Origin of the sequence: Mesorhizobium sp. B2-4-6 (assembly GCF_006442775.1) — a bacterium.
Taxonomy (GTDB): domain Bacteria; phylum Pseudomonadota; class Alphaproteobacteria; order Rhizobiales; family Rhizobiaceae; genus Mesorhizobium.
On sequence record NZ_VFVI01000001.1, the window covers coordinates 392882 to 503090 of the forward strand.

Below are 110209 nucleotides of genomic sequence, written 5' to 3' on the forward strand. Positions count from 1 at the left end.
CTCGATGCGCGCCTCTTCCTCCTTGGTCGGGTTGAAAAGGTCGGCCCAGACGACCCTGTCGCCATCGACCGCAAGATCCTCGGTCAGGCGCAGGCGATCATTGTCGACGACGAAGGTTTTTATCATCGCCGGGTCTCCCTTGCTGGAAAGGGTTTCGTTCGATTGTACCGGGATTGCCGGCGAAACACCGCCTGCAATAGCCGACTAGCCCGTGATATCACAAGGTCAAGACAGCGGCCGGCGGTGGTGCCGGAAGCAAATCAGGTGTTGAACTTGAACAGCATGATGTCGCCGTCCTGGACGACATATTCCTTGCCTTCGTCGCGCGCCTTGCCGGCTTCCTTGGCCGCCGCTTCGCCGCCCAGCGTGACGAAGTCGTTGTAGGCGATCGTCTGGGCGCGGATGAAGCCGCGCTCGAAGTCGGTGTGGATGACGCCGGCCGCCTGCGGCGCCTTATCGCCCTTGTGGATCGTCCAGGCGCGCGTCTCCTTCGGCCCCACGGTGAAATAGGTGATCAGATGCAGAAGCTCGTAGCCGGCGCGGATCACCTTGTTGAGGCCCGGCTCATCAAGGCCGATCGAGGCAAGGAACTCCATTTCCTCTTCATCGGAAAGCTGGGCGACTTCCGCCTCGATCGCCGCCGAGATCACCACCGTGCCGGCGCCTTGCGCGGCGGCCATCTTCTCCACCGCCCTGGTGTGCTCGTTGCCGGTGGCGGCGTCCGCCTCGGAGACGTTGCAGACATAGAGAACGGGATGCGAGGTGAGCAGGTTCAGCCCTTGCAGGATGCGCAGGTCCTCCTGCGCGATGCCGTTGAGCAGGAAGCGTGTCGGCTTGCCGGCCTGCAGCAATTCGAGCGCCGCCTCCATCATCGGCAGGACGGCCATGGCTTCCTTGTCCTTGCCGGCGGCGCGCTTGCGGATCTGGGCGATGCGCCGCTCGAGGCTTTCGAGGTCCGCGAGCATCAGCTCGGTCTCGACCGTCTCGGCGTCGGCAACAGGATCGATGCGGCCTTCGACATGGGTGATGTCGTCATCCTCGAAGCAGCGCAGCACATGCACGATCGCGTCTACCTCGCGGATGTTGGCGAGGAACTGGTTGCCCAGCCCTTCGCCCTTGGAGGCGCCGCGCACTAGGCCGGCGATGTCGACGAAGGAGATGCGGGTCGGGATGATCTCCTTCGACTTGCCGATCGCCGCGATCTTCTGCAGGCGCGGGTCAGGCACCGCCACCTCGCCGGTGTTCGGCTCAATGGTGCAAAAAGGATAGTTGGCGGCCTGCGCGGCGGCCGTCCTGGTCAGCGCATTGAACAGCGTCGACTTGCCGACGTTGGGCAAGCCAACGATGCCACATTTGAAACCCATGTTCGTCCAGTCCTGTCGGAATTCGATTTTGGTGAGGGCTATGGGCGATAGGGGTGACGAACGTCAAGCCCTATGCGAGCCTTGTTCGAGGCTCACTCCTTGCCGAACAGCTTCTTCAGCATGGCGGCCATCGGGCCGCTTTCTGGAAGTTTTGCCGCCGGCTGCTGCGGGCGCGCCTGGCGGACATGGCTTTGCTGCTTCGGCGGCTTGGGCGGCGGGCGGTCGTCATCGCCGGTCGGTACAAGCTTGTCGCGGAGCGCCAGCGTGACGCGGTTCATGAACGAGCTGTCGTCGCCCTTGGCCAGCAGACCGGCGTCGTCGGCGATGGCGTCGAGCAGGACGTCGAGCCATTCGCGATCGGCCTTGGCGAAATCGCCGAGCACATGGCCGTGCACCATCTCCTTGACGCCGGGATGGCCGACGCCGATGCGCACCCGGCGATAGGCGTTGCCGACATGCTGGTCGAGCGAACGAATGCCGTTGTGGCCGCCGGAGCCGCCGCCGATCTTGACCCGGAGCTTGCCGGCGGCAAGGTCGATCTCGTCGTAGAAGACGGTGAGGGCGGCCGGTTCGAGCTTGTAGAAGCGCATCGCTTCGCCGACCGACTGTCCGGAGAGGTTCATGAAGGTCTGCGGCTTGATCAGCAGCACCTTCTCGCCGCCGAGCGTGCCTTCGCAGATCAGGCCCTGGAATTTTCGCGACCAGGGAGAAAAGGAATGGCGGCGGGCAATCGCGTCCGCCGCCATGAAGCCGACATTGTGCCGGTTGTTTTCGTATTTCGCGCCCGGATTGCCGAGGCCTGCAAAGACAAGCATCGCCGCCTCCGGACTTAGAGCATGATGCCGAAAAGTGTGAAGCGGTTTTCGGAAAACATCATGCTCTATTTCTTTGATCTAGAGCCGGATGAAATCATCCGGCCTGGAGAATTACTTCTCTTCGGCCGCCGGAGCCGCCGTCTCTTCTGCAGCCACCTCGGTGGTCGCTTCCGTCTCCGGCTTCATCGCCGACGAGCCGGCAACGGTCGCGATGGTGAAGTCGCGATCGGAGATGACCGGCTTGACGCCGGCCGGCAGCTTGACCGCCGAGATGTGGATCGAATCGCCGATGTCGGTGCCGGTGAGATCGATGGTGATGAATTCCGGGATCGCATTGGCCGGGCAGTGGAACTCGACTTCGTGACGAACGATGTTGAGCACGCCGCCGCGCTTGATGCCGGGCGACTTGTCCTCATTGATGAAGTGGACAGGCACGTCGACATTGACCTCGGTGTCCTTGCCGATGCGCAGGAAGTCGACATGGACAGGAAAATCCTTGACCGGGTCGAGCTGGAAATCCTTCGGCAGGACCTGGATCTTCTTGCCGTCGACATCGATCGTGGCGATCGTGGTCAGGAACCCGCCACCGTGGATCTTGTAGAAGAGGTCCTTGTAGTTGAGCGCAATCGCCAGGGGAGGCTGCTTGTCGCCGTAAATCACTGCAGGCACTTTACCGTTGCGACGAACTGCACGGGCGGACCCCTTACCGACCTGTTCGCGCGCTTCGGCTTTCAGCTCATAAGCATCGTGGCTCATGGCACTTCCTTTCGCGTGTTATGGAGCGCTTGCGGCAAGCACGATGCCAACCGTAAACGTCGAAAGCCGTCGCGGCCTTGCACGATCTGTCCGATGCGTTTGGCGATCCAAATGCGTCTGGGGATCATGCGAGGCCTGGCCGGCCTTCCTCCGCGTTGCCTCCAAGGGTGTCTACGCGGGTGGCGGCTCTATAGCGGAAGGCGGCGAGAGGCGCAAGCGGTTGGGCTGGAAGGCTTGCGGGGCGGTTTCCAGCATCGAAAGCATAAACCGGCAATCCGATTTGCGCGAATGTAGGATCGGATGGATATCAGTCGTCCTGCGGCATGTAACCATCCCAAGGGGACCGACTATGAAACTGCTGTTCAGCCGCAATCCCAATCCTCGCCTCGCGGTCGCGACGGCGCGCCATCTCAAGGCTAAGATCGCGTTCGAGTTCGCATCGCCCATGGCGCCGGGGCAGGCCGAACGCCATCGCGCGCTCAACCCCAATCTGACCCTGCCGATCCTGGTCGGGCCGGGATGGAGCCTGTGGGAGGCCGACGCCATCGCCTGCCGGCTTTCGCGGGAGGTTCGTTCGGATTTTTGGCGCAGTGGCGACGACGAGCCGGACATGATCCGCTGGATCAGCTGGGGCAAGGAACGGTTCGCTTTCGCCTGCGACATGGTGCATTTCGAGCGTGGGACCAAGCAGCGCTATGGGCTCGGTCCTATCGACCAGGCGCTGGTCGAGGAGGGGCTGAGGCAGTTCCATAAAGCCGCGGCGATCCTCGAGCCCGAGCTTTCGGGACGCGAGTGGCTCGTCGGCAATTCAATCTCCTATGCCGACTTCCGCATGGCGACGTTCCTGCCTTTCAACGACGTCGCCGGATTGCCGCTCGCCGACTACCCGGCGATCCGGCGCTGGTATGGCCGGCTGGAGTCGATCGACGCCTGGCGCGACCCGTTCCAGAGGCTGGAGGCGCCGCAACTGCCGCCGGTCAAGACAGAGGCGTGACCCGCATCCGCCGAGCCCGTCCAAGGCGCCCGGGACGCAAGCTTGTCCGGTCGCGCCCGCTCTCTTTTTCAGCACATCTCAGACGGCGTCGACCGCAAGGTCGCCGTTCAGCGCGTCGCGCAACGCCTGGATTTGCCGGTTCAAGGCATCGAGTTCAGCCAGTTTCATGCCTGACCGCTCGATCAGCGTCTCGTTCAGGCAATTGCATTGGACGAGCAAGGCTCGTCCGCCGGGGGTCAGGTCGACCTGCACCTGGCGCTCGTCCGTCTGGCTGCGCTGGCGGCTGACAAGCCCAGCCTGCTCCATTCGCTTCACCAGCGGCGTGATGGTGCTCGATTCGAGGGCCAGCCGATGCGCGATGCTGCCCACCGACATGCCGTCCGTCTCTCCCAGCGCATTGAGCACGAGATATTGCGGATAGGTGATCCCCATCTTGTCCAGCATCGGCTTGTAGGTGCGGTTGATCGCCAAGCTGGTGGCGTAGAGCGTGAAGCAGAGCTGATTGTCCAATGGGAGAGGCACGGCGCATTCCTTTTGCCGACTGAGCATCTATTGCATACCACGAAAAATGATATCGCGATAAATAATTTCATGGACAAGGCTCTCGACCTCCGTTACGATATAGTTATCGCGATATTGTTTATCGCGACATCTATAAAAGGAGATTGAGATGACCTCGCAGACCAAGTCGGGTTCGGGCAGCGGCACGATCACCACCAAGGACGGAACACAGATCTTCTACAAGGATTGGGGGACTGGCCAGCCTGTCGTCTTCCATCACGGCTGGCCGCTGAGCAGCGACGATTGGGATGCCCAGATGCTGTTCTTCCTGGCGCAAGGCTACCGCGTCATCGCCCATGACCGGCGCGGCCACGGCCGTTCGACGCAGACCGACATCGGCAACGAGATGGACACCTATGCCGCCGACGTCGCCGCGCTCACAGCCCATTTGAACCTGAACAACGCCATCCATGTCGGCCATTCGACCGGCGGTGGCGAGGTGGCGCGCTACGTCGCACAGTATGGTTCGGGCGGCCGCGTCGCCAAGGCCGTGCTGATCGGTGCGGTGCCGCCGATCATGCTGAAGACGCCGGCCAATCCCGGCGGCCTGCCGATCGAGGTGTTCGACGGTTTCCGCGCTGCGCTGGCGGCCAACCGCGCCCAGTTCTTTCACGACGTGCCGGCCGGCCCGTTCTACGGCTTCAACCGTCCCGGCGCCCAGGTTTCCGAAGGCGTCGTCGACAATTGGTGGCGCCAGGGCATGATGGGTGGCGCCAGGGCGCATTACGACTGCATCGAGGCGTTCTCGGAGACCGACTTCACCGAGGACCTGAAGAAGATCGACGTGCCGGTGCTGGTCATGCATGGAGACGACGACCAGATCGTCCCGATCGCGGACTCCGCGCTGCTTTCGGTCAAGCTGCTCAAGAAGGGCGAGCTCAAGGTCTACAAGGGTTTCCCGCACGGCATGGCAACGACCCATGCGGATGTCATCAACGCCGACCTGCTGGCGTTCTTCAAGGCCTGAGCCTGCTTGCCGGAAACGCGAAGGCACCCGCCCTCCGGCGGGTGCTGCAAGGCCTGTTGTTCTCTGCTAGGGCTGTCGTCCCCGACCGGGTTTACCGAGGAAGCGCGCGAATTTGCGCCCCACTCTCGGTCGGAGTTGGACTCGCCAATCGGGGATGTCACCCAAGGATATGCTGTCTGCGGCCTTGGCCTTTCGTGCGAGCCAGGTGACATCGACGATTGCGCTGCCGATCGCGAGCAATCGGTTCGTCAGCATCTGCTCGTTGAGGATCGCCCTTGCCTTGCTCTCGAAAAGGGGCAGCGTTTCGTTCGTGAGATCGAACCGGGAATGCCATCCAGGCCCTTGCCCGGTCCCGGCTCCGGTAAGCCATCCAATCAACAGCTGTCTATATGGGCGCGAGACCGGTGCATCTTCCCGGAAGGGCGAAAGCGGATTCCCGCTGAAAATCGGCGCCCCATCGGTCACGCCGACCATCGATCCAAGCGCCTGCAAATGCCTGGGCCGCATCAGGATGAACGAGCTGCGGAGCCAAGCCTGCGAGGGGATTCCAAACATCGACACCGGCTCATTGAAGAAATCGATATGGCCGAGCACCGCATTCAAGCCCGACAGATGCCGCACGATGTCCTGGTCGATCAGCTTGAGATGGTCCGGCGTGTATTCGGCGAATGCAGACGTAGCGAGATGGATCAGGTCATAGTCATTCAGCCGTTCGCCGATGTGGACAATGCCGCTGTCCCAGGCGGAGAATTCCCAGCTGGAATTGGAGCCCCCGATCAATTCGACTTCGCGATCAAGGTGGACGCTCCGACCTTCCGGCATGCAATTGTCGATCACAAGCGTATGGTGCGCCACGTCTGGCATTTGCGCGGCAAACATCGCCTTCAAATCCTGCAGCGCGGTGGGATATCTGGCGGCGCCATGGCGCGCTAGAAGGGTCAGGATTCGCAACTTGGAAGAATCTCGACCGCTTTCCGGCGTCAAATGCTTCTTTCCCCCTCAGAAGCGAGCTGATGCTCTCACCCTTGCAATCGCCAAGGTCTATCTTGGGTGCACCTGGCATCCATCCACCGCATAATGTCCAGACTGGGCGTCCAATGGTAGTGTCCTGCTTAAATTGGGGCCAGAGAATGATTGCGACATTGAGACGGCCACTTCATGCTGGCGGCTTGGCCATCACGTCGATCCGATGAGGTACGTTTCGCTTGGAACGTTTCCGATCCGGCGGCCGGTCCATGGCGGCCAGCTGCGGGCGAATGCCATCCACAAGGTCCTGCGGGATGGCGGATGGGAAACACGCCATGTCGTGGTCACTCCCAACCGCGGCGCCAGGCGCGAAATGGAGGCCGGCGATCTTTTCATCGAGATGCCGCGCAGCTTTCGCAAGAAGATGGCCCGGCGCAAATGGCGTTCCGATGTCGCCGCCGCTGAATTCATCGCAGGCAGCAAGTTCCATCGCCGCGAAATCGCAAGATTTCTCGATGGCTTCAGGCCGGACGTCATCGCCCTGGAGCAGTGCTGGCTTTGGCCGGCCTTGCGCGAGTATGTTGAAATGTGCTCGCCCGAGGCACGCTTTTCAATCGTGTACAGTTCGCACAACGTTGAACAGGAAATGCTGGCGCAGGAGGCCATGATCGCCGGCGCGGAAATGGACCTCTGGAGTGCTCAACGCGCGGCGGACATCGAGCCCGATCTTGCCGCAAAGGCAGACCTGATCGTCGCCGTCAGCGAGCAGGATGCAACCTATTTCCGCAAGCTCAATCCAAGCGTGGTGGTCGCCGCCAACGGCATTTGGCCGCGGGAAATGCCTATCGGCCTCGATCGTTGGGCGTCGCGGTTCGCCGGCCTGCGCACGGCGTTGTTCGTCGGCTCGGGTCATCCGCCCAATGCCCGCGGTTTTCTCCAGATGACGGGTCCGGACCTCGATTTCCTGTCAGCCTCGGAGCGGATCGTGGTGGTCGGCGGCGTTGCCGACCAGATACGCAACGATCCCGGATTCCCGCGGTACCGTGGTGCCGACAATGCACGGATCGAGCTGCTCGGCGTGCAGGACGGCGCGGCCCTCAGCGCGCTGATCGAGCTTGCCGATGTCGTGATGCTTCCGATCCTTGAGGGCGGCGGCACGAACATCAAGACCGCGGAAGCGCTGTACAATCGCAAGCCCGTCGTGGCGACGACTTTCGCGTTGCGCGGCTACGAGCAATTCAAGCATTGGCGGAATGTCCGGCTGGCCGACAGGCCGGATGACTTCCGGGATCTGCTGGCGCAGGCGCTCAGAAGCGAACCGGAGCAGCTGAAATCGGCGGATATCGCGCAACTCGATACGCTGCTTTGGACTTCGACGCTTCGGCGGCTTCCCGAGCAGTTCGCAGCGCTGCCGAGGCGGCAGCGCCAGGCGACGGCGAACCCGGCCGATGGCCGAGGCCGCTTTCTTCGCGACCTTCTGCAACGCCTGGGTTTGATCGGAAAGAGCTGATCTTGTGCGCAAGGGCGCCGAGAAAAGAACCTGCGTTTTGGGCAATGCAAGCGCTGCGCCATGAGATGCCCACCGGATCCGGGACCATCAAGGTCTCAAACCCGACGGCGATTATCGGCTGAACGGCGGCTTGGCCGCCGATCTCGCCGGCTCAGGCCTTCCGCGCTTCCTTCATGTCGGGCAGGAACACGGTCAGCAGGCCGAGGAAGGGCAGGTACGAGCAGATCTGGTAGACGAAGTCGATGCCCTTCATGTCGGCGACGACGCCGAGCACCGCGGCGGCAATGCCGCCCATGCCGAAGGCGAAGCCGAAGAAGATGCCGGCGATCATGCCGACGCGACCCGGGACCAGTTCCTGCGCGAAAACGACGATGTTGGAGAAGGCCGACGACAGGATCAGGCCGATCAGCACGGTGAGCACCATCGTCCATTCCAGATTGGCGTAGGGCAGCGCCAGCGTGAAGGGCAGCACGCCGACGATCGAGAACCAGATCATCGCCTTCTGTCCATAGCGGTCGCCGAACGGACCGCCGAGCAGGATGCCCAGCGCCGAGGCGCCGAGGAACAGGAACAGCATCACCTGGCTCATCTGCACCGAAACGCCGAACTTATGCATGGCGTAGAAGGTGTAGTAGCTGGAGAGCGAGGCGATATAGGCGTTCTTGGTCAGCACCAGCAGCGTCAGAACGGCCAGCGCCCACATGACCTTCTTGCGCGCGAAGGGCGAGACATGGGCGGTCTGCTTGCGGGTGGCCATCGAGGCGCGCAGGCGGCTGTACCAGCCGCCGACCTGCCACAGGACGACGATGCCGATCAGCGAGCCGACGGCGAACCAGGAAATGCTGGTCTGCCCGAACGGCACGACGATGAAGGCGGCGAGCAACGGGCCCATGGCCTGGCCAAAATTGCCGCCCACCTGGAACAGCGATTGCGCAAGGCCGAAGCGGCCGCCAGATGCAAAGCGGGCGATGCGCGAGGATTCCGGATGGAAGATCGCCGAGCCGATGCCGATCAGCGAGGCGCCGATCAGGAGCAGCCAGTAATGGCCGGCATGGGCGAGCACGACAAGGCCGACCAGCGACGAGGCCATGCCCCAGGGCAAGGAGTAGGGCATCGGCTTCTTGTCGGTGATCATGCCGATCACCGGCTGCAGCAGCGAGGCCGTCACCTGGAAGGTGAAGGTCAGCAGGCCGATCTGCCAGAAATCGAGACCGTAATTGTCCTTGAGCAGCGGATAGATCGCCGAAAGCAGCGACTGCATGATGTCGTTGACGCAGTGGCAGAAGCTCACCGCAAGAATGACGGTGAAGGCAGTCGCTTGCGCCGAGATGTTGCTAGCCGGCGCCGGTGCGGCGACGGAGGTGGCGGCTGTATCAGTCAAGGCAATGCTCCGTAGTCTTTTTGGCGGCGTGCCGCCGGCGGCCTTATAGGCCTGTTGCCAAGCGACTTCTTTCGTGGTTTGGTCCAATAGTTTCGCAAGTGGGCCACATCCGATGCCGAATAGCCGCGAGATATTCAGAGGCGACGCCGCCGAACTCGGCCGGCTGCATGAAAGCCGCTGGCAATGGCTGGAACAGGCCGTCGGGCCGGCGGTCGCCCTGCCGACGGAATATCCGGACGGCTATCGCGTGCCGCAGCATCGCCACAGCCGCAGCCAGCTGTTGCACGCGCTGGTCGGCGTGGTCCTGGTGACGACCAGGCATGGACGCTGGATGGTGCCGCCCGACCATGCGATGTGGATACCGGCCGGCACCGAGCATTCCGTCGAGATGCTGGGCGACGTCTCGATGCGCTCGGTCTATGTGATGCCGGGCGCTATTGCCGGCCTGCCGGAAGGCTTGCGCGTCGTCGGTATCACCGAGCTGATGCACAGCCTGATCGTCGAATCGGAGAAGCTGCCGCAAGGCGGCGAGCTCGAAGGGCGCGCCGCGCTCGTCATGGGACTTCTGCTGCACGAGATCCCGAGCCTGCCGGAGCGGCCGCTCGGCCTGCCTTTCCCGTCCGATCCGAAGCTCGAGGCGCTTTGCCGGCGCTTCGTGGCAGCCCCTTCGCCGCATGCGACGATCGACGAATGGGCGGATGCGGCGGGCATGAGCCGCCGGTCGTTCACCCGCGCCTTCCATCGCCAGACCGGGCTGTCGCTGTCGACCTGGCGCCAGCAGGCCTGCCTTTTCGCGGCGCTGCCGAGGCTTGCCGACGGCGAGCCGATCACAAGGGTGGCGCTCGATCTCGGCTATGACAGCGTGCCGGCCTTCATCACCATGTTCAAGCGCATGCTCGGCACGTCGCCGCGCGGCTATATGCGTGGCGCGCGCGACGCCGGTGAAAACCCGCGCCGAACAGGCGGTCCGATCGCCGCGTGAAGCAGCGCCCGCGCTATTGAGCCGGTTCGCCCGTTCTCAGCACAGGTTCTATTTTCCAAATACTGATTGCGAATTGCAATCAGTTGTGCTCTTTTGCTGGAGGCAAAATCGGAGGGAGCCTAGTGGCGACGATCGTCTATGCCATGCTGACATCGCTGGATGGCTACATCGCTGGGCCGAGCGGAGACATCGACCTGCCGGTTCCCGAGGAAGAATTGCATCGGCATTTCAACGACGAGATGCGACGGACATCGATCGCGCTTTGCGGGCGCAGGATGTATGAAACCATGCGCTTCTGGGACAGCCCGGAGCGCGAGATCGCCGCTGAAGACGTCGAGCGGGATTTTGCCCGCGCCTGGCGGGAGACGCCGAAGGTCGTGTTTTCGACCACGCTTCAGGAGGTTGGGCCGAATGCCCGTCTGGCGAAAGGTGACGCGGAGGTGGTGGTGAGGGCGCTCAAGGCGGACACGGATGGCGAGATTTCCGTCGCCGGCGCCGAGCTTGCCGGGTATTTTGCGCGTGCCGGCCTGATCGATGAGTACCGGCTTTACGTGCATCCGGTCGTGCTGGGCGGCGGCAAGCCGTATTTCCGGTCCGGCCTGTCGCTGGCGTTGAAGCCGCTCGGCACGGAGCGCCTTGCGCAAGGGGTGACGCTGCTGCGCTATGCGCCCGCGGCGACCAGTTCTGATTAATCGAACAGGCTCGACACCGATTCTTCCGTGGCCGTGCGCGAGATCGCTTCGCCCATCAGGTCGGCGATCGAAATGACACGGATGTTCGGCGCGTCGAGCACGCCCTGCGTCGGCTGGATGGAATCGGTGATCACCAGTTCCTGCAGCTTCGATCCGGCGATGCGGGCAACGGCGCCGCCGGAGAGCACGCCATGGGTGATGTAGGCGGTGACGGAGGTCGCGCCATTGGCGAGCAGCGCGTCGGCCGCGTTGCAAAGCGTGCCGCCGGAATCGACGATGTCGTCGATCAGCAGGCAGTCCTTGCCGGCGACGGCGCCGATGATGTTCATGACTTCCGATTCGCCAGGGCGCTCGCGGCGTTTGTCGACGATGGCGAGCTGCGCGTCGAAACGCTTGGCCAGCGCGCGCGCCCGCACCACGCCGCCGATGTCGGGCGACACGACGACGACGTTGCCGAGCTGCTTGTACTTGGCTTTCACGTCGCGGGCCATCACCGGCACCGAGAACAGATTGTCGGTCGGGATGTCGAAGAAACCCTGGATCTGGCCGGCATGGAGATCGAGCGTCAGCACGCGGTCGGCGCCGGCGCGCGTGATCATGTTGGCGACCAGCTTGGCCGAGATCGGCGTACGGCCGGAGGCGCGGCGGTCCTGCCGCGCATAGCCGAAATAGGGGATGACCGCCGTGATGCGTCGTGCCGAGGAGCGCATGAAGGCGTCCATCATGATGAGCAGTTCCATCAGATGGTCGTTGGTCGGATAAGAGGTCGACTGCAGGATGAAGACATCCTCGCCGCGCACGTTTTCCTGGATCTCGACGAAGATTTCCTGATCGGCGAAGCGCCTGACGCTGGCCTTCCCCAGCGGGATGTTGAGATAGCGAGCGACCGCTTCGGCCAGCACCCGGTTGGAATTGCCCGCGAAAAGCTTCATGCACCGTTCCTGGTGAAGGATGGAGAGGCCCGAGAGACTCTCATGAGCCTTTTATGCGGGCTTTTAGCGGGCCGGGCCGGTATTGCAAGCCTCGTTGTCGGGAATCCAGTCCGGCGACTGCAACAAACACGGAAAACATCGCAAGCCGGCAACAGTTTGGCCGGCAACAGTTCGGTCAACCGGCGCCGCCGCCGCCGAGCCAGGCGGCGAACTGGTCGATTGTCTGGTCGGCGATGGCCTGCATGGTCGCGGGCGCCACCGTGGGCCAGCCTTCGCCGCTGCCGGCCGCAGGGGCCTTCTGCTGGCCATTGATGCGGTGCAGGCGATTGCCCGAGGGGTCGTAAATGTCCCAGACATAGATGACGGTCGTGTCCTTGCCCTCGGACATCGTCGAAAAATAGCCTTTCAGCACATGCGTGGCCGTCTGGTCCGTGCTGCCGACAAGCGTCAGGCCGCGCTGCCGGGCACGGGCCTGAAGTTCCGCCGTCAAGGGCGCCGCGGCCTCTACCGATGCGCCGACGATCGGCGCCACCTGCAGCCGCGTCCTGGCGAGGGCGGCGGTTTGTGCTGGCGTTGCGCGTGTCGCGGGTGACACTGCGGTGGAAGGCGCGGGCGAAGGGGCGGGTGCGGTCGTGGTCGGAGACGTGGCCGTTGTCGATGAGCCCTGCGGGGTAGGCAAAGGCTGGGCCGAACTCGCCGGCGGGGTGATGGCCGAAGGCTCCAATACGTCCTTGGCGTTGGTGCAGGCGCCAAGCGCCAGCGCCGCAAGCAATGACACGGTCGTCACCCGCGATCGTCTCATTTGCCTGAAAGCTCCCTACTGGCGAACGCCCCCGCGTGAACCAACCATTATGGATTCACTGCACGATCAAGTCGAGATCATGGCGCGACAGCGGCTTCGGCGCCGATTCCGTGGTGAGGTAAGTGCGGCCAAGCGTCATTGCGCTCTCGGTCTCGGAGTCCATGATGATCATATGCGCGAACAGCGTCATATTGGGCGCGATCGGTTCCGTGTTGCCCTGGTAGAACATCGGCATGTCCATCCAGGACGGCGTGAAGCGGGCGCCGACCGAATAGCCGCAGGCATTCAGCCGATGCTTGGTCAGATTGTGCGCTTCGAGCGTGCGGGCATGCGCGTCGAAGACATCTCCGAACGTGTTGCCCGGCGTCATCGCTTTTTCGACCGCGAGCAGGGCGGCACGGGAAGCGTCGAACAATTCCTGGTGACGTTTCGACACCTTGCCGGTCAGCACGGTGCGCATCATGGGGGCATGATAGTGGTGGAAGACGCCGGCCCATTCGAGCGTCAGCTGGTCGTTCTTGGTAAGCTTGCGGCGACCGGCCTTGTAGCGGCAGAGCAAAGCATCGGCGCCGGAGCCGATGATGTACTCGTTGGCGGGATAGTCGCCGCCGCCGGCAAAGACCGCGCCCTGCATGGCGGCAAGGATGAGCCCTTCGTCGCCGCCTTGCTTGATCAGGGGCAGGGCGGCGTCCAGCGCGTCGTCGGAAAGATTGGCGGCCTTTTCCGCCTTGGCGATCTCGGCCGGGCTCTTGAACAGGCGCAGGCGGCCGACGATGCCGGAAGCATCGGCGATCTGGCCGAAGGTCTGCAATTGCTCGTCGAGGCGGCGGCCATTGTAGGCGGTCAGGCCATGGGTGTCGTATTCGACGCCGATGCGGGCGCCGAGCAGGTCGAGGTCGTTGAGCAGGTTGCGCAGGTCGATCGCCGGGTTGGCGCCCTGACGATCGGTCCACAGCACGATGTTCTCGATGGTCGAGGTATGGCGCGCCTGCCTGAGATCGGCCGAACGGGTGAGCAGCACCATCGAACCGTCGGCCTTCACCACCAGGCACTGGAAGAAGCAGAAGCCGAACGTGTCGTAGCCGGTCAGCCAGTACATGCTCTCCTGTGCGAACAACAGCACGGCGTCGAGCTTCTTTTCGGCCATCTCGATCAGCAGCCGGTCGCGTCGCGCGTCGAATTCCGATCGTTCGAAATGCAGCGCCATTACTCTTTCTCCAAAACGATTGCCGAGACCTGCCGCCCGTAATCCGCTTCCTTGCGGTGGGTGGTGCGTCGGTAGGAATAGAAAAGGTCTTCTTCCGCGTAAGTGCAGCGGCCAAGGCCCTCGGCGGTCACGCCGGCCTTGCGCAGCCGGTCGACCGTATATTGGTTGAGGTCGAACATCGAGTGGCCGGCGGTCTTCGATGGCCCGAAATAGCGGTGGTTGTCGCCATCGGCCTGGACGAAGCGGGCGACGAATTCCGGACCGACTTCGTAATTGTCGGGGCCGATGGAAGGACCGAGCACGGCGACGATGCACTCGCGGCGGGCGCCGAGATATTCCATGGCAAGGATGGTGTTCTCGAGCACGCCGGTGAAGGCGCCCTTCCAACCCGCATGGGCGGCACCGATGATGCGCGCGTCGGTATCGGCGAAGAGAACCGGCCCGCAATCGGCGGTCGAGGCGCCGATGGCGATGCCCGGACGGTCGGTGACGATGGCATCGGCCTTCGGGCGAGGGCCCGCGAAGGGTTCCCTGGCCACAATGACATCCGGCGAGTGGACCTGGTGCGCTGTCAACAGGTGATCGGCCGGCACGCCCATCCAGTCGGCAACGCGTCGCCGGTTCTCGGCGACCAGTGTCTGATCGTCGCTGGAGCCCGTGCCGATGTTGAGCCCCCGATAGATGCCGTCGGAGACGCCGCCGATGCGGGTGAAATAGCCGTGGCGCATGCCTTGCGCCTTTTCAAGCAGCGGCGAGCGTACTGGATCTGGTCTGGTCTGATTCAGCATGGTTGGGTTTGTCGTCCGTGCAAGGCGGTTTCGTCAAGGCGAAGTTCGGACGACAAGCAGGACCAGGCGGTAGGACGCGCTCGCCGGCTCAAGCCGCTCTCGTCGCCGGCAGGATCTTCATAACCTTGAAAAGCTCGCCCATCGCCTCGGGGCCGGCCAAGCGTTCGACCGCGTCGGAGATGGCTTGACGGGCTTGCTCATCAGCGTTCGCACCGAGCGCGCCGGCGCGCTCGATCAAACCCATGCCAAGCAGGAATTCTCCCTGTGTCGTCATCTCGACACGAAGCCCATGAGGATGGACCGCTGTCGCAAGGGCGGCGAAATCGACATGCGATGTGAGATCGGCCTCGCCGGGGCCGGCCAGCACGTCTTCACGCCGATGCCGGCGCAAGGCCTGCAAGGTGTCGCCGATGCCAGGCTGCAAATGGCCGTAGTCGATAAAGAGGCCCGCGCCGCCCTGGGCAGCGATGCGCGCCGCGATCGCCGACATCAGTGCTACACGGGCCGGCGCCACTTCGGCGATCGCGCCTTCGGGCGCGTTGGAGGCATCTTCGGGCAACAGCGTGGAGTCGAGCGAGCCCGCGCCGGCAAAGAAGCGCAGCTCGTCATTGTCGTCGAAGCCGACCACGCGCTCGCGCCAGCTTTCGCCGACATGCACGAACTGCCGGATCGGCACTGCGTCGAAGAGTTCGTTGCCGACGATGAACAGCGGCTGCCGCGGCAGCGTGTCGATGGTCTGATGCCAGTCCAGCTTTGCGTCTTGGCCGGCAAGCGTCTCTCTTTGGATTTCGACAAGGCGCGGGCTGGTCTCGATGAGGGCAAACGAGGCCTTGCCTATAAGTGCCGGGTCGAGCCGCGACCAGGTGCGCAGCATGTCCTTCATCAAGGTGCCGCGGCCGGGACCGATCTCGGCGAAGGTCGCGGGCAACGGCCGGCCGGCACCTTGCCAGGCCTGGTAGAGCCAGACCGCGACGAGCTCGCCGAACATCTGGCTGATCTCGGGCGCGGTGATGAAGTCGCCGGCGGCGCCGAAGGGTTCGCGCGTCGTGTAGTAACCGGCGTCGGGATCGAACAGGCAGAGCGCCATATATTCGCTGACCGGGATCGGCCCCGTCGCGCCGATCAGGTCTTTGATGCGCTCCTTCAGCCGGGTCATGCCGTCCGCGGTTGTGTCGTCGGCTTTGCGGTGACCATGGCCCAGATGCCGGCGAGCACCATCGGCGTGGACAAGATCATGCCCATGGTCAGCCAGCCGGTGCCGAGCAGGTAGCCGAGCTGTTGGTCGGGCTCGCGGAAGAACTCGACGAAGATGCGCGACAGGCCGTAGCCGCAGATAAAGGCGCCGCCGACGAAGCGCGGCGTTTTCAGCTTGAGGCGCGAATGGGTGAGGAAGCGCAGCACCAGGAAAAGCACGAGCCCTTCGAGCAGCGCCTCGTAGAGCTGGCTGGGGTGGCGGGTGAACGGGCCGCCATTGGGGAATTCAATCGCCCAAGGCACGTCTGACGGCCGGCCCCAAAGCTCCGAATTGATGAAGTTCGCGACACGGACCAGGCCCAGCCCAACCGGCACACCGGCCGACACCACATCGAACAATGTCCAGGTGGGAATGCGGCGCCTGAGCGAGAACAGCGTCATGGCGAGGATAACGCCAAGCAGGCCGCCATGAAACGACATGCCGCCCTGCCAGACCGCAAAGATGTCGAGCGGATGCGCGATGTAGCGCGGCAGATCGTAGAAGAGCACGTACCCGGTGCGTCCGCCGAGCACGACGCCGATCGCCGCCCAGACGATGAAGTCGTCGAGGTCCTCGGGCTTCATAGGCAGGCGGCCGTCCGGCCAGAGGCGAGAATTGGTGACGAGGCGCTTGGCGTACCACCAGGCGAACAGGATGCCGACGATATAGCCGACGCCGTACCAGTGCACCGCGAGCGGCCCGATTTTGACGATGACCGGATCGATGTTGGGGAAGGGCAGGGAGGCCAGCGGCAGCAGGAAATATTCGCTCAAACTGGGGTCTCCCGGTTGCGGTCGTCTGTCGGGCGCGGACCATGCGGCAGGGTTTTGGCAGGGTCAAGGCAAGGTGGTATTGCCTTGATTGTCACAGAGGCGGTCTTAAACCGGTGGCTTGCCGGCGACAATTTGCCTTAGAGCGTCGTTGATCCTGTCCTGCCAGCCGGGACCATCTTCCTGGAAGTGATCCAGCACAGCTCGATCGATCCTGATCGAAACAAGCTCTCTGACGTTTGGCGCGGTGGCGGGCTCGCGAATAAGGGTCGCCGGTTTTTTGACTGGCTTGAAGGCGGCTTCCGCGGCGGCCATCGGATTTGTCGGTCGGCGTGGGGACGTTGCCATTGGTTGACCCTGGACTGAAGAGCGCTGAAGCAATACGCAACACACTAGGCGATTGGGCGCCCTCAAGTACAGTCTGGGGCGCTTGCGGAGCTATGCATAAGGCAATCCACCGCCATGCGCCATAGCAACGCACAGGACGCATCAACCCTTAACGTTCTTGCATTCCGCGGCGCTCGCCACTACGTCAAAGCGACAAAGCGAGGATCTGCCATGTCGACCGGACCGAACCGCATTCTCGATGAATTCGCAAAGATCATGACCGATGCCGCGGGTGCCGCGCAGGGCGTGCGTCGCGAAGTGGAGACGGCGTTCCGGGCACAGGCCGAGCGCATGCTGAACTCCATGGATATCGTGCAGCGCGAAGAGTTCGAGGCCGTTCGCGAGATGGCGGTCAAGGCGAGGGAAGACAACATCCAGTTGGCGACGCGCGTCGAGGCGCTCGAGGCCAAGCTTGCCGAACTGACCGGACAAGCCGCACCTACGGGTGCCGCAAAGCCCCGCGCAAAAAAATAATCGTTAAACTTTTCCACATAGCGCGATCCGAAAAATCGCTTTGCCGTGAATCGCTTACCGGCATTGCATGAATCTCCGTGACAGCCACCTTTCCACATGCGGATGACGCAGTGCGAAAAATTGGGCTGTTCACGCGACTCCCGATCAATAGACTGAATTTGTTGCATGATTCGAAGCAGGGTCATGCGCCGGGCGGTGGGGTCCGGTTGGGTCTTTGCGTTGGAAAGTCCTGGCCGTCCGAGTTCTAGACAAGATTGTTCGTCGTGTGTGCCCCGCGGAGCGTGCGGCGCTCCCCTGAACACAGGAAGCATTCATGGAACTCCTCGAACTCGAATTCTCCCGCGAAATCCACCCGGTGGATGTCATCGAGCAGGTGGCCCACAACAACGACTGGTCCTTCGAGCGTGCCGGCGACGACGAGATTTCGATTTCGGTGGCCGGCAGCTGGACCGACTACCACGTCTCCTTTTCCTGGATGGAGGATTTCGAGGCGCTGCATCTGGCCTGCGCCTTCGACATCAAGGTGCCGGAAACGCGCGCGCTGGAAGTGATGCGGCTGTTGTCGCTGATCAACGAACAGATGCTGTTCGGTCATTTCGATCTGTGGGAACAGGAAGGCGCGATCATGTTCCGACAGTCGCTGCTGCTTGCCGGCGGGGTCGAGCCTTCGAGCCAGCAGGTCGAGGTGCTTCTGTCGTCGGCGCTAGAGGCATGCGAATGCTATTTCCAGGCCTTCCAGTTCGTCGTCTGGTCGGGTACATCGGCCAAGGACGCGCTATCCAGCGTGCTCTTCGAGACCCATGGAAACGCCTGAGTCAGGCCGATATCGCTGATGAGTTCCAGTAGCGAGCGCAAGCCCGAGATCAGCTTTGCCGATTTCGACCGTATCGACATCCGTGCCGGCACGATCGTCGAGGCCGAGCCGTTTCCGGAGGCGCGCAAGCCGGCGATCAAGCTGAAGATCGATTTCGGTCCGGCGATCGGGGTGAAGAAGTCGTCAGCGCAAATCACCAAATACTACGCGCCGGAAACGCTGATCGGCCGCCAGGTCTTCGCGGTGGTCAATTTCCCGCCGCGCCAGATCGGCCCGTTCATGTCGGAGGTGCTGACGCTCGGCTTTCCCGATGAAGAAGGCGCGGTCGTGCTCGGCGCCATCGAACGCAAGGTGCCGGACGGCGGGCGTCTATTCTAGGACGAGCCTGGGGCGACCTGGAGCCAGCCGATCCTGACCGGCGCGCTTGCTTGGCATTCCCAGCGCTTCGTCGACCACGTCGAGAAACATTTCGGCGCAGGCCTGCCAGCTGTAGCGCATCGCGCGCTGGCGTGCCTCGGCGCGGTCGACGTGAAGCGCTTTCATCGCCGCCTCGCCCAGATCGTTCGATACGGCCCCCCCGACGCCGTCGCCGACAATGTCGATCGGTCCGGTCACCGGATAGGCGGCGACGGGCGTTCCGCTGGCCAGCGCCTCGATGATGACGTTGCCGAAGGTGTCGGTGCGGCTCGGGAAGACGAAGACGTCGGCCGACGCATAGATCTCGGCCAGTTCGTCGTTCGGGCGGTGGCCGAGGAAATTCGCCTTGGGATAGCGCGCCTTGAGTTTTGCCAGCTCCGGTCCTTCGCCGACGATAACCTTGCTGCCTGGCAAATCGAGATCGAGGAAGGCGGTCAGGTTCTTTTCGATCGCGACACGGCCGACGCACAGGAAAACCGGGCGGGGGAAGCCGGTTTCCTTGCGCTTGTCGGGCCGGAAATGGTCGGTGTCGACGCCGCGCGTCCAGGGCCTCAGCTTGTTGAAGCCACGCGCCGCGAGATCGTCCGCCAGCGATTGCGTGGCGACAAGCGTGCCCTGTCCGGAATTGTGGAAGTCGCGCAGCCAGTTGTAGGCCCAGCTCTCCGGCACCGGCAGGCGGGCGCTGAGATATTCGGGAAAGCGTGTGTGGTAGCTGGTGGTGAAGGGGCGGCCGATCCTTCGGCAATGGCGGCGCGCCATGATGCCGAGCGGACCTTCGGTGACGATGTGGATGTGGTCGGCCTTGGCGGCGTCGATCATACGCGCGACATGGCCCGGCGTCGTCAACGCGAGCCGGATGTCGGGATAGGTCGGCATCGGCAAGGTGCGAAAGAGGTTCGGCGTCAGGAAATCGAGTTCGACGTCGAAGGGCTTCAGCGCCTCGGTGAGGCGTTCCAGCGTGTGCACCACGCCATTGACCTGGGGCCGCCATGCGTCGGTGACCATCAGGATCCGCATGGCGATCCCGATGCGTATGAGGGCCCTTTGCCGCGATAATTCCTGGTCGCGCCGGCATGGTGCCGGAACGGCAGCCAGGCAGCAGCTCGCGCCTCGCTCCAGCGCACCCGGGCGGGCACGGGATCGAAGCGGGGCGGCAGGGCCGAATCAACGAAGGTCGCGCGCTTCATGCGCGCTCTTGACCATGATTTCATGACGGGCGGATGAAGCCTGTCTGACCGGGTTTACGCGGGCACCTTGATGACAGCGCGCAGGCCGCCGAGCGGGCTGTCCTCGAGACCGATGTCGCCGCCGTGGCTGCGGGCGATGTCGCGGGCGATCGACAGGCCAAGTCCGGTGCCGCTGGCGTCGAGGTTGCGCGCCTCGTCGAGCCGCAGGAAAGGCTTGAAAACCTCTTCGCGCTTGTCGGGCGCGATGCCGGGGCCGTCGTCGTCGATGGTGACGATGAGCGAGCCGCGGCCGTGATTGGCGTGGACCTCGACGGTCTTGGCATAGCGGAAGGCATTGCCGATGACGTTCGACAGCAAACGGGCAAAGGCGTTCGGCCGCACATGCACGGCCGGATCGCCGGTCAGCGTCGTCGTGAGCTTGCACTTGCGCAATTGCGCTTCCTCGCCAAGCTTCTGGAAATAGGCCTTGAGGTCGAAACGGCCGGTGTCTTCCGCAGCCTCGCCACGGGCAAAGGAAAGATAGCCTTCGAGCATCGACTGCATGTCGTCGATGTCCTGGTTCAGCGCGGCCTTGGTCTCGGACTTGCCGCCGGCCAGCGCCAGCTGCAGCTTGAACCGAGTGAGGATGGTTCGAAGATCGTGGCTGACGCCCGTCAACATGGCTGTGCGCTGCTCTATCTGGCGTTCGATACGCTCACGCATCTGGATGAAGGCGAAACCCGCTCGGCGAACCTCCTCGGCGCCGCGCGGACGGAAATCGCGCGGCATTGGCCGGCCCTTGCCGAAACTCTCGGCGGCCTCGGCGAGCGTCAGGATCGGCCTGATCTGATTGCGCAGGAAGGGAATGGCGATCATCAGCAGAACCAGCGAGGTGCCGACCATCCAGATCAGGAAGATGTGGGTGTTCGAGGCATAAGCCTGGCTGCGCCGCACGAAGACGCGCAGCACCTTGCCTTCAAGCTGGACGCGAACCTCGACGACATTCGAGTTGCCGACAGTGTCGATCCAGAAGGGACGGTTGATCTGCCTGGTGATCTCCGACGACAGCGCCTCGTCGAGGATCGAGAAGAACGGTTTGGGGCCTGGCGGGGGCAGCGGATCGGGCGGTAGCAGATCCACCTTCAACTGCATGCGGTCCTGGGCGATGCGGATGATGTTGGCGTAGTCAGCGTCGTGCGGATAGGTCTCCATCATGTCGATGACGGCCGCTATGTCCGAAATAGTCGCCTGCGACAGGCGCTGGGTGACCGTCTGCCAATGGCGTTCCATGAAAACGAAGGCGACCACCGACTGCAGCAGGATCATCGGCGCGATCACGATGATCAGCGAGCGGGCATAGAGCCGCTTCGGCATGTAGAGCGCGACAAGGCGCCAGAACCGGTTCCAGGCGCGGGGCATCGCCTTCAGCGTTCGCAGCGCGAGATCGCCGAGGCCGTCTCCTTTCGGCTTGTCCAGTTGCGTGGTCGCCATTCGCCCTTCCGCTCGTCGATGGCCTGTTCAGCAAAGGGCCTTCAACGTAACTTATTCGACGCTGAGCCGATACCCAATACCGCGCACCGTCTGCAGCCACACCGGATTGGACGGATCGCGCTCGATCTTGCGGCGCAGCCGGTTGATCTGCACGTCGATGGTGCGCTCGCCGACATCCGATTCATCGCCCACCAGCTCATGGCGCGGTATGGTCTCGCCCGCCCGCGCGGCGAAGATCGCGAGGATCTCCTGCTCGCGATCGGTCAGCTTAAGCGCCTCGCCGCCGCGCTTCAATTCGCGCTTGGCGATCTGGAACGTGTAGGGCCCGAACACCAGCTGCTCCACCTTCGGCGTCGCCGCCGGGCCGCCACGGCGCAGGATGTTGTTGATGCGCAGGATCAGCTCGCGCGGATCGAACGGTTTCGGCAGGTAGTCATCGGCGCCGGCTTCCAGCCCGGTGATGCGGCTGTCGGTCTCGGACAGCGCCGTCAGCATCAGGATCGGCACGTTCTTGTCGGCGCGCAGCGCCTTGGTGAGGTCGACGCCGGTCTCACCCGGCATCATGACATCGAGCACCAAAAGGTCGAAGTCGAGGCCGGCGAGCTTGCGCCTGGCCTCGCCGGAATTGCCGGCCACGGTGACGCGAAAGCCGTTCTCGGACAGATACTGCTTGAGCAGGTTGCGGATACGCGTGTCGTCATCGACAACCAGAAGATGCGGCGCGTCATCGTCGGGCGCTGCCGGATGATCAACCTTCTCAATGGTCTCCATGGTTCTTCCCCGATGTTTGCGCAGGCACAATGTCGATCTGCGCTCTTAGTTCCGGATTGACCATCGCTTCCAGGAAGCGCTCGATCGTGGCGCGTTCGGTGGCTCCGGAATCCTCCAATGCCGCACGGATGCGGCGCGACTGTGGCCGCGCCAACGCCAAGGCCAGCGCGCGACCCTTGGCGGTCGGGTAGAGTTCGCGCTGCCGGCGGTCGCGCGGACCCTGCACCTGGACGATATGGTCGGTGTCGATCAACTGCTTCAAAACCCGCGCGAGGCTCTGCTTGGTGATCTTCAGCACATCGAGCAGTTCGGCAACGGTGAGGCCCGGCCTGCGGTTGACGAAGTGCAGCACGCGATGATGGGCGCGGCCGAAGCCGTAATCGGCCAGGATCTGGTCCGGATCGGAGGTGAAATCGCGATAGGCGAAGAAAAACAGTTCGATGATGGCGAAGTCGATGCCGTCCTCATCGGCGATCGCCGTCCTGATCGGTTTACCGGCTGCGGGGCTCGTCATCATTTCTCCGTGCGAGGCGGGAATTATGTCAGTACTATTGACGTAATTTCCGGACAATGATAATTTTTGACAAGCTTTTCGGCGGATTGCGAACGAAAAGGCAAGGGGAAGCCGTTTTTCCGGAACTTCCTGAGTTTGCCACGGATTGAATATCCGCCTACGCTTTCAAGCATTGGCCAGTGTTTCGGATCCTGTGGCGGGGCCGGTACAAAAGGCTTTAAAACACAACGAGTTGCGGGCTCTCGCCCGCGGGAGGTTTCCATGGCATCTATTCCCTTCGATCAATTGGACGGCTTCATCTGGATGAACGGCGAGTTCGTCAAATGGGCCGACGCCAAGATCCATGTGCTGACCCATGGCCTGCACTATGCCAGCGCCGTCTTCGAGGGCGAGCGCGCCTATGGCGGCCAGATCTTCAAGCTGACCGAACATAATGAGCGCCTGCATGAATCGGCGCGCCTGCTCGGTTTCAAGATTCCCTATCCGGTCGCCGAGATCGACGAGGCCTGCCGCACGCTGTTGAAGAAACAGGGTTTCCAGGACGCCTATGTGCGCCCGATCGCCTGGCGCGGCAGCGAGCAGATGGGCGTTTCGGCGCAGAACAACCGTATCAACTGCGCCATCGCCATCTGGCAGTGGCCGAGCTATTTCGACCCCGCGCAGAAGCTCAAGGGCATCCGCCTCGATGTCGCCGAATGGCGCCGGCCCGATCCGCGCACCGCGCCCTCCAAGTCGAAGGCCGCAGGCCTCTACATGATCTGCACGCTGTCCAAGCACGCCGCCGAGGCCAAGGGCTACGCCGACGCCATGATGCTCGATTGGCGCGGCCAAGTGGCGGAAGCCACCGGCGCCAACATCTTCTTCGTCAAGGACGGCAAGATCCATACGCCGACGCCCGACTGTTTCCTCGACGGCATAACCCGCCGCACGGTGATCGGCCTGGCGAAGGATCGCGGTTTCGAATTGATCGAGCGCGCCATCATGCCGGAGGAACTCGAAGGTTTCGAGCAGTGCTTCCTCACCGGCACCGCCGCCGAGGTCACGCCGGTTTCCGAGATCGGTCCATACCGATTCGAGGTCGGCGAGATCGCCAAGACGTTGATGAACGACTATTCCGCCGCGGTGCAGCCGAAGCACGCAATCGCCGCAGAATAGCGATAGTCACAGCTTTTTTGTGCAATAGGGGCGGTTTTCGAGCCGCCCCTTTTATTTAAGCGCCCGTGCATTTGACTTTCAAACAATTCGGCGTCTCATGATGGCGTCGGCCCGAGGAGGCTGGCGGCTATGGAGGGACTAGTTACATGGACAGCAACACGATTATTCAGATCGTTGTACAGGTAATTGCCGGCGTTATCGGTGGCCAGGCGGTTGGCGCGGCGTTGAAGCAGGCGGCGATGGGCCAAGTCACCAAAATCCTCGGCGGTGCGATCGGCGGCGTCGGCGGCGCGGCCATTCTCGGCAGTTTGCTCGGCGGCGGCGGTGTTGACGCGGCAGCGGCGGCGGGCGGCATCGGCAGCGCGCTCGACTTGAAGAACCTCCTCGGCGGTGTTGGTGGTGGCGCGATCCTGACCGGCATCATCGGCGCGGTCATGAATGCGATGAAGAAATAGGTCCTGTTCTTTCGGACCTTTGCCATGGGCGGCCTCGGCCGCCCATTCCTTTTGGAACAGGGCTGGCGGCCTCGGTCGCCCATTCCTTTTGGAACAGGGCTGGCGGCCTCGGCCGCCCATTCCTTTTGGAACAGGGCTGGCGGCCTCGGCCGCCCATTCCTTTTGGAACACGGCCGGCGGCCTCGGCCGCCCATTCCTTTTGGAGCAGGGCCGGCGGCCTCGGCCGCGCATTTCCTCCCGAAGTTCGGACAATGGTGGACGAGGCTCGCCGGGCTGTCTACATCAGGGCGGCATTTCGAAGGAAAGCGGTGGGGAAAGGAAAGCCATGGGTCAGCTCAATGCCGGCATCGTGCCGGTCACGCCCTTCCAGCAGAACTGCACCATCCTGTTCGACATGGACGACAAGGACGGCGTCGTCGTCGATCCCGGCGGCGATGTCGACAAAATATTGTCGGTGCTGAAGGACAATGCCATCACCGCCCGCGCGATCTGGATCACGCACGGCCATATCGACCACGCCGGCGGCGCGATGGAACTGAAGGATGCGCTCGGCATCGACATCATCGGCCCGCACGAGGCCGACAAACCACTGCTTGCCAATCTCGAGAACCAGGCCAAGCGCTTCGGCCTCACCGACCCGGTGTGCAATTGCGTGCCGGACCGTTTTCTGACCGAAGGCGAGGTCGTGTCCTTCGGCGGCCATCAGTTCGAGGTGCTGCATTGCCCGGGACATGCGCCGGGCCATGTCGTCTACTACAACCGGGCGGCCAAGTTCGCGCATGTCGGCGACGTGCTGTTCCGGGGTTCGATCGGGCGCACCGATCTGCCCGGCGGCGACCATGCCGCGCTGATCGCCTCGATCAAGGACAAGCTTCTGCCGCTTGGCGACGACATCGGTTTCATCTGCGGCCATGGCCCGGGCAGCCGCTTTGGCGACGAGCGGCGGACCAATCTGTTTCTGACCTGACCTCGCAGGCAAAGAAAAAGCGCCGCTGGAGGCGGCGCTTTTGCCCGGGGCAGGGAACCCTGGGTTTTCTTAATTGGCAACGCAGAAATGCTGGGCGCCATCATTGCCGGTGAAGGTGCCGGTGCGCGAATTGAAGCTGCGGTAGCGATCCGAGCAATACTCGTACCAGCCGCGGGTCCACGGTTCGGCGTAGCGGTCGGCATAGACGACACGCGGCTGCTGCACGTAATAGCGCCGCACCGGCCGGTCGACGTAATAGTCGTCACCATACGCCGGTTCGTAATAGCGCGGCCCGGGGTTGCTCAGCGCGCTACCGATCAGAGCGCCGGCCGCGAGGCCGACAACGCCGGCGGCGAGGGCGTCGCCACCGTGGCTACGATGATGATGGTGCCAGCGCCAGTCGTCGGCATTGGCCGCCGAGAAGGTGGCCAAGGTGGTCGCGGCAATGCCAACACCCAGGATGGCGGTCTTGAGAAAGCGGTTCATTTTCGGTCTCCTTCGCGCCGGCCCGCGCATTTTTTCGGGGGATACGGACCGGCTTTAGCAAAGGTTAATAGAAGACCGTGGCTGAACGGAGGCTGAACGGAAGTCGGCGCAAACGATTTTTCGTGGCTTGCCGATTTTCAAGCCCGGGCGACTTTTGGAGCCTGGGCGACTTTTTTGAAGCCGGAACGACTTTTCCGGACTGGGCACAATCCACTCCGGGCGGGAGCGGTCCCGCCTGAAAGGCCTCCGTCGGATCCGTCGTGAACCGGCTTAGCCGATCGACAGATTGACGGCCTTCGGACCCTTGCCGCGCTTGTCCGGCTCGGTGTCGAATGTCACTTTCTGCCCATCCTCAAGACCGGGAAGGCCCGACGCCTGCACAGCCGAAATATGGACGAAGACATCCTTCGCGCCATCATCGGGCGTGATGAAGCCGAAACCCTTGGCATGGTTGAAGAATTTGACGGTGCCGGTCTGCGGCATGGGAAACTCCTTTGATCCCATCAAGTCAAGTTTCGGGCCGGCAAACTGCCCGAGAGGAAATTTGTCCTTTATTTTAGCGCTATCGGCAAGAGAAAGTTTTCGCCTGCCGATCCAAGCATTTGCGCGCAAAAAAGGCGCGACCGTCTCGGTCGCGCCTTCGCAATTTCAGGCCTGTCCAGAACCCGCTTCATGATCCTGCCGCACCATTGCATCCGCAAGGATAAGGCTGTTCCGGCGATCAGGCGGCGCGCAGGTTGACCGCCTTCGGGCCTTTGCCCATGCGGTCCGGCTCGACGTCGAAGGTGACCTTCTGGCCGTCGACCAGCGTGCGCAGGCCTGAGGCCTCGATCGCGGAAATGTGGACGAACACGTCCTTGGCGCCACCATCCGGCGTGATGAAGCCGAAGCCTTTGGTGGCATTGAAGAACTTTACGGTACCGGTCTGGGCCATTGGGGAAACTCCTTCACCCGTGTCGTGTCAGTCTTGTGGTTCGCCCGCTGCCTCGCGCCTCGGGCAAATCCCGGTGGTTGCTTCGGCGGTCATGCATTCGCGCATGGTCAAACCCCCCGCCGAAAAACGGGGTTGTCAGAGATTCACACTTGTCGGGGAAAGGTCGTCCAAAACGTTCCGCTCTCCGGGTCGCAAATGCCCGAACATGATTTTTATTACACGGAAACGTGATGCTTGCAAGACGACGCTCGCGGGCGGCCCGCGGCGCGTCCAACGCTGGGGCCTCGATAGACCCGGCCTCGTCACCGGTCATCGGCCAGAGACGAGCCAAGCATGGGCCAGCATGAGGGCGGCGACCATGGGTCGTGCGCTCCACAAACGATGGTTGCGTTTAGCGCGCAGGATGCGAGGATATCACGAGCCCGCATCACGCGTCGGGATGGAGGAAGGACATATGCGGTTTCTTGAGGTCTCGCGACAGGGCGTCGTCATTTTCATGCTGTCCGCGCTGCTGGCCGCCTGCACCGTCGTCGTCGACGATGGGCCGCGCCCGCGGCCGCCCCGGCCGCATCCGCAGCTCTGCACCATGCAATACGAACCGGTCTGCGCGCGGCGCGGCGGCGACCGCCAGACCTTCGCCAATGCCTGCATGGCCGAAAGGGAAGGCTACCGCATCGTGCGCGACGGTCCTTGCCGCGATGGCGGTGGCGGCGGGGAGCAGACGTTCTGCACGCGCGAATACGCCCCGGTCTGCGCCAGGGGACATGGGCAGGTGCGCACCTTCCCGAACGCATGCGAGGCCCGCGCGGCGGACTATCGCATCGTCGGCGACGGGCCGTGCTGAGAAAGCCGCGGTGTCCATCCGCGCAAATGGACACCGCGACGCGCGCTGACGCTTTGTCTTGAATCTCTTGCCCGCATGGCTTAGGTCCGGCGGACCAACAAATACGGCAGGTTTCCCATTAGCAAAGATCACAGAAGAGCGGCAAACGCCGGCGGCAGGCCAGGTGGCTCGGCCAGCCCGCTCGACCCGTATGTGCAAAAGGCGCTGCAACTGCATCAGGCGGGGCGCCGCCAGGAGGCCGAGGCGCTCTACCGGCAGGTCCTGGGGCAGCAGCCGAACCATGCCGCCGCGCTGCATTTCCTCGGATTGCTGCTGCACCAGACCGGCAGGAGCGAGGAAGGGCTCGATCTCATCGAGCGGTCGGTGACGCTGCAACCCGAGAATGCCGATTTCCTCAACAATATGGGCACGGTCATGCGCGACCTCGGGCGCATCGCCGCCGCGATCGATTTCTTCCGCGGCGCGGTCGATATCCGGCCCGACCAACTGGCCGCGCGCGACAATCTCGGTTCGTCGCTGACGCAGCTCGGGCAGTTCGACGCCGCCGAGGAGATCTATCGTGGCACGATCGGCCGCAATCCGTTCCATGTCCGCGCGCGTGTCGGTCTCGCCGAAACGCTGCAGGAAGCCGGGCGGCTGGACGAGGCGATCAAGCTGTTCCGCGAGGCGCTGTCGATCCGGCCGAAGGACGCCGAGCTGCTCTACGGGCTGGGCGTCGCGATGATGGAGAAGGGCAAGCTCGACGAGGCAACCGATCTCGCCCGCCGGGCGCTGGCGATCGCCCCGAATATGGCGAAGGCCTGGCTGCTGCTCACGCAGGTCAAACGCCAAACCGAGCGCGACAAGGAGCTTTCCGGCATGGAGGCCGAGCACGCCAAGGCGCCGCAGGGCAGCCTCGCGCGCATGCAGCTCTCCTTCGGCCTGGGCAAGGTCAATGACGACCTCAAGGACTATGGCCGCGCTTTCGACTATTTCGCCGAGGGCAATGCCATCCGCCGCAAGGCGATCGACTACGATCCCGCGCGCACACGCGGCGAATTCGAGGCGATGAAGGCGGCCTTCGACACAGCCTTCTTCGAAAAGCACAAGCCAAGCGGCATTTCCGACGACACACCGATCTTCGTCGTCGGCATGCCGCGTTCCGGCACCACGCTGGTCGAGCAGATCATCGCCAGCCACAGCCAGGTCTTTGGCGCCGGCGAGTTGAACATCCTGAAGACGGCCGTCGGCAAGCAGTTTCCGATGAGCATGCCGGGCGGCTTCCCCGCCGGTATCGCCGATATGCCCGACAAGGTCTTCGCCGAGGCTGGTCAGGCCTATCTCGACATGCTGCATACCCGCTATCCGGGCTACCGCCATGTCACCGACAAGATGCCGGGCAACTTCCTTCTGGTCGGCTTCCTGCACATGATGTTGCCGAAGGCCAAGATCGTCCATTGCGCGCGCGACGCGGCGGCCACTTGCCTGTCGATCTTCAAGGTGCATTTCCGCGGCGACGGCCATCGCTACGGCTATGATCTCGGCGAGCTCGCCGATTTCCATAACCTCTACACCGACATCATGGCGCATTGGCGCAAGGTGCTGCCGGGCGTCGTGCACGATGTGCGCTATGAGGATTTCGTCGCCGACCAGGAAGGGCAGACACGGGCGCTGATGGCGCATCTCGGCCTGCCCTGGGACGACAAGGTGCTGTCGTTCCACGAGACGGACCGACCGGTGCGTACCGCATCGGCGGCGCAGGTGCGCCAGCCGATGTATCAGGGCTCCGTCGATCTGTGGAAGCGGTACGGGGATCGGCTGAAGCCGCTGCTGGATAAGCTAGCATAGCAGGGCGAAGCCTCTCAGCTTCGTCATAGGATGACGAAACGAAGGGCCGAGTTCCTCAAAGCTCCACGAACGGCTGGAAGCCGCCGAAGATCATGCGCTTGCCGTCGAACGGCATGGCAGACCAGTCCATCTTGAGGCGCTCGTCGGCCATCACCTTGGCCATGACCGCGTCGCGGCTCTGTCTAGACTCGTAGACGACCCAGGCGAAGATGACGATCTCGTCGTCCTTCGCCTGCACGGCGCGCGGAAACGACGTCAGCTCGCCATAGGGCACGTCATCGCCGACGCATTCGACATAGGCGAGCGCGCCGTGCTCCTTCCAGACGGCGCCGGCGTTCGCAGCCATTTTCTTGTACGCATCGAGATTTGCCTTCGGCACGGCGAGCACGAAGCCATCGACATAGGACATGGTGGACTCCTTGGTTGGGCGTGGCTTTCCCTTCTCCCCCTGTGGGAGAAGGTGGATCGGCGCGCAGCGCCGAGACGGATGAGGGGTGCTCCAGCTTGGCGCCAAGCTTACCCCTCACCTGGATTGCCAACTGAATTGCGAAGGGCAATTCGGGGCAATCCGACCTCTCCCATAGGGGACGAGGCAGACGGTCTCACTTCACCGGCGCGTTCATCGCCCAGGCGACGCCGAAGGGGTCTTTCACCTGGCCCCAGCGGTCGCCCCAGAACATCACCTGCAGCGGGGTGACGACCTCGCAGCCGGCATCGACCGCGCGCTTCCACCAGGCATCGATATCATCGCCGCCGAGATGGAGTTGCAGCGTGTAGCCCTGCGCCGCCTGATGCGGATGGCCGTGCTCGGGATAGGCATCGCCCAGCATCAGCGTCGAGCCGTTGACGTAGAGATGGATGTGCATGGTGCGGCCCTTATCGTCTGGCGGATAGGCGAACACTTCCTCCGCGCCGAAAGCCTTCTTGTAGAATTCGGCGGCCTTGATGGCGCCGTCGACCTGCAGGTAGGGGGTCAATCCGCCAAGGACCTTGGCGCGGGGCGGGGTCTGGTCGTTCATTCTCGTGTTCCTCTTCACGGGGTTGATCTGGCCACCCAAGGACGGACGAACCGGCGGCGATCCTACATACCTCCCGAAAATTTCTTAAACGGCCGGTTCCCGGCAGCCCGGGCGACCGGGGAACAATCGCATTGGATACGCCACTTTATATGACCTTCGCCGAGAAAGTGGCGGCACGGCGGCTTTGCCGCGTTTCGAAAATCTCCGGAAAGCCGATGTCCTTGCGCAACTCGGCGGGCAGCGAAAGCAGGATGCGCTCGCTGCGATGACGGGCACGCGCCGCGGCATACCGGTTGGCGAGACGGCCGATGGATGACAGTACCGACATGTTGGTTCTCCCTGGTTGATGCCGGCATCACCGTGTCGGCATCCCAAGGACGAGGTGGCAACAGGCGATCCGACAGATCGCCTCAATCTTTTTCAGAACACCGACGCCGCCAGCGCGGTGTCGTAATATTCCACCATCTCGATGATCTCGCCGTCGCGCACCGTCCAGAAATTGGCGGTGCGCATGATGAACTCCTCGCCGGTGGCGCGGCGTGTCATGTAGATCTCGACCTGCGCGGCGACCTTGTCGCCGCCGTCGATGATCTCGACCGGGACGAAGTGCCGGTATTCGAAGTCATCGTCGAGCGCCAGGAGCCTGGCGAGGAATTCCTGCTTGCCATGCGCGGTGCCGGCATGACGCGATTGCCGGGGATCGGCAATCCAGCGGAACACGACATTCTCGGCGCACTGCGACAAGGCGCCCTCGATGTCGCGGTCCGCATAGGCTTTGTAGAGATTGCTGACGATTTCCACTGCACGCATGGCCCGTCCCCTCCATGGCTGAGCAATTCAAGATGCTCCTTTTTTAGCAGATGGGAAAGTATTGTCGGGCCGCGAGCAAAGCCTGCCGGACGGCATTGCTTCGAATGCCGGTCCGGCAGATGTATCGTCTCAGTTCGGCGTTTCGGCGACGGAGCGGAAGAACGCTTCCGGGTCGTCGACTTCGGTCAGCCGTCGCCTGTCGATCAGCCAAAAGCGGTTGCCGACGGCGCGGATGAAGGAGCGGTCATGCGAGGCAAGCAGGCAACTCGCCTGATGCTTCAGCAATTCGTCCTCCAACACTTCCTGACCGTCGATGTCGAGGTGGTTGGTCGGCTCGTCGAGCAGATAGAAATTGGGGTGGATGAGCCGCAGTACCAGCATCATCAGTCTCGACTTTTGTCCGCCGGACAGAAGGCCGATCTTCCGGTCCTGCATCTCGATGGCGACGCCGGCCCCGGCGAGCAGCGAACGGGCACGCTGCTCGCCGATATCGAAGCGGCGCGAGAGCATCGCCAGCGGCATGTCGTCGCCATCGATGCCCGACAACGCCTGATCGCTGTAGCCGAGCGCGGTCGAGGGCGTCACCTTGACGGTCGCGACCGAACCCGGCTCGGCGATAGCGTCGCGGATCATCGCGATGAAGCGTGTCTTGCCGACGCCGTTGCGGCCGAGCAGCACGATGCGATCGTCTTGGCAGATATGGCGCTTGCCGGTCCTGAACAGCAGCGTGCCGTCGGGCATTTCGACCGCCGCGTCCTCCAGCGTGATCAGCACCTTGGCGTGGGTGCCGCGGTTGGCGAGCCGGATCGCGCCGGCCGAGCGTTCGCGATGCGCGGCCGCGGCTGCATCTTCCAGCTTCTCCGCCCGCTCCTTGAGCTGCCTGGTCTTCACCGTCAAAAGGTCGCTGCCGGAATTGATGCCGATATTGTTCAGCTTGGCGGCCTGCTTGCGCAGCTGCTGGGCGATTTTCATGTCGCGCTCGAACTTCCGCGCCGTCGCCGCATCGACCCCGTCGAGGGCCTGCCTGGCGCGCGAATACGGCAAGGCGAACACCGGTGAGTCCTCCGGACGCAGGAACAGTGTGCGGTTGGTGGTGGCGTCGAGGAAGGCGCGGTCATGGCTGGCGATGATCACCGGCACCTCGCGGGGCAATGCGTTGAGCCATGTCTCGAGTCGGCTGATCCTGGCAAGGTCGAGATGATTGGTTGGCTCGTCGAGCAGGAGCACGTCCGGGTCGGTGACCCAGACGCGCGCGATCAGCGCCAGCCGCTGCCAGCCGCCGCTCAGGGCGCGCATTCTCCGCTCGCGCATGTCCTCCGACACGTCGAGCGAATCCAGCACCACATCAACGCGCCAGAGCTCGCTGTCGCGCTGTTCGAGCGGCAAAGCATCGGCGACGACGTCATGGAAGCTGCGGTCGAGCAGCGCGTCGGGGACGGCTTGCTCGACATGGCCGACGCGCAAGCCGCGCGAGCGGGTGATGTCGCCGGTGGTGGCTTCGAATTCGCCGGCCAGGCATTTGAGCAAAGTGGATTTGCCACGGCCATTGGCCGCGACGATGCCGAGCCGGTCGCCGGCGCCGATGATGAGGTCGAGATTGGAAAAAAGCGGCGCACTCATGGTGACGCCGAGGGATTTGAGGCTGATCAGGGCCATGTCGATATCTCTGGTCTTGCCGACACTTTGTTGGAGCATGATCTTTCCCGAAAAACGGTTCCCACTTTTCGGGATCATGCTCTAGCGGCTCAATGCACCTTGACGGTGCGCCGGCAGGCCATCAGGCCAGGTTCAGCGACACCACGAAGGGCAGACCAAAAATCGAAGCGGGAAAACCCGGACCGTCCTGGTCAGCCCTGCAAGCAAGCTCGCAGGGCACAAACCGGGCCACGCTGACGATGGTGATAGTAGTTCACGCAGCCCTCCTTTCCAGATGTTCGAGTATGCTGAGCGACTACATCAAAGGCGAGGGTGAGGGCAAGTGGGCCCGCACTTTCTTTCTCCCACGGGGAGAAGGAAAAGGCGCTACTGCCCCGGCCGACCAGTCTTGCCCGGCCGGCGTTTCTGGCGGCGCTCGTCGGCTGGATCCTCGTAGGAGCCGATGCCGGCGCGCTGGCGGACGATGGGTTTGTCGCCGCGTTCCTTCGCGCCCCCCTCTGTCCTGCCGGACATCTCCCCCACCGGGGGGGAGATCGGCTGCGGCTTAGCCGGCTTCTTGCCTTCGAGGGGCTTCTCGGTGCGGCGCACCGTCATCTCGTCAAGCGAGTTCTTGCGGAACAGCGGTTTGCTGCGGTCGCCGGGAATGCCGAAATCGGAACCATGCGCTTCCTGCGCGCTCTGCTTCTTGAACAGCGAACGCGAGACGGCGCCGGCCGGGGTCGTCATGTCGGTGCCGGGGCCCATGTCGTCGATCGACGGCTTGGCGAAAAGCGGCTTCTTCACTGGCACGGCACCGTCGGCGCCCATCTCGTCGAGATGCGGCTTGCGGAACAGGTTGGGCCGGGCAGCTTTGGCCGCTTCCTCGGCGGCGCGCGCTTCATCGAGCTTGCGGAAACGCTCCTGCTCCTCGACCGTACGATGCTTGGCGACGCCCTTGTTGTGCTTGCCCTTTTCGCGGCCCGATGCAGGACTTTGCCCTTCCACCTCGCGCGCCAGCGGATCGTCGGAGATGGCGAGCTCCATCTCGCGCAGCCGCTTGATCTCGTCGCGGACGCGCGCCGCCTTCTCGAAGTCGAGATTGGCGGCGGCATCGCGCATCTGCTTGTCCAACGCCTCGAGATGGGTCTTGAGGTTGTTGCCGATCATCGCCCCGGCATCGTCGGTGAACTGCGAGATGTCGGCGCGGACATGGTCCTTCTCGTAGACCGAGTCGAGGATGTCGGCGATGCGCGACTTGACCGATTCCGGCGTGATGCCGTTGGCGAGATTCCACTCCATCTGCTTCTCGCGGCGGCGGTTGGTCTCGGCCATCGCCCGCTCCATCGAGCCGGTGATCTGGTCGGCGTAGAGGATGACCTTGCCATCGACGTTACGGGCGGCGCGGCCGATGGTCTGGATCAGTGAGGTTTCCGAACGCAGGAAACCTTCCTTGTCGGCATCGAGAATCGCGACGAAGCCGCATTCGGGAATGTCGAGGCCTTCGCGCAAGAGGTTGATGCCGACCAGCACGTCAAAGGCGCCCAGACGCAGATCGCGCAGGATCTCGATGCGCTCCAGCGTGTCGATGTCGGAATGCATGTAGCGGACGCGGATGCCGTTCTCATGCAGGTATTCGGTGAGGTCCTCGGCCATGCGCTTGGTCAGCACTGTGACCAGCGTGCGGTAGCCGGCCCTTGTCGTGTCGCGGATCTCGCCGACGACGTCGTCGACCTGGCTCTTGGCCGGACGCACCTCGACCGGCGGGTCGATCAGGCCGGTCGGGCGGATGACCTGCTCGGCGAAGACGCCGCCGGACTGGTCGAGTTCCCAACTGCCCGGCGTCGCCGAAACCGCCACCGACAGCGGGCGCATGGCGTCCCATTCCTCGAAGCGAAGCGGCCGGTTGTCCATGCAGGAAGGCAGGCGGAAACCGTACTCGGCCAAGGTCGCCTTGCGGCGGAAGTCGCCGCGATACATGCCGCCGATCTGCGGCACGGTAACGTGGCTTTCGTCGATGAAGACCAGCGCGTTGTCGGGAATGTATTCGAACAAGGTTGGCGGCGGATCGCCCGGCTGGCGTCCGGTTAGATAGCGCGAATAGTTTTCGATGCCGGCGCAGGAACCGGTCGCCTCAAGCATCTCCAGATCGAAGCGGGTGCGCTGCTCCAGTCGCTGCGCCTCCAGCAGGCGGCCAGCCTTTTCAAGCTCTTGCAAGCGAAGCTTGAGCTCTTCCTTGATAGACTTGATCGCTTGATTCAAGGTCGGGCGCGGCGTCACATAGTGCGAATTGGCGTAGATCTTGACGCTTTTCAGCTCGCCGGTCTTCTGGCCGGTCAGCGGGTCGAACTCGGTGATGGACTCGATCTCGTCGCCGAACATCGAGATGCGCCAGGCGCGGTCTTCTAGGTGGGCCGGGAAGATCTCGATGGTGTCGCCGCGCACGCGGAAGGAGCCGCGGACGAAATTGATGTCCTGGCGCTTGTACTGCTGGGCGACGAGATCGGCGAGCAGGGCGCGCTGGTCGAGCCGGTCGCCGATCTGCATCTGGAAGGTCATCGCCGTATAGGTCTCGACCGAGCCGATACCGTAAATGCAGGACACCGAGGCGACGATGATGACGTCGTCGCGCTCGAGCAGCGAACGCGTCGCCGAATGGCGCATGCGGTCGATCTGCTCGTTGATCGAGGATTCCTTTTCGATGAAGGTGTCGGTCCGGGGCACATAGGCCTCCGGCTGGTAATAGTCGTAGTAGGAGACGAAATACTCGACCGCGTTTTCGGGGAAGAATTTCTTGAACTCGGCATAGAGCTGCGCGGCCAGCGTCTTGTTGGGCGCCAGGATCAGGGCAGGACGCTGCGTTTCCTCGATCACCTTGGCCATGGTGAAGGTCTTGCCGGAGCCGGTGACCCCGAGCAGCACCTGGGTGCGGTCGTTGCTGCCGACGCCTTCGACGAGATCCTTGATCGCGGTCGGCTGGTCGCCGGCCGGCTCGAAATCCGACACCATCTTGATGGCGATGCCGCCTTCGGACTTTTCCGGACGCTCGGGGCGGTGCGGCGTCCAAAGCACGCCGTCCTTGTGCAGGGGATTGCCGGATTCGATCAGTGCCGACAGTGCTGCCACCGTGGCGGTTACGCCGCTGGACGTCATCGTCTCGGCTTCTTCCAGCGAGACGTCGAGGCCGGCGATCGGATTGAGGCCGGCCGCGGTGCGCTCGCGCGCCGACGCAGCACCCCCCATCGAGGTGCCGCGCGCCGTGCGGCCGGGCGCCGACGAGCGCTCGGGGATCTTCTTCGGGACCTTCGCCTTCGGCTGCTTTTCCGCCTCGCGCTCAATCTGCCCGGCCCAATCGGAGATCGAGCCGGTCAGCGGCGCGCCGGAAAAGTCGGCCTGCGGCGCCTCGTCAAAACCACCGGGCTTCAGCGGCTCGGCGGCATCGAGGAACTCCGTCAGCGGACTGCGCCGCTTCGGCGCGTCATCTTGCGCCGGCGAAGGCGTCTTCTTGTCAGGATGTCTGGCCATGACCGGAATATGGGTGGACTCGGCCGAAATGGAAAGAGCCGAGTGAAACGGCGCCGGCCGCGCGCGGACGCTGCTGACAGAAGGCTGTCAGGAGAGGCATCATGGCGTAGTGAGCCGGAGATCGCTGGCGTCCGCTGTCGCGGTCGAGGCAAGCGCCGCGGCGACGGCGGCGGCGCGGCGGGCCTTCGGTCCGTCCACCGGCCAGACCAGACGGCGCCTGATGGTCAATGCCGGAACCTCGCCGGCAATCTCGACGATCTGACCGGAGCGGAAATGCTCCCTCAGCACCAGTTCGCTGGCAAGCAGCGCGCCCATGCCGGAGATCGCGGCATGCGCGGCCAGCACGGTCAAGGGGAACCGGGGTCCGTGGTCGATGTTCTTGCGCTGTCGGCCGGCGGCGGTGAACCAGTTCTCCCATGTGGGATAGACGTCGTCGCCCATGGTCTGATCGATATGCAGCAGAGGCAGGCGGTCGAGCATCCCGGCGCCGTCCCGGTCGGAGCGGTTCCCGATCAAGGCCGGGGCGCAGGCCGGGACTACCCTTTCGGTGAAGAGCTCGGCCGAAGCGAGATGCTTCGCCGAGCTGTTGCGGTAGCTGATGGCGAGGTCGATGCCTTCGTCCAGCATCGAGTCCAACGCGATCGACACGACGACGCGCACATCCAGCCTGCCGAGAGCCGCGCGAATATTGCCAAGGCGCGGCGCCAGCCAAAGCGAGGCGAAGGACGGATCGGCCGCGACGGTGAACGTATCGGCGCGGCGCTCGAAACGCAGCCGCCGCAGCCCGGACGCCAGCGCGTCGAACCCACGGTCGATGTCGGGCAGCGCCGCTTCGGCGATGCGCGTGAGCGCGATGCCGTTGCCCTCGCGCCTGACCAGCTTGATGCCAAGCCGATCCTCCAGCTGCCGCAACTGATGGCCGACGGCGCCCGGCGTGACACCGAGCTCGTCGGCGGCGCGCGTGAGACTGCCGGTGCGCGCGGCGGCGGCCAGCGCCCGCAAAGCCGACAAAGGGAGGTCGCGAAGAAACGCCATGGATTGAGCTTACCTCAAAACTTGTGAAAACAAACTCGTTTGCAGGAAAAGCGGCCGCCACCCTACCGTTGTTGAAGACAACTCAATCTAGGAAAGCCATCGCCATGCTCGATATGCAAACGCAGTCCGTCCCCGCCGGCCAGGCTCTTGCGACACCGCGCTGCTTGCGATCGACGCGCAACGAGGGAGCACGCATCACGATCGAATTCGACGATGGCAGCGCCGGCCGGCTGTCGATGCGCTGGCTGCGGCTTGCCTGCGAATGCGAGATATGCGGCGACACCGCTTCCGGAAAGCGCTGGCTGACGCCCGCCGACGTTCCCGCCGATATCCGGGCGACGTCGGTCGAAATCTCGTCCGACGGGACGATGGATGTGGTCTGGCAGGACGGCCATGCCTCCCGTTTCGCGGCGGGCTTTCTCGCTGCCCACGCCGGGCAGGCCGGCGACCATGGCGCGCCGCGCTTTCAGCCGGACCTGTGGAACAGCGACTTGGCGAGCCGGCTCCGCCGTTTCGCCTTCGACGCGGTGGTCGAGAACGACGAGGCGCTTTTCCGCTCGCTGTGCGCCTTGCGCGACCACGGCATCGCCATGCTGACCGGCGTTCCGGCCGAGCCCGAGGCGACGCTGCGTGTCGCCGGCCGCTACGGTCCGGTGCGCGAGACCAGCTACGGCAAGGTCTTCGATCTCATCTCACGACCTGACGCGCGGGTGGCCGGAGAGACGGCGCGCGCGCAGATCCCGCACACGGACGAGCCGTTCCGCTATTCGCCGCCCGGCTTCATCTTCTTCCATGCCATCAGGACCGGCGCCGGCATTGGCGGCACCTCGTTGATGGTCGACGGCTTTCAGGTCGCCGAACAGATGCGCACGAACACGCCTCATTTGTTCGACCTGCTGACCCGGCATGGCGTGACATTCCATCGCGAGCACGCCGGCGACGTGTTCTTCAGCGCCGAGGCGCATGTCATCAGCCTAGACGCGACCGGCGCCGTCACCGGTCTACGCTTCAACGACCGCTGCCTGGCGCCGCAGGCCGGCGCCGTCGACGAGATCGACGGGCTGATCGAGGCGCTTGCCGAACTGACGCGGCTGATCTGCGATCCGGCGAACCAGTTCCGGCACCAGCTGCAGCCCGGCGAGGTGCTGGTCTTCGACAATCAGCGGGTCCTGCACGGGCGCACCGAATTCGATCCGACATTGGCGGTCCGCCACCTCAGAAGCTGCAACCTGGACCGTGACGGCGTCCACAGCGCGTTCCGCACACTGGCCCGTCGCTTCGCGCCGCAAGAGGCACAGGCGGTGCTTTACCAGGGGGCTATTCTTTAGCCTGTGGGATAGGTCCTCAGTTGAACCATAGCGCGAAAGTCAGGAAACCGGCGCCGCCGAATTCGCGCTGGATCTGGTCGAAATCGTCGCCGGCGAGGATCCTGCCGCTTTCGAGATAAGGCGCGATGCCGGGGCCGGTGATCGAGAGCACGAGGTCGAAAGGTTTCGGCTCGTCGAAGAAGCGCTTCATGTTGATGCCCCTGCCGGTGACGCGGAAATGCGGCAGCAGCACGCGGCCTTCGAGAAGGTCCTCGGCCATGTTCAGCGCGGCGAGCCAGGCGGTCACCTGCTGCTCGCCGACCTCGAGGCCGGTCAGCGGATTGACGCCTTTCTGCTGCGGTCCAGGCAGCCATTCGCGGTCATTGTCGGTCTCGGCCAGGATCGCTTTCCAGTCCTCGCGCGACAGCCGGATCATTTCCAGCAAATGGCGGCGCGCGGCCTGCCGGCGCTCCGGCTCGACCACCGGCCAGTTGACGAGGTGCACCAGCGAGATGAAGTCGGCGAAGCGCCATTCCGAGGCGAACATGTTGCCGCTCATGCCGCCGTCCAGTGGCACAAGCGTATCCTGCAGCGGCAGTTTCGCGCGGGGGAACAGCATGTGGAAGGAGCCGTCAAACATGCCCTTGAAATCATGCGCCAGCCAGAAATCGGCCTGCGCCATCAGGAACTCGGCATAGCCTTGCAGCCAGAAGCCGTCGGCGCGGTCGAAGCGGAAGGTGAGCGAGGGTGCAGCATCGCTGGTGTCGATGCTGCCACGGGCAAGCGAGGCCATGATGGCGGCGATGCTTTCGTCGGGCGCGAGCTTGCCATCCTCGTTGAGGTCGATGCCGACGTGGGTGAGGTCGACAACCATGCCGATATCGGCATCGGCCGGCACCGAGCCCAGCGTTGCAGCGGATTTTTCCAGCCGGTCACGGAAGACGACAAGGATGGCGCGGAATTCTTCATAGGTCAGCGGTTGCGGGTTGGGATTGTCCGGCACGGGCAATTGCATCAGCGGCAGCATGAAGGATTTCGGGCTCTCGAACCCATGCCGATGCAGGCCGGTGGCGAGGAGTTCCAGGGCGGTGAAGAATTCGCCGGCGCCCGCGGCATAGGCCGCTGCCGGGTCCCTGGCCGCTGTCGTCTCCAGCGTCGACAGCGCCGCGTTGCGGTCGGCAACGCTCTTCGCCTCAAACATGGACTTGGCCGCGTCCGGCATCTCCGCCCACGCGAAGGATGCCGGCAGGAATGCAAACAAGGCTGCTGCAAGGATCGCTCTACGCATCGTCATTGCCCTCCACTCATGCCGCGAGCATACACGTATTTGACTCGAGGCGTTCTCCGGTCTTGCAGATCAGCGAGTTCGTTTTCGCAATGGCGCCCGGCTTCAACCGACCCGTCAGACAGTCTACACAGGGCGAAACTGGACCTGCCCGTGTCGAATTATCCGCTTTCCTACAAACTGTCGTGGCTGCCGCGCCTGCTGCGACCGTCGCTTGCCGGCGACCGGGACGGTTTCGCGGCGCCCGCGGCAACGTTGATCGATCCGCAGCCCATGCGGAAGGTGCGGCTGGCGTTCGTCGGTGACATTTCGGCAGTCGCCAATCGCGATGCGCCGGAATGCGATCCGCTGATCGCCGCGCTGCTTTCATGCGCCGACCTAGTGGTCGGCAATTGCGAAAGCCCGATCGTCGAACGCCCACGCGCGGCGATCGGCACGCGGCTCGGCACGCATCACGCGATGGGCGAACGCTTCCTGGCCGATGCGCTTGCAACCGCCGGCATCGCGCGCGACAGGCTCGTTCTGTCCTTGGCCAACAATCATGTGCTCGACCAGGGGATTGCCGGCTTCGAGGAAACACGCGCGGCGTTGAGCCGGCTCGGGATCCGGACCATCGGCACGGTTGCGGGCGGACCGGTCCAGCGTCATGCGGCCGGATCGCTGACGATCGGCTTTGCGGCTTTCACCCTGTGGCGCAACACGGACGCCGCGCCGTTCGAGGAACGCATCTCGATGCGCAGCGATCCCGCCGAATGGCCACGCGACGCTTCCGGCATCGACTTGCTTTGCGCGGTGCCGCACTGGGACTGGGAGTTCCGGCATTTTCCACGGCTGGCGACGCGGTCGCTGGCGGGGCGGCTGGCGGATCGCGGCGCCCGGCTGATCGCAGGGCATCACGCGCATGTCGTGCAGCCCATCGAGCGCATCGGCGACAGCCTCGTCGCCTATGGGCTCGGCGATTTTCTCGGCACTGCCTTTACCAGACCGCCATGGCCGGCACGCGTCGGCTCGATATTCGTTGTCGATGTCAGCGCCGATCCGGCCACGCGCGGCGCCATCGCCGCCTACAAGATGCATTTCTTCATGCGGCTGCGGGCAGGCAGCCATGAGCGGCTGGTGCCGGTGGAGACGCTCGACGGGGCGCTCAAGCCGCGGGTAACGGCGCGGCTGGCGACGATTTTCCCAGCCTCGCGGAACTAGAGCGGTTCTTCGTTCCACGGAAACGACGAACTGCCCTAGCTATTTGTTTTGACGCAATTCCGGACGGAAAACCGTTTCACACTTTCCTGGAATGCTCTGGCCGCCCATCGCCGTGAGCGCAGGCGACTTTCGCGCAAAAGCCGCTATCATAGCCGCATCTCAGCGGCGGCCGGGGGTGGCCATGGAAGCAGTGGATTTCATGCCGAGCGAAGCGGTGATCGCAGGCATCAGGCGCGGCATCGAGGACTACGAGGCGAAACGGGCGTCAGCCCAGAAACAGGTCCGCTGGCGGGTGCCCGTGTTCGTCGGCCTGGCCGTCGTCTTCGTCGCGCTCATTGCCTGGCTGTTCAACGCCGCCGCCGATCCGCACGAACAGTGGCTCTCCACGCCGCATGTCTTTCTCTATCTTGGCGGCATGGCCGCGGCGGTGGTGCTCTATTTCCAGGCGCTGAGGCCGGCGACCCGGCTGCAGCAATCCTTCCGCGACACGCTGCTGCCGATGATCTTCGGTTTCGTGCGCGACGTGCGCTACCAGCACGGAACGCGACCGAACTCCTTCGACAGGATGCCGCGCGAAACCGTCGGCGCTTTCAACCGCCAGAGCTTCGACGACGTTATTTCCGGGCGCTACGAGGATTTTCCCTTCGAACTCTACGAGGCCAAGCTCTGGGAAGGCTCCGGCAAAAGCGAGACGACCGCATTCAAGGGCGTCATCGTCGCCTTCGAGACCATCGAGCCGTTCCCGGGCACGCTGGTCGCGGCGCGCAAGGCCGGCAAGGTGGCGCATTTCTTCCGCGGCATGTTCACCAGCAAGATGCAGGAGCTGTCCTCCGGCGTCGAAGACCTCGATGCCGCCTATGAATTCCGCACCGACAATGTCGAGGCGGCGCGGCCGCTGGTGACCGGCCGGATGGCGCGGGCGCTGACCTGGCTGCGCGAGACATGGCCCTACGACCAGGCGCGGGTGGCGCTCGGCGGCAGCGACGGCTTTCTGTTGATGCCGCGGTCGAAGAACTTCTTCGAGCTGCCGGATATCTCGCAACCGATCGACTACAACATTCATGTCGCGCCGATGATCACCGATCTCGGCGCCATGCTGGCGACGGCGGCGCTGGTGCGCAAGATCGGCGCGAAGGACGAAGCGGCCGGATAGGGTTCAGCAATCGAAGCCGTATGCAGAACGCATGTAATCCGCCTCTTCCTTCGACATCTTCTTGAACATTACACAGACGGTGAAGCTGCCGATCCGGCGGCCGTTCCTGGTGTAGCCCCAGTCGGAGATGTCGTCCCTGGTGAATTCGATGTTCTGGCCAAGGACGACGTTGCGGGCGATTTCCGGCTCGTTCGCCAATATGCCGACGAAGCCGGTGTCGGTCCGCTTGAAGGGGATGACCCAGAAATGCTCCGTCGCATTTCCGTCGACAATCATCACCTTCAGCTTGAACCTGTCGGTTCCCGGTGGCGGAGCGTCGGCCAAGGCCAGGAATTCATCCAGGCTGGATCGCGCCTTTGCGATCGCCGCCGCCATCTCGGCGTCGTCGGAGGCGATCATCATGGCCTTGTCGTCGCCTTCCGCCCAGGCATGCAAAGGAGCGAGCGCCAGCAGCAGGCATAGCGCGATACGAACGGCAATTGTCATGACACCCCCCAACCCCGGTCAAGGCCGCTATCTTCCTGTAATATGTCGGCATTATCAATCGAACCGCGGTTCGCCGCCAAGCTATTGAGGCCATGGGCGGACGCCTGCCATTTGCGACAATCATCCGTGGTTTGCGAAGTGGCCTACGCTGATGGTCAGCCGGGTATGACAAGCGGGAAGACCCGGCTGCCGAAGAAATCGAATACAATGGAATTGCGCGGAGAGGGCAGGATATGCGACCGAGATTTGTGGCCGCGGCGTTCGCGGCGATCGTGCTTTGCGCCGGGCCTGCCCGTGCCGACGACCCGAAGGCGTTCAAGCTGACCATCGACGGCGTGAGCGTCGATATCGATCCGGGCGAGGATGTCGACGTGACCTTGCCCGGCGGCAGGACCAGCAAGGTGCGGCTCGATCACAATGATTTCGCGACCTTCTCCGGCGGCGCATTCTCCTTCGTCCATTCGAGCAGCAATTCGGTCACCAAGACCGATCTCGGCGACGGCATCGCCCAGTATCTGATGGCTTCGGCGCTCGGCACCCTCGTCGTGGTGCAGAAATACGACAGGATGAACCCGGTTTCTCTCAACCAGCTGATGCTGCAGGAGATGACCAAGGAAACGGTCCAGGCGGGTGGTCAGCTGACGCAGCAGCCGACGAGCCGCAAGCTTGCCGACGGCAAGGAGTTGACGGGCCTCAAGGCCACCGTCAAGACGCGCACCGACAGTGCGGATTTCGAGATCGTCGGCTTCGGCACCGCCGATCAAGGGTTGCTCTTCATCACGCGCATCGGCGATCAGGACAATGCGACCGAGCAGCCGCTGATTGACAAGTTCTGGGAGACCTTGAAGATCAAGCTGTAAGGTGTCCGATATTCAGGTGAGGCCGGCCTGCCCTGAATCTCAACACGCCTTGGACGGGCCTACAGACCCGTCAGGCCGGCCAGCCAGTTCGCCGAGCGCTTCGCCGCGTCCACTGTTGCGCCAGCGGCACGGCTGAGATCGGTCTTGACCACGGCATAGCCGGCCTTGGTGCGGTAAAGCACCGCGCGGCCGCCATCGACCGACCTATCGAAGGCGACGGGCTTTGCCGATTCCGTTTCGCTGGCGGTCACCGTTGCGCCGACCGGGGCGCTCGGGCGATGGTCGAGCTCGGGCGGCAGCGGGGCGATGGTTTCGACGACGCGGTTCCTGGGCTTCAGATCCGGCCTGGAGGCTTTCGCGGCAAGCTCGGAGGAAGAGGCCGAGCCCTTGACGCGGCAGATGCCTGAAACCAGCGGATAGTCGAAATTGCGCTGGTGCAGCATCTGGCTCTTCATCGCCGCCTCGCAGTCGGCGATCGTCGTCCATTTGGCCGGCGTCTCGCCGATATATTCGCACAGCTTGGCATCGCAGTCGCAGCCGACGATGGTCATGGCGACAAGGGCGGTCTTGATCACGGTCTTGTCCCTTCGAAATTGCCCTTTCCACCCCACTCGCATCAATCCATGCCGAACAAGGCGGGATTTGGCCGCGATTGTGAAATGTGGATGATGGCAGGTTTCCGAAGGTTGCTCAGCGGGCGACTGTGACCGAAATGCCTCAGTCGTCGGCGTAGACATGTTCGAATTTGGCACCGGCCTTGGCCAGAGCCGGCAGGACCAAGTGCAGCTTGCGCACGGCGACGGCCAGCGCGGTGCGGCGCGTGTCGGGCGATACCGGGATCGGCTGAACAGGATGCGCGCGCCTTCGGGGCGGCGATCTCCGCGCCCGAGGTGACCGTGATAGTGATCTCGTCGTTGCCGCCGATCTCGACGAAGGAGATTCCCTTGTCGGTCAGGCGCGGGACCATCTCGGTAAAGGCCTCTCCGCCGGCAGCACTCGCCCGCTGGCGAGGCATCGCGCCAAACTGCCTGGAAAGCCGTTCCCAAAAAGACAGTTGGCGCTGGGATTTCTCCCAGCGCCTCCCTGTCAGATCAGGAGCCGGTTAAGGCAGCAACTTCCGTAAAGTCGTCGCGCCAAGCCAGCCTTGATTTTGACGGTCCTGCCAGTTGCCACCCGAGGGCAGCTCCCGTTCCAGACCACGCTAATCTCCACCCTTGCGGGCTTCGCCCAGCGTGCCATCGAAGGTTTTTACCGGCCTTCATGGCAGCATCGGTCCGCCGTCGGCGTTGGCACGCTTTCCGCGGCACCCGTAGGTCTCGGCATCCGTCCCTCCAACAGGCAAGCCTGCTTTCGTTCTGGGCCGTACGGGCCTCAGGAAATCCGCCTTGCGCTTTTGCCTTTCGGCTGGGGCGTTCAGTGGCCGCCTGAGATGGGTTGAACGTACGCCGGATAAGGGGTCTGGGGAATGCCGGCGTGCCTGTGGATAGCGGGATTATCGGGGACCAATGGCAAAAGCTTCGGAATCTGCCGGCCGAACCCCTTAGACAGCCTGCCTCGCTTTTTTAGCGACCTTGGGTGTTCGAGCCTTGCTCCGCCGCCCGGTCCGCGTTTCAATGTCGGCAAAAGAGTTTGGGCCGGCAAAAGACTTTGGGCGCCGGCGCGGACTCCGCCGCGCATTTTGCGCGACGTGCCTCGGGGGAGGTCGGCTTGAAGGTCGGGGTGGTTCTCAATCCGATTGCCGGAGGCGGCAGGCTCAAGCGGCATTGGGCGGAGGCGGCGGCGTCGCTCAAGACGAATTTCGGCGATTTCGACCTGCGCGAGACGCAAGCCTGCGGCGACGCCGAGCGGCTGGCGATCGACCTCGCCGCCGGCGGATGCGATCTGGTGATCGCGGCCGGCGGCGACGGCACCGCCAGCGAGGTGGCCGACGGGCTGCTGCAGGCACGGCAAGAGAGTGGCCGCGAAAGCGCGCTTGGACTTCTGCCTTGCGGCACCGGCATCGACTTCGCGCGCGGGCTTGGCCTACCGCGCGGCATAGGCGCCTCGGTCAAGCAAATCGCCGATGCCGAGGGCCGCAAGATCGACGCCGGCCGCATCTGCTACATCGACGACCATGGCGCGCTGGCCAGCCGCCACTTCATCAATATCGCCAGCCTCGGCCTGTCCGGCGCGACGGATCGCGCCGTCAACGCCGACAAGCGCAAGGGCAGGGTGTCGGCCAAGGCGCTGTTCCTCTGGCGCACGGTGTTCGAGTTCGTCCGCTATCGCTTCCAGGACGTCCGGATCACCATCGACGACGGCGAGCCGGTCGAGGCGCGCATGGCGCTGGTGGCGGTGGCCAACGGCAAATTCTTCGGCGGCGGCATGATGATAGCGCCGGACGCCGAACTCGCCGACGGTCAGTTCGACATCGTCATCCTGCGGGCCGCCGGCAAGCTCGGACTGATAAGAGACATCAGCCTGCTCTATGGCGGCCGGCATCGCAACCATCCGGCAATCACCATCCTGCGCGGGCGCAAGGTGATGGTCGAGCCGCTCGGCGATGTCGAGGAGAACGGCGCGCTGGTCGACATAGACGGCGAGTCCCCGGGCCGGATTCCGGCGACCTTCGAGATACTGCCCGGCGCACTGACGCTGCGAGGTTGAATCAACTGACTGAGAGTTTGATTCAGCTGGCACGGGCAGATGGTTGAAATGGCTGGCTGATTTTTTGCGGGGTTATAGTTCCAGCTTAGCCGGGAAGCCCGGCGCGCGCAGCTCCGTCCCGACCGCATCCTCCAGAAGCTTGACGATCTGGGTCGACCAGGCGTCGCCGCCATAGGCGCGCTTGCCCTCTTCGAAAATCGCGTTGACGCGCGACGCCAGGTCGAGCGGCACACCGGATTTTTCGCCCATGCGAAGCGCGAAACCGAGGTCCTTCAGCGCCAGGTCCATGGTGAAGCCGATGTCGTAGGAACCGTTCAAGATCAGCTGGCCTTCGGTCTCGTGCACGAAGCTGCTGCCGGAGGAGGCGACGATGGCATGGTAGGCCTGGGCGAGATCGAGCCCGCCCTGTTTGGCCAGCATCAGCGCCTCGCCGGCGGCGACGAGATGGATGAAGGCCAGCATGTTGGTGATGACCTTGATCACCGCCGCCGAGCCGATCGGGCCCATCAGAAACGATTTCGAGCACATCGCTTCGATGGCCGGGCGATGGCGTTCGTAAAGCGCGGCATCGCCGCCGACCAGCGCGGTGATCTTTCCGACTGCCGCCAGATGGACGCCACCGGTGACGGAACATTCCAGCGTCTCGATCCCCTTGGCGGAGGCAAGCGATGCCAGCCGCAGGATCTCGTCGCGGCCGTTGGTCGACATCTCGATCCAGGTGCCGTCCTTGGGCAGGCCATCCAGCAATCCGCCGGGGCCGCAGAGCACCGCCTCGCTGACTTTCGGCGAAGGCAGGCAGGTGATCGCGTTGCCGGAGCGGGCCGCCGCCTCGGACGGGCTTTCCGCCGCCGCCGCGCCGAGCACGACGAGACGATCGACCGCTTCCGGGTCGCGGTCGAAGACGGTGACGGCAAAGCCGTTGCGCAGCAGGCTGGCGGCAAGCTTGCCACCGAGATGGCCGAGGCCGATGAAGGCGTAGCTTTCACTCACGGCATCAGCGGCGTCTGCATCATCTGCAAATGCAGCTCCTTGCCGGAGTAGGGATGCGCGTCGCAGACCTCCTCATTGAGCTCGACGCCGAGGCCGGGCTCCTTCGAGGGGACGACGTTGCCGTCCTGCCATTCGATCTTCTTCTTGAGCAGCGTGGCGTGAAAACCGTCCCACTGCTTCAGGGATTCGAGGATGAGGAAATTCGGCAGCGTCGCCGCAAGCTGGATGTTGGCCGCGCCGACGATCGGGCCGCAATAGCAGTGCGGCGCGATCTGGATGTGATAGGCCTCCGCCATGGCGGCGATCTTCTTGGTTTCAAGGATGCCGCCAGAGCGGCCGAGATCGGGCTGCAGGATAGTGGCGGCGCGGTTCTCGATGACGCGGGCGAATTCGAACTTGGTGGTCAGGCGTTCCCCGGTGGCGATGGGGATCGAGGTGCCGCGGGCGACCTGCGCCATCACTTCGGGCATATCCGGCGGCACCGGCTCCTCGAACCAGAGCGGGTCGTAGGGCTCGATGGCGCGCGCCATGCGCAGCGCGCCGGATGCTGTGAACTGGCCATGCGTGCCGAACAGGATGTCGGCCCTGGTGCCGACCGCCTCGCGGATCGCCTTGATCATGCGTGCCGAAAGGTCGATGTCGATCAGGCGCGGCTGGTGGCCGTCATAGGCGGTGTAGGGGCCGGCCGGGTCGAGCTTCACGGCGTTGAAGCCCTGCTCGACATATTCGAGCGCGCAGGCGGCGGCCATGTCGGGGTCGTTGTAGACGTTCTTGCCGCGCGCATCTTCCGAATGGACGCTGCCGGTGTGCGGATAGAGATAGGTGTAAGAGCGCAGCGTCTCATGCACCTGGCCGCCGAGCAGCTTGTAGACCGGCTTGCCGGCTTCCTTGCCGACGATGTCCCAGCAGGCCATTTCGAGCGCCGAGAAGCAGCCCATGCCGGAGACGTCGGGGCGCTGGGTGAAGCCGGAGGAATAGGCGCGGCGGAAGAAATTCTCGATGTCATGCGGATCGCGGCCGACGAGATAGCGTTCGGCCATGTCCTCGATCATCTTCGCGGTGACATGCGCGGAGAAGGTGGCGTTGTAGGCTTCGCCATAGCCGGCCACGCCGCCATCGGTGGTGAGCTTGACGAAGATGAAATACTTGCCGCCGATGCCGGGCGGCGGGTTACCGACAACCCAGGTCTTTACGTCGGTGATTTTCATTTGTGGTCCTCCAGAATCAGGTCGGCGCCTTTCCATCCGGTCAGGATCGAGGCGGCATTGGTGTTGCCCGTGATGTTGTCGGGGAAAATCGAAGCGTCGACGACCCGCAAGGCGTCCAGCCCGTGCACCTTCAGCCGCGGATCGACCACGGCGCGCGACGCGTCCGGCCCCATCCGGCAGGTCGAGACCGGGTGATAGACGGTGCCCGAGCGTTTCCTGAAATCCTGGACAAGGTCGGCGTCGGATTTGATCGACGGTCCGGGCAACACCTCTTCCTCGATGATCTCGGCCATGGCCGGCATCGAGGCGATCTTGCGCACGAACTTCACCGCCGCCAGCATCTCGTCGACGTCGGCGTTGGTCGAATAGGCGTTGGCTGTGATCCTGGGATAGTCGCGCGGGTTGTTCGATCGGATCATGATCTCGCCGCGGCTCGACGGGCGACAGTTGGACAGGCCGATGGAGAAGCCCGGCCATGGGTCGGGCGTCAGGATCGGACGCTCGCCGCTCTTCGGGATGACGGTCGAGAAGGCCTGGAAATAGAGCTGCATGTTCGGCCGCGCCATCGTCGGGTCGGTGCGGAAGAAGCCGCCGGCATTGTTCATCGACAGCGACAGCGGACCGGAGCGTGTCAGTATGTACTGCATACCGACCAACAGCTTGCCCCACCATGGGCGCAGGATCTGGTTGAGCGTCGGGACCTTGCCCTTGAAAGTATAGTTGATGCCAACATGGTCCTGCAGGTTGGCGCCGATATTGTCGTTGGCGTGGACCACCGGGATGCCGAGGCCGGCCAGCAGCGCCGACGGGCCGACGCCGGAAAGCTGCAGCAGTTGCGGCGAGTTGACCGAGCCACCCGACAGGATCACTTCGCGGCCCGCGCGTGCCGTCTTCTTCTGACCATTCTGCTCATATTCGACGCCGACGGCGCGCTTGCCCTGGAACAGGATCTTCGTCGCCAGCGCGTTGGTCTCGACGCGGACGTTGACGCGCTTCATGGCCGGCCGCAGGAAGGCGCGGGCGGCGGACATGCGGCGCCCGTTCCTGGTCGTGATCTGGTAGATGCCGACGCCTTCTTGGGAAGCGCCGTTGAAGTCCGGATTGAACGGCAGGCCGGCCTGCTCGGCGGCGGCCAGATAGCGCTTGGTCAGCGGGTGTACGGCGCGGGAACAATCGGTGACGCGCAAGGGGCCGCCGACGCCGCGCCACCGGTCGGCGCCGGCCGCATTGTCCTCCATCGCCTTGAAGGAGGGCAGAAGATCGTCATAACCCCAGCCGGGATTGCCGGCGGCGGCCCAGGCGTCGAAATCCTCGCGCGCGCCGCGGATAAAGACCATGGCGTTGATGGAGCTCGAGCCGCCGAGCAACTTGCCGCGCGGCCAGTGGTCGGCATTGCCGGCGAGACCGGGATCCGGCTCGGCCTTGTAGTTCCAGTTGACGGCCGGATCGAAGAAGGTCTTGCCGTAGCCGAGCGGCATCTGGACGTAGAACCGCCGATCGGTTCCGCCGGCCTCCAGCACCAGCACCGAGAAGCGGCCCGACGCCGACAACCTGTCGGCAACGACCGAACCGGCCGAACCGGAGCCGACGACGATGAAATCATAAGTCTGCATGATGGCGTGGGCGGCTCCGCAATGTCGGGCTTACCCTAGACATTGCCGGCTCGCGGCGTCGCCGTGGCTTCCGGCATGGCTTGTGAAAAAAGCGACCGGCGAAGCGGCGTGCATTTCGCTTTCACCAAAGCTTGCGACATGGCGGTCGCATTGCTACGCAACAGCAACCGACCTCCAAGGATTTCGCCATGGTGCATTACGCGGACGGAAAACCTCTCGGCGATCTCACTTTGAGGACGCTCGCCATGCCCTCCGACGCCAATGCGGCCGGTGATATTTTCGGCGGCTGGGTGATGGCGCAGATGGACCTTGCCTGCGGCATCCGCGCCGCCGAGCGCGCCAAGGGGCGCGTGGTCACCGCCGCGGTCAAGGAGATGTCCTTCGCCAAGCCGATGAAGATCGGCGACACGCTTTGCATCTACACCCATGTCGAGCGCGTCGGCCGCACCTCGATGGTGCTCAAGGTCGAGGCCTGGGCGCAACGCTACCTTTCCGACCTGATGGAAAAGGTCACCCATGCCGATTTCGTCATGGTCGCGCTCGACGGCGAAGGCAAGCCGAAGCCCGTTCCGGCCGAGATCTGACGGGATACCGATTCTCCCCAGGCTTGCCCTTTTGTAACAACGCCCGCGTGGGAGATGCGCTTCGCGACATCCGATGGTTGCCTTCGCGCCCCACTTTGAGGTCGCGAGGGGGAAAACAATGCGTCAACATTTGCTGAACGGCTGGCTCGTGGCAGCCCTTATTGCTCTGGTCTGCCTGCTCGGCATAACGGCCTACATGGAGGTCAGGAAAGACCTTCCGCGCGTCGCCTGCATGCGGGATCGGGCTGTGGCCGGCAAGAGGGCCGCGCAATCGGAAAGCTGCTCGATGGCGTGCTGCGGCAGCACCAATCCAAACGCCTGATGCGTAGCCGGCTAAAGACAGCCCTGCTTGTCGGGGAGGTTGCGCGGAGACGCCGGCGAGGCTAGCGGCGAGGCCGCAGCGGATTTGATCGAAGCGAAACGCAGGACAGGGGCCGGCGCCGAGCCGCACGGTTCATCCAATGGTTCAGAAACCATTGAACTACAAGGGTTTCAAGCCTGCTGGCTGTCGAATTTCGCGCGCGCTTCGCGGACCCGATTGGTGTTCTTGCGCGCCCATTCGCCGAGCGCCCCGACCGGCACGAGCAGCTCGTGGCCGAGCTGGGTCAGCTCGTAATCGACCCGTGGCGGAATGGTCGGAAACACTTTTCGCGTCACGAACCCGTCGCGTTCCAGACCGCGCAAGGTGGTGGTGAGCATCTTCTGCGAAATGCCGCCGACGGCGGCGCGCAATTCGTTGAAGCGCATCGCCCCGTCGCCCAGCTTGCCGACCACGAGCACGGTCCATTTGTCGCCGACTCGTTGCAGGATCTCCGACACGGCACGGCAGTCTTCGGTGATGTGCGGGTGCCTCAGTAACAAAAACGTGCCTCCTTGCGCGCCGGTTTGTCAGTATCACATATAGCGCCGGTATCCAAACGATACCAGCAATTCCCGCAAGGAGAGAGCCCCTATGTCCAAACCAAAAATCGCCATCGTCGTCGGTTCGACGCGCGCCGCCCGCTTCGCCGACGTCCCGACGCAGTGGATCGCCAAGATCGCCAAGGCGAACGCCGACATCGAGGTCGAGGTCGTCGATCTGCGCGATTTCCCGCTGCCGTTCTTCGACGAAGTCGCGTCCTCCGCCTGGGCGCCGTCGCAGAACGAAGTGGCGCAGCGCTGGCAGAAGAAGGTCGCCGAGTTCGACGGCTTCATCTTCACCGCCGCCGAATACAATCACGGCCCGACGGCCGTGCTGAAGAACGCGATCGACTACGCCGCCAATGAATGGAACAAGAAGCCGGCCGGCTTTGTCGGTTACGGCAGCGTCGGCGGCGCGCGCGCGGTCGAACAGCTTCGCCTGCATGCCGTCGAGCTGCAGATGGCGCCGGTGAAGTCGGCTGTCCACATCGCCTGGGGCGATTTCCTCGCCGTCCGCCAGGGCGACAAGAAGCTGGAAGATCTCGAGCACCTGAATCAGGCCGCGACCGCGCTGGTCAACGACGTGGCCTGGTGGGCGAAGGTGTTGAAGGCGGCGCGCAAGGCAGATGTGCTCGACGAGGAAGCCCGGGCTGCCTGAGCGGTTGATCGATATTGTCCTCCCATTGGGAAAGGGGCGGCGCGAGCGTCGCCCCTTTTTCAATTTGCGCGAACCCGAGCTACCGTCTTGCCTAGATTCCAGTTTGATCTCTTTAAGCCGTCGCAATAGCTGCGTTCGGGTTTGCCGGTCACTTGACCGCTCGGGACGACGCGTTAGATGCAGGCCCGAATCCGCTCAAGACAAAGCCAGTACAGTGCTGGAGGACCTGAATGCCTTGGCTTGGCAGATGGCGTAATCAGTACGGGTCCGTCCTCGACATAACCGGCGAGGACGGCGGCCGGATTGAAGGCACGTTTCGCACGGCGCTCGAAGACAGCAGCTTCTATGGACAGACCGTGCCGATATCCGGCATCGCGCATGGCGATGTGATTGGAGTAACGGCCGCCGGCGAGGGTACCGCCGGCCCCGCCGCGGTGAGTTACACCGGCATATTGCGGGACGGCAAACTGGAGACGATGTGGCTGACGGTGGCGGGCAGCACCATCACCGGCAAGCAGGGCGAAACCGCTTCCCGCAAGCGGGTAGGGACCTGGCGTGCCTTCGGCATTAGCCTCGACACCTTCGTCCGAGAATAGCCAAGCTGGCGGGCACCGAGTGCCTTGCCAGGACGCGGCGCAAGCCATTGCTGCTTGGCGCCGCTCTGATCGCGATCGCTGCCGCCGTTTAATATCCGAGCCGAAAATACAAACTTCTCGCTAAGAGCTCGGGGGAACCACGAAGCGCCGGTCGTTGTAACGAGCGAGATATCCGGAATGTACGGGATCGGCGAGATGCCGGGATTTCATATAGACCTGCGCCAGGGTCGACAGCCCGCCCTCGAGAGGCTCAACCTCGACCGGCAAGCGCAAATTGCCGGGCGCGCCGACGGATTCAAGCCTGTCGAGGCGTGAGAGAATGCGATCATCGACCTCGTAAAGTTCGCCGGCGACCTGAAAGCCGGCACCCGGTTCGTTGAACATCATCGGAGCGAAGCGAGGCCCGGCAATCAGCATTGGAAAACGCTCATGCGTCCGACAGTTGCCAAGAAACGCAGCCCCGCTCAAACCCTGCTCGTGGAGGGGGAACCCTCTTTTCAAGGTGCCAAAGGCGAAGATGTTCGTGACCATTCAGGTGAACGTCGGCCAAAGCCGGAAGTTCATCTAGCAAGCTGTTCCGGCTACCGCCGCGCCACCGGGCGATGGCCGCCGGGCAGGCGGGTGGCGATCAGCTTGTCGATGCGGCGGCCGTCGAGGTCGACCACCTCGAAGCGCCAGCCTTGCGCGTCGACGCACTCGCCGGTCGTCGGCAGATGGTGGAGATGCGACAGCACATAGCCGGCGACGGTTTCGTAGTCGCGGTTTTCGGGCAGGTCGATGCCCAGCACCTCAGCCATCTCGTCGGCCTGCATATAGCCGGCCAGCAGCCACGAGCCGTCATCGCGCTTGACGGCGTTCTCTTCCTCGCCCGCCTCGAGGTCGGAGCGGAACACGCCGGTAATGGCCTCGAGGATGTCGGCCGGCGTGACGATGCCTTCGAAATGGCCGTATTCGTCATGAACGAGCGCCATTGGCACGTCCGATTCCCTAAGCTTCTGCAGCACGTCGAGCGCGTCGGCCTGGTCATGCACGATGGGGGCGACGCGCACATGCTGGCGTGGATCCAGCACCCTGCCGGCGAGAAGGGCGGCCAGGACGTCGCGCGTCTGGATGACGCCGACCATGGCGTCGACATTGCCGTCGCCGACGGGCAGGCGCGAGTGCTGGGTATCCATCAGAAGCTTTTTGACGGCGTTCTCGTCGGACTGCAGGTTCAGCCAGTCGACCTCGGTGCGCGGCGTCATGACGGCGCGCACGGCGCGGTCGCCGAGGCGCATGACGCCGGCGATCATGCGGCGCTCGTCGGATTCGATGGTGCCGTGATGCTCGGCCTCGGCGACCAGCATCTTGATCTCCTCGTCGGTGACCTTCTCTTCCGCCTCGCCAGCCTGGCCGAGCAGCCACAGAACGGCGCGGCCGGAAATGTCGAGCAGGAAGACGAGCGGCGCCGAGATGGTGGCAATAATGGTCATTGCGGGCGCCGCGCGGACGGCGACGCGCTCGGGATCGCGCAGCGCGATCTGCTTCGGCACAAGCTCGCCGACGATCAGCGAGGCATAGGTGATGATCGCGACGACGATGCCGACGCCGACGGGGTCGGCGATGTTTTCGCGGATGCCGGTCGTGGCCAGATACTGCGCCAGCCTTTCGCCGAGGGTCGCGCCCGAGAACGCGCCCGAAAGAACGCCGACGAGCGTGATGCCGATCTGCACCGAGGACAGGAATTTGCCGGGGTTCGAGCCCAGCGCCAGCGCGCGGCCGGCGCCCTTGACGTTGCGGTCGATCATCGCCTTGAGGCGGGCGGGCCGCGACGAGACGATGGCGAGCTCCGACATTGCCAGAAGGCCGTTCACGCAGATGAGGACGGCAACGACGGCGATTTCAACATAAAGCATGGGCGGTCAATAGCATTGGTGCAGCGCATTCGAAAATAGCTTGTCGGTATTTTTGGAACATGACAGGCGCGCTGTTCAAGCCGCATCCCAGATCGGCGCCGAGAAATGCCCGACAAGCGCATCGATGACGACGCGCACCTTCGGCGTCAGCGCACGCGTGACGGGCGCGCCGTCATTGCGGCGTCTTCAGCACGCCGATCACGGCCATGCCGTCGGTGAAATAGGGATCGCCGCCGCCGTTGCGTCCAGTCTTGGTGGTGCCGATCCCCGGTATCTCGCTGGTGGATGCCAGCAAACCAGCGGCCTTCAGGTCGCCGACCAGGAAGTCGCGCTCGGCGTCGATGTCGGGGCCGATATGATGGGTGACGGCGCCCGTATCGTGGCTGAGGCCGACGCCGCGATCGAAGCTGGCGGCGCCCAGCCAGAGCGGGCGGCCGTCGTCGCCGACCGTGTCCGTCTGCCAGAAGCGGACATGATGGCGCCGGTCGGCGCTGTCGCCGGCCGGTTTCTCGAAGGCAAGATCCTGAGCGCGGCCCTCGAACAAAAGGCGGCTCATCGGTGCATCGGGGTAGGGGCGGGAAAACAAGACGCTTTCGCCGATATCGATCGCGGTGCGCAGCGTCACGGCATCGGCCGTATCCCAGCCGGCGACGGCGAAGGCGTGGACGACCTGCTTTTCGGTGCCGACCAGGCCGACATTGATCGGGTCGCCGGGAATGCCTTGCGGCGTATGCGTCACCATCTCGAAGGGCCGGGTGCGGAAGCCGCGCTCCCGCCAAGTCCAGAATTCCGGCGCGGCGAGATAGGCGAGCGCCAGATAGAAGGCGCAAAACGCCGCCAGCCAGATCGCCGCGCGCCGCCTCAGGTTTCTTTGGCTCATGGATGCCACCCGACCCCGTCCGGCATCTGTTGCGCTACTATCATGGGAAATCAATGGCCAGCGATCTGGAGATCATTTATCATTAGCTACCGCTAAAGGGGCGCCAATGGAGCGGATAAGGACAAGCCACGGGAAAATGGCGCTGACCGCGGAGCTTGTCGCGAGGGTCGAGCGCATGGAGCCAGATCCCGGTCCCGAACCCGGAACAAGCGAGCACAGCGACGCCGAATTTGACGATCTGGCCGAACAACTGCTTGCGCAATATCGGCCTGAGACGCTCTGGATCTTTGCCTATGGCTCGCTGATCTGGAATCCGGAGTTCATCTATGAAGAGCAGCGTCCAGCCACCGCACCAGGGTGGCATCGCTCATTCTGCCTGACGCTGACACGTTGGCGCGGAACGCGTGAGTTGCCGGCGCTGATGCTGGCGCTCGACCGGGGAGGCAGTTGCAACGGCATCGCCTACCGGCTGCCGTCGGAGGACCATTTTGGGCAAATCGTCCAACTGCTTCGTCGCGAAATAGACGCGAACCCGCCGACCAACGTACCCTGCTGGATCAAGCTCCGGACCAAGGACGGACCGTTGCGTGCACTGGCCTTTGTCGCCGCACCCCAAGGAAGGGCCTATGCCGGCAAGCTGGCGCTGGAGCAGGTTGCGCACACGCTGGCGCGCGCCGCCGGGCATTGGGGCTCCTCGGCGCAATATCTTTTCCGAACGGTCGCCAAGCTGGAGGAAAGCGGGATTCGCGACAGAAACCTTTGGCGTATCCAGGATCTGGTCGCCCGGCAGATCATCGCCGCCACCGAAGCCCGAGGCTGATCTAGCGGCAGGCGCGGTAGCCGCTCTTGCGGTTTTTGATGTCGAAATGGAAATGGTTGCGGTGGTCGTAGTTGTAGCCGGGGCCGAGCACTGTCGTGAAATACTCGCAACCGTCGGCGCGCACATTGTTGAGGAAGCCGCGCGTGCGGAAGGCGAACAGGCCGGGCTTGCGGACATCGATGTCGTCGCCATTGTTGAGCTCGATGCTCATGACGTCGAGCGCGTTGCCCTTGCCGTGCTCGGAGAGGACGCCTTCGCCGGCGATGTTGCGGCAGGAATAGCTGGAGCCCTGGTGGATCGCCTTGACGCCGGAGAAATAGCGCCAGCGGGCGGCCGGCTGCAGCTCGTTCTTCGTCCAGGCGGCAAAGGTGGCGGCCATGTTGCAGGTCAGCGTTGCGGCCGGCTTCATGGCGACGCTGCCGATGGCCGAGACCTTTACCGGGAAATCGATACCGCACTGGCCTTCATGGATCGGCTGGATGTCCTGATAGACGACGCCCATCCGCTTCAACTCGTTGCGGCAGTCGATCTCGCTGGCCGGCAACTGCTCGCCGGGCGACATCGGCTCGTCCATGCGCGGATAGGCGGCCTCGGTCATGTAGGGATTGGACGGAACGAGGCGCTGCATTCCGGAATATTGCGGCGCGTCGGGCTGCGGCACGGCTGCCGTCTGGCTGCCGACGTCGACGGCCGGCTGCAGCGCAAAGACGTCGCCCGTCGTACAGGCCGATATCGTCGCGATGGCAACGCCCGCGGCCAGCCCTGCGATCGTGACGCGCGCACGCTTGTTCCGTAGCGCCAAGCCAAGCATGGCGCCAAGTCTTCGAGCCATTGAAAGGCATCCTTGTCCCCGAATGGCACAAGATTAATCGCCAAGAGTAAAGGAAAGATCAGCGGCGCCATTCACGCATGCGGCGGAATTGCGGCGCTGTTCTTGCTGGGAGCGACTCGAAACTTTCGAGATCATTCTTATTGGCAAAAAGTGCCGCCGTGGCGGCGTGGTTCCAGGTCGAGGTGGAAATGCAGCGCGTGGTCGGGATCGGCGCCTGGTCCGAGCACCGTCTTGAACGGCCCGCAGGCAGCCTTGCGCACCGCGTCGAGGAATTTTGCGTCCTTCTCCGGCGGCGTCGGCCCGACCTCGATCTTCCTGCCGTCCGACAGGGTGAAGCCGGCGATGTCGAGCGCGTTGCCGAAGGCGTGTTCCGACAGTTTGCGGGTGCCATGGCGCGGGCGGCAGACAAAGGCCGAGCCCTGGTCGATCGACTTCAAGTCGGCGCCGAGCTCGGCCTTTGCCGTGGGTTGGACGATTTCGGCCATGAAGCGCGCCGCCGCCTCGGCCATCTGGCAGTTGAGCTCGGCGCCGGGACTGATGCCGATGGATTTGCCAAGTGTTTTCAAAATTATCGGATAGGGAATCGAGCAACCGATTTCCGCGTCGTGCTCGGCCTTATGCTCCTCGAACCTGATGCCCAGCGCCTTCAGCCTTTCCCGGCATGCGGTTTCTTCCGCAGGCATCTTGTCGGCCGGCATATCGGCCGAGCGCGGATCGGGAAGCATCTTTTCCTCGCCCGGCGGTTCGGGTTTTTCCGATGGCTGCGGCCCGGTTTCCGGCGGCTCGGGTTCAAGTTCGGTGGGCCTCTGCGGGGGTGTGGGCACGACATCCGGCGTCTGCGGTTCGGATTGCGTCCGCGGCGCGGATCGAGCGCTCTTCGAACGTGGCGGGCGGGCATCCCATTTCGGGTGCGACTTGTCCTGGTTGAGAAAGTCGTCATTGCTGTCGATGCGGCTTTTGTCTCGCCCGGACCTATCGGCGCTGTTCTCCATATCCTGCGGACGCGACCCCGGAACCGCTGTCGCCGCAGGCGTTTGCGGCGCCGGAGCGGCGCTCTGACCGGCCGGCGGCAGGTGCCTCTTATGCCGATGATGATGCTTGGCGGTGGCCGGCGTAACCAGCAGGATCGCAGCCGCCACAGGCAGCGCCAGTCTGCAAAATCGTGAAAGGCTCAGCGTTGCCATCGCCCGGAAACGGCGGTCGCGTTGCGAAGTTGCCTGCGCGACCCGCCTTGCCGATCACAATCGGTTACCGGCGCGTTACGCACCGATGGCTTCAAGGCCTTCCTCCAGCCAATCGGCAAGCATCGGCAGGCCAAGCAGATACTTGGCCGTGCGCTTCCTGGGACGCTCCCTGGCCGTGGCCACCGCGTCCGCCCATTCGGATGCGTCATAGTCGCCGCGTCCGACCCAGGCGAGCGCGATCAGCTCGGCCGCTTCGTCGATATTGAGATCGTTGATCAGCTCGCGGAATTCCTCCTCGGTGAGGTCTTCCGAAGCTTCCTCGACAAGGCCGTCATGGTGATGGCTGGCATGGGTGTCGCCGTCGAACTCGACCTCGTGCTCGGCACCGTCGTCATAGTCCTCGTTTACGGCGGCGCTCAGCGCCTTGGCCTTGAGGATGAACAGGCGCACCGTGTCCGGATCGATCGAAAGGTCCCACTCCTTATCGAGGCGCTGCTGCACGGTTCCTTCTCCACGTGATGCGCTTGGCCCGATGATAGCGGAATTAAAGCGCGCGTCACGTCCGGAGGTAACGGCTTCTGTCCGGCCGTCCAAAATAGTTCGGCAGCTACCCGCATTTCAGGATGAAACCGCGCCAAGGCGGCGTTAATCTGGCATTGTCACGCTCATGGAGGCTTCGATGCGCAGACGTTTGCTTGTTCAGGTCATGGCTATCGCGGCGCTGCCGCTATTCGTTGCGCCGGCTTTTGCAGCTGGTGAAGGCGGCAGCAGCGGTGGCCAGACGACCACCACCTGCAAGAAGGGCGAGGTTTGGGACAAGAAAAAGAAGAAATGCGTCGTGCCGCAATATGGCATGCTGGACGACGACAGCATCTATGAGGCCGGCCACGATCTGGCGATGGCCGGGCGCTATGACGAGGCGATCTCGGTGCTGACGCTGGCCGCCAACAAGCAGGATCCGCGCATCCTCAACTATCTCGGTTATTCGCATCGCCATTCCGGCCGCGTCACGGTCGGCCTTGGCTATTACGAGGAAGCGCTTCGCATCGACCCGAACTACACGCTGGTGCGCGAATATCTCGGTGAAGCGCATCTGCAGATCGGCGATCTCGCCGGCGCGCAGCAGCAGCTCGAGGAAATCGAAAAGCGGACCGGCAAGGGCTCGCGCGAATACGGCATGCTGTCCGAGGAGATCGATCATTTCCTGAGGAGCTGAACAGGGCTCGACGTCTCTCGAACCGGCTGTGATTGCTCACAGCCGGTTTTTGTTGCCCGCCGTCAGCCGCGGGCCCGCGAAAGCGGTGATCATTTTGCCGAACTTCAATTTTTGGGCGTGAAAATCGCGCGAAGATCGCTATATTCAGGGAAATTGTGGTGAAACGGTTCCGTTAGCCCGAGGCTGCCGGACCGTTTTCTTTTTGTACCCATTTGACAAGGCTGCTCCCGAAAAGCGGGGGTGGCGGCAGGAAAGGTCAGGCATATGATCAAGGTCCCGATGACAGGCGAGGGGTTCGCGTCATTGAAGGAAGAACTTCGCTGGCGTCAGCAGGAGGAACGTCCCCGTATCATCGAGGCGATCTCCGAAGCGCGCTCGCATGGCGACCTGTCGGAAAATGCCGAATATCACGCGGCGAAGGAGTCGCAGAGCCACAACGAAGGCCGCATCAACGAGCTCGAGGATCTGATCGCGCGGGCCGAGGTTATCGACGTCTCCAAGCTTTCCGGCGACAAAGTGAAGTTCGGCGCGACCGTCGTGCTCGTCGACGAGGACACCGAGGAAAAGAAGACCTACCAGATCGTCGGCGACCAGGAAGCGGACGTGAAGTCCGGCCGCATCTCGATCTCCTCGCCGATCGCGCGGGCGCTCATCGGCAAGGAAGTCGGCGACGCCATCGAGGTCAATGCTCCGGGTGGCGCCAGAGGCTACGAGATCGTCCAGGTGCAGTTTATCTAGCAGCTCAGGCTGGCGCCTTCAATCGAAGCGCCAGCAGCCGTTCCGCTTCCGCTATCACCTCAGCCGCCGTGACCTTGCCGCTGGCCGGCGCCATCAAGGTCGACGCAAACTTCCCGCGCGGGCCGGTGAGACCCGGTTCCGTCGCCAGGAAGATGGCGACCGTCGGCAGGCCGAAGGCGCTGGCGAGGTGGGTGAGGCCGGTGTCGGCGCCGATGACCAGCGTCGAACGGCCGAGGATCGCGGCGACGTCCGCGAGCGGCGATTTGGCAACCAGTACCGTCCCTGGCACGGTACCGGCAACGGCTTCCGCCACTTTCTTTTCCGCCTCGTTCGACCAAGTGACCACCGGCGTGAACTGCCGGTCGGCCAGCTGGTGCGCGGTTTCGATCCAATCCTCGACCGGCCATTTCTTGTCCTCGCGGCTGGTGCCGTGCAGCAGGAGGGCGGTTCTGCCTTCAATGCCGGCCGGATTGCCCGCCGGCGGCACGATGCCGGAGTCGAGCGTCGACAGGTCAGGCTGGTAGCCAAGCGCCAGCCCGAACAGCCGCCTGGTGCGCTCGATGGCATGCAGGTCGCGCGGCACGGCATATTTGCGCTGATAAAACAGCGTCGCCGATGGCTCGCGGGCGCTCGCCCGGTCGAAGCCGGCAATCGGCGCGCCGGCCTGTATGGCGACCAGGGCCGACTTCAACAAGCCTTGGGCGTCGATGACAAGATCGTAGCGGGAGGCGCGCAGCGCTTTGCGCAGTCCGGCGATCTCGCGCCATGTGGCGCCGTCCAGAAGCCGCTTGCGCCAGCGCCGGACCGCCACCTTGTGAATCACTCCAATGGCCGGGTGCAGCGCCACGATCCCGGCAAACGTCTCCTCCACGCACCAGTCGAAATTTATGTCGGGGCGGTTGCCCACCGCGTCCTCGACGGCGGGAAAGGTGTGAATGGCATCGCCCATCGACGATGTCTTGACGATCAGCACTTTCATGCGGCCGCCGGAACCTCGAGCAAGCGGTCGGCCGCGGCTGTAACGCGGGCGACATCGAGCGTCTTCAGGCAGTTGAGATGGCCGAGCGGGCAGACCTTCTTGTGGCATGGTGAGCAGGACAGATGCAGCCAGATCAGCTCGGAGAGTTCGCTGAGCGGCGGCGTGTTTTGCGGCGAGGTCGAACCGTAGACGGCCACGATCGGGGTGCCGACGGCGGCCGCGACATGCATCAGCCCGCTGTCGTTCGACACCGCAAGCTTCGCCGCGGCGATCAGGTCGATGGCGTCCTCCAGCCGCGTCTTGCCGGCAAGGTCGACGGCGCCCGGGGCAAGTGCTGCGATCTCACCGGTCACGTCGGCATCGTTCTTCGAGCCGAGCAGGACGACGCCCAGTCCCCTGGCCATCATGTCCCGGGCAAGCCCGGCATAATGATCGCTCGGCCAGCGCTTTGCCGGGCCAAATTCGGCGCCGGGCATGAGCGCAACGAATTTCTGGCCCGCCAGCCCGAAGCGCGCCAGCAAATCGGCCTGGTTGGCTTTGTCGACGGTAAGCCTCGGCGCGCGAAAGGTGCCCCCCCGCGCGAGGCCGAAATAGGCGCGCGCCGTGCGCCGTTTCAGCGCTTCGGGCAGCGGCACGACATCGGTCAGCAGGCCATAGCGCATCTCGCGCAAATTGCCGACACGATGTGGAATGCGGGCAAAGAACGGGATCAGCGCCGATTTCCAGCTTCCCGGCAGCACATAGGCCATGTCGTAGCGGCCGCGCAGCAGGCGGCCGAAGCGCCGGCGGCTGCGGAATTCGAGCGCTCCCGGCATCAGCGGAAAGTCGATCTGGCTGCGTATCTCGGGCATGCGCTTGACCAGCGGTGCCGCCCAGGCCGGCGCCAGCACGTCGATGGCGGCGTGCGGATGCTTTTCCTTCAGCGCCGCAAACAGGCACTGCGCCATGACCATGTCGCCCACCCAGCGTGGGCCGATCACGAGGATCGTTGGGCCTTCAGCCATTCGACATAGTCCCTGACGCCGGTTTCGACTGCGCGGAATTGGCCATTGTAGCCGGCCGCGCGCAAGCGGGACATATCAGCCTGCGTGAAACTCTGGTAGCTGCCCTTGAGGTGATCGGGAAAGGGGGTGAACTCGATCTCCCCCTTGCCCAGCGTGTCGATGACCGTCTCGGCGATGGCACGGAACGGCTGGGCACGGCCGGTGCCGCAGTTGAAGATGCCGCTCGCGCCGCGTTTCCAGAGCCACAGATTGACCTCCGCCACGTCGCCGACATGGATGAAGTCGCGGCTCTGCTCGCCGGGGCCGAAATCGCCATAGGCGCCGAACAGCTTCGGGTTTTCGCCACGCTCGACCTGGTTGAAGAGATGGAAGGCGACCGAGGCCATGGCGCCCTTATGCGCCTCGCGCGGCCCGTAGACATTGAAATAGCGCAGGCCGGCGACCTGCGAATGCTCGGTATCGAAGACAGTACGGCGGACATAGTCGTCGAACAGCTTTTTCGAATAGGCATAGACATTGAGCGGCCGCTCGAATTCCGGCTCCTCGCGGAACTCGCTGCCGCCGCCATAGACCGACGCCGAGGAGGCATAGAGGAAGGGCACGCGCAGGGCCAGGCAGGCATGCAGGAGCCGCTTCGAATAGGCGTAATTCACCTCCATCATGAACTTGCCGTTCCATTCGGTGGTGGTCGAGCAGGCGCCTTGATGGAAGACGGCCTCGATGCGGCCGAGCGCGCCGTCCTCGAGCCGGGCGAGAAAATCGTCCTTGTCGAGATAGTCGGCGATGCGCAGGTCGGCGAGGTTGGCGATCTTGTGGCCGTCGGTGAGGTCGTCGACGACGACGATGTCGTCATGCCCCTCGGCGTTGAGAGCGGCGACGATGTTGGAGCCGATCATGCCGGCGCCGCCCGTGACAATGATCATGCTTTTCAGCCTTGCTCCGTTGCCGATTCCGGCCCTTATAGGGGAGGTGGACGGGAGTGTCGATAAAGCAGGCGCTCCGGTGCATCACAGTGAAGCCGCAAAAGCTCCCGCTTCAGTAGGCATTCGCTACCCGCAGTACCATGAGGGACCAAGAATGCCGTCGACAGAGCTGCTCATCGCGTTTTTCGCCACAACCGCGATTTTCGCCTATATCCCGGGCCCCGCTATGCTCTACGCCGCGGCGCAGACGATGGCGCGCGGGCGCTGGTCCGGGCTGACGGCGGCGCTGGGCATCCATCTCGGCGGCTATTTCCATGTCTTCGCTGCCGCCGCCGGCCTGTCCGTGCTGTTCCACGCCGTGCCGCCGCTCTACATGGCGGTCAAGCTCATCGGCGCGCTCTATCTGATCTGGCTCGGCGTTTGTCTCTTCCGCAAGCGCGCGGATGGCGAGACGGCGCTGCCCACGATCGAGCGGAAATCGGCCCGCCGCGCCTTTTTCGAGAGCATCACCGTCGAGGTGCTCAATCCCAAGACGGCGATCTTCTTCATGGCGTTCCTGCCGCAGTTCATCGACGCTTCCGCGGCGTTGCCGGTCTGGCTGCAGTTCGTGGTGCTGGGAACCATCGTCAATCTGATGTTTTCCTCGGCCGACATCGCCTGCGTGTTCCTGGCCGGCGCGATGATCGCCCAGCTGCGGCGCTCGGGCCGGGCGCAGCGCCTGATGCAGCGGGCGGGCGGGGCCGTGCTCGTCGGGCTCGGCGTTCATGTCGCCCTGCAGAAGAGCTGAGGCAGGCGGATCGGCGTTGCGCTGGCCCAAATTGCGGTATATCGGCATCGCCTTGAATAGCCCACGCCACAATTCCGGCGCTGAAACCTAATCAAGTCCGGCCGTCTTCAGGCAGACCTCGAGTGAGATGATCAAGCACCATCCGCCTTCTCCGGAACCTTTGCATCGCACCATCGCCCGGTTCGGCGACGTCACCGTGCTGGTGGTGGGCGATTTCATCCTCGACCGCTTCGTCAGCGGCGTGATCGAGCGCATCTCGCCGGAAGCCCCGATCCCCGTGCTGCACGGAAAGGGCGAGACATTGAACATGGGCGGCGCCGGCAATGTCGTTTCCAACATCGTTTCGCTGGGTGCTGCCGCCATCCCAGTTTCGGTGATCGGCGCCGACCAGGCGGGTAACAATCTGATGCGGATGCTCAGCGAGATCGGCGTCGACGCGGACGGGCTCTTGCAGCGCCAGGACCGTATGACCTCGTCGAAAAGCCGTTTCAGCGCGCTCAACCAGCAGGTGCTGCGTTTCGATGAGGAAGAGATCAAGCCGCTCACCTCCGCCGAGCGGGCGAAGCTCATCGACCATTTCCAGGCAGCGCTTGGTCGTGCCGACATCGTCATCCTCTCCGATTACGGCAAGGGCATCCTGCTCGATGGGGTCGCCGGCGAGCTGATCGCGATCTGCCGCGATGCCGGCAAGCCGGTGCTGGTCGATCCGAAGGGGCGCGACTATGCGCGCTATGCCGGCGCCACGGCTGTGACGCCGAACCGCAAGGAGCTTGGCGAGGCGGTCGGGCGCAAGGTGTTCGGCGACGAGGAGATCGTGGCCGCGGCGCGCGACCTGATCGCCACGCATGATTTCGAGTTCATCGTCGCCACCCGCAGCGAAAAGGGCATGAGCGTGGTCTCGGCCGAGGATGCCCGTCACATCTCCACCCAGGCGCGCGAAGTGTTCGACGTCTCTGGCGCTGGCGACACGGTCATCGCCAGTTTCGCACTGTCGCTCGCCGCCGGCGCCGACCGGGTGCATGCGGCCGTCATCGCCAACGCGGCCGGCGGCGTGGTCGTCGGCAAGCGCGGCACCGCGCGGCTGAACGTCGAGGAATTGTCCGGCGCGCTGTTCCGCTCACATGGGCCGACGGCTCATACTGATGCCATTCTTGACGCCAATGCGGCGGCCAGGATGGTTGCCGCCTGGAAGGAAGAAGGCCTCACGGTCGGCTTCACCAATGGCTGCTTCGACATCCTGCATGCCGGCCATGTCAGCCTGCTGCATGCCGCGCGCAGCCAGTGCGACCGGCTGGTGCTCGGCCTCAACAGCGACGCCTCGGTGCACCGGCTGAAGGGGCCGGGGCGCCCGGTCAACAACCAGCATGACCGCGCTTGCGTGCTGGCAGCACTTGCCTCTGTCGATGCCGTCGTCGTCTTCGAGGAAGACACGCCGCTGAAGCTGATCGAGGCGCTTTTGCCGGACATCCTGGTCAAGGGCGCGGATTACACGGTCGAGACCGTGGTCGGTGCCGATGTCGTGCAGAAGGCGGGCGGGCGCGTGGTGCTGGTCGATCTCGTCGCCGGCAAGAGCACGACGAACACGATCGGCAAGCTGCGTGCCGCAAACTGAGGATCTCATGTCTGACTTGAACGATTATCTTGTCCGCTCCGCGGCGGCGATCTCGGCGATGGTCGAGCGCGATCTCACCGGCGAGATGGAGCGCGCGGTGAGCACCGTGGTGACGGCGCTTTCGCAAGGCAAGGCGCTGCTGATCTGCGGCAATGGCGGCTCGGCCAGCGATGCCATCCACATCGCCGGCGAGCTGGTCGGCCGCTTCCTGAAGGAGCGCAAGGCCTATAACGTCATCGCGCTGCCGGCCAATGCCGCGGTGCTGACGGCCTGGGGCAACGACTACGGCTTCGACACCGTGTTCTCGCGCCAGGTCGAGGCGCATGGTTCGGAAGGCGCGGTGCTGCTCGCCATCTCGACCAGCGGCAATTCACCGAGCATCCTCGCCGCGGCGGAGCAGGCGCGGGCGATGGGCATGACGGTTATCAGCCTGACCGGCGAGACCGGCGGCAAGCTCAGGCCGCTGACCGACATCCTGCTCAACGTACCGTCGACCTCGACGCCGATCATCCAACAGGGGCATTTGTGCCTCTATCATCATCTGTGCGAGGCGGTCGAAGCGCGTCTCAGCAATGGCTGAGGGCGAGGCCGCCTTTCCGCTCGTCGAGCCCGGCCTATGGGTGGAGCGCATAGACGCTAGGACTTTCCCCCCCGGGATGCCAGCGCTTTTCCTCGATCGTGACGGCACCATCAACGTCGACACCAGCTATCCGAGCGATCCTGCCGATATCGTGCTGCGGCCGGAAATGCTGCCCGTCATTAGGACCGCCAATCTGGTTGGGCTTCCCGCCATCATCGTCTCCAATCAATCGGGCATAGCGCGCGGCTATTTCGGCTGGTCGGAGTTCGCGGCGGTCAACGGCAGGCTCCTGGAGCTTCTTGAGGCAGAGAAATGCCAGCTCGATCTTGTGCTTGCCTGCGCCTATCATTCAAGCGGCACAGGCATTCTGGCGGCAGGCGACCATCCCATGAGAAAGCCTAATCCCGGCATGCTTCTGCACGCACGCGATCTATTGGGTTTGGATATGGGTCGGTCGATCATTGTCGGCGACAAGGCCGATGATATGGAGGCCGGCCGGCGTGCCGGACTGCGCGACGGATGGCATGTCGGGAGCAAGTTCAACCGAAAATCCGGCGACGTCGCCTTCGTCGAGCATAAGCTCATAACAGGCAACGACCATCGAAGGCTTTGCGATCTTATCGCGGGGCTTGGCAGGGCTTAGAACGTTTCACTGCCGCCCGGATCTCGGGCCTTGTGCCGATCAGTTTGTTATAGGGCATGCATGGAGTACTGGAGCTAGAGACATGCGGTGCTGCCATAGCCTCGAACACGAGAAAGTTTGCCGGTTTCACCTGTCATCCATTTGACGTAGATGTGGGCGCGGCATATCCCGCCGATCATCCATTGGTATTCCATTTGATTTCCGCCGTCATAGCAGGGCGTATGGACTGTTAGCGGGGGCACCTCTGCTTCCTTCTCCGGCGGAACACAATCGGATGGCGGCGGTGGGATGTCTTGAAATCCTTCCTTTGACAACGAAGACTTCAGATCGCTCACGGCGGTTCCCAAAGGAAAGCTCGTTTGGAGAATCTGTGTGATGGCCGAGTCTTGCGCCACCTGGTCCACGGGATTTCGGCTTGCGAACAGTTGCGAGAACATCTCAGGCGGATGCCAATTGTTGGTTATGTAAATCCAGCTGAGCAACGAACACAGCACAGCGACTGGTGTGACCACGCAAGTGGCCAGCGCCCAGACCACCATGCGCCTCGTTGTCATCCGCCGAACGCCACCAGGCCCTCATCCTTGACGCGGCGGATGGTCAAGGCGGTGCGCACGGTGTCCACATTAGGGGCCGAAGCTAGCTCCTCGATGACGAAGGTCTGGAAGGTGCCGAGGTCGCTTGCCACGCAATGCAGCAGGAAGTCGGATTCGCCCGACACCATCCAGGCGTCGCGCACGATCGGCCAGCCGCGCGTGCGCTCGGCGAAGGCTTTCAGTTCGGCATCGGCCTGATGATGCAGGCCGATCAGGCAGAAGGCCACGACATCCATGCCCAGTGCCGGGGCGTTGAGAAGCGCGCGGTAGCCGCGGATGATGCCGGCCTCTTCCAACCGCCTGACGCGGCGCAGGCAAGGCGGCGCCGAGATGCCGACCCGGCTCGACAATTCGACATTGGTCATGCGGCCGTCGCCCTGCAGCTCGCGCAGGATCTTCCAGTCGATGGCGTCCAGATCGGCTTTCAGCGGCATGAAGGGCTTTCGCGCAAGAATCTTTCGCAATTTTGTAATTTGGTTTCGCGCCGGAGGCCATAGCTTTGCGATGATTTTCTCCCTGTTTCGAGGCATGTGGTGATCCCTGGGCCGCGCACACCTCTGGCGCCATGCATCGGTGACGGGCGGCGATATGGCCCGATATGCGGGGAACGAAGCTTTCCGGGGACGAAGGCCAACCTGCCTTGCTGGTCCCACGGGCAACACTTACATTACGCGCGACAAACCACGGCTGCGCGCCGCAGGGGACTTTCATGAACACCAAACATGCGCCCGTTCTTATCATCGGTTCCGGCCCGGCCGGTTACACGGCAGCGGTCTACGCCGCGCGCGCCATGCTGAAGCCGATGCTGGTCGCCGGCCTGCAGCAGGGTGGCCAATTGATGATCACTACCGACGTCGAGAACTATCCCGGCTTCGCCGATCCGATCCAGGGCCCCTGGCTGATGGAGCAGATGCTCAAGCAGGCCGAGCATGTCGGCACCGACATCATCAACGACATCATCACCGAGGTCGACCTCAACGTGCGGCCGTTTCGCGCCACAGGCGACTCCGGCACGGTCTACACGGCGGACGCCTTGATCATCGCCACCGGCGCGCAGGCCAAGTGGCTGGGCATCCCGTCGGAGCAGACCTTCATGGGCTTCGGCGTTTCGGCCTGCGCCACCTGCGACGGCTTCTTCTATCGCGGCAAGGACGTCGCGGTGGTGGGCGGCGGCAATTCCGCGGTCGAGGAGGCGCTCTATCTGTCGAACCTCGCCAAGAGCGTCACCGTCATCCACCGGCGCAGCGATTTCCGCGCTGAGCGCATCCTGCGCGAGCGGCTGCTCAAGAAGGACAATGTCCGCGTTATCTGGGACACGGTCGTCGACGAGATCACCGGACGGCCGGGCAAGGCGCCGCTGCCGCCCTCGGTCGAGGGCCTGACGCTGCGCAACGTGGTGACCGGCCAGGAATCGAAGCTGCCGGTCGACGGCGTGTTCGTCGCCATCGGCCATGCGCCAGCGGTGGAACTCTTCGCCGGCAAGCTGAAGCAGAAGCCGAACGGCTATCTGTGGACGGCGCCCGATTCCACCCGCACCGATGTGCCCGGCGTCTTCGCCGCCGGCGACGTCACCGACGACGTATACCGCCAGGCGGTGACAGCGGCCGGGCTTGGCTGCATGGCGGCGCTCGAGGCGGAAAAATATCTGGCGGGTATCGAGGTTCACCGCGAAGCCGCGGAATGACAGATCGGCTGAAAGAAGCCGTTTAAAAGCCTGATTTTTCATTCAGACGCCAAAGGCAACGCGAGGGGAATCATGGCGCTGGACTGGGACAAATTACGCGTATTTCACGCCGCGGCGGAGGCTGGGTCATTCACCCATGCCGCCGAGACGTTGCATCTGTCGCAATCGGCTATTTCGCGGCAGGTCAGCGCGCTGGAGCATGATGTCGGCGTCGCGCTGTTTCACCGCCATGCGCGCGGCCTGGTGCTGACCGAGCAGGGCGAGATGCTGTTCCGCACGGCGCATGACGTGCTGATGAAGCTGGAAACGATCAAGACGCGGCTGACCGAGACCAAGGACCGGCCGTCGGGCGTGCTCAGGGTAACGACCACGGTGGGCCTCGGCGCCGGTTGGCTGACCGAACGGGTGCAGGAATTCATCGAGCTCTATCCCGAGATCAGCCTGCAGCTGATCCTCGCCAATGAAGAGCTCGACCTCACCATGCGCCAAGCCGATTGCGCGATCCGGCTGCGCCAGCCGCAGCAGCCCGACCTTATCCAGCGCCGGCTGTTCACGGTGCATTTCCACCTTTATGCGGCGCCGTCCTATATCGCCAAATTCGGCAGGCCCGCCTCGATCGCCGAGCTCAGGAACCACCGCATCGTCACCTTCGGCGTGCCGGTGCCTTCGCATCTGTCGGAGCTGAACTGGCTGGAGACCGTCGGCGATTTCGAGGGCGCGCAGCGGGTGCCGACGCTGCAGATCAACGACATCCTGTCGATCAAGCGGGCAGTGCAGGGCGGCGCCGGCATAGCCATGCTGCCGGACTATGTGATCAACAAGGACTCGAACCTGGTGCAACTGCTGCCGGAGACCGAGGTGCCGTCCTTCGATACCTATTTCGCCTATCCCGACGCGATGAAGAATCAGGCGAAGCTGCACGTTTTTCGCGATTTCATCATCGCCAAGGCCCGTAGCTGGTCTTACTAAAAACGCCCGGCCGAGAAACTACTGCCCGCGCCACGGCGTCAGCCGTGGCAGCCAGCCGGGGACGGCGCGGCGGTAGGTTTCGTATTCCGCGCCATAGCGGTTGGTGAGCGTCGGCTCTTCATAGATCTTGACGAAGGAGACCATCGCCGCGGCGGCGACCAGGCCGTAGACCAGCACCGCCCAACTCGAAAAGATCAGCGCCTGGCCAAGGATGATCGCCAGCACGGCCACGTACATGGGGTTGCGCACATGGCGGTAGATGCCGCCGACGACCAGTTTCTCGGTCGGCGCCACGGGAGCGGGCGTGCCCAGCCCCTCGAGGGCAAAACGGGCAAAGGCATGAAGCAGGAGGGTGGCGGCTCCGACCACGAGAAGCGAGCCCGCAGGCACGAAGCTCGGCAGAGCCGACAGAGGTTTGCGATAGTGGTCGGTCAAGAGCCACGGCGCCAGGCCGGCGACGACGCCGGGCGCAACGACAAGGAATAGCGCGCTACCGGCGATTGCTGAAAAAGTTCGCATCATCGGTCTCCTGCCGTAAAAATAAACTCGGCGTGCCGAAATCGACATCATTTCGCCGACTCGCATATTTCCGAGCAAAATCGGCTCGATTTTGCATTTAAGCAGTCGCTTTATGGCCGGAAACGCACCGGAATCGGCGATTTTTCTGGTCCTATGGGTCCCGGGAATAGGTTGGACCACAGCCTGCGTCTTTTTGCATGCGTGTGTTGCAAAATAGATGCTTGTTTCTTGGGCATGATGAGCACATATATAGTGACATCTCTAGGGCGCGTTCTCCTCCCATTAGCGCCCTCGAGTGTTCCCCTCTGGAGGTTAGCCTTAATCGGCACTTCCAATCAACTCAGCCGGATCTTTATTGATCCGGCTTTTTTGTTGCCCGCGTGCCTTCGAGCCGGGAAAAAAACGACCGGATCCACCACGTAACAGTGACATGTAACATCGGGTAACATGCCGCGGACGCACTCTATGGTTTAAGTAGAGAATAGGACGCGGTTGGTCGGTTCGGGAGATGGGGGCATCACTCGGAAGACCGGGCTCAGGCAAGCACCGCGTCCGAACCATTTTTTCCGGATGCGGCGGACCAGCCGTTGCCTCCCAGGAAAACGGTCCGCAATAGGAACGGCGCCCGGATCATTCGGACGCCGTTTTCATATCTTCAACAGAAGTCTGTCAGGCAGGCCGAGCTGCTAGTCAGGCCGCTTTGCCGTTGGCGTTCATCGCCTCGTCGGCGAGCCGGCCGGTGAGCTCGGCCATGTGGTCGAAAGCGGCCCTGTAGCTGGCGACGCCGGCGGTCGCCGAGCGCAGCTCGATGATCAGGTCACCGATCTCGGCCTGCGGCATGGTCGCCTCGACGACGTCCCAGCCGGGCCAGTCGGGCCTTGCATCATAGCCCAGGATCTGGCCGCGCCGCTGCGGGATCAGCGCGATGATCTTCGAGGTTGCGTCCGAAGGCGTGACGATCTCGACCTTCATCACCGGCTCCAGCAGGACCGGCGAACAGGCGGTCATGCCTTCCTTCATCGCGAGCTTCGCCGCCATCTGGAAGGCCATGTCGGAGGAGTCCACGGCATGGTAGGAGCCGTCCGACAGGTTGACGGCGACGTCGACGACCGGGAAGCCGAGCGGGCCTGTCTTCAGATAGTCGCGGATGCCGGTCTCCACCGACTGAATGTAGGTTTTCGGCACCACGCCACCGGTGATGGTGTCGGAAAACTGGAAGCCGGACCCGCGTGGCAGCGGCTTGATCTCGATCACCACGTCGCCGAACTGGCCGTGGCCGCCGGACTGCTTCTTGTGGCGGCCGCGCTGCTGCGCTCCTTTGCGGATCGTCTCCCGGTAAGGCACCGCCGGGGCATGACCCTCGATCGGGATCTGGTTCTTGCCCTCGAGGCGCTCGCGCACCACGCGCAGATGCATTTCGCCGTGACCCGACAGGACGGTTTCGGCGGAGTCCTGGTTGTGGCGCAGGCTGAGCGATGGATCTTCCTCGGCAAGCCGCTGGATCGCCGCCGACATCTTGACCTCGTCCTTGCGCTCCTTGGGGCGAAGCGCGAAGGCGAAGACGGGCTGCGGCGGTTCCAGCTTGACCAATGGCCGGATGCCGCCCTTGGCCGAACTCAGCGTCTGGCCGGTCTTGACGTCGTCGAGCTTGCCGAGCGCGACCGTGTCGCCCGCCTTGGCGGATGTCAGCTTCGTCTGGTCCTTGCCGAGCATCTTGTAGATGCCGGAAACCTTTGCCGTGTCGCCGTTGGAAAGGAAGAGCTCGGCCGCGTCGGCCAATTGGCCGGAAAGCACGCGCGACACCGAAAGCTTGCCGCCATGCGCGGTGTGGATGGTCTTCATCACCTGCACCACCGTCTGGCCGTCCGGCGCGCCAAGGCGCTTCCTGGTTGCCTCGACATCGGGCGCGTCGTGGCGAATGGCCTTCAACAGGCGCAGCACGCCATTGCCCTTCTCGGCCGTGCCGATCAGCACCGGCGTCACCGCGCCGGCGCGCAGGTCGGCCGAGAGATCATCGAAGATCGCATCCTTCGGCGGCTCGATCTCCTCCAGCAACTGCTCCATCAGGTGATCGTCATGGTCGGCGAGCGTCTCCAGCATGGAGAACCGCGCCTCCAGCTCGCGCGCCTTGTCATCGTTCGCGATGTCGGCGACCTGGCTCTCGGCATATTCGCGGTAGATGTAGGCGCGTTCCAGCGCCAGATCGATCGAACCGACGACGACGCCGTCCTTGCGCACCGGAATCTGGCGCAGCAGCAGCGGCACAGAACTTGCCGGCTGCAGCATCTTCAGCGTGTCGCGCACGCCCGCGATCGCCTTGTCGACCTTGTTGAGGAACAGGATGCGCGGAATGGCGAGATCGTCGAGCTTGCGCATGATGAGCTGGAGCGCCGGGATCTTCTTCTCGTCGGCCTCGGCGACGACGACAGCGAGGTCGCAAGCGGCAAGCACCGGTTCGGCCTCGAAGGCGAATTCGATGGAGCCGGGGCAGTCGACGAAGGTGATCTGCTCGCCCATGAAATCGGTGGTGGCGAAGGTCGCCTCGACGCTCATGGCGTGAGCGCGGGCCTCCGGCGAATGATCGGAAACAGTGTTGCCCGACGAAACTGGTGACTGGCGGGGAATGGCGCCCGTGCGGGCGAGTATTGCTTCGAGAAGTGTCGTCTTACCGCTTGCGAAGGGACCGATTATGGCGATGCATTTCGGTCCCGTGCGTCGTCCTCCGGCGCGAGTACCCATGGCTGACCTCCACTCAGGCGTTTCCCAAGAGAGCGATCAGCAAAAGTGGAAACCGGTTTTGCGTCCGATCGCACCCTATGCAGAGCGGCGGCCGGCCTGTTCGGCCGTCGCGGGCGGGGTTTATCCACCCTTTCCCAAAGCCATCGTCACACGGGTTCGCCGAGAGGGCAAGAAAAATAGGATGTTCGCTGGCTTGGAGTCGTCAGGCCATCATTTCCTGTTGTCGGGCCGTGAGGGCGAGCGGTTCGCGGGCGGCGGCACACAACGCGCTTGCCTTGTCGCGCGGCGCCGGCCTGCCGAAGAAATAGCCCTGGAAGCGGCTGCAGCCGGCGGCCCTGGCGAGCGTGAATTCCTCCGCGGTTTCGACGCCTTCCGCGACGATGGCGATGTCCTGGATGCGGGCGATCTGGGCAAGTGCGGAAACGAAGATCTGCGCCACCTGGTCATGGGCGAGGCTGCGGATGTAGGAGCGGTCGATCTTGACGCTGTCGATGGGCAGCGACTTCAGATAGTTGAAGCCGCAATGGCCGGTGCCGAAATCGTCCAGCGCAATGTGGAAGCCGAGGCCGCGCAGCGCCTCCAGGCGCCTAAGAACTTCGGGCGTCGCGGCCGTCGCCACCGTCTCGGTGATCTCGATGACGAACTGCGATGCGGACCGGCCGGTTTCGCGCAGGATCCGGTCGCACATCGTCACGATCTCGTCGCGCTTCAACTGCTCGCCCGAGACGTTGATCGAGATGCGCCGCCCGGGAAAATGCCCGACATCGGCACAGGCGCGCTTGAAGACCCACTCGCCGATCATGTCGATCAGCGTCGAGCGCTCGGCGATCGGGATGAATTCCGCCGGCGAGATCAAACCGCGCACCGGGTGACGCCAGCGGATCAAGCCTTCCAGCGCGTCGACCGAGCCGTCGGGATCGACGATCGGCTGATAGTGCAGCTCCAACTCGCCGAGATAGACCGCGGCGCGCAGTTCGCGTTCCACCAGCCGGCGATAGCGCTTGTCCGACAGCATCTCCTCGTCGAAAACGGTGATGCGGCCGCGACCGGCGGCCTTGCTTTCGTAGAGCGCGAGATCGGCCAGCAGCATCAATTCGGCGCCGTTCGAAGCATGCAACGGCGCGAGCGCGACACCCACCGAGATCGACAGGGGAATGATCTTGCCTTCATGTCTCTTGCCGGCACGCATCGCGTCCAGCAGCCGGCGCGCGTCCTTGCTGATAATGGCGACATCGCCATGCGGAACCATGATGCCGAACTCGTCGCCGCCGAGCCGGCCGATGACGCCGTCCTCGAAGATACGCTGGGCTTCCGCGACCAGGTGCGCCAGCGCCAGATCGCCGAACTGATGGCCGAATGTGTCGTTGAGCTGCTTGAAATGATCGAGGTCGATCAAAAGCAGGCTTGCCTGGCGACGGTTGCGCAAGCCACCCAGCCAGTCGCCCAATGCTTCAATGAAATAGCGCCGGGTCATGGCCCCGGTCATGGCATCGACGGTGAGGAAGCGATGCTTCTCGGCCTCAGCATCCGCCGCCGACTGCAGGCGCTGGACGACGCTTGAGCGCATATACATCAACACCAGAAGCGCCATTAAGGTCGATGCCACCGATACCGCCAGTGCGCCCGCGCGGGAGGTGTTCTCCGTCAGCGCGAATGCCGCAAGCCCGGTGGCGGCGATGCTCATCACGAGCAAGGCCTGGATGCCGCGATAGATACGGCCGCTGTGATCCTTGATTGTCGCCAAGATACTCATGTCCGCGCCCCCACAGCACGCGACATGGCTAGGACCTCAGCCGTTAACAAACGCTGAGTTCGGCGACCGTTGCGCGGCATTAATCAGCGCTGGATTGAGCGGCGGCGTTTTATGGTTAAAAAGCAACGATTTATGACAGTTTGTTGACCGGCTAACGAGCCTCTATCGGGGGCCTCGACGCGTCGTCAGGCGGCTGAAAAGACCGGTTGCGTCAACAGCGCATCGGGATGAAACTGGTTTGCAAGACGAGGAGCGGTTCACCGTCTCACGGAAACGGTGAAACGCTCCATCTCTTTGTTTTTACGCAATCCGGACGGAAGGTTATGGCGAAGGCGCCGAACTTAGCCGCTCACACTTTTCCTGGAATTGCTCCAGCCAAGCATTATTCGAGAAGGATTGGACGATGAAGATCATTGTGTGCGGCTCAGTGCCGACAGTCATCGCGCCGGACAAATACTTTACCGGGCGGGTGCTGCAGACGGCGATCGTCGAGAAGGCGGCGCCAGCAAGGCTCAGGGCGACGCTGGTCAGCTTCGAGCCCGGCGCGCGCACGCATTGGCACACGCACCCGCTTGGGCAGACGCTCTATGTCACCTCCGGCGCCGGGCTTGCCCAGACCTGGGGCGGGCCGATCGAAGAGATCAGGGCAGGGGATGTCGTTTCCTTCGCGCCGGGCGAAAAGCACTGGCATGGCGCCGGGGCGAAAACCGCCATGACCCATATCGCCATGCAGGAGGCGCTGGACGGCGTCCATGCCGACTGGCTGGAAGCGGTCACGCCGGAGCAATATGGCGGCTAAGGCCAACAAAAAACCCGGCCGAAGCCGGGTTTTCCGATATGACAGCGTGCGCGCGATCAGGTCAGCGACGCGGTAAAGCGCTGGATGCGCGTGCAGGCTTCTTCCAGCAAGGCATCCGAGGTGGCGTAGGAGATGCGGAAGTTCGGCCCCAGCCCAAAGGCCGAGCCGAACACCACCGCCACACCTTCGGCCTCGAGCAGCTCCGCGCAGAAGGCCTCGTCGGTGTCGATGACCTTGCCGGCCTTGGTCTTCTTGCCGATCAGCTGGGCGCAGGACGGGTAGACATAAAAGGCGCCTTCCGGCGACGGGCAGGAGATCCCGCGCGCCTGGTTGAGCATAGAGACGACGAGGTCGCGCCGGCCTTGGAAGATCGCCTTGTTCTTGGCAATGAAATCCTGCGGCCCGTTGAGCGCCTCGACGGAAGCCCATTGCGCGATGGTGCAGGCGCCCGACGTCTGCTGGCCCTGGATCATGTCCATCGCCTTGACGAGCGCCACCGGGCCGGCGGCATAGCCGATGCGCCAGCCGGTCATGGCATAGGCTTTCGACACGCCGTTCATGGTCAGCGTGCGCTCATAGAGATTCGGCTCGACCTCGGCGATGGTCTTGAAGACGAAGTCGCCATAGGTCAGGTGCTCATACATGTCGTCGGTCAGCGTCCAGACATGCGGATGCTTGAGCAGCACGTCGGCCAGCGCCCGCAATTCGGCCTCCGTGTAAGCGGCGCCCGAGGGGTTCGACGGCGAATTCATCAACAGCCATTTGGTCTTCGGCGTGATCGCCTTTTCCAGCACTTGCGGTGTGAGCTTGAAGCCGTCGTCGATCGAGGTGTCGGCGAACACCGACGTGCCGCCGCAGATCGCCACCATTTCGGGATAGCTCACCCAGTAGGGGCGTGGGATGACGACTTCGTCGCCAGGGTTCAGCGTCGCCATGAAGGCGTTGAACAGGATCTGCTTGCCGCCGGTGCCGACGATGGTCTGCTCCGGCCGGTAGTCGAGGTTGTTCTCGCGCTTGAACTTCCTGGCGATCGCCTCGCGCAGCGGCACGATGCCGGAGACCGGCGGATATTTGGTCTCGCCGCGGCGGATCGCCTCGATCGCCGCGTTCTTGATGTTGTCCGGCGTATCGAAATCCGGCTCGCCGGCGCCGAGGCCGATCACGTCACGGCCGGCATTTTTCAGCTCGCGCGCTTTCTGCGTCACCGCGATGGTCGCGGAAGGCTTAACGCGGGAAAGGGCGTCGGCGAGAAAGGCCATGACAAAATGTCTCCTAGGAAAGCGGCCAGGAGCGGCCGCGGCGCCTCTCATGTCGCATCGTGGCGCGGAGCGCAAGCATTGTGCGATGAGCCAGAGGTCAAGGAGGCGTGAGCGGCAACGCTAAATTCATCAACGGCCGGTAAACCCTTGGCTGGCAGGATCGCAGATCGGATTGTGCCTGTTCGCGGAGCGAGAAACCTTGTCGCGCAGCATCGGGCTTGCCCACATCATCCGTCATGATGACGGCACCTCGACCGGTGTCTGGGGCATCTATACGCTGCAGAGCGCGTTCCAGCCGATCTTCGCCTTCAAGGAGGGCAAGCTTTCGGTCGTCGCTTTCGAGGGGCTGATCCGGCCGTTCCGCGACGGCGAGCCGCAGTCGCCGGGGACATTTTTCGGTACCTGCCCGGCGGCCGACCGGCTGCATATCGAGGCGCTGACGCGCACTCTGCATCTTTTGAACGCCGGTGTTTGTCTGCCACAAGAGGCGTCCATCTTCGTCAATTTCGACCCGTCGGTCTTCACCGATCGCAGCATCGCCGACAAGGCCTTGCGCGACATGCGGCTGGTGCTGCACGAAGCCGGCATCGATCCGCGCCGTATCGTCTGCGAGGTCACCGAGCAGAAATCGGCTTCGCAGGAAACACTCTACGATTTTGTCGAGGCGCTGAGGGCCAACGGCTTCCGCATCGCGGTGGACGACTATGGCGCCGATGAATCCGACATCAACCGGATCAAGGAACTCAAACCAGACATCGTCAAGTTCGATGCGCATTGGATCACCCATCTGATGGAGTCCGGCGCCGGCTTCGCCTTGCTGACGGCGATGGTGCAGAGCTTCGAGAACCAGGGCATCCGCACCGTCTTCGAAGGCATCGAGGAAGGCTGGCAGCTGGAGCTTGCCGAGAGGTCCGGCGCCTCCATGGTGCAGGGTTATGTGCTTGCCCGGCCGGAACTTGCTCCCACCAGCTTTCGCGTTTTCAGCAAGGGCACGCAGCCGCCTTCGACCGAAGACGGCAAGGCATCGGCCGCCGCAAGCCCGGCGGCTCCAACGCTGCACGGACGGCCGGCAAGGGTTTTCGGGCGCAAAGTCACGCCATGAGCGAACGACCAGACAGGCGGCGCAACGTCGCCAAGGCGATCTTCGCCGACGAGATCGGCCTCCAGTTCGGCGTCTATGGCGAATTCCGGCTGTGGAGCGCCTATCAGCCGATTTTCGCGCCGGAGGACAGGGTGCTCAGAGCCGTCGCCGTCGAGGGGCTGATCGAGCCGCGCCGCGTCGCGCAGCCGGTAGCCTCTTCGGTCTTCTTCGGCGGCATTCCCGCGCCCGACCTTCTGTTTGTCGAAACGATGTGCCGGATGCTGCATCTCGGCAATTATCGCAACATCGGCGTCGAGGGATTGACGCTGTTCTTCAACTATAATCCGACCATCAACGACCACCTCGGACGGGCGCTCGCCGAGATCCGGCTGATGACCAGGCATCTCGGCGACCTGGAGCTTGAGCCCAGCCTGCTGGTCTGCGAGATCACGGAGCAGGCAGCCGACGATCAGGTTCTTGCCAGCGTAGTGCGCGAAATGCGGCGCGATGGCATCCGCATCGCCATCGACGATTTCGGCACGGGGCATTCGACCGAGGCCCGCATCGATCTGCTTGCGCCCGACATCGTCAAGATCGATGGCGCCTGGTTTGGCGAGCTCTGCCGCCATGCCGCCGCCGAACGCTTCTTCCGGCCGTTGGTGGCGACGCTGCACCAGCGCGGCGCCAAAGTGCTGGTCGAGGGCATCGAGAACGCTCAGCATTTGCGCGTCGCGCTCGAGGGTGGCGTCGACCTTTTGCAGGGTTTCCATCTCGCCCGTCCGGCGCTCGCCGGCACGATCTTCAAGGAAGAACCGCTTTCCGTCGACGCCCTGCTCGGCGCCGGCAACAAGGTCGTGCCCCTGCACCAGCATCGCTGATGCCGACCAAGGAAAACGCATCAGCATCGCTGATGCGGGACTCCAAAGGACGCATCAGCGCCGCTGATGTTTCGTCTCAAAAACAAATCACTGGATGGGACCTAGCCGCGCGCGTTAGAGCGTTCCCAGGAGACTCGAGAGGGCAAGAGGCATGATCCTTTACGACATGGCCGACAGCGGCAATTGCTACAAGCCGCGGCTGTTGATGGCGAAGCTCGGCATCCCCTTCACCCGGGTCGAGGTGAGCTCGCATACCGGCGAGACGCGCAAGCCCGACTATGTCGCCAAGAATCCGAATGCGATGGTGCCGATGCTCGAGCTCGATGACGGCAGGCGCATTGCCGAGAGTAATGCCATCCTACTTTATCTTGGCGAAGGCTCACGCTTCCTGCCCGCCGACAAGTATGAACGCGCCCTGGCCTGCCAATGGCTGTTCTTCGAGCAATACAGCCATGAGCCCTATATCGCGGTGCGCAAGGCGCTTTTGACTTTTCCGGAACGGGCGAAGGACGCGACGGCGGAACGATTGGCGCAGACGCTGGAGCGCGGCAACAAGGCGCTCGGCGTGATGAACAGCCACCTGCAGCAAAACGCGTTCTTCGCCGGCAGCGCCTACAGCGTCGCCGACATCGCATTATACGCCTATACCCACACCGCGGAGATGGGCGGCTTCCAGATCGACGCCTATCCGGCCGTCGCCGCCTGGCTGAAGCGCGTCGAGGCGGACAAGGGGCATGTGCCGATCGAGTGGGTGCCTTAAGGCAGCGTCGGCGATTGGCGAAAACTTTGGCGGGAGCGTCCTTCTCCCCGTCACTATACGGGGAGAAGATGGCGGCAGCCAGATGAGGGGCGGCGCCAGCTTTTGACGTTAATTTGCGATCTGGACTTTGGGGCGGAGCGAACAACGCTATTCCCGATCCGTCGCGCTGCCCCTCATCGCCCTGCCGGGCACTTCTCTCCGTGAACGGGGAAAAGGAGGCCAATCGCCAAAATCCGGACAACAAAAAAGGCGGGCAATGCCCGCCTTCCTCTGCCGGTAGCCTGATCGGGAGCGTCTGGTCCGGGCTGGCAGCTATCTGCTGTTCCAGCTTGTCGGGTCTTTCGCTCCGGCGCGCTTCTCGCGCGACCGTCAGTACATCCGTGACTTGCCGCGCGCCCCGAACCTTCGTCCGGCGCGCGCTATCGCCAAATCAGGCTGCCTTGCTAAGAGACCCAGCAGCGGACTTGCCGGTGCGGCGGTCCTGCTCGATCTCGAAGTTGATTTTCTGGCCTTCAGCGAGGCTGGTCATGCCAGCCCGCTCGACAGCGGAGATGTGGACGAAAACGTCCGCGCCGCCATTGTCAGGCTGGATGAAGCCGTAGCCCTTGGTGGCGTTGAACCACTTGACCGTACCAGTTGCCATGTAAAATGCCCTTCCACATTTGCTTTCGTTTGACCAGACCCGAAGTCCGGCCGGTGGTATCGAAATTTTGGAGACGTCAGCAAACGCGAGGGATCGCGAGGCCCGATCGATCGGCCAAATTCAATGGGCCGCATATAGGACAGTTTGCGAAGGAATACAAGACGGGTTGCCGGGGCGCTGCTCGCGGCTGCATGGAAGTTTTGACAGCGGCCGCGCGTTGTGGAGGGATGAGATGCTTGCCGTTCCATGGAGAGGAACCATGAAGACCGTTTTGCTTGCCGCCTGCTTCCTGCTGCTGGCCGCCGAGGCGCAGGCGGTGTCGCGCTACGATCCGACGCGCATGAGCTGCGACCGGGTACAGGCGACGATCGCCAGACAGGGCGCCGTCATCCTGCGCTACCAGTCGACGCGCGTGCCGGGGCTGCCGCTTTACGACCGCTACGTACGCGACGAGCGCTTCTGCAACGCGGGCGAAGCGAGGGCGCGCGCCTATGTGCCGAGCGCCGACACCAGGTCCTGCATGGTCTATGTCTGCAAGCGTCCGGATTTCGACCGGCGCTTCCGCCGCCGGTTCCTGCAAGATTAGAGCGTTTCGGCGTTTCACGGAAACGCCGAAACGCAATTCCGGACCGAAGGCTACGGCGAAGCCGCCGAGCCAACCGCCATGCACTTTTCGTGGAATTGCTCCTTGTTCTCAGAACCCGAACGAGGCCTGCACGGCCGTCGGCGGGCCGACGCGCACGCCTTCCATGGCCAGCATCCTTTCCTTGGTAGCCGAGCCGCCCGGCGCGGAGAAGCCGCCGATCTTACCGCCGGCGGCCAGGATGCGATGGCACGGAATGACCAGCGGGACCGGGTTGGCGCCAAGCGCCGCGCCCGTTTCGCGCGGAAGGCCGGCATGGCCGGCGCGCTTGGCCAGTTCGCCATAGGTGGTGGTCTCGCCGAAGCGGAGCTTGCGCGCCGCGTCATAAATGGCGAGGCGGAAATCGTCGACGCCGTCGAGGTCGACCGGCACGCCGGAGAAGTCGACGTCCTCGCCGGCCGCATAGGCCTTGATCGAGGCGATCAGATCGACCACCCAGGACGGCTGGTCTGTCGAGGCTGAGACGCCGGGGTGGCGAAGCAGCCGGCGCTCGACCGCTTCGCGGCTGCGCTCTGGCAGGCAAAGCCGGATCAGGCCCTTCTCGCTCCAGGCGATGCCCATGAAGCCGATCACTGTTTCTAACACTGCGTGGCCGGCCGTGATCTGGGATGTGGGTTTCATGACGTATTCCTTCCGCAAAACAGCGAAAAACGAGTACATATCCAGAACAATATGGCACTTCCGCCCTGTTGTCGCCACCCGAAAACCGCGTGGTGGCCCCGATTGCCGGGTGTGAATCACTGGTGTAAGGACTTCTTAACAACCGACAAACCGGACCCGTACGGCTTGCCCGCTAAAATCATAATCACCGCGCTCGGCGTGCTCGTTGCCGCTGCTGGTCTGAGCGGTTGCACCTCGACCTCGCAGATGAAGGCCGCGCCCGCGCTTGCGGAAGTCTCGACGCCTGTCGTCGCGGACGACACGCCGACCCTTGCGCTGCCCGAGAAGGTCGCCGTATTGCCGGAGCCTTCCGGCCTTGCGCAGGTGCAGACCGCGGCGCTCACAGGCGATGCCGTCGCCATGGCCACGACGCCTGGCGCGCCCGCGACGCAAAGCGCGCTGGCGACGCAAAGCGCGCTTTTGCCGCCGCCTGTCCAGCCTGGCGCACCTCAGTCCGGCGTTACGCAGGCGCAACCCGCGGCCTTCGCGGGGGCGACGCCGGCGGTCGGCCAGTTTCCGCCGCCCCCGGCGCTGACCGCAGGCGGCTCGCCGACCGGCCCGGGATCCATGAGCCGAGCGGCGGTCTATACGGCCGCGGCCGTTGCCATGCCGGTCACCGGCCAGTCGGCGAAAGTCGCCCCGATGCCCGGCGTCCAGCAGGTCGCCTATGTGTTGCCGGAAAATCCCGCGCTGCTTGCGGCACCCGGCCAACCCGAGCAGCACGCCAGCGGCCCGCGCGGCGAGATCGAACGGCTGATCGAGAAATATTCTGCGATCTATGAAGTGCCGATCGACCTGGTGCGCCATGTCGTCAATCGTGAAAGCACCTTCAACCCGAAGGCCTACAATCACGGCCATTGGGGCCTGATGCAGATCAAGCACGCGACGGCGCGCGGCATGGGCTATGACGGGCCGGCGACCGGCCTGTTCGACGCCGAGACCAATCTCAAATACGCGGTGAAATATCTGCGGGGCGCCTGGCTGGTTTCGGGCGGCAACGCCAAGCGGGCCGACACGCTCTACCAGACCGGCTATTATTACGACGCCAAGCGCAAGGGCTTGCTCGAGGAGACGGGCCTCGGCGTCGACCGCAAGCGCCGCCGCCTGCAACCCGACGCCTGAGCCGACGGGTCAGGTCGCTCGGCGTTCGGGGCACCGCCATGCATGAAAACACGCCGCCGCGCCCGCCGGCTGTCAACAACATCCGCCTGCGCAAGCTGTTCAACGATACGCTCGCCGCGCCGCACTGGCCGGAGGGCTTCGTTGTACGCACGTTCGAGCAGCGGGATGCGCCGGCTTTGCACGCGCTGCTGGAAGAGGTGTTCGACGACGGCGCCGACGGGCCGTTCGACCAATGGTGGCCGCGCATTGCCGGCGATGCGGAGTTCGATCCCGCTCTCTGTTTCCTGGCGATCGACGGCAAGGGCCTGCTGGCGGGCGCGGCGCTTTGCTGGACGTCCGGTTTCGTCAAGGACCTCGCCGTCCATCCGGAATCGAGACGGCAGGGCCTCGGCGACGCGCTGATGCGGCAGGTGTTCCTGATTTTTCGCGAGCGCGGGGCGAGGCATATCGATCTCAAGACCAATAGTGTGAAGAACACCACGGCCTTCCGGCTCTACGAACGGCTCGGCATGATCCCGGTCGGCTGAGAAGGCTGACGCGCAAAGCGCGGCGGGCCGGATTGGAGGCTCCCGGCGCGGCGTTGCAACCACCTGCGCGCGAGCATTGTGAACGGCTTCACATAGGCTGACGTTAGGGCATGCTAATTCGTCGTCGTGCCGGGCGGCCGATCGGCGGATCGACGCGGGCAAGGCGTCGGAGGAGGCTGTGCCGGCATGCGTCAGCCACTCCCAGGCGGGCTCCGGGGCGGGGGTTTCGGAGCCCGTCCGCTTTGCGTGAAGCGAGGTGGACGGAACGGGCCACCGACGCGGTCGAGCCAACCGGGATCGGCTTCATCGACCCGCCGGCCCGATCGGCACGTACAAGCGCGGGAACCCTAAGCGGCGTGGCGCATTCAACGCAGGGGCCTTGATGAGCCGCGACCTGTGCGTCGCCGGTCGCGCAGGGAGGTCCGCAACCCCGTGAAACTTGCTTTAGCATTCCTGGCCGCCGGCATCATGCTTGGCGCTGTTCAAGCGCGAGCCGTGGAACTGTCGATCGTGTCGGGCGACACCGGCAACGGCATCAAGGTGCTGCGCGAGATACTCGATCGTTACGAGACAAAGAGCGGCAACAAGGTCGACATCGTCGTCATTCCGCCTTCGACCACCGACCAGTTCGGCCAATACCGGCTCTGGCTCGCCGCCGGCAGCAGCGATATCGACGTCTACCAGACCGACGTGATCTGGGCGCCGCAGCTTGCCAGCCAGCTGGTCGACCTGACCGAGGCGACCAGGGATGTGGTGGGTGAGCATTTCCCGTCGATCATCAGGTCGCAGACGGTCAACGGCAGGCTGGTCGCCCTGCCGATCTTCACCGATGCGCCGGCGCTCTACTACCGCAAGGATCTGCTCGACAAATATGGCGCCAAGGTGCCGACCACCTGGAAGGAGCTCGCCGATACCGCGAAGCTTGTGATGAACAAGGAACGGGCGGCCGGCAACAGGGACATCTGGGGCTTCGTCTTCCAGGGCAACGCCTATGAGGGGCTGACCTGCAACGCGCTCGAATGGGTGATGTCGAATGGCGGCGGCGGGATCATCGAGCCGGACGGCACGATCTCCATCGACAACCCCAAGGCTGCGGCCGCGCTCGACACGGTCACGGGCTGGATCGGCATCATCGCGCCGCCGGGCGTGCTCGCCTATCAGGAGGAGGAAGCGCGCGGCGTCTGGCAGACCGGCAATGCCGTCTTCATGCGCAACTGGCCCTATGCCTATGCGCTCGGCAACAGCGAGAATTCGCCGATCAAGGGCAAGTTCGACGTGGCGCCGCTGCCGGCCGGCGAAGGGGGCCGGCCAGTCGCCACGCTCGGCGGCTGGAACCTTGCGGTCTCCAGATATTCGAAACATCCGGACGCTGCGATCGAGCTGGTCAAGTTCATCGCGTCGCGCGAGATGCAGAAATACCGGACGCTCAAAACGTCCAACCTGCCGACCATCGCAGCACTCTATGACGACCCCGATATCGCCAGGCAGCAGCCGATCGTGCCGCGCTGGAAACCGATCTTCCTCGACGCTCAGCCGCGTCCCTCGGCAACCGCCAGGATCAAATACAACGAGGCATCCAGCCAGTTCTGGACTGCCGTGCACGACACGATCTCCGGCCAAGGCACCGCCGCCGACAATCTGGCCGATCTCGCGGCGAGGCTGACCAGGCTGAAAGGCAAGGGCTGGTGAGCGCGGCAAGGCGATCGCCGCTGATGCGCCAGCGCGTGCGCACGGCCTGGCTGTTTCTCGCGCCGATGCTATTCGTGCTCGCCGCCGTCGCCGGCTGGCCGTTCCTGCGCACGGTCTATTACAGCTTCACCGACGCCTCGCTGGCCGATCTTAGTGCCCGGCAATGGGTCGGCTTCGACAATTATTTCTCGGTGCTGCGCCTGCCGAGCGGCCGCCTGCTCTATGACGGGCTGCTCGTCGATCCGGTCTGGTGGCGCGCGGTGTGGAACACGGTACGCTTCGCCGTGGTGTCGGTGGCCTGCGAGACGGTGCTGGGCATGGTCGTGGCGCTTGCGCTCAACGCCGAATTCCCGGGACGTGGGATCGTGCGGGCGGCGATCCTCATTCCCTGGGCGATCCCGACCATCGTCTCGGCCAAGATGTGGCAGTGGATGCTCAACGACCAGTTCGGCATCATCAATGCCGCGCTTCTCGATCTCGGCCTGATCCACGCCAAGATCGCCTGGACCGCCAGCGCCGACACCGCGATGATCGCCGTGTTGATTGTCGACATCTGGAAGACGACGCCGTTCATGGCGCTGCTGATCCTGGCGGCCCTGCAGATGCTGCCGCGCGAGATCCTCGAAGTGGCGAAGCTCGACGGCGCCAGCCCCTGGCAGATCTTCTGGCGGGTGACCTTGCCGCTGATCCGCCCGGCGGTGATGGTGGCGGTGATTTTTCGCGCGCTCGACGCATTGCGCATCTTCGACCTGATCTATGTGCTGACGCCCAACAATGCGCAGACCAAGTCGATGTCGATCTTCGCGCGCGAGAACCTGTTCGAGTTCGACAAGTTCGCCTATGGCTCCGCCGCCTCGACGCTGCTTTTCCTGATCATCGGCCTGCTCACCATCGCCTATATCCGGATCGGCCGGCTGAGCCTGGACGGAGGCCGCTGACATGAGGTTGCTGAAGCGCGCCGGCTTCTACCTGCTGCTTCTGGCGATCGTCTTCGTCGCGGTGTTTCCGTTCTACTACGCAATCGTCACCAGCCTGAAATCGGGAACCGAATTGTTCCAGGCTGGTCTCTGGCCGCAATCCTTCAGCCTTGCCAATTACCGCAACGTGCTGACCGAGGGCCCTTTCCTGCGCAATCTCGTCAATTCGCTGATTGTCTCCGGCGCGGTCGTCGCGATCTCGCTGCTTCTCGGCGTCACCGCGGCCTACGCGCTGGCGCGCATAGGCTTCCGCGGGCGCTCGGCGCTGATGCTCGCCATCCTGTCGGTGTCGATGTTTCCGCAGGTCGCCGCACTGGCCGGGCTGTTCGAGATCATCCGGGCGCTGCACCTCTACAATTCGCTGTTCGCGCTCATCCTGTCCTACATGATCTTCACGCTGCCGTTCACCGTCTGGGTGCTCACGACCTTCGTGCGCGACCTGCCGGTCGAGATCGAGGAGGCGGCGATCCTCGACGGCGCCGGGCCATGGACCATCCTCACGCGCATCTTCCTGCCGCTGATGTGGCCGGCGCTGGCTACAACCGGCCTGCTCGCCTTCATCAGCGCCTGGAACGAGTTCCTGTTCGCGCTTACCTTCACCTCCACCAACACGCAGCGCACCGTGCCGGTGGCGATCGCGCTGCTCTCCGGCAACTCGCAGTTCGAGATCCCGTGGGGCAACATCATGGCCGCCTCGGTGATCGTCACCGTGCCGCTGGTGGCGCTGGTGCTGGTCTTCCAGCGCCGCATCGTGTCCGGCCTCACCGCCGGCGGGGTGAAGGGCTGACGCGGCGCGGTCTCAGGCCGCCTGGCGGGCGAAACAGCCGACGCAGGACCGAGGACGGCGGGCCGGTGGGCGCTTCTTTCCACGCAACTCCGGGGTCGATGCCGCGTTGGGATGGCGGAGGGGCTGTTTCGGATCGGAGATTTGAGATGAAAACGCTGCTGCCCCTGGTCGCCGTCGCGCTTCTTGCCGGCGCGCCCGCCGCGTTCGCCCAATCGGACAATTCGGATGCGGTCGGGCCGATGGTGACCGAGAACAAGGTCGACACACAAACATTCGTCACAACGGTGCCGAATGCCAACATGTTCGAGATCGAGTCGAGCAAGCTGGCGCAAGAGAAGTCGGCGTCGGCCGACGTCAAGGCTTTCGCCGCGCAGATGATCAAGGATCACAGCAAGGCGGCCGAGGAGTTCAAGACAGCGTTGAGCCAGGGCCAGACCACGGCACCGATCAAGCCCGCCGGCCCTGCGCTGCAGCCGAAGGAACAGCAGCTGCTCGACGACTTGAAGGCCGCGAGCGGCAAGGAATTCGACACCAAATACATCAAGATGCAAGCCGACGCGCATAAGGATGCGGTGGCGCTGTTTTCCACCTATGCCAGTTCCGGCGACGACCCGGCGATGAAGGAATTCGCCAAGAAAACGCTGCCGGTGCTGAAGATGCACGAGAAGCACGTGAAGGAACTGGCGGTCGCGCATCAGTGAGGGGGCGGCCTTGGTTCCGATGTGTTTGCAGTCGATAATCTTTTAGGGCCCCTTCCTTCAGCCTAACTTTGCCGAGCGTTGGCGCTGCCCCTCATTACCCTGCCGGGCATTTCTCCCCGTATAGTGACGGGGAGAAAAAGGCCCGCGCCGATGTTTTCGCCAATCACCAGCATTGCAGGAAGAATGCCGCATCGCGGCCAGCCATCTTCTCCCCGTTCAACGGGGAGAAGATGCCGGCAGGCAGATGAGGGGCGGCGCCGGCCTCGATTGGAAGCCCTGGAGAAGGAGAGAACGCCGCTGGCGTTCCCTCGCTGCCGCGATAAGTTCGCGCCCAACAAGGGAGGGACCGCCATGGATGCTCGACGGCGGTGCGGGCCAACGGCTTCGTGTTCATCTCGACAACGCCGCCGGTCGACATGGTGACCGGCGAGATGGTGCACGGCGAACCCAGGCCGAGGCGTCGCTGAAGGCGCTGAAACATTGCCTGGAAGCGGCCGGCACCTCGCTGGAAAAGGTGGTGATGGTGCGCATCTACGCCGTCAATTCCGGCTTCTACACTACCATCAACCGGGGATACGCAAAGTATTTTGCAGTGTGAACCCGCCGGCGCGGAGCTTTGTGCCGGTGGCGTCGTGGCCGATGGAGTTCGATATTGAGATTGAGTGCGTGGCGGTGGCGTGAGGCGGACAGCTTTCAATATCTTGTCTTCAACAACAGAGCGCTTTTCTACTACTTCCGCAGGCGTCATCGGCTTCCCCGATATGGTTTCTCATCCTAAGATCGAATGGGTTTGATGGGAGGAATAGCAATGGATATCACGGTTGATCAACGCGACGCTTGGGCAAAACGACCCGAAAATCGCGAATGGGAAAATGTAATCGCTCCGCACTACAAGCGACCTGACGGCCGTTTGGATATAGAAGCACTTCACGAAATTGCCCGTCTCAATGGCCTGTTGGATACTCACGATAAGTATGACAATCTGAATGTTGGCCAGGTTGCGATGAACATTCGTAACAGGCTTCGTGTTCTTTGGAAAAATGGCTCGTTAAAGTTGCCTATCTAAATTATTTTGGCGTCTATCGGGAGGGGTGCGATGTCATACTTGGATGCCTTCAAAGCTAATTCAGGGCTTATCAAGCAGCTAGGCGAGGGGAATGCCTATCTCGCTTGGGTAATGGCTCTATATCTAGAAGAGCCAGACGTGGAGGCGCTGGCGTCTGAGGGTATAACAGATGGACCGAACGATAAGAAGATAGATTTTATCTACTTAGATCGTGACACAAAAAGGATTATTTTCTCCCAAGGATATTTGTCGACGACAAAAATCGACGCAGCTCCGGCAAATAAGGCTTCAGATTTGAATACAGCTGCTGCTTGGCTAATATCAGGTGATCTGGAATCCGTACCAACCACGCTGAGAGAGATTATCGTTGAGTGCCGTGAGGCCATCAAAGACGGTGAGATTGAAGGTATCGAACTACTCTACGTCCACAATTTGCCTGAGTCGGTTAATGTAACGCGGGAACTTCAGACTGCTGCGCAGCATCTGCAAAAGACGTTAGGCGACACCTCGATTTCTATAAGTGCAAGAGAACTCGGGATTTCGAGAATCGAGCATATTTTTGCGACGCAAGAATCTCACATCGATGTTAAAGATATTATCTATTTCCCGTCGGATGTTAAACTTAGTGAATCTGGACCTAAATGGGAGGCATCTGTAGCTTCGGTTCCTGGGCTTTGGCTTCATGAACTTTATTCGAAATATGAGGATCGTCTATTTTCGGCCAACTATCGAGGTTTCTTAGGAATTAGTCGTAGACGGAGAATAAACACTGGTATTAGACAGTCAGCCGAAACTAAACCTAAGGATTTTTGGGTGTTCAATAACGGAATCACTCTTCTGACTTTAGGTAAGAAGGAAACAAAATCGGGAGTTGAGTTAACTGGAATATCTATAATAAACGGCGCCCAAACAACGGGCTCCTTGGGTTCGGTTGATCTTAAAAAGAACGACCTGAAGTCTGTAAATGTCTTATGTCGAGTCATACAATGTTCAGATCCTGAGACGATAAGCGAAATCGTCCGATATAATAATACACAAAATGAAATTACCACTTGGGACCAGTTTAGTAATGATTCTGAGCAGAATAGAATCTTTAAGGAATTTGAGGATTTGGGTCATACCTATGTACGCAAGCGCGGATTTCGAACTGCGAGCGACCAAATAGGCATCGAAGAAGTCGCTCAGCCTCTTTTGGCGTTTCATGGGCGATACCAAGACGGAATTCGAGGAAAAAATCAAATTTTCGAACGAAAACCACTTTACGCCAATGCGTTTGAAAATAAAAAGGCGAGGCATATTCTTTTTGCTTATACCCTCGCTCGGGCCATCGACGAGCGCAGGATTATTTTGAAGGAGAAATCGTCAGCGGGTTCCATAATTAAAATCGAAGAGGATCAGCTGTCGCTATTAAGAAACCTACGATTCAAATCGTTTCTTATAGCTGTTGTTTCGCATGTATTGGAATCTATAACGTTGAAGAAAGTCGACCCTCTTACCGTGGCATTCCAGCCCGATATAGCCCAAGCCAACAATAGTTCTCTCGTTGACCTCACTGCGATGTGGGGTCCAGTTGTTGATCATGTTTTGTCTTTGGTTTCGACGCAGGTGACGCCAAGCAGCCTGTCGGAGAATTTCTCCGAGGATGCCTTCCTGCCATCGGTCGCCAAAGCAGTCGGCGCCTTACTTTATGCTGGAAAGGCTGCTGATCAGCATGCTGGATTTTCAAAAGTCATTGCGGACTCATAAGTTGGATGGCTTGACCTAAGCAAAATACTCCTGCAGCGGCCTCACCTCCAAGTTCCCCGCCCGCAGCGCCGCAATCGCTTCCGCTACCGCCGCGGCACCCGACAGCGTCGTGTAATACGGCACCTTCTGCATCAGCGTGGCCCGGCGCAGCGACTTCGAGTCCGACACCGCTTTCTGGCCGTCCGTCGTGTTGAAGACGATCTGGACCTGGCGGTTGCGGATGGCGTCCTCGATGTGGGGGCGGCCTTCCAGCACCTTGTTGATCTTTTCGGCCGTCACGCCGTTCTCGGCTAGGAAGCGGGCGGTGCCGGAGGTGGCGAGGACCTTGAAACCCTGGCCGGCGAGGCGTTTCACGGCCGGCAATATGCCTTTCTTGTCCTCGTCGCGGACGGAGACAAACAGCGTGCCGGAGCGCGGCAGGTCGACGCCGGCCCCGAGCTGGCTCTTGGCGAAGGCGAGCGCGAAGTCGCGGTCGAGGCCCATGACCTCGCCGGTCGAGCGCATTTCCGGGCCGAGCAGGATGTCGACACCGGGGAAGCGGGCGAAGGGGAAGACGGCTTCCTTGACCGCGATATGGCCGGGATTGCGTGGGTCGGGCATGGCGCCGTAATGGGCGAAGGCGTCTTCCAGCGTCTCGCCGGCCATGATGCGCGCCGCGATTTTTGCAATCGGCCGCCCGATGGTCTTGGCGACGAAGGGCACGGTGCGCGAGGCGCGAGGGTTCACCTCCAGCACATAGACCGTGCCGTCTTGAATAGCGTATTGCACGTTCATGAGGCCGCCGACGTTGAGCGCGCGCGCCAAGGCGGCCGTCTGGCGCTCCAGCTCGTCGACGAGCGCTCCCGGCAGCGAATGCACCGGCAGCGAGCAGGCCGAGTCGCCCGAATGGATGCCGGCCTCCTCGATATGCTCCAGGATGCCGGAGACGAAGGTCGCCTTGCCGTCGCACAGGCAATCGACGTCGACCTCGATGGCGCCGGAGAGATAGGTGTCGAACAGCAGCGGGTTCTTGCCCAGCAGCGTGTTGATCTGGCCGGTCTTGTCGTTGGGGTATTTCTGCTTGATGTCCTCCGGCACCAGGCCTGGAACGGTGTCGAGCAGGTAGGTCTGCAGCATGCCCTCGTCATGGATGATCTGCATGGCGCGGCCGCCGAGCACATAGGACGGGCGCACCACCAGCGGGAAGCCGAGCTCGCCGGCGACGAGGCGGGCCTGCTCGACCGAATAGGCGATGCCGTTCTTGGGCTGGCTGAGGTTCAGCTTGTGCAACAGCTTCTGGAAGCGGTCGCGGTCCTCCGCCAGGTCGATCATGTCGGGCGAGGTGCCGAGGATCGGGATGCCGGCCTTCTCCAGCGCGTCGGCCAGTTTCAGCGGCGTCTGGCCGCCGAACTGGACGATGACGCCGACCAACTCGCCGGAGGCCTGCTCGGCGCGCAGGATCTCCAGCACGTCCTCCGCCGTCAGCGGATCGAAATAGAGGCGGTCCGAGGTGTCGTAGTCGGTCGAGACCGTCTCCGGGTTGCAGTTGATCATGATCGCTTCATAGCCGGCGTCGCGCAGCGCGAAGGCGGCATGGCAGCAGCAATAGTCGAACTCGATGCCCTGGCCGATACGGTTCGGACCGCCGCCGAGGATGACGACCTTCTTGCGCGACGACACGCGCGCCTCGTTGGCGGGCTCGCCGACGAAGGGCACTTCATAGGTCGAGTACATGTAGGCGGTCGGCGAGGCGAACTCGGCGGCGCAGGTGTCGATGCGCTTGTAAACCGGATGAACGTCGAGCTTTTGCCTAGCCTTCTGAATCACTTCGGCGTCGGTCTTCGTCAGCGATCCGAGGCGGGCGTCGGAAAAACCCATGGCCTTCAGCATGCGCAGATTGACGGCGTCCCGCGGCAGGCCATGCTCGCGGATACGTTCCTCCATGGCGATGATGCCGGCGATCTGCTCGAGGAACCACGGGTCGATCTTGCACATGGCGTGCACGTCTTCCAGCGAGGTGCCCATGCGGATCGCCTGCGCCACCATGCGCAACCGGTCCGGCGTCGGCGTGCCGAGGGCGGCGCGGATCGCGTTGCGGTCGTCGGCGTGGCTGGCTGGCGCGCTGCCGTGACCGAGGCCGGGGATTTCGATCTCGTCCAGGCCGGTCAGGCCGGTTTCGAGCCCGCGCAACGCCTTCTGCAGCGATTCCTGGAAGGTGCGGCCGATGGCCATCACCTCGCCCACCGACTTCATGGCGGTGGTCAGCACCGGCTCGGCGCCGGGGAATTTCTCGAAGGCAAAGCGCGGGATTTTCGTCACCACGTAGTCGATGGTCGGCTCGAAGGAGGCCGGCGTCGCGCCGCCGGTGATGTCGTTCTCAAGCTCGTCCAGCGTGTAGCCGACGGCAAGCTTGGCCGCGACCTTGGCGATCGGGAAGCCGGTGGCCTTGGAAGCCAGCGCCGATGAGCGCGAGACGCGCGGGTTCATCTCGATGACGACCAGCCGGCCATCGGCCGGGTTGACGGCGAACTGCACGTTGGAGCCGCCGGTCTCGACGCCGATCTCGCGCAGCACCGCGATCGAGGCGTTGCGCATCATCTGATATTCCTTGTCGGTCAGCGTCAGCGCCGGCGCGACGGTGATGGAATCGCCGGTGTGCACGCCCATCGGATCCAGGTTCTCGATCGAGCAGATGATGATGCAATTGTCCGCCTTGTCGCGAACGACCTCCATCTCATACTCCTTCCAGCCGAGCACGCTTTCCTCGATCAGCACCTCGGTGGTCGGCGAGGCGTCGAGGCCGGACTGGACGATGTCGTAGAATTCGGCGCGGTTGTAGGCGATGCCGCCGCCGGTGCCGCCCATGGTGAAGGAGGGGCGGATGATCGCCGGCAGGCCGACATGGTCGAGCGCCTGGGCTGCGATCGCCATGCCGTGGCTGATATAGCGCTGCTTGCGGTCGCCTTCGCCGAGGTTCCAGCGGGTTTCCAGCGCATCGAGCGCGGCGTCGAGGTTTTCCGGGTTCTCCGCCTTCAGCGCGGCACGCTCGGCCTCATGCATCTTGCGGTCGGCGTTCTTGACGTCGGTGGCGTTGGCCAGCATCGACTTCGGCGTCTCGAGGCCGATCTTGCTCATCGCCTCGCGGAACAGCGCGCGGTCCTCGGCCTTGTCGATGGCATGCGCGTCGGCGCCGATCATCTCGACATTATAGCGGTCGAGAACGCCCATGCGGCGCAGCGACAGCGCCGTGTTGAGCGCCGTCTGGCCGCCCATGGTCGGCAGCAGCGCGTCCGGCCGCTCCTTGGCGATGATCTTGGCCACCACTTCGGGCGTGATCGGCTCGATATAGGTGGCGTCGGCCAGCTCCGGGTCGGTCATGATGGTGGCCGGATTGGAGTTGACCAGGATGACGCGGAAACCCTCTTCCTTCAGCGCCTTGCAGGCCTGGGTGCCGGAATAGTCGAATTCGCAAGCCTGGCCGATAACGATGGGGCCGGCCCCGATGATCAGGATCGACTTGATGTCGGTGCGTCTTGGCATATTCGAAAATCCGTTCGGCGAGCGGCTTGCACGAAAAACCGGGCGGGGAGGACCCGGCCGGTTGTGCTTGCGATTCTGGTATCAGGCTAGGAGGGCCTTATAGGGAAGAGTTTTGGCGGATGTAACCCCGAAAATGAGGGAATAGGCAGTAGGCAGTAGGGAGACGCTCTTGATTGCCCTACTGCCTATTCCCTACTGCCTAACCCCTAATTCCCCAACGCCAGCTCGTCCGTGATCTCGAAGCGTTCGGAAACGCCGACGCGGATCATGTTGAGGCTGCCTTCGCGCGTGAAACGGAATTCGTCCGGCGAGTCCGAGCCGCTCGGCTTGCCGTTATGAAAGGTGATGACACGGCTGTCGCCATCCGGCCAGGTCACCGTCACGGTGCTGTCGGCGCCTGGGTGCGCGACGCTGATCTCGCAACGGGTCATTGGCTGGCCGACATGGCGAGCGCAGGGGATGCTGGCGTCCGGGGCAGGGGTGTCGGACTCGGCACTTGCCGAGGCCGCGAAGGCGAGACCATACGCGTCCTGCATGGCGGTCCTGCCGATCTCGGCTGCGGACGGCGGCTCGGCCGGCTCGCCGCCACCCAGGCGTGCCGCTATATCAGGCTGCCGCTCCTCGGAAGGTTGAGGCGCAACGGCCGCGACCGCTGACGCGGCGGCGTCTTCGGGCACCGGCGCAGGGTTGTTGGGGCTGAGATAGCGGGCGGGCGCCCATCCGACGATATGCGCGCCCTGCGTATCCTCAACCTTGCACCAGGGATAGCCATCAACGACGTTGCAGCCGAAATTCCTGACAGCCGTGCCGTTGGGCAGCCGCGCCGCCACCTTTCCACCCGGCGAGGCGGTGGTGCGGATATTGAGGAGATCGTCCGGTGCGAGGCCGCCGATAATCGAAATGATCGGTCCCGGCGCATCCTGAGCCATGGCCGGCAACGCGGCCAGCAGCAAAGGAGCGGCGATCAGCAGTGTCGATCGGAGCGTGACTTTGCGCTTCATCTTTTAGCTGCAAGTTCCAAGGCGCGACCAGATATAGGCGGCGAGGCTGCCGAATGTCATCCTGAATTTAGCGGCGATTGTGAGGCCCGAGCCACGCGCAAATGTGTCGCTCAGGCCGAAACCTCGACTTCAGCGGTGCCGACTGCCGGCAAAGCAGGATCGCCCTCAGCCGCGGCAATCACGCTGTCGAGAAGGCCGGGGAAACGCCTGTCGAGATCGTCACGGCGCAATGTGATCAGCCGGCTGGTGCCGACCGCTTCGCTGCGGGTGACGCCGGCCTCGCGCAGCTTGGCGAGGTGGTAGCTGAGATTGGTCTTGGAGGCGAGGTCGAGGAACTTGCTGCAGTTCAGCGGCACGCCTTCCTTGCTCGCCAGATAGCGCACGATGGCAAGCCGGGTCGGGTCGCCGAGCACGGCAAGTACGATCGGCAGGCTGATCTGGTCGGCGGTTGGATGGGGCAGGGTCATGGCTCAGAATTAAGCATAAACGGCACGAACTTCAACGCGGCTTCCTTTCTGCCGATGGACATAGCCTCTCCATTTGGCCCCGGTCCTGACACAGGGCTGTCAGCAGGGTTCAGCTATTTTGTCCCGGCTCGGTTGACATCATGCGCTGCTATGTCCAATTGTTCAATAACTTTTGAACTAAGGAAAGCCCCCCATGGACAAGCGGATCTTCTGGCTTGCGCTCGGATCGTTTGCGATCTCGACCGAAGGCTTCGTCATATCGAGCCTTCTTCCCGACATCGCCACTGACGCCGGCATATCCGTGCCGCTCGCCGGCTCGCTGATCACCGCCTTCGCGCTCGCCTATGCGATCGGCGCGCCGGTGCTGGCGACGCTGACCGGCGAATGGGACCGGCGCCGCGTCATCCTGTGGACGCTGGTGTTCTTCGTCGTCGGCAACATCGTTGCCGCGCTCAGTTCGTCCTTCGAGCTGCTTTTGATCGCGCGCATCATCATGGCGCTGTCGTCCGGGCTGTTCGCGGCGACCGCGCAAGGGACCGCCGTGGCGCTGGTCGACGACCATCACCGGGCGCGCGCCATCGCCGTCGTCGTCGGCGGCACCACCGTGGCGGTGGCGGTCGGCGCGCCGCTCGGCGCGCTGGTCGCGGCGATCGCCGGCTGGCGCGGCACCTTCTTCGCCATCGCCGGGCTCGGCGCGCTGTCCGGCGCTATCCTGTGGTGGCGGCTGCCGCGCGGCATCGTCGGCACCAGGCTGCCGCTGAAGCGCAGGCTTGCGGCGGCCGTGCGCCCCGGCGTGATGCCGATCCTCCTGACGACGGCGCTTGCGCTTGTCGGCGCCTTTACCGTCTTCAGCTTCATCGCGCCCTTGGCGATCCAAGGCGGAGGGCTCTCCCCGATCGCGCTGCCGGGCATGCTGCTCGCCTTCGGCGTCGGCGCCGTCATCGGCAACATCGCCGGCGGGCAGGCGGCCGACCGCTTTGGCGCCACCCGCACCGTCGCCTGGTCGCTGGCGCTCTCTGCCGCGATGCTCGCCACCTTCTCGCTGATCCCGACCTTCCTGCCGCATCATCTCGCCGGACCGGCGCTGATGGCCATGATGGTGCCGTGGGGCATCGTCGGCTGGGCTTTCCCCCCGGCGCAGGCGAGCCGCATCATCAAGCTAGCGCCCGACGCCGCGCCCATTGTTTTGTCGCTCAACGCCTCGGCGCTTTACTTCGGCGTCGCGCTGGGCGCCATGGTCGGCGCCGCCGTGCTGCGCTTCGGCGTCCCGGCCGACCTCGGCCTGATCGCCGCCATGTTCCCGATTGTTGGCCTGGGCATCGTGCTCGCCGGCCGGATGTTGGCCCGGCCGGTGGCGATGCCGGCCGAATAGGAGGTGCCGATATTCAGGGGAGCCCGGCCTGACCTGGATCTAGGCACGTCTTCAAAAGCCAAAAAATTGACCGGCGGCCGCTTCTTCGGGGCGAAGGACCGGCCGTGGGCAGTTCCAGATCGAGGTCAGCCACAGCATCCAGCGCAGCCTGTTCTCCGGCAAGCCGGCGGCACGCTACGTCGTCTGATCTCCTTTTAAGCTGGCCGCCACATCTGCAAGATCGAGGCGGCCAGCAGCAGGCCGAGCACGATGTTGAGCGCGCGCCACTGGCGTTCGGTCGTCAGCAGTCGGGCAAGCAGGGTTCCCGCCACGCACCACAGCGACAGCGAAAAGGCCGCTGCCAAGCCGAACACGGCGCCGAGCAGGAGCGCCAGTTGCAAGGGACCATCGGCCAGCGCCGCGAAGGATGCGGCCGCGCCCAGTCCCATCGCCCAACCTTTCGGGTTCATCCACTGGATGCCGGCGCCGCCGAAGAAGCTGTTCGGCCTGGCCATGCTGATGTCGAGGTTGGGGGGACCGCTGCGGCCGATCTTGATGGCCAGCCAGATCAGATAGAGCGAGCCGGCGATCTTCATGGCAAGCTGCAAAGACGGCACCGCGGCGAGCAGACCGGCCAGCCCGGCAGCGCCCGCAGCCGCCACGGTAGCCAAACCGGCGGCGCTGCCGGCCATCAAAGGCACGGAACGGCGGAAGCCGAATTGCGCGCCGGACGCCGTCGACAATGTCGTGGCGATGCCTGGCGTCGAGGTCGAGATCAGCGCGAACAGGACCAGCGGGATGATGGTGTCGGACATGCGGGCTTTCCAGTCGAAGGAGCCGGCATGCTTAGGCGCTTCGTTGCATCAGTAAATGCAATGTTTGATATGGTTTGCATTAGGAAGTATAATGTCAGCCATGATCCGCGACCTCGACACGACCCTCATCCGTACCTTCGTCGCGACGGCCGACAAGGCCAGCATGACGGCGGCGGCCAATGCGCTTCACCTGACGCAAGGCGCCGTCAGCCAGCAGGTCAAGCGGCTTGAAGAGGTGCTCGGTCAGAGCTTGTTCGAGCGTGATCGCCGCGGCCTCAAGCTGACGCGATCCGGCGAGCGGCTGCTCGACAGGGCCAGGCGCCTGCTGCAGCTCAACGACGAGATCCTTGCCGAGATCAGGGGCAGGGCGGTTGCCGGGCAGGTGCGGATCGGCGTGCCTTATGATCTCGTCGGCACGCTGCTCGCGCCCGCGCTGAAGGCCTATGCCGAAGCCTATCCGCAGGTGGAGATTTCGCTGGTCTGCGCGTCCTCGCCGGAACTCGCGGCGGCCCTGGCGGCGGGCACGATCGACCTTGCCGTCATCGAGGAGCGCGTCGGTCCCACCACCGGCGAATGCCTGCTCGTCGACCGGCTGGTATGGGTCGGCGCCAAAGGCGGGGCGGCACGCCTGAAACGGCCGCTGCCGGTTTCCATCGTCGCCGACACCTGCGCCTTCCGGCCGGCGGTGCTGGCAGCGCTTGCCGAGCACGGGCTCGACTGGCGCACCGTGTTCGAGAACGGCAACATCGATGCGACGACCGCCACTGTGCGGTCGGACCTCGCGGTGACCTCCTGGCTTGCCTCGACGGTTCCGGCCGATCTCGACATCCTGTCCGATGCCGGGCTTCCGGCGCTGCCGAATTTCTCCGTCAACCTGTATGTGCCCAAACATGCCACCCAACCGGCCGCCCAGGCTTTTGCCAGCCATATCCGCGAGGGCCTTTCACGCTATCGCCAGGCAGCGTGAACGGCCAGAGCGTTTCACCGTTTCACGGAAACAGCGAACCGCTCTATCTCTTTGTTTCTACGCAATTCCGGACGGAAAACCGCTCACACTTTCCTGGAATTGCTCTAGGCGCCCGGTCAGCCGTTCGACGCAGCCATGGCGACCGCCAATTGCGCATCGAAAGCGCGCTTGAAGGCGGGCCGAGCCTCGCCGCGGGCGACATAGGCGGCAACGTTCGGGAATTCGTTCAGCAAACCCGATCTCTGCAGCCGGCGCAGCACGCCCACCATGACGAGGTCGCCGGCGCTGAACGCGCCGTCGAGCCACTCGCTATCGCCGAGATGGCGGGAGAGCTCGGCCAGCCGCTTGCGGATCCGGTCGTCGACCAAAGGCAGACGCTGGTCGTGCCACGCCGCGTCGCGCTCCAGGATCACGGCTGTCGTGCGATCGAGGATCGGTTGCTCCACGGTGCTGAAGGCTGCGAACATCCAGGCGATCGTGCGCGCCCGCGCGTTTGCATCCTCGGGCATCAGGCCGGGGTGACGAACCGCGATGTGAAGGACGATCGCGCCTGACTCGAACAGAGCGAGATCGCCTTCTTCATAGGTCGGGATCTTGCCGAACGGGTTGATCGCAAGATGCTCGGGTCGCTTCATCGCGTCGAACGAAACAAGACGAACGTCATAAGGCTGGCCGACTTCCTCGAGCGCCCAGCGCACGTGCATGTCGCGCGCCAGTCCCCTGCCGCCATCGGGCGAGCGTTCAAAGGCGGTAATGGTGGGGATCATCGGCGGCTCCTGACCGTTCAGTCGTCGTTGCGAAGAGAGGCTTCATAAAGCGAATACGCGGCGGGCCCGGCCGCCGCGCGACAGCCTTGTGCTACTTCCAGTTCCTGCGCCGTTCGAGTTCGGCTTTGGAAGGCTCCTGTTGAGCAAACGAGCCCGTGCGGATTTCGCCCGCGCGCTCATAGGTCGCTATGATGACGCCGGTGGTGGAGGTCTGCGATTTGACGAGCTTGAACGCCGCCGGCATCGCGCTGTCGCCGAACAGCCGCTTGCCCTTGCCCAGCACCAGGGGGAAGATCATCAGCCGGATCTCGTCGATCAGCCCGTTGGCGAGCAAGGTCTGGATCAGATTGCCCGATCCCTGGATGAGCAGGTCAGGTCCGTCTTCCTGCTTGAGTTCCTTAAGCCTGGCAACGATATCGGGCCCGAGCGACTGGGTGTTCTGCCAGGTCAGCGAATCCGGCCGGTGTGTGGCCACATATTTGACCGCGGGATTGAAAACATCCGCGATCGGATCGTTCTGATACGGCCAATGCGCGGCGAAGATGTCGTAGGTTCTGCGGCCGAGCAGCAAGGCGAAGGGTTTGGAGAACAGCTCCTCCATTGCCGCGCCCCCCACTTCGTCGAAGTAATGGAAGGTCCAGCCGCCGAACTTGAAGCCGCCGACCGGATCCTCTTCCGGCCCGCCGGGCGCCTGCATGACGCCGTCGAGGCTAACGAATGTGGCGGCGATGATCTTGCGCATCTGTCTTCTCCGTCTCACGATCCGCGCCGTCAGGGCCGGATTTCTGCCTAGAGTGGTTTGATGCAATTCCTGACGGAAAACCGCTTCGCACTTTTCCTGGAATTGCTCCTAGGACGAACGGCAAGGCGCGTTTTCGACAAGGGTTCTAAAATTTCTATCGCGTGCTCTCGGCGCGGTCCGTGCGAGAAGAGAACCAGACGTCGCCGAACACGGCGGTTGCCGTCCGGTCCGGCGCCTTGTCCTCCCTCAGCCAGATCGAGCGGGTGCGCGCGGCGCGCTCGCGGGTCGGTATTTTCGCGGCCGGCCCGGCAATGGAGGCGCCGACGCAAGGGATAAACCAGGAGCCCATGAACGGTCGGCAGGCGAAGCCGTTTTCCAGGCGTGTTATGAGGACCGCGAGGCCGACGGTTTCGGACGGGCGCCACGGAAAGATCATGCGGCCGCCGGGCTTCAACGCTTTCAGCCATGCGGCCGGCGGAGCGACGACGCCGGCATTGACATAGATGACGTCGGACGGCGGCAATGGATTGGCGACGGCGTCGGCCTGGACAATTTCGACGTTGTCGTAAGCCGCAAGGTTCGCTTTGGCGCGCGCGGCGAGACCAGCCTCCAGCTCGAAGGCGGTGACGCGGCCGCCCGGCTCGACCAACCTCGCCAGCAGCGCAGTATAGTAACCGGTGCCGGCGCCGATATGGGTGACGTGCTCGCCCGGCTTCGGCTCGACCTTGCCGAGCCACATGGCGTGCAGAAGCGGCTCGCCGTTGTTGATGCCTTTGTCGGCATCGAGCACGACAAGCACGTTCTGGTAGATATAGGTCGGATCGGCGCTCGGCGTCTCGAACCGGCCTTCGCCAGCAAAAACAGTCCATGGTCCCGGGCCCAGGAAGGCCTCGCGCGGCACCGAGGCGAATACCTCCTCGATGCGCGGATCGGACGACCGGGCCTGCGCGGCCATCAGCCTGGCGTAGAATCTGCGGGCTTCGTCCGGTTCGGCCATAGCGCGAAGATAGCGCGGCCGGCGCGAATGTCTCGGTCAGCCGGCGATGGTGTCGTAGAGCAGCTTGAAGTTAAGAACGAGGATGACGGCGGCAACGACCCATGCCAGCGCCGCGACGGCGCGCGGTATGGCGAAACTGCCCATCTTCTTCTTGTCCGACACGAACTGCACCAGCGGGATGACGGCGAAGGGCAGTTGCATCGACAGCACCACCTGACTGAAGACCAGCAATTGAGCTGTGCCCTTTTCGCCGTAGAGCGCGGTGACGACCACGACCGGGACGATGGCGATGCCGCGCGTCAGGAGGCGCCGAGCCCATTGCGGGATGCGCAGCCGCAGAAAACCTTCCATCACGATCTGGCCGGCAAGCGTCGCGGTGACGGTCGAATTGAGGCCAGAAGCCAGCAGCGCGATGGCAAACAGGATCGAGGCGATGCTCAGGCCCAGCAGTGGCGACAGCAGCTCGAAGGCCTGGCCGATCTCGGCGACGTCCTGATGCCCGGTGTCGTGGAAGGCGACCGCGGCGACGATCAGGATCGAGGCGTTGACGAACAGCGCCAGGATCAGCGCGATGGTCGAATCCGTCGTCGCCCATTTGATGGCGTCGCGCTTGCCTGCATCGGTTCGCTCATAGGCGCGGGTCTGCACGATCGAGGAATGCAGGTAGAGATTGTGCGGCATGACCGTCGCGCCGATGATGCCGATGGCGATATAGAGCATCGTCGGATTGGTGACGATCTCGGGTGACGGCACGAACATCGAATGCAGGATCGTGCCGGCCGGCGGCGCGGCGACGAAGATCTGGATGGCAAAGCAGCCGAAGATGATGATCAGGAGCGCGATGACGAAGGCTTCGAGATAGCGGAAGCCCTTGTTCATCAAAAGAAGCACCAGGAAGGCGTCGAGCGCGGTCAGCATGGCGCCGCCGATCAGCGGAATGCCGAACAGAAGCTGCAGCGCGATCGCCGTGCCGATCACCTCGGCGAGGTCGCAGGCGATGATCGCCAGCTCGCAGGCGATCCAGAGCACGAAATTGACGGGGCGCGGATAGTAGGCGCGGCAGGCCTGGGCGAGGTCGCGCCCGGTGGCGATGCCAAGGCGGGCGGACAGCGCCTGCAACAGGATCGCCATCAGGTTCGACAGCATGATGATGAAGAGCAGCGTGTAGCCGAACTGGGCGCCGCCGGCGAGGTCGGTCGCCCAGTTGCCCGGATCCATATAGCCGACGGAGATCATGTAGCCCGGTCCCATGAAGGCGAACAGGCGGCGGAACCAGGCTCCAGTCTGTGGCACCGCGATCGAGGCGTTCACCTCGCGCAGGCTTGGCTGCTCTTCGTCGGACTTGTCGAATCGCCATGCGGGTCGGGCTACGGTTGCTGCATCGGCGTCGGACATGGGGATTTCCGCTGGAATGTGTCGAAGGTGCCTCTTATCTATGCCATGGCTCAACATTATGCAATAGGCTATATTTCATTGATCATGCTTTCGTGATGTGCCAGAGCAGGCCTGGACGCGGGCGACCGCAAACGCTGGTTGCGCCCGCGCGGGAATGCAAATAAACGGCCGGACCATCAGGGGTTCGTGTTATGAATACGACCCCGATTCAAGGAGGAGCGCGTATTGGCGCTTAGGAACAAACCAGTTCGACGCGAGGAGCCGCTTCCCGATGCCGAAATCCATTCGGAGGGTTTCCGGCAGATGCGCGAAGCGCGCCGCGGCGCGCTGGTCGAGGACTATGTCGAGCTGATCGCCGACCTGATCGAGGACGGCAACGAAGCGCGGCAGGTGGATATCGCGGCAAGGCTCGGCGTCGCGCAGCCGACGGTGGCAAAAATGCTGACCAGGCTGTGCGCCGACGGATTGGTCTCGCGAAAGCCCTATCGCGGCGTGTTCTTGACCGAAGCCGGCCGCAAGGTCGCCGAGGAAAGCCGTATCCGCCACCAGACGGTGGAGGCCTTCCTGCGCTCTCTCGGCGTCAGCGCCGAGACGGCGCGCATCGACGCCGAGGGCATCGAGCACCATGTCAGCGCCGAGACGCTGGAAGCTTTCCGCCGGGCGATGACGCACCGCCAAGCATAGACCTGCGGTGCGTCCGGGCGTGTTGAAGCGGAACCGACGCATCTCCGCCGCATTACTTTCCCACATCGCGCGATTGTCGCGCTTAGGGAGGAAGCAATGGGCGTCGAACAGGCACCGACCGCTAAAGGGAAGCAGGCAGCCAGGGGATTGCGGCAGGCGGCCACCAAGGACGAGCGCAAGACCGAGGCCGAGACCGGCCATCCGCTGAAGAAGGGCGCGGCGCGTTTCGAGGAACGTTCGAAAAGTTCGGACGGCAAGAGCGCCGGCGCCAAGCAGAAAAGCTGAGGCTTTTAGCCGGTTTATGGTCGGTGGGCTTTGCTTGCCCGATTGAGATTTTCCGGCGCGTCCGGCATTTGGCGGGAGCGAAAAATTCTGTGACTTAGGCCAGCCGTTGCGATAATTGTCTGCAGGGGGTGGTCGTGGGCCAGTCCCTCCAGGACATTCGCGTTGCGAGGAATTGCCATGCTTTGGAGAGGCCGTCGTCAGAGCGACAACATCGAGGATGACCGTAGCGACAGCGGCGGCGGATTGGGCGGCGGCGGTCAGTTCCGACTTCCCATCGGCGGCCGTACCGGTGGCGGCGGCAGCATTCTCCTGGTCATCCTGGTCGTGCTCGCGGGATGGTATTTCGGTTTTGATCCATCGCAGATCCTGGGTGGCGGCGACGGCGGGTTGCTCCCGGGTGGCGGCGGCCAGATCACCGACAACAGCGACTCGCAGGACAATGGCGGCGCGCCCGCCAATGACGAGATGAAGCAGTTCGTCGCGACGGTGCTGGCGGAAACCGAAGACACCTGGACCGGCATTTTCAAGTCCCAGGGCCTGACCTATGAGGATCCCAAGCTGGTGCTGTTCAGCGGCCAGGTCCGTTCGGCCTGCGGTTTCGCCTCGGCGGCGGCCGGGCCGTTCTATTGCCCTGGCGATCACAAGGTCTATCTCGACATGACCTTCTTCCAGCAGCTCGACCAGCAGTTCGGCGCTGCCGGCGAGTTCGCGCGTGCCTATGTGGTGGCGCATGAGATCGGTCACCATGTGCAGAACCTCACCGGCATCATGAGCAAGTTCAACCAGATGCGCCAAGGCATGAGCGAGGCCGACGCCAACCAGCTCTCGGTGCGCATCGAGCTTCAGGCCGACTGCTTCGCCGGCGTATGGGCCCATTACACCGCACAAAAAGGTATATTGGAGCAGGGCGACATCGAAAGCGCGCTGAATGCCGCCAAGCAGATCGGCGACGACACGCTGCAGAAGAAGATGCAGGGCTATGTCGTGCCGGAAAGCTTCAATCATGGCACCTCGCAGCAGCGGCAGACATGGCTGGCGCGCGGCTACAAGAGCGGCAAGCTGTCCGACTGCAACACGATGAGCGGTCCGATCTGAGGCGGCGCTGCCGCTTCTTTCGGGTGACGACCAACGACCGAAGGCGGCTGGCAAGGGATGTCAGCATAAGACGTTTGCCTTCGTTCGCGGATTGTTCCCGCCGCTAACCTCGCCTATAAGGTCCCCCCTTGCCCCAAGGCGGATGAGGAGCTTGTCACCATGATCGACCCGAAGACCGCCAAGCGGGGCCTTGCGCTCGTTTTCACGACGCTGCTGCTCGACATCATCGGCTTCGGCATCATCATGCCGGTGCTGCCGGCCTATCTGGAGGAACTGAGCGGCGTCAGCGTCAGCGAGGCCGCGATCGAGGGCGGCTGGCTGTTCTTCGTCTATGCGGCGATGCAGTTCGTCTTCGCGCCGATCATCGGCGGCTTGAGCGACCGCTTCGGACGACGGCCGATCCTGCTTGCGTCGGTGCTGACCTTTTCCATCGACAACCTGATCTGCGCCATCGCCTGGTCCTTTCCTATGCTGTTCATCGGCCGCGTGCTCGCGGGCATTTCCGGCGCCAGCTATTCGACGACATCGGCCTTCATCGCCGATATCTCGAACGACGAGAACCGGGCGAAGAATTTCGGCCTGCTCGGCATCGCCTTCGGCGTCGGCTTCGTCATCGGCCCGGTGCTGGGCGGGCTGCTCGGCACGTTCGGGCCGCGCGTGCCGTTCTATTTCGCCGCAGCACTCGCCTTCGTGAATTTCCTGATCGCGATGTTCCTGCTGCCGGAGACGCTGGATGAAAAGCATCGTCGCCGTTTCGAGTGGAAGCGTGCCAATCCGGTCGGCACGCTCATGCAGATGCGCAATTATCCAGGCATCGGCTGGATCGGGCTGGTGTTCTTCCTGATGACGCTCGGGCATATGATGTATCCGGCGGTCTGGTCGTTCGTCTCCACTTATCGCTATGGCTGGAGCCAGCAGCAGATCGGCTTTTCGCTCGGCGCCTTCGGCCTTTGCGGCGCAATCATCATGGCGACGGTGCTGCCGCGGATCATTCCCAGGCTCGGCGAGTGGAGGACGGCGGCTATCGGGCTGACCTTCACCGCGCTCAGCGCCTTCGGCTATGCGTTTTCGACGCAAGGCTGGATGATCTATGCGGTGATCGTGGCCGGCTGCCTGGAAGCGCTGGCCGATCCGCCGCTCAGAAGCCTCGCCGCCGCCAAGGTGCCGCCCTCGGCGCAGGGCGAATTGCAGGGCGCGATGACCTCGATCTTCTCGATCACCTCGATCATCACGCCGCTGCTCTACACGGCGATCTTTTCCTGGTTCACGAGCCCGACGGCGCCGGTCGTGTTCGGCGGCGCGCCCTATGTGCTGGGCGCGATCTTCCTGACGTCGGCGGTCGTCGTCTTCGTGACGAAAGTGGCCAAGCCGACGCCGAAGGAAGTCGAGCGCATGCACACACAGGAAGCGGTGACCGATCCAGCCTGAGGCGTGTCGGTATTCAGGTGAGGCCGGTCTGCAAATGGCGACTTCCTGCGCAGGTCGTTACGCGCGTTCGGCCAGCGCTTCCTCGCCGCGCCGCTCGCGGATGAGGTTTACGAAGCGGCGGAAGAGGTAATGTGAATCCTGCGGGCCGGGCGAGGCCTCGGGATGATGCTGAACCGAGAACACAGGCCGGCCGGTCAGCGCGATACCGCAGTTCGAGCCGTCGAAGAGCGAGACATGGGTTTCCTCGACGCCATCGGGCAGCGAGTCCGCGTCGACGGCGAAACCGTGGTTCATCGAGACGATCTCGACCTTGCCGGTGGTGTGGTCCTTGACCGGATGGTTGGCGCCGTGGTGGCCCTGGTGCATCTTCTCGGTCCTGCCGCCCAGCGCCAGCGCCAGCATCTGATGGCCGAGGCAGATGCCGAATACCGGTATGTCGGTCTTCAAGAGGCTCTGGATCACCGGCACGGCATATTCGCCGGTCGCTTCCGGATCGCCGGGGCCATTCGACAGGAAGATGCCGTCCGGCCGCATGGCCAGGATCTCCTCGGCACCGGTCTTGGCCGGCACGACGGTGACCTTGGCGCCGAGACCTGCAAGCAGGCGCAGGATGTTGCGCTTGACGCCGTAGTCGACGGCCACGACGTGCATGGAAGGCTCGCCCCGCTCACCATAGCCTTCATTCCAGATCCAGGGCGTCTCGCGCCAGACCGAAGACTGGCCCGACGTGACCTCCTTGGCGAGATCGAGGCCGATCAGGCCCGACCAGGCCGCGGCCTGCCGCTTCAGGTCCTCGATGTCGAAGACGCCGTCGGGCGCATGCGCGATGACGGCATTGGGCATGCCCTTCTCGCGGATCAGCACGGTCAGCGCGCGGGTGTCGATGCCGGACAGCGCGACGATGCCGCGCCGCTTCAGCCACTGGTCGAGATCGCCGGCGGCGCGATAGTTCGAGGGGTCGGTGACGTTGGCCTTGAAGATGGCGCCGACAGCGCCCGCGCGGGCGGCTGGATGCAAATCCTCGATATCCTCGTCATTGGTGCCGACGTTGCCGATATGCGGGAAGGTGAAGGTCACGATCTGGCCGGCGTAAGACGGATCGGTGAGGATTTCTTCATAGCCGGTCAGCGCGGTGTTGAAGCACACTTCCGCAACGGCCGATCCCGTGGCGCCAAGGCCGCGGCCTTCGATCACCGTGCCGTCGGCGAGGACCAGAAGGGCGGTCGGCTTTTCGGTTGCCCAGGGGGCGGTGGTGGTGGCCATGGCGGCACTCCTGTCAGGCGCGGCAATCGGTCGGCGGGACCATTTGCGCGGCAAGGCGCGAAGCTGGATTTCCCGGCTCTCACGCGTCAACTCATTGTCTCATGCAGGACCGAGTACATAGGCGAACGTGCCGGAGCGGTCAATGCGGCGCCCCCGGACCACGGCCGATTTGCTTTCGTCCAGCAATATCAGCATCTTGCCGCGATTTGCGTTGGCCGTTCGGCAAAGCTATTGTCCGCCGCATTCGAAGGAGAAGCACGATGCGCGAGAAAATCGCCGAATCCATGAAGAGCGCGATGAAGGCGCAGGACAAGCACCGCTTGCCGACGCTGCGGCTGATCCAGGCCGCTATCCACGATCGCGACATCGCCAATCGCGGCGCCGGCAAGCCGCCGGCGAGCGAGGAAGAGATCCTGCAAATCCTCGCCAAGATGGTGAAGCAGCGCGAGGAATCGGCCAAGGCCTTCGAAGACGGCAAGCGGCCGGAACTGGCGACGCAGGAGCGCGGCGAGATGGAAATCATCCGCGCGTTCCTGCCGACGCAGCTCGATGACGCGGCAATCCAGGCTGCGGCGCGCGAAGCGATCGCGGCGACGGGTGCCGCCAGCCAAAAGGACATGGGCAAGGTGATCGGCGCGCTGAAGCAGAAGTATGCCGGCCAGATGGACTTCGCCAAGGCCAGCGCCATCATCAAGGGGCTGCTGCAGTAGGTGCGGCTTCGCTAATCCTTGCACATCGGTATCGGCTGCGGCGGCGGTGCCGGATGATCCTTCTTGTACTGCGCGATGATCGGCTCCAGCGTCTTCCTGGGCCAGAATTTCGGCGAGCCGATCTCGCTCAGGCAGGAGGCGTTCCAATAGAGGCCCGCGCCTGACAGCGATTGGCCTGCGGCCTTTGCCCGGGCGACGGCGGCGATGTCGCGCGATTCCGGATAGATGTAGAGCGTCGTCGGTTTGTTCTTCACCAGCGGGATGATCTGCTCGGCGTCAGCGGGCGACCAACTGGTGCAGCCATTGCTGCGGCCCCCGGCATAGTTCACCAGCTTGCCGAACGGAACAAGGCCGTCATGGTCGGCGTATGAGCTGTTCGGGTCTTTGCGCATGCACATGCCCCTGAGCAAGGCAGCCGGATGGCCGCCGATCACGCGCTGCCTGGCGTTCGCCGCTTCGCCTTCGCCGTCGAACTGGATGAAGCTGCGCATGAACACCGCGTTCTGCGCGCCGACACGGTAATACCCCTTGAAGGACGTCTTGGTCTCGGCGGTCATATAGGCGCCGCCGGCCGTCAGCGCCGAGTCCATCGCGTTGCCGAAGTTCTTCGCGCAACGCCTGCCGTTGGAGAAATCGGCAACGCCTTTCAGGTTGCGGCCGCCGCCATGGCCCGAGGAAACCGCGCGGAAGAGCTGCTTGCTTTCACAGATGATGTAGTAGCGCTGGCCCAGCACGCTATTGCCCAAATCCCCGGGACGCGTGGCATCCATGGCGAAGTAGCAGGGGTTGCCAACCGAACCATCGCTGACCTTCTTCTGGTAGAGCGCGCGCGCCCGCTCCAGAACGACCTGCGAAATCTGGCCCTCGCCGTCGCCGACATGGCGCTGCAGCCAGTCGGGAACGGTCGACGGCCGCAACGCCGCGAACGAGCTGACGGACGCCGTCAAGGCGGCGAGGATCGCGACAACACAAAAGATGGCCGCGCCCAGCGGAACAGATCTCAACCCCACCGTTTTGCCCCTCCTGTCGAAGCGTTGTCTCGTACCCGTGAATCACCCAGGTCGATCATAGAAGATCTCGCATCCATCGGCGAAACACTTCTAGTTTAGCGACGCCTTTTGGAAGTCGGATTTCCGGACCGCTTCGATTGAGCTATGATCTGATTCCGGCGCGCCCACGCCTCCTCCCTCCATCGGGAAGCATCGTTCATGCAGGGCAATTCACATCCAACCAACTGTTCGAGCGCCAGGCATAAGGAGGGGTTGTCGAGACTGCTCGCGGCAGGAGGTTTTTCGATGCGGCTTTCCGCACCCGTCTATCATCTGAAGCGCCAGGCGAGGCTCCTGTCCCGCCGGGAAAATGTTCCGCTCCATCAGGCGCTCGACCGCGTTGCCGTCAAGGAAGGCTTTGCCAACTGGAGCCTGCTTGCGGCCAAAGCCGCCGAGGCTGCGCCAGCCAGCGCCCTATTGGCGCGGCTGATCCCCGGCGACATGGTTCTCGTGGCGGCGCGGCCAGGCCTGGGCAAGACGCTGATGAGCCTCGAGCTCGCCGTGGCGGCCATGAAGCAAGGCAGTCGCGCCGTGTTCTTCACCCTGGAGTACATGCATCCCGACATCCTCGACCGTTTCCGCGACATCGGGATCGACCCGGCCGATTTCAATCATCTGTTCGATTTCGACAATTCCGACGCCATAAGCGCCAGTTACATCGTCGAGAGGTTGCGGTCGGCGCCGCGCGGCACGCTGGCGGTCATCGACTATCTGCAACTGCTCGACCAGAAGCGGGAGAATCCCGAGCTCATGGTCCAGATCCGCGCCTTGAGGTCGTTTGCCCGGGAACGGGGACTGGTGCTGGTCTTCATCTCGCAGGTCGACAGGTCCTATGATTCCTCTGGGAGACCGTTCCCGGATATCGGCGATATCCGGCTGCCGAACCCGCTCGACATGTCGCTGTTCGACAAGGCCTGTTTCCTGAACAAGGGCGAAATCCGGTTTCAGGCGACTTGAGGACGATCCGTGGCGCGGCTATGCCGGGTCTTGACAGGGAAGCGAACCATGATCGAGATCGTCAAACCCGCGCTCGAACATTTGCCTTCCTACAAGGCG

The 110209-nt window shown here is 63.5% G+C and carries 115 protein-coding genes and 1 pseudogene (2 of these 116 cut by a window edge); 54 read left to right on the plus strand and 62 right to left on the minus strand.

Annotated features, from left to right (window positions below):
• The 4 genes from corA to FJ957_RS01945 form a co-directional block, all read right to left on the minus strand.
• Positions 1 to 126, minus strand: the 5' portion of a protein-coding gene (corA, locus tag FJ957_RS01930; RefSeq protein WP_140827908.1) for a magnesium/cobalt transporter CorA. Its footprint begins 849 nt before the window's first position; the window shows 126 of its 975 coding nt (coding positions 1-126); it begins with the start codon at positions 124 to 126; the stop codon falls past the left edge of the window.
• A 134-nt stretch (positions 127 to 260) separates the two neighbouring features.
• Positions 261 to 1364, minus strand: coding sequence for a redox-regulated ATPase YchF (gene ychF / locus FJ957_RS01935; RefSeq protein WP_140827910.1), 1104 nt, complete (start codon positions 1362 to 1364; stop codon positions 261 to 263).
• Between the two features lie 92 nt (positions 1365 to 1456).
• Positions 1457 to 2179 carry an aminoacyl-tRNA hydrolase gene (pth, locus tag FJ957_RS01940; protein WP_140827915.1) on the minus strand — a complete coding sequence of 241 codons (723 nt, stop codon included), beginning with the start codon at positions 2177 to 2179 and terminating at the stop codon, positions 1457 to 1459.
• Between the two features lie 111 nt (positions 2180 to 2290).
• Entirely contained in the window at positions 2291 to 2935 is a 645-nt protein-coding gene (locus FJ957_RS01945; protein ID WP_140827917.1) for a 50S ribosomal protein L25/general stress protein Ctc, read from the minus strand.
• Between the two features lie 349 nt (positions 2936 to 3284).
• On the opposite strand from FJ957_RS01945, the gene FJ957_RS01950 reads away from it, so the two are divergent.
• Complete coding sequence (locus FJ957_RS01950) at positions 3285 to 3929, plus strand: glutathione S-transferase family protein (RefSeq protein WP_140827919.1); 645 nt, start codon at positions 3285 to 3287, stop codon at positions 3927 to 3929.
• Positions 3930 to 4007: 78 nt separating this feature from the next.
• Here FJ957_RS01950 and FJ957_RS01955 read toward each other — a convergent pair whose 3' ends face one another.
• A complete protein-coding gene (locus FJ957_RS01955) occupies positions 4008 to 4451 on the minus strand; it encodes a MarR family transcriptional regulator (protein WP_140827925.1) in 444 nt (147 codons plus the stop codon).
• A 148-nt stretch (positions 4452 to 4599) separates the two neighbouring features.
• On the opposite strand from FJ957_RS01955, the gene FJ957_RS01960 reads away from it, so the two are divergent.
• Positions 4600 to 5457, plus strand: a complete 858-nt coding sequence (locus FJ957_RS01960) for an alpha/beta hydrolase (protein ID WP_140827932.1) — start codon at positions 4600 to 4602, stop codon at positions 5455 to 5457.
• Positions 5458 to 5523: 66 nt separating this feature from the next.
• Here FJ957_RS01960 and FJ957_RS01965 read toward each other — a convergent pair whose 3' ends face one another.
• On the minus strand, positions 5524 to 6441 hold the full coding sequence (locus FJ957_RS01965; protein WP_246685752.1) for a hypothetical protein: 918 nt from the start codon (positions 6439 to 6441) through the stop codon (positions 5524 to 5526).
• A 205-nt stretch (positions 6442 to 6646) separates the two neighbouring features.
• Between FJ957_RS01965 and FJ957_RS01970 the strand changes: the two genes are divergently transcribed.
• Positions 6647 to 7933, plus strand: coding sequence for a glycosyltransferase (locus FJ957_RS01970; protein ID WP_140827935.1), 1287 nt, complete (start codon positions 6647 to 6649; stop codon positions 7931 to 7933).
• 151 nt (positions 7934 to 8084) lie between these two features.
• On the opposite strand, the gene FJ957_RS01975 is transcribed toward FJ957_RS01970, so the two are convergent.
• Complete coding sequence (locus FJ957_RS01975) at positions 8085 to 9314, minus strand: MFS transporter (protein ID WP_181180472.1); 1230 nt, start codon at positions 9312 to 9314, stop codon at positions 8085 to 8087.
• Between the two features lie 112 nt (positions 9315 to 9426).
• Between FJ957_RS01975 and FJ957_RS01980 the strand changes: the two genes are divergently transcribed.
• Positions 9427 to 10296, plus strand: a complete 870-nt coding sequence (locus tag FJ957_RS01980; protein ID WP_140827937.1) for a helix-turn-helix transcriptional regulator — start codon at positions 9427 to 9429, stop codon at positions 10294 to 10296.
• Between the two features lie 122 nt (positions 10297 to 10418).
• Positions 10419 to 10988 (plus strand): dihydrofolate reductase family protein, encoded by a 570-nt coding sequence (locus FJ957_RS01985; RefSeq protein WP_140827939.1) that lies wholly within the window; start codon positions 10419 to 10421, stop codon positions 10986 to 10988.
• Here the strand turns inward: FJ957_RS01985 and FJ957_RS01990 are convergent.
• From FJ957_RS01990 to FJ957_RS02020, 7 genes are all read right to left on the minus strand, one after another.
• On the minus strand, positions 10985 to 11920 hold the full coding sequence (locus FJ957_RS01990; RefSeq protein WP_126059768.1) for a ribose-phosphate pyrophosphokinase: 936 nt from the start codon (positions 11918 to 11920) through the stop codon (positions 10985 to 10987). The genes FJ957_RS01985 and FJ957_RS01990 overlap by 4 nt on opposite strands.
• A gap of 175 nt (positions 11921 to 12095) precedes the next feature.
• Positions 12096 to 12722 carry a hypothetical protein gene (locus tag FJ957_RS01995; protein WP_140827941.1) on the minus strand — a complete coding sequence of 209 codons (627 nt, stop codon included), beginning with the start codon at positions 12720 to 12722 and terminating at the stop codon, positions 12096 to 12098.
• 55 nt (positions 12723 to 12777) lie between these two features.
• The gene (locus FJ957_RS02000; RefSeq protein ID WP_140653371.1) at positions 12778 to 13929 is read right to left on the minus strand and encodes a Xaa-Pro peptidase family protein; all 1152 of its coding nucleotides are present in this window, start codon (positions 13927 to 13929) and stop codon (positions 12778 to 12780) included.
• The gene (gene pgeF, locus FJ957_RS02005) at positions 13929 to 14717 is read right to left on the minus strand and encodes a peptidoglycan editing factor PgeF (RefSeq protein ID WP_140827943.1); all 789 of its coding nucleotides are present in this window, start codon (positions 14715 to 14717) and stop codon (positions 13929 to 13931) included. The genes FJ957_RS02000 and pgeF overlap by 1 nt, the downstream gene beginning before the upstream one ends.
• An 88-nt stretch (positions 14718 to 14805) precedes the next feature.
• Positions 14806 to 15873, minus strand: a complete 1068-nt coding sequence (locus tag FJ957_RS02010; RefSeq protein ID WP_140827945.1) for a class I SAM-dependent methyltransferase — start codon at positions 15871 to 15873, stop codon at positions 14806 to 14808.
• Complete coding sequence (gene lgt, locus FJ957_RS02015) at positions 15870 to 16724, minus strand: prolipoprotein diacylglyceryl transferase (protein WP_140782356.1); 855 nt, start codon at positions 16722 to 16724, stop codon at positions 15870 to 15872. The genes FJ957_RS02010 and lgt overlap by 4 nt, the downstream gene beginning before the upstream one ends.
• A gap of 105 nt (positions 16725 to 16829) precedes the next feature.
• Positions 16830 to 17069: a BrnA antitoxin family protein gene (locus FJ957_RS02020; protein ID WP_140829478.1), complete on the minus strand. Its 240-nt coding sequence runs from the start codon at positions 17067 to 17069 to the stop codon at positions 16830 to 16832.
• Between the two features lie 210 nt (positions 17070 to 17279).
• Here FJ957_RS02020 and FJ957_RS02025 point away from each other — a divergent pair, with 210 nt between their 5' ends.
• The 3 genes from FJ957_RS02025 (at position 17280) to FJ957_RS02035 (ending at position 18774) form a co-directional block, all read left to right on the plus strand.
• Positions 17280 to 17582: an accessory factor UbiK family protein gene (locus FJ957_RS02025; RefSeq protein ID WP_140647557.1), complete on the plus strand. Its 303-nt coding sequence runs from the start codon at positions 17280 to 17282 to the stop codon at positions 17580 to 17582.
• Between the two features lie 313 nt (positions 17583 to 17895).
• Positions 17896 to 18396: a YbjN domain-containing protein gene (locus FJ957_RS02030; protein ID WP_040989643.1), complete on the plus strand. Its 501-nt coding sequence runs from the start codon at positions 17896 to 17898 to the stop codon at positions 18394 to 18396.
• Between the two features lie 18 nt (positions 18397 to 18414).
• Positions 18415 to 18774 (plus strand): tRNA-binding protein, encoded by a 360-nt coding sequence (locus FJ957_RS02035; protein ID WP_140703890.1) that lies wholly within the window; start codon positions 18415 to 18417, stop codon positions 18772 to 18774.
• Here FJ957_RS02035 and FJ957_RS02040 read toward each other — a convergent pair.
• From FJ957_RS02040 to FJ957_RS02055, 4 genes are all read right to left on the minus strand, one after another.
• The gene (locus FJ957_RS02040; protein ID WP_246685753.1) at positions 18766 to 19830 is read right to left on the minus strand and encodes a glycosyltransferase family 1 protein; all 1065 of its coding nucleotides are present in this window, start codon (positions 19828 to 19830) and stop codon (positions 18766 to 18768) included. The two genes, FJ957_RS02035 and FJ957_RS02040, sit on opposite strands and share 9 nt — an antisense overlap.
• 224 nt (positions 19831 to 20054) lie before the next feature.
• The gene (locus FJ957_RS02045) at positions 20055 to 21470 is read right to left on the minus strand and encodes an ATP-binding protein (protein WP_140827947.1); all 1416 of its coding nucleotides are present in this window, start codon (positions 21468 to 21470) and stop codon (positions 20055 to 20057) included.
• 51 nt (positions 21471 to 21521) lie between these two features.
• Positions 21522 to 22241, minus strand: coding sequence for a response regulator transcription factor (locus FJ957_RS02050; RefSeq protein WP_140827952.1), 720 nt, complete (start codon positions 22239 to 22241; stop codon positions 21522 to 21524).
• Positions 22228 to 22755: a MarR family transcriptional regulator gene (locus tag FJ957_RS02055; RefSeq protein ID WP_042647466.1), complete on the minus strand. Its 528-nt coding sequence runs from the start codon at positions 22753 to 22755 to the stop codon at positions 22228 to 22230. Before FJ957_RS02055 ends, FJ957_RS02050 begins: the two co-directional genes overlap by 14 nt.
• Before the next feature lie 261 nt (positions 22756 to 23016).
• Here FJ957_RS02055 and FJ957_RS02060 point away from each other — a divergent pair, with 261 nt between their 5' ends.
• From FJ957_RS02060 to FJ957_RS02070, 3 genes are all read left to right on the plus strand, one after another.
• Complete coding sequence (locus FJ957_RS02060) at positions 23017 to 23910, plus strand: branched-chain amino acid aminotransferase (protein ID WP_140827959.1); 894 nt, start codon at positions 23017 to 23019, stop codon at positions 23908 to 23910.
• Between the two features lie 146 nt (positions 23911 to 24056).
• Positions 24057 to 24365 carry a hypothetical protein gene (locus FJ957_RS02065; protein WP_140647552.1) on the plus strand — a complete coding sequence of 103 codons (309 nt, stop codon included), beginning with the start codon at positions 24057 to 24059 and terminating at the stop codon, positions 24363 to 24365.
• Between the two features lie 325 nt (positions 24366 to 24690).
• Positions 24691 to 25332 carry an MBL fold metallo-hydrolase gene (locus FJ957_RS02070; RefSeq protein WP_140827963.1) on the plus strand — a complete coding sequence of 214 codons (642 nt, stop codon included), beginning with the start codon at positions 24691 to 24693 and terminating at the stop codon, positions 25330 to 25332.
• 69 nt (positions 25333 to 25401) lie between these two features.
• On the opposite strand, the gene FJ957_RS02075 is transcribed toward FJ957_RS02070, so the two are convergent.
• The 3 genes from FJ957_RS02075 to FJ957_RS02085 form a co-directional block, all read right to left on the minus strand.
• On the minus strand, positions 25402 to 25818 hold the full coding sequence (locus FJ957_RS02075; RefSeq protein WP_140827966.1) for a BA14K family protein: 417 nt from the start codon (positions 25816 to 25818) through the stop codon (positions 25402 to 25404).
• 270 nt (positions 25819 to 26088) lie between these two features.
• A complete protein-coding gene (locus FJ957_RS02080; RefSeq protein WP_006202521.1) occupies positions 26089 to 26301 on the minus strand; it encodes a cold-shock protein in 213 nt (70 codons plus the stop codon).
• 238 nt (positions 26302 to 26539) lie between these two features.
• Positions 26540 to 26752, minus strand: coding sequence for a cold-shock protein (locus FJ957_RS02085; protein WP_006202520.1), 213 nt, complete (start codon positions 26750 to 26752; stop codon positions 26540 to 26542).
• 454 nt (positions 26753 to 27206) lie between these two features.
• Here FJ957_RS02085 and FJ957_RS02090 point away from each other — a divergent pair, with 454 nt between their 5' ends.
• Positions 27207 to 27596, plus strand: a complete 390-nt coding sequence (locus FJ957_RS02090; protein ID WP_140827968.1) for a Kazal-type serine protease inhibitor domain-containing protein — start codon at positions 27207 to 27209, stop codon at positions 27594 to 27596.
• A 192-nt stretch (positions 27597 to 27788) separates the two neighbouring features.
• A complete protein-coding gene (locus FJ957_RS02095; RefSeq protein WP_140827970.1) occupies positions 27789 to 29423 on the plus strand; it encodes a tetratricopeptide repeat-containing sulfotransferase family protein in 1635 nt (544 codons plus the stop codon).
• A gap of 55 nt (positions 29424 to 29478) precedes the next feature.
• On the opposite strand, the gene FJ957_RS02100 is transcribed toward FJ957_RS02095, so the two are convergent.
• The 7 genes from FJ957_RS02100 to FJ957_RS02130 form a co-directional block, all read right to left on the minus strand.
• Positions 29479 to 29832, minus strand: coding sequence for a DUF1428 family protein (locus tag FJ957_RS02100; protein WP_140647568.1), 354 nt, complete (start codon positions 29830 to 29832; stop codon positions 29479 to 29481).
• Positions 29833 to 30025: 193 nt separating this feature from the next.
• Positions 30026 to 30442 carry a glyoxalase/bleomycin resistance/extradiol dioxygenase family protein gene (locus tag FJ957_RS02105; protein WP_140647546.1) on the minus strand — a complete coding sequence of 139 codons (417 nt, stop codon included), beginning with the start codon at positions 30440 to 30442 and terminating at the stop codon, positions 30026 to 30028.
• Positions 30443 to 30587: 145 nt separating this feature from the next.
• Complete coding sequence (locus FJ957_RS02110) at positions 30588 to 30770, minus strand: hypothetical protein (protein ID WP_140827972.1); 183 nt, start codon at positions 30768 to 30770, stop codon at positions 30588 to 30590.
• 92 nt (positions 30771 to 30862) lie between these two features.
• Positions 30863 to 31252, minus strand: a complete 390-nt coding sequence (locus FJ957_RS02115; RefSeq protein ID WP_140827974.1) for a nuclear transport factor 2 family protein — start codon at positions 31250 to 31252, stop codon at positions 30863 to 30865.
• A gap of 129 nt (positions 31253 to 31381) precedes the next feature.
• Complete coding sequence (locus FJ957_RS02120) at positions 31382 to 32908, minus strand: ABC-F family ATP-binding cassette domain-containing protein (protein ID WP_140829480.1); 1527 nt, start codon at positions 32906 to 32908, stop codon at positions 31382 to 31384.
• Positions 32909 to 33274: 366 nt separating this feature from the next.
• On the minus strand, positions 33275 to 36409 hold the full coding sequence (gene uvrB, locus FJ957_RS02125; protein WP_140827976.1) for an excinuclease ABC subunit UvrB: 3135 nt from the start codon (positions 36407 to 36409) through the stop codon (positions 33275 to 33277).
• Positions 36410 to 36508: 99 nt separating this feature from the next.
• Positions 36509 to 37444, minus strand: a complete 936-nt coding sequence (locus FJ957_RS02130) for a LysR substrate-binding domain-containing protein (protein WP_140827978.1) — start codon at positions 37442 to 37444, stop codon at positions 36509 to 36511.
• 104 nt (positions 37445 to 37548) lie between these two features.
• Here FJ957_RS02130 and FJ957_RS02135 point away from each other — a divergent pair, with 104 nt between their 5' ends.
• On the plus strand, positions 37549 to 38772 hold the full coding sequence (locus tag FJ957_RS02135; RefSeq protein ID WP_140827980.1) for a TauD/TfdA family dioxygenase: 1224 nt from the start codon (positions 37549 to 37551) through the stop codon (positions 38770 to 38772).
• A gap of 16 nt (positions 38773 to 38788) precedes the next feature.
• Here FJ957_RS02135 and FJ957_RS02140 read toward each other — a convergent pair whose 3' ends face one another.
• A complete protein-coding gene (locus tag FJ957_RS02140; RefSeq protein WP_140827982.1) occupies positions 38789 to 40045 on the minus strand; it encodes a hypothetical protein in 1257 nt (418 codons plus the stop codon).
• Positions 40046 to 40189: 144 nt separating this feature from the next.
• Here FJ957_RS02140 and FJ957_RS02145 point away from each other — a divergent pair, with 144 nt between their 5' ends.
• Both FJ957_RS02145 and FJ957_RS02150 read left to right on the plus strand, forming a co-directional pair.
• Positions 40190 to 41236, plus strand: coding sequence for a CapA family protein (locus FJ957_RS02145; RefSeq protein WP_140827984.1), 1047 nt, complete (start codon positions 40190 to 40192; stop codon positions 41234 to 41236).
• Between the two features lie 181 nt (positions 41237 to 41417).
• Complete coding sequence (locus FJ957_RS02150; RefSeq protein ID WP_140827985.1) at positions 41418 to 42389, plus strand: DUF3137 domain-containing protein; 972 nt, start codon at positions 41418 to 41420, stop codon at positions 42387 to 42389.
• 3 nt (positions 42390 to 42392) lie between these two features.
• On the opposite strand, the gene FJ957_RS02155 is transcribed toward FJ957_RS02150, so the two are convergent.
• On the minus strand, positions 42393 to 42875 hold the full coding sequence (locus tag FJ957_RS02155; RefSeq protein ID WP_140827987.1) for a DUF2314 domain-containing protein: 483 nt from the start codon (positions 42873 to 42875) through the stop codon (positions 42393 to 42395).
• Between the two features lie 233 nt (positions 42876 to 43108).
• Between FJ957_RS02155 and FJ957_RS02160 the strand changes: the two genes are divergently transcribed.
• A complete protein-coding gene (locus FJ957_RS02160; RefSeq protein ID WP_140827988.1) occupies positions 43109 to 43735 on the plus strand; it encodes a hypothetical protein in 627 nt (208 codons plus the stop codon).
• 59 nt (positions 43736 to 43794) lie between these two features.
• Here FJ957_RS02160 and FJ957_RS02165 read toward each other — a convergent pair whose 3' ends face one another.
• Positions 43795 to 44310 (minus strand): hypothetical protein, encoded by a 516-nt coding sequence (locus tag FJ957_RS02165; RefSeq protein WP_140827990.1) that lies wholly within the window; start codon positions 44308 to 44310, stop codon positions 43795 to 43797.
• Positions 44311 to 45442: 1132 nt separating this feature from the next.
• Between FJ957_RS02165 and FJ957_RS02170 the strand changes: the two genes are divergently transcribed.
• Complete coding sequence (locus FJ957_RS02170) at positions 45443 to 46381, plus strand: diacylglycerol kinase family protein (protein WP_140827992.1); 939 nt, start codon at positions 45443 to 45445, stop codon at positions 46379 to 46381.
• Positions 46382 to 46453: 72 nt separating this feature from the next.
• On the opposite strand, the gene FJ957_RS02175 is transcribed toward FJ957_RS02170, so the two are convergent.
• The 3 genes from FJ957_RS02175 to FJ957_RS02185 are packed head-to-tail and all read right to left on the minus strand — an operon-like array spanning position 46454 to position 50192.
• Positions 46454 to 47371, minus strand: a complete 918-nt coding sequence (locus tag FJ957_RS02175) for an NAD(P)-dependent oxidoreductase (RefSeq protein ID WP_140827994.1) — start codon at positions 47369 to 47371, stop codon at positions 46454 to 46456.
• On the minus strand, positions 47368 to 48579 hold the full coding sequence (locus tag FJ957_RS02180; protein WP_140827996.1) for a mandelate racemase/muconate lactonizing enzyme family protein: 1212 nt from the start codon (positions 48577 to 48579) through the stop codon (positions 47368 to 47370). Before FJ957_RS02180 ends, FJ957_RS02175 begins: the two co-directional genes overlap by 4 nt.
• Positions 48576 to 50192 carry a GMC family oxidoreductase N-terminal domain-containing protein gene (locus FJ957_RS02185; RefSeq protein WP_140827998.1) on the minus strand — a complete coding sequence of 539 codons (1617 nt, stop codon included), beginning with the start codon at positions 50190 to 50192 and terminating at the stop codon, positions 48576 to 48578. Before FJ957_RS02185 ends, FJ957_RS02180 begins: the two co-directional genes overlap by 4 nt.
• A gap of 188 nt (positions 50193 to 50380) precedes the next feature.
• Between FJ957_RS02185 and FJ957_RS02190 the strand changes: the two genes are divergently transcribed.
• Together FJ957_RS02190 and FJ957_RS02195 are read left to right on the plus strand one after the other, a co-directional pair.
• Positions 50381 to 50776, plus strand: coding sequence for an acyl-CoA thioesterase (locus tag FJ957_RS02190; RefSeq protein ID WP_140647529.1), 396 nt, complete (start codon positions 50381 to 50383; stop codon positions 50774 to 50776).
• A gap of 118 nt (positions 50777 to 50894) precedes the next feature.
• Positions 50895 to 51098 carry a hypothetical protein gene (locus tag FJ957_RS02195; RefSeq protein WP_140828000.1) on the plus strand — a complete coding sequence of 68 codons (204 nt, stop codon included), beginning with the start codon at positions 50895 to 50897 and terminating at the stop codon, positions 51096 to 51098.
• 170 nt (positions 51099 to 51268) lie between these two features.
• On the opposite strand, the gene FJ957_RS02200 is transcribed toward FJ957_RS02195, so the two are convergent.
• A complete protein-coding gene (locus FJ957_RS02200) occupies positions 51269 to 51637 on the minus strand; it encodes a helix-turn-helix domain-containing protein (RefSeq protein ID WP_140828002.1) in 369 nt (122 codons plus the stop codon).
• A 91-nt stretch (positions 51638 to 51728) separates the two neighbouring features.
• Here FJ957_RS02200 and FJ957_RS02205 point away from each other — a divergent pair, with 91 nt between their 5' ends.
• Together FJ957_RS02205 and FJ957_RS02210 are read left to right on the plus strand one after the other, a co-directional pair.
• A complete protein-coding gene (locus FJ957_RS02205) occupies positions 51729 to 52334 on the plus strand; it encodes an NADPH-dependent FMN reductase (RefSeq protein WP_140828004.1) in 606 nt (201 codons plus the stop codon).
• A gap of 230 nt (positions 52335 to 52564) precedes the next feature.
• Positions 52565 to 52930 carry an avidin/streptavidin family protein gene (locus FJ957_RS02210; protein ID WP_140828006.1) on the plus strand — a complete coding sequence of 122 codons (366 nt, stop codon included), beginning with the start codon at positions 52565 to 52567 and terminating at the stop codon, positions 52928 to 52930.
• A 120-nt stretch (positions 52931 to 53050) separates the two neighbouring features.
• Here the strand turns inward: FJ957_RS02210 and FJ957_RS02215 are convergent, their stop codons facing one another.
• The 3 genes from FJ957_RS02215 to FJ957_RS02225 all read right to left on the minus strand — a co-directional run bounded on the left by FJ957_RS02215 (position 53051) and on the right by FJ957_RS02225 (position 55705).
• Positions 53051 to 53461 carry a gamma-glutamylcyclotransferase family protein gene (locus FJ957_RS02215; RefSeq protein ID WP_140828008.1) on the minus strand — a complete coding sequence of 137 codons (411 nt, stop codon included), beginning with the start codon at positions 53459 to 53461 and terminating at the stop codon, positions 53051 to 53053.
• Between the two features lie 50 nt (positions 53462 to 53511).
• Complete coding sequence (locus tag FJ957_RS02220) at positions 53512 to 54825, minus strand: hemolysin family protein (protein WP_140828010.1); 1314 nt, start codon at positions 54823 to 54825, stop codon at positions 53512 to 53514.
• 172 nt (positions 54826 to 54997) lie between these two features.
• Positions 54998 to 55705 carry an LssY C-terminal domain-containing protein gene (locus FJ957_RS02225; protein ID WP_140828012.1) on the minus strand — a complete coding sequence of 236 codons (708 nt, stop codon included), beginning with the start codon at positions 55703 to 55705 and terminating at the stop codon, positions 54998 to 55000.
• 136 nt (positions 55706 to 55841) lie between these two features.
• Between FJ957_RS02225 and FJ957_RS02230 the strand changes: the two genes are divergently transcribed.
• A complete protein-coding gene (locus FJ957_RS02230) occupies positions 55842 to 56525 on the plus strand; it encodes a gamma-glutamylcyclotransferase (RefSeq protein ID WP_210243230.1) in 684 nt (227 codons plus the stop codon).
• 1 nt (position 56526) lies between these two features.
• Here the strand turns inward: FJ957_RS02230 and FJ957_RS02235 are convergent, their stop codons facing one another.
• From FJ957_RS02235 to FJ957_RS02245, 3 genes are all read right to left on the minus strand, one after another.
• Positions 56527 to 57357, minus strand: coding sequence for an extensin family protein (locus FJ957_RS02235; RefSeq protein WP_140828016.1), 831 nt, complete (start codon positions 57355 to 57357; stop codon positions 56527 to 56529).
• A 137-nt stretch (positions 57358 to 57494) separates the two neighbouring features.
• Complete coding sequence (locus tag FJ957_RS02240; protein ID WP_140828021.1) at positions 57495 to 58541, minus strand: extensin family protein; 1047 nt, start codon at positions 58539 to 58541, stop codon at positions 57495 to 57497.
• A 75-nt stretch (positions 58542 to 58616) separates the two neighbouring features.
• A complete protein-coding gene (locus tag FJ957_RS02245; RefSeq protein WP_140828023.1) occupies positions 58617 to 59042 on the minus strand; it encodes a DUF3775 domain-containing protein in 426 nt (141 codons plus the stop codon).
• 178 nt (positions 59043 to 59220) lie between these two features.
• Between FJ957_RS02245 and FJ957_RS02250 the strand changes: the two genes are divergently transcribed.
• Both FJ957_RS02250 and greA read left to right on the plus strand, forming a co-directional pair.
• Positions 59221 to 59757, plus strand: coding sequence for a tetratricopeptide repeat protein (locus tag FJ957_RS02250; RefSeq protein WP_140828025.1), 537 nt, complete (start codon positions 59221 to 59223; stop codon positions 59755 to 59757).
• Between the two features lie 264 nt (positions 59758 to 60021).
• Positions 60022 to 60495, plus strand: coding sequence for a transcription elongation factor GreA (gene greA / locus FJ957_RS02255; RefSeq protein WP_027168132.1), 474 nt, complete (start codon positions 60022 to 60024; stop codon positions 60493 to 60495).
• Positions 60496 to 60499: 4 nt separating this feature from the next.
• Here greA and waaC read toward each other — a convergent pair whose 3' ends face one another.
• Genes waaC through rfaD form a run of 3 tightly spaced genes read right to left on the minus strand, consistent with a single transcriptional unit; the run spans position 60500 to position 63401 of the window.
• Complete coding sequence (gene waaC, locus FJ957_RS02260) at positions 60500 to 61474, minus strand: lipopolysaccharide heptosyltransferase I (protein ID WP_140828027.1); 975 nt, start codon at positions 61472 to 61474, stop codon at positions 60500 to 60502.
• Positions 61471 to 62478: a lipopolysaccharide heptosyltransferase II gene (gene waaF, locus FJ957_RS02265; protein WP_140828029.1), complete on the minus strand. Its 1008-nt coding sequence runs from the start codon at positions 62476 to 62478 to the stop codon at positions 61471 to 61473. Before waaF ends, waaC begins: the two co-directional genes overlap by 4 nt.
• The gene (gene rfaD, locus FJ957_RS02270; protein ID WP_140828031.1) at positions 62451 to 63401 is read right to left on the minus strand and encodes an ADP-glyceromanno-heptose 6-epimerase; all 951 of its coding nucleotides are present in this window, start codon (positions 63399 to 63401) and stop codon (positions 62451 to 62453) included. The genes waaF and rfaD overlap by 28 nt, the downstream gene beginning before the upstream one ends.
• A 154-nt stretch (positions 63402 to 63555) precedes the next feature.
• Between rfaD and FJ957_RS02275 the strand changes: the two genes are divergently transcribed.
• The 4 genes from FJ957_RS02275 to FJ957_RS02290 all read left to right on the plus strand — a co-directional run bounded on the left by FJ957_RS02275 (position 63556) and on the right by FJ957_RS02290 (position 67023).
• Entirely contained in the window at positions 63556 to 64188 is a 633-nt protein-coding gene (locus FJ957_RS02275; RefSeq protein ID WP_140828033.1) for a LysE family translocator, read from the plus strand.
• Positions 64189 to 64315: 127 nt separating this feature from the next.
• Entirely contained in the window at positions 64316 to 65800 is a 1485-nt protein-coding gene (gene rfaE1 / locus FJ957_RS02280; protein WP_140828035.1) for a D-glycero-beta-D-manno-heptose-7-phosphate kinase, read from the plus strand.
• Positions 65801 to 65807: 7 nt separating this feature from the next.
• A complete protein-coding gene (locus FJ957_RS02285; protein WP_140828037.1) occupies positions 65808 to 66380 on the plus strand; it encodes an SIS domain-containing protein in 573 nt (190 codons plus the stop codon).
• A 76-nt stretch (positions 66381 to 66456) separates the two neighbouring features.
• On the plus strand, positions 66457 to 67023 hold the full coding sequence (locus tag FJ957_RS02290) for an HAD-IIIA family hydrolase (RefSeq protein WP_348642533.1): 567 nt from the start codon (positions 66457 to 66459) through the stop codon (positions 67021 to 67023).
• A 74-nt stretch (positions 67024 to 67097) separates the two neighbouring features.
• Here FJ957_RS02290 and FJ957_RS02295 read toward each other — a convergent pair whose 3' ends face one another.
• Positions 67098 to 67562, minus strand: coding sequence for a hypothetical protein (locus tag FJ957_RS02295; protein WP_140828041.1), 465 nt, complete (start codon positions 67560 to 67562; stop codon positions 67098 to 67100).
• Between the two features lie 11 nt (positions 67563 to 67573).
• A complete protein-coding gene (locus FJ957_RS02300) occupies positions 67574 to 68050 on the minus strand; it encodes an Lrp/AsnC family transcriptional regulator (protein ID WP_140828044.1) in 477 nt (158 codons plus the stop codon).
• A gap of 275 nt (positions 68051 to 68325) precedes the next feature.
• Here FJ957_RS02300 and trxB point away from each other — a divergent pair, with 275 nt between their 5' ends.
• Positions 68326 to 69300, plus strand: coding sequence for a thioredoxin-disulfide reductase (gene trxB, locus FJ957_RS02305; protein WP_140541479.1), 975 nt, complete (start codon positions 68326 to 68328; stop codon positions 69298 to 69300).
• 72 nt (positions 69301 to 69372) lie between these two features.
• Positions 69373 to 70269, plus strand: coding sequence for a LysR family transcriptional regulator (locus tag FJ957_RS02310; protein ID WP_027168144.1), 897 nt, complete (start codon positions 69373 to 69375; stop codon positions 70267 to 70269).
• Between the two features lie 18 nt (positions 70270 to 70287).
• On the opposite strand, the gene FJ957_RS02315 is transcribed toward FJ957_RS02310, so the two are convergent.
• From FJ957_RS02315 to FJ957_RS02325, 3 genes are all read right to left on the minus strand, one after another.
• Complete coding sequence (locus tag FJ957_RS02315) at positions 70288 to 70788, minus strand: isoprenylcysteine carboxylmethyltransferase family protein (protein ID WP_140828046.1); 501 nt, start codon at positions 70786 to 70788, stop codon at positions 70288 to 70290.
• A 690-nt stretch (positions 70789 to 71478) separates the two neighbouring features.
• The gene (locus FJ957_RS02320; RefSeq protein WP_140828048.1) at positions 71479 to 73527 is read right to left on the minus strand and encodes an elongation factor G; all 2049 of its coding nucleotides are present in this window, start codon (positions 73525 to 73527) and stop codon (positions 71479 to 71481) included.
• A 202-nt stretch (positions 73528 to 73729) separates the two neighbouring features.
• The gene (locus FJ957_RS02325; protein WP_140828050.1) at positions 73730 to 75280 is read right to left on the minus strand and encodes an EAL domain-containing protein; all 1551 of its coding nucleotides are present in this window, start codon (positions 75278 to 75280) and stop codon (positions 73730 to 73732) included.
• Between the two features lie 403 nt (positions 75281 to 75683).
• Here FJ957_RS02325 and FJ957_RS02330 point away from each other — a divergent pair, with 403 nt between their 5' ends.
• Positions 75684 to 76079 (plus strand): cupin domain-containing protein, encoded by a 396-nt coding sequence (locus FJ957_RS02330; protein WP_140828052.1) that lies wholly within the window; start codon positions 75684 to 75686, stop codon positions 76077 to 76079.
• A gap of 56 nt (positions 76080 to 76135) precedes the next feature.
• Here FJ957_RS02330 and FJ957_RS02335 read toward each other — a convergent pair whose 3' ends face one another.
• A complete protein-coding gene (locus tag FJ957_RS02335; protein ID WP_140828054.1) occupies positions 76136 to 77338 on the minus strand; it encodes a pyridoxal phosphate-dependent aminotransferase in 1203 nt (400 codons plus the stop codon).
• A gap of 199 nt (positions 77339 to 77537) precedes the next feature.
• Here FJ957_RS02335 and FJ957_RS02340 point away from each other — a divergent pair, with 199 nt between their 5' ends.
• From FJ957_RS02340 to FJ957_RS02350, 3 genes are all read left to right on the plus strand, one after another.
• On the plus strand, positions 77538 to 78440 hold the full coding sequence (locus tag FJ957_RS02340; protein ID WP_140828055.1) for an EAL domain-containing protein: 903 nt from the start codon (positions 77538 to 77540) through the stop codon (positions 78438 to 78440).
• Positions 78437 to 79297: an EAL domain-containing protein gene (locus tag FJ957_RS02345; RefSeq protein WP_140828056.1), complete on the plus strand. Its 861-nt coding sequence runs from the start codon at positions 78437 to 78439 to the stop codon at positions 79295 to 79297. Before FJ957_RS02340 ends, FJ957_RS02345 begins: the two co-directional genes overlap by 4 nt.
• A 151-nt stretch (positions 79298 to 79448) precedes the next feature.
• The gene (locus FJ957_RS02350) at positions 79449 to 80057 is read left to right on the plus strand and encodes a glutathione S-transferase family protein (protein ID WP_140828058.1); all 609 of its coding nucleotides are present in this window, start codon (positions 79449 to 79451) and stop codon (positions 80055 to 80057) included.
• A 430-nt stretch (positions 80058 to 80487) separates the two neighbouring features.
• Here the strand turns inward: FJ957_RS02350 and FJ957_RS02355 are convergent, their stop codons facing one another.
• Positions 80488 to 80700, minus strand: coding sequence for a cold-shock protein (locus FJ957_RS02355; protein ID WP_027168154.1), 213 nt, complete (start codon positions 80698 to 80700; stop codon positions 80488 to 80490).
• 259 nt (positions 80701 to 80959) lie between these two features.
• Here FJ957_RS02355 and FJ957_RS02360 point away from each other — a divergent pair, with 259 nt between their 5' ends.
• Positions 80960 to 81286: a hypothetical protein gene (locus FJ957_RS02360; protein ID WP_140828060.1), complete on the plus strand. Its 327-nt coding sequence runs from the start codon at positions 80960 to 80962 to the stop codon at positions 81284 to 81286.
• A 108-nt stretch (positions 81287 to 81394) separates the two neighbouring features.
• On the opposite strand, the gene FJ957_RS02365 is transcribed toward FJ957_RS02360, so the two are convergent.
• Positions 81395 to 81964, minus strand: coding sequence for a methylated-DNA--[protein]-cysteine S-methyltransferase (locus tag FJ957_RS02365; protein ID WP_140828061.1), 570 nt, complete (start codon positions 81962 to 81964; stop codon positions 81395 to 81397).
• 165 nt (positions 81965 to 82129) lie between these two features.
• On the opposite strand from FJ957_RS02365, the gene FJ957_RS02370 reads away from it, so the two are divergent.
• The 9 genes and pseudogenes from FJ957_RS02370 to FJ957_RS02415 all read left to right on the plus strand — a co-directional run bounded on the left by FJ957_RS02370 (position 82130) and on the right by FJ957_RS02415 (position 90618).
• Complete coding sequence (locus FJ957_RS02370; protein ID WP_140828063.1) at positions 82130 to 83125, plus strand: lytic transglycosylase domain-containing protein; 996 nt, start codon at positions 82130 to 82132, stop codon at positions 83123 to 83125.
• Between the two features lie 38 nt (positions 83126 to 83163).
• Positions 83164 to 83652: an N-acetyltransferase gene (locus tag FJ957_RS02375; protein WP_140828065.1), complete on the plus strand. Its 489-nt coding sequence runs from the start codon at positions 83164 to 83166 to the stop codon at positions 83650 to 83652.
• 432 nt (positions 83653 to 84084) lie between these two features.
• Complete coding sequence (locus FJ957_RS02380; RefSeq protein WP_140828068.1) at positions 84085 to 85341, plus strand: ABC transporter substrate-binding protein; 1257 nt, start codon at positions 84085 to 84087, stop codon at positions 85339 to 85341.
• 23 nt (positions 85342 to 85364) lie between these two features.
• Entirely contained in the window at positions 85365 to 86279 is a 915-nt protein-coding gene (locus FJ957_RS02385; RefSeq protein WP_140829484.1) for a sugar ABC transporter permease, read from the plus strand.
• Between the two features lies 1 nt (position 86280).
• Positions 86281 to 87105: a carbohydrate ABC transporter permease gene (locus tag FJ957_RS02390; RefSeq protein WP_140828069.1), complete on the plus strand. Its 825-nt coding sequence runs from the start codon at positions 86281 to 86283 to the stop codon at positions 87103 to 87105.
• A gap of 146 nt (positions 87106 to 87251) precedes the next feature.
• The gene (locus tag FJ957_RS02395) at positions 87252 to 87806 is read left to right on the plus strand and encodes a DUF4142 domain-containing protein (RefSeq protein WP_140828071.1); all 555 of its coding nucleotides are present in this window, start codon (positions 87252 to 87254) and stop codon (positions 87804 to 87806) included.
• A 356-nt stretch (positions 87807 to 88162) separates the two neighbouring features.
• Positions 88163 to 88487, plus strand: a pseudogene (locus FJ957_RS02405) (RidA family protein); the annotation flags it as partial.
• A gap of 127 nt (positions 88488 to 88614) precedes the next feature.
• On the plus strand, positions 88615 to 88872 hold the full coding sequence (locus FJ957_RS02410) for a hypothetical protein (RefSeq protein WP_140828074.1): 258 nt from the start codon (positions 88615 to 88617) through the stop codon (positions 88870 to 88872).
• Positions 88873 to 88902: 30 nt separating this feature from the next.
• Entirely contained in the window at positions 88903 to 90618 is a 1716-nt protein-coding gene (locus tag FJ957_RS02415) for an AIPR family protein (protein WP_140828076.1), read from the plus strand.
• A gap of 15 nt (positions 90619 to 90633) precedes the next feature.
• Here FJ957_RS02415 and carB read toward each other — a convergent pair whose 3' ends face one another.
• From carB to FJ957_RS02430, 3 genes are all read right to left on the minus strand, one after another.
• The gene (carB, locus tag FJ957_RS02420) at positions 90634 to 94137 is read right to left on the minus strand and encodes a carbamoyl-phosphate synthase large subunit (protein WP_140828078.1); all 3504 of its coding nucleotides are present in this window, start codon (positions 94135 to 94137) and stop codon (positions 90634 to 90636) included.
• Positions 94138 to 94343: 206 nt separating this feature from the next.
• Positions 94344 to 95138, minus strand: coding sequence for an SH3 domain-containing protein (locus FJ957_RS02425; RefSeq protein ID WP_140828080.1), 795 nt, complete (start codon positions 95136 to 95138; stop codon positions 94344 to 94346).
• Between the two features lie 110 nt (positions 95139 to 95248).
• Complete coding sequence (locus FJ957_RS02430) at positions 95249 to 95605, minus strand: helix-turn-helix transcriptional regulator (RefSeq protein WP_140640725.1); 357 nt, start codon at positions 95603 to 95605, stop codon at positions 95249 to 95251.
• Between the two features lie 193 nt (positions 95606 to 95798).
• Between FJ957_RS02430 and FJ957_RS02435 the strand changes: the two genes are divergently transcribed.
• A complete protein-coding gene (locus FJ957_RS02435; RefSeq protein ID WP_140828082.1) occupies positions 95799 to 96977 on the plus strand; it encodes an MFS transporter in 1179 nt (392 codons plus the stop codon).
• 194 nt (positions 96978 to 97171) lie between these two features.
• Here the strand turns inward: FJ957_RS02435 and FJ957_RS02440 are convergent, their stop codons facing one another.
• The gene (locus FJ957_RS02440) at positions 97172 to 97771 is read right to left on the minus strand and encodes a LysE family translocator (protein ID WP_140782296.1); all 600 of its coding nucleotides are present in this window, start codon (positions 97769 to 97771) and stop codon (positions 97172 to 97174) included.
• Positions 97772 to 97871: 100 nt separating this feature from the next.
• Between FJ957_RS02440 and FJ957_RS02445 the strand changes: the two genes are divergently transcribed.
• Positions 97872 to 98738 (plus strand): LysR substrate-binding domain-containing protein, encoded by an 867-nt coding sequence (locus tag FJ957_RS02445; RefSeq protein WP_140829486.1) that lies wholly within the window; start codon positions 97872 to 97874, stop codon positions 98736 to 98738.
• 116 nt (positions 98739 to 98854) lie between these two features.
• On the opposite strand, the gene FJ957_RS02450 is transcribed toward FJ957_RS02445, so the two are convergent.
• The 4 genes from FJ957_RS02450 to FJ957_RS02465 all read right to left on the minus strand — a co-directional run bounded on the left by FJ957_RS02450 (position 98855) and on the right by FJ957_RS02465 (position 102639).
• Complete coding sequence (locus FJ957_RS02450; protein ID WP_140828084.1) at positions 98855 to 99505, minus strand: glutathione S-transferase family protein; 651 nt, start codon at positions 99503 to 99505, stop codon at positions 98855 to 98857.
• Positions 99506 to 99596: 91 nt separating this feature from the next.
• Complete coding sequence (locus FJ957_RS02455; RefSeq protein ID WP_140828086.1) at positions 99597 to 100247, minus strand: dihydrofolate reductase family protein; 651 nt, start codon at positions 100245 to 100247, stop codon at positions 99597 to 99599.
• A gap of 154 nt (positions 100248 to 100401) precedes the next feature.
• Positions 100402 to 101244, minus strand: coding sequence for a methyltransferase domain-containing protein (locus tag FJ957_RS02460; RefSeq protein WP_140828088.1), 843 nt, complete (start codon positions 101242 to 101244; stop codon positions 100402 to 100404).
• 36 nt (positions 101245 to 101280) lie between these two features.
• Positions 101281 to 102639, minus strand: coding sequence for an Nramp family divalent metal transporter (locus FJ957_RS02465; protein ID WP_140828093.1), 1359 nt, complete (start codon positions 102637 to 102639; stop codon positions 101281 to 101283).
• 225 nt (positions 102640 to 102864) lie between these two features.
• On the opposite strand from FJ957_RS02465, the gene mntR reads away from it, so the two are divergent.
• From mntR to FJ957_RS02485, 4 genes are all read left to right on the plus strand, one after another.
• The gene (mntR, locus tag FJ957_RS02470; RefSeq protein ID WP_140828095.1) at positions 102865 to 103323 is read left to right on the plus strand and encodes a manganese-binding transcriptional regulator MntR; all 459 of its coding nucleotides are present in this window, start codon (positions 102865 to 102867) and stop codon (positions 103321 to 103323) included.
• A 96-nt stretch (positions 103324 to 103419) separates the two neighbouring features.
• Positions 103420 to 103608, plus strand: coding sequence for a hypothetical protein (locus tag FJ957_RS02475; RefSeq protein WP_140828097.1), 189 nt, complete (start codon positions 103420 to 103422; stop codon positions 103606 to 103608).
• Between the two features lie 177 nt (positions 103609 to 103785).
• Positions 103786 to 104703 (plus strand): neutral zinc metallopeptidase, encoded by a 918-nt coding sequence (locus tag FJ957_RS02480; RefSeq protein ID WP_140828099.1) that lies wholly within the window; start codon positions 103786 to 103788, stop codon positions 104701 to 104703.
• A 159-nt stretch (positions 104704 to 104862) separates the two neighbouring features.
• Positions 104863 to 106131, plus strand: a complete 1269-nt coding sequence (locus FJ957_RS02485) for a TCR/Tet family MFS transporter (RefSeq protein ID WP_140828101.1) — start codon at positions 104863 to 104865, stop codon at positions 106129 to 106131.
• Between the two features lie 57 nt (positions 106132 to 106188).
• Here FJ957_RS02485 and carA read toward each other — a convergent pair whose 3' ends face one another.
• The gene (carA, locus tag FJ957_RS02490; protein ID WP_140828102.1) at positions 106189 to 107394 is read right to left on the minus strand and encodes a glutamine-hydrolyzing carbamoyl-phosphate synthase small subunit; all 1206 of its coding nucleotides are present in this window, start codon (positions 107392 to 107394) and stop codon (positions 106189 to 106191) included.
• Positions 107395 to 107654: 260 nt separating this feature from the next.
• Here carA and FJ957_RS02495 point away from each other — a divergent pair, with 260 nt between their 5' ends.
• Entirely contained in the window at positions 107655 to 108104 is a 450-nt protein-coding gene (locus tag FJ957_RS02495; protein WP_140828104.1) for a GatB/YqeY domain-containing protein, read from the plus strand.
• 11 nt (positions 108105 to 108115) lie between these two features.
• Here the strand turns inward: FJ957_RS02495 and FJ957_RS02500 are convergent, their stop codons facing one another.
• Positions 108116 to 109114, minus strand: coding sequence for a hypothetical protein (locus tag FJ957_RS02500; protein WP_140828106.1), 999 nt, complete (start codon positions 109112 to 109114; stop codon positions 108116 to 108118).
• Positions 109115 to 109399: 285 nt separating this feature from the next.
• Here FJ957_RS02500 and FJ957_RS02505 point away from each other — a divergent pair, with 285 nt between their 5' ends.
• Positions 109400 to 110110 carry a DNA helicase gene (locus FJ957_RS02505; protein WP_140828108.1) on the plus strand — a complete coding sequence of 237 codons (711 nt, stop codon included), beginning with the start codon at positions 109400 to 109402 and terminating at the stop codon, positions 110108 to 110110.
• A 48-nt stretch (positions 110111 to 110158) separates the two neighbouring features.
• Positions 110159 to 110209, plus strand: the beginning of a protein-coding gene (locus tag FJ957_RS02510; RefSeq protein ID WP_140828110.1) for a GNAT family N-acetyltransferase. Its footprint extends 507 nt past the window's final position; only the first 51 of its 558 coding nucleotides appear in the window; it begins with the start codon at positions 110159 to 110161; the stop codon falls past the right edge of the window.

Bases quoted from the DNA above. Each gene is read 5' to 3' on its own strand.
- ychF (WP_140827910.1), bottom strand. From the start codon at position 1,364: ATGGGTTTCAAATGTGGCATCGTTGGCTTGCCCAACGTCGGCAAGTCG.
- pth (WP_140827915.1), bottom strand. From the start codon at position 2,179: ATGCTTGTCTTTGCAGGCCTCGGCAATCCGGGCGCGAAATACGAAAAC.
- FJ957_RS01945 (WP_140827917.1), bottom strand. From the start codon at position 2,935: ATGAGCCACGATGCTTATGAGCTGAAAGCCGAAGCGCGCGAACAGGTC.
- FJ957_RS01950 (WP_140827919.1), top strand. From the start codon at position 3,285: ATGAAACTGCTGTTCAGCCGCAATCCCAATCCTCGCCTCGCGGTCGCG.
- FJ957_RS01960 (WP_140827932.1), top strand. From the start codon at position 4,600: ATGACCTCGCAGACCAAGTCGGGTTCGGGCAGCGGCACGATCACCACC.
- FJ957_RS01970 (WP_140827935.1), top strand. From the start codon at position 6,647: ATGAGGTACGTTTCGCTTGGAACGTTTCCGATCCGGCGGCCGGTCCAT.
- FJ957_RS01980 (WP_140827937.1), top strand. From the start codon at position 9,427: ATGCCGAATAGCCGCGAGATATTCAGAGGCGACGCCGCCGAACTCGGC.
- FJ957_RS01990 (WP_126059768.1), bottom strand. From the start codon at position 11,920: ATGAAGCTTTTCGCGGGCAATTCCAACCGGGTGCTGGCCGAAGCGGTC.
- FJ957_RS01995 (WP_140827941.1), bottom strand. From the start codon at position 12,722: ATGAGACGATCGCGGGTGACGACCGTGTCATTGCTTGCGGCGCTGGCG.
- FJ957_RS02000 (WP_140653371.1), bottom strand. From the start codon at position 13,929: ATGGCGCTGCATTTCGAACGATCGGAATTCGACGCGCGACGCGACCGG.
- pgeF (WP_140827943.1), bottom strand. From the start codon at position 14,717: ATGCTGAATCAGACCAGACCAGATCCAGTACGCTCGCCGCTGCTTGAA.
- FJ957_RS02010 (WP_140827945.1), bottom strand. From the start codon at position 15,873: ATGACCCGGCTGAAGGAGCGCATCAAAGACCTGATCGGCGCGACGGGG.
- FJ957_RS02020 (WP_140829478.1), bottom strand. From the start codon at position 17,069: ATGGCAACGTCCCCACGCCGACCGACAAATCCGATGGCCGCCGCGGAA.
- FJ957_RS02025 (WP_140647557.1), top strand. From the start codon at position 17,280: ATGTCGACCGGACCGAACCGCATTCTCGATGAATTCGCAAAGATCATG.
- FJ957_RS02030 (WP_040989643.1), top strand. From the start codon at position 17,896: ATGGAACTCCTCGAACTCGAATTCTCCCGCGAAATCCACCCGGTGGAT.
- FJ957_RS02035 (WP_140703890.1), top strand. From the start codon at position 18,415: ATGAGTTCCAGTAGCGAGCGCAAGCCCGAGATCAGCTTTGCCGATTTC.
- FJ957_RS02040 (WP_246685753.1), bottom strand. From the start codon at position 19,830: ATGCGGATCCTGATGGTCACCGACGCATGGCGGCCCCAGGTCAATGGC.
- FJ957_RS02045 (WP_140827947.1), bottom strand. From the start codon at position 21,470: ATGGCGACCACGCAACTGGACAAGCCGAAAGGAGACGGCCTCGGCGAT.
- FJ957_RS02050 (WP_140827952.1), bottom strand. From the start codon at position 22,241: ATGGAGACCATTGAGAAGGTTGATCATCCGGCAGCGCCCGACGATGAC.
- FJ957_RS02055 (WP_042647466.1), bottom strand. From the start codon at position 22,755: ATGACGAGCCCCGCAGCCGGTAAACCGATCAGGACGGCGATCGCCGAT.
- FJ957_RS02060 (WP_140827959.1), top strand. From the start codon at position 23,017: ATGGCATCTATTCCCTTCGATCAATTGGACGGCTTCATCTGGATGAAC.
- FJ957_RS02065 (WP_140647552.1), top strand. From the start codon at position 24,057: ATGGACAGCAACACGATTATTCAGATCGTTGTACAGGTAATTGCCGGC.
- FJ957_RS02070 (WP_140827963.1), top strand. From the start codon at position 24,691: ATGGGTCAGCTCAATGCCGGCATCGTGCCGGTCACGCCCTTCCAGCAG.
- FJ957_RS02075 (WP_140827966.1), bottom strand. From the start codon at position 25,818: ATGAACCGCTTTCTCAAGACCGCCATCCTGGGTGTTGGCATTGCCGCG.
- FJ957_RS02080 (WP_006202521.1), bottom strand. From the start codon at position 26,301: ATGCCGCAGACCGGCACCGTCAAATTCTTCAACCATGCCAAGGGTTTC.
- FJ957_RS02085 (WP_006202520.1), bottom strand. From the start codon at position 26,752: ATGGCCCAGACCGGTACCGTAAAGTTCTTCAATGCCACCAAAGGCTTC.
- FJ957_RS02090 (WP_140827968.1), top strand. From the start codon at position 27,207: ATGCGGTTTCTTGAGGTCTCGCGACAGGGCGTCGTCATTTTCATGCTG.
- FJ957_RS02100 (WP_140647568.1), bottom strand. From the start codon at position 29,832: ATGTCCTATGTCGATGGCTTCGTGCTCGCCGTGCCGAAGGCAAATCTC.
- FJ957_RS02105 (WP_140647546.1), bottom strand. From the start codon at position 30,442: ATGAACGACCAGACCCCGCCCCGCGCCAAGGTCCTTGGCGGATTGACC.
- FJ957_RS02110 (WP_140827972.1), bottom strand. From the start codon at position 30,770: ATGTCGGTACTGTCATCCATCGGCCGTCTCGCCAACCGGTATGCCGCG.
- FJ957_RS02115 (WP_140827974.1), bottom strand. From the start codon at position 31,252: ATGCGTGCAGTGGAAATCGTCAGCAATCTCTACAAAGCCTATGCGGAC.
- FJ957_RS02120 (WP_140829480.1), bottom strand. From the start codon at position 32,908: ATGGCCCTGATCAGCCTCAAATCCCTCGGCGTCACCATGAGTGCGCCG.
- uvrB (WP_140827976.1), bottom strand. From the start codon at position 36,409: ATGGCCAGACATCCTGACAAGAAGACGCCTTCGCCGGCGCAAGATGAC.
- FJ957_RS02130 (WP_140827978.1), bottom strand. From the start codon at position 37,444: ATGGCGTTTCTTCGCGACCTCCCTTTGTCGGCTTTGCGGGCGCTGGCC.
- FJ957_RS02135 (WP_140827980.1), top strand. From the start codon at position 37,549: ATGCTCGATATGCAAACGCAGTCCGTCCCCGCCGGCCAGGCTCTTGCG.
- FJ957_RS02140 (WP_140827982.1), bottom strand. From the start codon at position 40,045: ATGACGATGCGTAGAGCGATCCTTGCAGCAGCCTTGTTTGCATTCCTG.
- FJ957_RS02150 (WP_140827985.1), top strand. From the start codon at position 41,418: ATGGAAGCAGTGGATTTCATGCCGAGCGAAGCGGTGATCGCAGGCATC.
- FJ957_RS02155 (WP_140827987.1), bottom strand. From the start codon at position 42,875: ATGACAATTGCCGTTCGTATCGCGCTATGCCTGCTGCTGGCGCTCGCT.
- FJ957_RS02160 (WP_140827988.1), top strand. From the start codon at position 43,109: ATGCGACCGAGATTTGTGGCCGCGGCGTTCGCGGCGATCGTGCTTTGC.
- FJ957_RS02180 (WP_140827996.1), bottom strand. From the start codon at position 48,579: ATGAAAATCACCGACGTAAAGACCTGGGTTGTCGGTAACCCGCCGCCC.
- FJ957_RS02185 (WP_140827998.1), bottom strand. From the start codon at position 50,192: ATGCAGACTTATGATTTCATCGTCGTCGGCTCCGGTTCGGCCGGTTCG.
- FJ957_RS02190 (WP_140647529.1), top strand. From the start codon at position 50,381: ATGGTGCATTACGCGGACGGAAAACCTCTCGGCGATCTCACTTTGAGG.
- FJ957_RS02195 (WP_140828000.1), top strand. From the start codon at position 50,895: ATGCGTCAACATTTGCTGAACGGCTGGCTCGTGGCAGCCCTTATTGCT.
- FJ957_RS02205 (WP_140828004.1), top strand. From the start codon at position 51,729: ATGTCCAAACCAAAAATCGCCATCGTCGTCGGTTCGACGCGCGCCGCC.
- FJ957_RS02210 (WP_140828006.1), top strand. From the start codon at position 52,565: ATGCCTTGGCTTGGCAGATGGCGTAATCAGTACGGGTCCGTCCTCGAC.
- FJ957_RS02215 (WP_140828008.1), bottom strand. From the start codon at position 53,461: ATGGTCACGAACATCTTCGCCTTTGGCACCTTGAAAAGAGGGTTCCCC.
- FJ957_RS02220 (WP_140828010.1), bottom strand. From the start codon at position 54,825: ATGCTTTATGTTGAAATCGCCGTCGTTGCCGTCCTCATCTGCGTGAAC.
- FJ957_RS02225 (WP_140828012.1), bottom strand. From the start codon at position 55,705: ATGAGCCAAAGAAACCTGAGGCGGCGCGCGGCGATCTGGCTGGCGGCG.
- FJ957_RS02230 (WP_210243230.1), top strand. From the start codon at position 55,842: ATGGCGCTGACCGCGGAGCTTGTCGCGAGGGTCGAGCGCATGGAGCCA.
- FJ957_RS02235 (WP_140828016.1), bottom strand. From the start codon at position 57,357: ATGGCTCGAAGACTTGGCGCCATGCTTGGCTTGGCGCTACGGAACAAG.
- FJ957_RS02240 (WP_140828021.1), bottom strand. From the start codon at position 58,541: ATGGCAACGCTGAGCCTTTCACGATTTTGCAGACTGGCGCTGCCTGTG.
- FJ957_RS02250 (WP_140828025.1), top strand. From the start codon at position 59,221: ATGCGCAGACGTTTGCTTGTTCAGGTCATGGCTATCGCGGCGCTGCCG.
- greA (WP_027168132.1), top strand. From the start codon at position 60,022: ATGATCAAGGTCCCGATGACAGGCGAGGGGTTCGCGTCATTGAAGGAA.
- waaC (WP_140828027.1), bottom strand. From the start codon at position 61,474: ATGAAAGTGCTGATCGTCAAGACATCGTCGATGGGCGATGCCATTCAC.
- waaF (WP_140828029.1), bottom strand. From the start codon at position 62,478: ATGGCTGAAGGCCCAACGATCCTCGTGATCGGCCCACGCTGGGTGGGC.
- rfaD (WP_140828031.1), bottom strand. From the start codon at position 63,401: ATGATCATTGTCACGGGCGGCGCCGGCATGATCGGCTCCAACATCGTC.
- FJ957_RS02275 (WP_140828033.1), top strand. From the start codon at position 63,556: ATGCCGTCGACAGAGCTGCTCATCGCGTTTTTCGCCACAACCGCGATT.
- rfaE1 (WP_140828035.1), top strand. From the start codon at position 64,316: ATGATCAAGCACCATCCGCCTTCTCCGGAACCTTTGCATCGCACCATC.
- FJ957_RS02285 (WP_140828037.1), top strand. From the start codon at position 65,808: ATGTCTGACTTGAACGATTATCTTGTCCGCTCCGCGGCGGCGATCTCG.
- FJ957_RS02290 (WP_348642533.1), top strand. From the start codon at position 66,457: ATGCCAGCGCTTTTCCTCGATCGTGACGGCACCATCAACGTCGACACC.
- FJ957_RS02295 (WP_140828041.1), bottom strand. From the start codon at position 67,562: ATGGTGGTCTGGGCGCTGGCCACTTGCGTGGTCACACCAGTCGCTGTG.
- FJ957_RS02300 (WP_140828044.1), bottom strand. From the start codon at position 68,050: ATGCCGCTGAAAGCCGATCTGGACGCCATCGACTGGAAGATCCTGCGC.
- trxB (WP_140541479.1), top strand. From the start codon at position 68,326: ATGAACACCAAACATGCGCCCGTTCTTATCATCGGTTCCGGCCCGGCC.
- FJ957_RS02310 (WP_027168144.1), top strand. From the start codon at position 69,373: ATGGCGCTGGACTGGGACAAATTACGCGTATTTCACGCCGCGGCGGAG.
- FJ957_RS02315 (WP_140828046.1), bottom strand. From the start codon at position 70,788: ATGCGAACTTTTTCAGCAATCGCCGGTAGCGCGCTATTCCTTGTCGTT.
- FJ957_RS02320 (WP_140828048.1), bottom strand. From the start codon at position 73,527: ATGGGTACTCGCGCCGGAGGACGACGCACGGGACCGAAATGCATCGCC.
- FJ957_RS02325 (WP_140828050.1), bottom strand. From the start codon at position 75,280: ATGAGTATCTTGGCGACAATCAAGGATCACAGCGGCCGTATCTATCGC.
- FJ957_RS02330 (WP_140828052.1), top strand. From the start codon at position 75,684: ATGAAGATCATTGTGTGCGGCTCAGTGCCGACAGTCATCGCGCCGGAC.
- FJ957_RS02335 (WP_140828054.1), bottom strand. From the start codon at position 77,338: ATGGCCTTTCTCGCCGACGCCCTTTCCCGCGTTAAGCCTTCCGCGACC.
- FJ957_RS02345 (WP_140828056.1), top strand. From the start codon at position 78,437: ATGAGCGAACGACCAGACAGGCGGCGCAACGTCGCCAAGGCGATCTTC.
- FJ957_RS02350 (WP_140828058.1), top strand. From the start codon at position 79,449: ATGATCCTTTACGACATGGCCGACAGCGGCAATTGCTACAAGCCGCGG.
- FJ957_RS02355 (WP_027168154.1), bottom strand. From the start codon at position 80,700: ATGGCAACTGGTACGGTCAAGTGGTTCAACGCCACCAAGGGCTACGGC.
- FJ957_RS02360 (WP_140828060.1), top strand. From the start codon at position 80,960: ATGAAGACCGTTTTGCTTGCCGCCTGCTTCCTGCTGCTGGCCGCCGAG.
- FJ957_RS02365 (WP_140828061.1), bottom strand. From the start codon at position 81,964: ATGAAACCCACATCCCAGATCACGGCCGGCCACGCAGTGTTAGAAACA.
- FJ957_RS02375 (WP_140828065.1), top strand. From the start codon at position 83,164: ATGCATGAAAACACGCCGCCGCGCCCGCCGGCTGTCAACAACATCCGC.
- FJ957_RS02385 (WP_140829484.1), top strand. From the start codon at position 85,365: ATGCGCCAGCGCGTGCGCACGGCCTGGCTGTTTCTCGCGCCGATGCTA.
- FJ957_RS02390 (WP_140828069.1), top strand. From the start codon at position 86,281: ATGAGGTTGCTGAAGCGCGCCGGCTTCTACCTGCTGCTTCTGGCGATC.
- FJ957_RS02395 (WP_140828071.1), top strand. From the start codon at position 87,252: ATGAAAACGCTGCTGCCCCTGGTCGCCGTCGCGCTTCTTGCCGGCGCG.
- FJ957_RS02410 (WP_140828074.1), top strand. From the start codon at position 88,615: ATGGATATCACGGTTGATCAACGCGACGCTTGGGCAAAACGACCCGAA.
- FJ957_RS02415 (WP_140828076.1), top strand. From the start codon at position 88,903: ATGTCATACTTGGATGCCTTCAAAGCTAATTCAGGGCTTATCAAGCAG.
- carB (WP_140828078.1), bottom strand. From the start codon at position 94,137: ATGCCAAGACGCACCGACATCAAGTCGATCCTGATCATCGGGGCCGGC.
- FJ957_RS02425 (WP_140828080.1), bottom strand. From the start codon at position 95,138: ATGAAGCGCAAAGTCACGCTCCGATCGACACTGCTGATCGCCGCTCCT.
- FJ957_RS02430 (WP_140640725.1), bottom strand. From the start codon at position 95,605: ATGACCCTGCCCCATCCAACCGCCGACCAGATCAGCCTGCCGATCGTA.
- FJ957_RS02435 (WP_140828082.1), top strand. From the start codon at position 95,799: ATGGACAAGCGGATCTTCTGGCTTGCGCTCGGATCGTTTGCGATCTCG.
- FJ957_RS02440 (WP_140782296.1), bottom strand. From the start codon at position 97,771: ATGTCCGACACCATCATCCCGCTGGTCCTGTTCGCGCTGATCTCGACC.
- FJ957_RS02445 (WP_140829486.1), top strand. From the start codon at position 97,872: ATGATCCGCGACCTCGACACGACCCTCATCCGTACCTTCGTCGCGACG.
- FJ957_RS02450 (WP_140828084.1), bottom strand. From the start codon at position 99,505: ATGATCCCCACCATTACCGCCTTTGAACGCTCGCCCGATGGCGGCAGG.
- FJ957_RS02455 (WP_140828086.1), bottom strand. From the start codon at position 100,247: ATGCGCAAGATCATCGCCGCCACATTCGTTAGCCTCGACGGCGTCATG.
- FJ957_RS02460 (WP_140828088.1), bottom strand. From the start codon at position 101,244: ATGGCCGAACCGGACGAAGCCCGCAGATTCTACGCCAGGCTGATGGCC.
- FJ957_RS02465 (WP_140828093.1), bottom strand. From the start codon at position 102,639: ATGTCCGACGCCGATGCAGCAACCGTAGCCCGACCCGCATGGCGATTC.
- FJ957_RS02475 (WP_140828097.1), top strand. From the start codon at position 103,420: ATGGGCGTCGAACAGGCACCGACCGCTAAAGGGAAGCAGGCAGCCAGG.
- FJ957_RS02480 (WP_140828099.1), top strand. From the start codon at position 103,786: ATGCTTTGGAGAGGCCGTCGTCAGAGCGACAACATCGAGGATGACCGT.
- FJ957_RS02485 (WP_140828101.1), top strand. From the start codon at position 104,863: ATGATCGACCCGAAGACCGCCAAGCGGGGCCTTGCGCTCGTTTTCACG.
- carA (WP_140828102.1), bottom strand. From the start codon at position 107,394: ATGGCCACCACCACCGCCCCCTGGGCAACCGAAAAGCCGACCGCCCTT.
- FJ957_RS02495 (WP_140828104.1), top strand. From the start codon at position 107,655: ATGCGCGAGAAAATCGCCGAATCCATGAAGAGCGCGATGAAGGCGCAG.
- FJ957_RS02505 (WP_140828108.1), top strand. From the start codon at position 109,400: ATGCGGCTTTCCGCACCCGTCTATCATCTGAAGCGCCAGGCGAGGCTC.